Here is a 114144-nt window from a genome sequence, read left to right as displayed (position 1 = left end):
AGGGTGACCGCCACGCCCACCGCAAGGCCGGCCACGGCCACCCACACGAAGGTCAGCGAGGCCGTGGCCAGCGAGAACGTGCCGGTCATCACCGCAGCCACCGCGAAGCGGAAACAGACCAGGCCCGATGCATCGTTGAGCAGCGACTCGCCTTCCAGGATGTGCATCAGGCGCTTGGGAATCGGCGCCTTGGAGGCGATCGCCCCCACTGCCACAGGATCGGTCGGCGACACGATGGCCGCCAGCGCGAAGCACACCGCCAGCGGCATCACCGGAATCAGCCAGTGGATCAGGAAGCCTGCGCCGATGACGGTGAACACCACCAGGCCGAACGCCAGTTCGAGGATCGCGCCCTTGTCGCGGAACAGGCCCTGCTTGGGAATGCGCCAGCCATCCAGGAACAGCAGCGGCGGCAGGAACAGCAGGAAGAACACTTCCGGCTCCAGCGCGTGGCCGCGGTTGAATACCCCGGCAATGACCGCGCCCAGGCCGATCTGCACCAGCGGCAGCGGCAACGAGAACGGCAGGACGCGAACCAGGTAGCCGCTGGCGACAACGGCCACCAGCATCGCCAGGACGACTTCAATGGTATGCATGCTTCTTCCAGGAAGCGGCGCGTGGGGCGGCTTGAAGGCCAGCGCCGGAAACCCGGAAAAAACTACCACATGCGGCCACGACCGCGACGGCCGGGGCCGTCGCGCGTCAGCCCCGGCTCATGCCGCCCCATCGAAGCGGTACAGGTCCATGGCCAGGAAACCGGCGTCGATGCCGGCGTCGATGCGCCGCGCACCGAAGCTGTCCTCGCCGGCTGCGCCCATCGCAAAGAACAGCGGCAGCAGGTGCTCGTCGGTCGGGTGCGCGCGCTCGGCGAACGGCGCCTGCCGGCGGTAATCCAGCAGGGCCTGGCGGTCATCAGCGGCCAGCCGCTGCTCCACCCACTCGATGAAGGGCCGCACGTATGGCGCTTCCTTGCCGTCCTGGTAGTCGCCCCAGTCGTGCAGGTTGTGGGTGATGCTGCCCGAGCCGACCAGCAGCACGCCTTGTTCGCGCAGTGGTGCCAGCGCGCGGCCCAGCGCGAACTGATGCTCGGGGCCGAGCAGCGGCTGGATCGACACCGGCACCACCGGGATGTCGGCCTGCGGGCGCAACAGCCGCAGCGGTACCCACGCGCCGTGGTCGAGGCCACGCTGCGGGTCGATGGCCACTGGCAGTCCTGCGGCGGCGATGCGGCCGGCCACTTCTTCGGCCAGTGCCGGGTCACCCGGCGCCGGGTACTGCAGTTCGAACAGCGCGCGCGGGAAGCCGCCGAAATCGTGGATGGTTGGCGGCTGCGGATGCGCCCCGACCAGCGGCTGCCGGCCCAGCCAGTGCGCCGAGGCCATCACGATGGCGCGCGGCGTGGGCAGGTCGCGCGCCAGCTCGGCCAGGCGCACACCAACCTGGCCCGGATGCAGGGCAGTCATCGGCGAACCATGGGAGATGTACAGCGAAGGCAGGCGGGACATGGAATTCTCCAGTTGCAGGATCAGGCGGCGATCAGCGCGAACGCAGGGTCCACTTGCCATCGCCGACCAGGAACAGCACCACCAGCGCCAGCGCCCAGAACGCCGGGTATTCCCAGCCGCCGCCGGCATTGGCGAAACCGAAGCCGTTGGCGCCGTGCACGGTGACGATGGTGCCCAGCAGCAGCGGCACGCCGACCAGGCCCACCCAGCGCGCATAGATGCCCAGCAGCAGCGCGACAGTGATCACCAGCTCGACGCCGATGGTGAGGTAGCCGAGCACGCCGGGCAGGCCCAGCGACTCGAAGAACGCTGCCGTGCCGGCCGGGGTGAATACCAGCAGCTTGGTCAGCGCATGGACCAGGAACAGCACGCCCAGGGCCAGGCGCAGCAGGGCGGCGCCATACGGGGCCAGCGGCGAATCAGGAGCGGTCGTGGCGTGCATCGGAAAGCACCTTGAAGGGAGTGGGCTCAGGTTATTGCGCCTTCACGGGCCGATAAATACGATCGATTGACCGTATTTATTTCAGAAGGCGCAACAATGGACACCCTCGAGGCGATGCGCGTGTTCGTGGCGGTGGTCGAGCGCAACGGCTTCAGCGCCGCCGCCCAGGCCCTGGACATGTCCACCGCCGGCGTTACCCGCCAGGTCGCCGCGCTGGAAAAGCGCTTGTCCACCCGCCTGCTCCATCGCACCACGCGGCGGGTCAGCCCCACCAGCACCGGCGCCGCCTACTACGCCCAATGCGTGCGCCTGCTGGCCGAGTTCGACGCGCTGGAGGCCAGCATCGGCGCGCAGGCGCTGGAGCCCTCCGGCACGCTGCGCATCAATGCACCGGTCAGTTGGGGCATCGCCCGCCTCGGCCCACTGCTGGCCAGTTACCGCGAACGCTTTCCGCAGGTGGAACTGGACCTGGCCCTGTCCGACCGCCTGGTGGACATGGTCGAGGAAGGCTACGACGTGGCCATCCGCATCACCCGCGAGCCGGGCCCCACCCTGATCGCCCGCCGCCTGGGCGAATCGCGGGTGAGCCTGTGCGCCGCGCCGGCCTACCTGGCCGCACGCGGCGCCCCGCAGACCCCGCAGGACCTGCAGGCGCACGCGTGCCTGGGCTACAGCTACTGGGCCGCTGGCGACCACTGGCCGTTGCAGGGGCCCGCAGGCGAAGTAAAGGTCGCGGTGAACAGCCTGCTGCACGCCAACAACGGCGACGTGCTGCGCGAAGCGGCGATTGCCGGCATGGGCGTGATCCTGCAGCCGGATTTCCTGCTGGAAGACGCGCTGGCCGATGGCCGGCTGGTGCGCGTGCTGCCCGAATGGGAGGCCGCCCCGATCGGCATCTTCGCGGTCTATACCAGCCGCAGCCACCTGGCACCGAAGGTGCGCAGTTTCATCGACCATCTGGTGGAAACCGGGGTGTAGCCGAGCCTGGCGTTTGCCGGCCAGCGGCCGGCACTACCGTCATGTTTCGGTCTGGTAGTGCCGGCCGCTGGCCGGCAAATACGAAACCCGATCAGGCGGGGACTTCATCCAGCGCATCGATGATCCGCTCCAGCGGTGCCGGCCGCCCCAGCAGGTAACCCTGCACCTGGTCACAGCCGTGCGCGGCCAGCCAGTCCAGCTGCCCCGGTGTTTCCACGCCTTCGGCAATGATGGTCAGGCCCATGCTGTGGCCCAGCGACAGCAGCGCGCGACAGATCGAGGCGTTGCGTGGATTGGTTTCCACGTCCGCCACGAAGCTGCGGTCGATCTTCAGGATGTCCAGCGGCAGGTGCTGCAGGTAGGACATGCTGGAATAGCCCGTGCCGAAATCATCCAGCGACACGCTGATGCCCTGCTCATGCAGGCGCTGCATGGTCTGCATCGCCTGCGCCGGCTTGCGCATCAGGCTGCTCTCGGTCAGCTCCACGTGCAGCGCACCGCGGGCCAGGCCGAATTCCTGCTGGGCGCGGGTGAACTCGGCCACCAGGTCGCTGTTGAAGAACTGCACCGCAGACACGTTGACCGCGATCGGCAGCTCGCCCCACCCGGCGTCGACCAGACGGCGCTGCGCCTTCGCCGCGGCGCGGATCACCCAGCGGCCCAGCGCCAGGATCAACCCGGTGTCCTCGCACAGCTGGATGAACTCGTTGGGCGGGATGAAGCTGCCATCGGCCTGCGGCCAGCGCAGCAGGGCCTCCAGCGCGGCCGGGCTGCCATCACCGGCATGCCGGATCGGCTGGAAGTACAGCTGGAACTCGTTGTCGATAGCGGCATGGATGCGCCCGGCCAGGCGCAACCGATCGGCCAGCCGCGTGGTCACCGCCGCATCGAACCAGACCACCACGTTGCCCTCGGCGCGCGCCGCATGCGCGGCCTGCGCGGCCATACCGATCACCTGCTCGGCCGTGTGCCCGTCACCGGCAATGTGCACGGCCACGCCGATGCGCGGCTCGAACTGGTGCAGCGAGTCCTTGCCGCGCATCGGCGCCGAGACGATCTGCAGCAGGTCGTCCAGCACGCGCTGGGGATCGTGCCCGGCACCAATGGCCAAGACGAAATCTTCGGCCGGCTGGAACGCCAGCGTGCCATAGCGCGCGCCCAGGCCCCCGAGCCGGGTCGCCATCGACTGCAGTACCGCATCGCCGATCTCGCGGCCCAGCGTATCGGCCACCAGCTGCAGGCCGCGCAGCTGTACGAAGGCGATGGTATAGCCCTCGCCCTGCCCATCCAGCTGTTCGGTCAACGCGCGTACATTGAGCAGGCCGGTGGCCGGGTTGTGCCGTGCCTGGTAAGCCAGGTCGCGCTCGTAGGCCAACCGTTCGCTCACATCCTCGGCCAGCACCAGGCACGCGGGCTGTCCGTCGAAATCGAGTTTGGACAGGTGTGCGCGCACCTCGAACACGCTGCCGTCCTTGCGCCGGTGCAGGCGCACGGTCGCGTCCGGAGGATCGCCCACCTGTGCGCGCTGGATGGCACCACGCACCTCGTCCCAGCCCTCGCGCGGGCGGATGTCGAGGATGCTCATCGCCAGGAACTCGTCGCGGCTGTAGCCGTACTGGCGCACGGCGGCATCGTTGACCTCGATGAAGCGCAGCGTGTCCGGGTCGAATACCCAGAACGGCGCCGGATTGCGGTCGAACAGCAGGCGGAAGCGGCGTTCCACTTCGCTCATCTGCTCGCGCGCCTGATAGCGTTCGCTCAGGTCGGTCAGCGCACCGATCATGCGCCGCTCGCTGTCGGCCACTTCCACCCGCTGCCCACGTGCCCCGACCCAGCGCACCTCGCCTCCGGGCAGCACCAGGCGGAATACCTGGTCGAGCACCGCGCCGCCGGCGAAGGCCTGGTCGAAGGCCTGCTGCAGGCGTGCGGCGTCGTCGCGATGCACGCGTGCGAAGAAGTCGGCCACCGGCAGGGCATCGGTCTGCACGCCGAAGATCTCGCGCGCCAGGGGTGACCAGCGCAGCAGCGCGGCATCCTCGTCCACGTACCAGGTGCAGACACGCCCGACCTGGTGCGCAAGGCGCAGCTCGGCGTGGCCGGCCTTCAGCTCTTCGGCCATCGACTGCTGGCTGCGGGTGGTTCGGCGCACCGCATACAGCAGCACCAGCAGCACCACGATGTAGGCCAGTACGATTGCCACCGATGCCTGCAGGTAGGGCCACCACGGTGCCAGCACGTCTTCGTCGGCCAGGCCCACCTGCACCGCCAGCGGACTGCGTTCGAGCGTGCTGATGGTGAGGATGCGCGGTACGCCATCCACCACGCCCGGCATGCTGCCCAGCTCGACCACTGCCTGCGTGCCGAGCAGGTCACGGCGTGGCAGGTCATAGCGGTGGCCCACCGTGCCATGCGGGTCAGGCACGCGGGCCAGCATGTAGCCTTCGGCATCGCTGATCGAGACCAGTCCCTTGGGGCCGACGTCGAGGCCACCGACGATGCGCTGCAGTTCGCCGCAGCGCAGCCGTGCCAGCAGCCAGCGTTCGCCGGCCATCGGCAGCGCCAGCGGGACCACCCAACCGCCATCGCTGGCCCGCTGCGGCGGGCCGATGTACAGCGCGCTCCCCTGGCCACGACGCTGCGGGTCGGTCCACAGCGGCAGCTGCAGGTCGCCCTCGCCGGCCGTCAGCGGTCGGCCATGGCGGTCGAGCACGGCGATGCTGTGCAGTTCGGCATGCCGGCCCAGCACCCCGCCGATGGATGCATCCAGCAGGGCCGGCGCCTGCGCCGGCACGCTGCGGAACAGCTCGGCGGCGTCGGCGGCGATGCCGGACATGGCCCGCTCCAGGTTGCGCAGTTCCAGCGCCAGCAGGCGCTCGCTGCCCACCGCCAGCGCGCGGCTCTGGCGCTGCGCCGCTTCCAGACGGCGGTGGTAGTCATTGACCAGCATGAGGGTCAGCCCGGTGACCAGCAGCACGCCCAGCAGCACTCCGCCCCAGGTAATGGCGCGCAGCGGCCGGGCCAACGCGCGTTTCAGCGCGGGCATCGGCGGGTGTTCCTTGTGCAGTCGGCTGGCTTCATGCGCGAACGAATCCTCCACGTCCCCGACCTCAACGGCCGGTGGACGCCATTCTTGACGCCTGACCCGCCCCCGCATGGCCACCTCCCCGTGTCCGCGCAGGGTTCCAGGGTCCAGCATGCACCACGTCGCTCACGGCGTGAAGGTCGGTTCCACGTGTTCAGCCAGATCCTGCACAGCACAGGACGCAGCACAGGGCCGCCAGGCGGGCCGGCGCAGATTAGACTTGGCGTTTTCCGCCGCAAGAGAAGTCCATGTCCAAGCTGCGCCGTCCCACCCTGGCGCTGGCCATCGTTGCCAGCCTGTCCCTGGCCGCCTGTGACCGCCCGGCCGAGCCGGCCGCCACGGCCACCGCGCCGGCCGATGCCACCCCCGCTGCGGCCAAGCCGATGCTGGGCAGCTTCGGCTTCGATGCCAGCGGCATGGACCGCAGCATTGCCGCCGGCGATGACTTCTTTGGCTTCGCCAACGGCACCTGGGTCAAGAACACCGAGATTCCGGCCGACCGGTCGCGCTTCGGCAGCTTCAACGTCATTGCCGAGAAGACCCTGGCCGACACCCGCGCCATTCTCGAAGGGGCCGCCGGCAACACCCAGGCCAGCGGTGACGACAAGCTGATCGGCGATTACTACGCCGCTTACATGGACGAGGCCGGCATCGAGCAACGCGGCGTTGCACCCGTGGAGCCGCAGCTGAAGGCGATCGATGCCATCACCGACAAGGCCGGCCTGGCACGCGCCCTGGGCGGCGATGTGCGCGCCGACGTCGACCTGCTCAATGCGACCAACTTCTACACCGACCGCCTGTTCGGCCTGTGGGTGTCGGTGGACCTGCTGCAGCCCGACCGCAATGCGCCGTACCTGGTGCAGGGCGGCCTGGGCATGCCCGACCGCGATTTCTATCTGGGCGGCGGCCGCATGGCCGAACTGCGCAAGCAGTACCAGGCCTACATCGCACAGATGCTGCAGCTGGCCGGCGTCGCCGATCCGGCCGGCAAGGCACAACGCATCCTGGCGCTGGAGACGAAGATCGCGCAGGCGCATGCCACCCAGGAAGAAACCAATGATGTGACCAAGGGTGCCAATCCGTGGACCCAGGCCGACTTCAACGCCAAGGCGCCGGGCATGGACTGGAACGCCTTCCTCGACGCGGCCGCGCTGGGCAAGCAGCAGGACTTCATCGTCTGGCAGCCCAAGGCCGTGGCCGGCCTGTCCAGGCTGGTCGCCACCGAGCCACTGGAGGTGTGGAAGGACTACCTGGCCTTCCACGCGCTGGACCGTGCCGCCGCCTACCTGCCGAAGAAATTCGCCGATGCCCGCTTCGCCTTCCACGGCACCGCGCTGAGCGGCACGCCGCAGCAGAGCGATCGCTGGAAGCGCGCGGTGGACGACGCCAACCACGCAGTGGGCGAAGCGATCGGCAAGCGTTACGTCGAAAAGCACTTCGACGCGAAGACCAAGGAACGCGCGGACGAGATGGCCAAGAACATCATTGCCGCCTTCGCCAAGCGCATCGACGCGCTGGCGTGGATGTCGCCGCAGACCAAGGCGAGCGCCAAGGCGAAGGTGGCCGGCCTGACCGTGGGCATGGGCTATCCGGAAAAGTGGCGCGACTACACCGGCCTTGAGATCCGCCGTGATGACCCGCTGGGCAATGCACAGCGCGCCGAGCTGTTCGAGTACCAGCGCAACATCGCCAAGCTGGGCAAGCCGGTCGACCACGGCGAGTGGGCGATGCTGCCGCAGACCATCAACGCGATGAATGTGCCGCTGGAAAACCGCCTGGTGTTCCCGGCCGCGATCCTGCAGCCGCCGTTCTTCGACGGCGCCGCCGACGACGCGGTGAACTATGGTGCGATCGGCGCCGTGATCGGCCACGAGATCAGCCACGGTTTCGACAACGCGGGCGCACTGTTCGATGAAACCGGCAAGCTGCACAACTGGTGGACCGCCGAGGACCTGAAGCAGTTCAACGCCGCCGGCGATGCGCTGGCCGCGCAGTTCAGCAGCTACGAGCCGTTCCCGGGCGTGCATGTGAATGGCAAGCTGACTCTGGGCGAGAACATCGCCGACGTGGCCGGCCTGGGTACCGCCTACGACGCCTACCAGCTGTCGCTGCAGGGCAAGCCGGGCCAGACCCTGGAAGGCTTCACCCCGGACCAGCGCTTCTTCCTCGGCTTTGCCCAGGCCTGGCGCAGCAAGAGCCGCGAGCAGGCGCTGCGCAACTCACTGCTGACCGATGTGCATGCACCGGGCCAGTTCCGCGCACTCACCGTGCGCAACATCGACGCGTGGTACCCGGCGTTCGACGTGAAGGAAGGCCAGAAGCTGTACCTGGCCCCGGACAAGCGGGTCAAGGTGTGGTGATGTAACCGGAACGGGCGCCGCAAGGCGCCCGTTTCACTTGCGGGTAGCTGCCAACCTTGGTTGGCGCTTCCGCGGCACCGCGAAAAGCGTGCCAACCCAGGTTGGCACCTACCAGGCAACCGCGGGCCACTCGCGCAGGATCTCCACCGGCGCGCCCATGCGTGCACAGGCGCGGCTGGCGAGGCCGTCGGGCAGCGCACGGCGGAACAGCGGCGCCATGCCCTGCATCAGCTTCGCAGACGCCGCAGCCTGGGCGCGCTGACGGCCACTGCGTGCAAGCATGCCTTCGGCCCAGTCCGGCAGCAGCGCCGCGCCCGCACCGAGGAACACCTCGCGCGACAGCCCCGGCACCGGTACCGGCAGGCGCACGCCGGACAACACCTCCAGCACTTCACGCGAGCGCTCGTCCACACGCAGCTCCGGTTGCCGCGCGCAGAAGTACGCCGCCACCTCGGCTTCGCTGCACGGCACATCCACTGCACCCAGCGCCTCGGCCACACGGCGGTACTCATCGTAGTAGCGGTCGGCGATGTCCCCCGGCACCTCGCGCCCATAGCGGCGGAAACCCTGCAGGAACCCGAAGGCTTCGGTCACGTGCACCCAGGTCAGCAACTGCGGATCGTCGGCGGCGTAGGGCTCGCCCTGCGCGGTCTGGCCGCGGATCCGTGCATGAATACGGCGCACCTTGGCCACCAGCGCCTCCACTTCGCCAGTGGGCGCGTAGCTGGTGCCGGCAACGAAGGCGGTGGTGCGGCGCAGGCGTCCCACCAGGTCCTGGCGGAAATTGGAGTGGTCGTAGACCCCGGCCAGCGCGCGTGGGTGCAGTGTCTGCAGCATCAGCGCGCACAGGCCACCGGCGAGCATCGAGGGAAATTCGGCGTGCAGCCGCCAGGTGACGCTATCCAGGCCGAACCAGCCCGGGTCGCCCTGCGGATGGTCGTAGTCGATGCCACTCTGGCCGCGCGGGAAGGCGTCCAGTACCCAGCGCCGGATCGGCGCGGTGACGGGGCGGTAGAGTCGCTGCAGCAAAGCCGGCATCACGGGTCCAGGAAAGTCGGAAGAACGGTCGCATCTTGCGCGGTCGGCCCCGATTCTCGGCGATCACGGCGCAGGCGGCGAGCCTCCACGCTCAGCGACCGTTTCATGTGCGGCCGCAGCACGTTTCACCCTGCGACATCCTGTCGCAGGCTGTGACCGCGATGATGCAATGCATCAATTTTCACTCCCGCCGGGCAAACCCTTGCGCCGCTTGGCATTGCCCCCGTTGCACCGCCCGCTGGAAGTGCTAGAACTGGACCCGCCACACCGTCCAATGCTGATCGACGCACGTTCCACAAGGAGCCAGCCATGATTGCCTTGTTCAAGGGTTTGGGAATTCTGCTTCGCGACAACGAGCTCTACAGCAGCCCGTTCGACAAACAGGTGGCGCACTGGCGCAACCTCAGCGAGCAGCAGATCCGCGATGAAGTGGCGGTGCTGGCCCAGGCCAAGTGCCAGTGGCTGATCGCATCGATCATCGGCTGGCAGGCAGCCTCTCTGCTCATCCTGGGCCTGATCGCCAACTACCTGTGGCGCGATGACTTCCATATCACCTTCACCCGCGTGGTGATCGTGTTCGGCTCATGGGTCTCGATCCTGTTCGTGATCTGGTTCATGGCCAACATGTTCGATCAGCAGGCCGGCTTCGAGCGCTGGATGAAGGCCTTCAACAGCCGCGCCCGCATCAGTTCCAAGGCCGACAGCGTGGAGCACGTGGCCGAGGCACTGGACCTGGCCGAGCACTACCCGGAAGTGCTGGACTACAAGCAGGCGGTCACCACCAAGCGCGAACTGCGCCACGAGGACATCCGCATCATGACCGAGATCGGGCGGATGAAGCAGCACTCGGAGCTGGTCGGACGCCTGAACCACGTCGGCGAAACCGAACACCATCACGAGCTGACGCTGCAGCCTGCCTACTGACCCTTCAGCGAAGCGGGGGGATCCACACTGCCACCGTGATCACTCGCGGTGGCAGTGTTCTATCGGGTCCTGGCTGACGCACTGGCGGAAGCCGTCGGGCAGGCCACGCATGGCCTCGGTCTTGCCTGCCGCAACCGCAAACCGACGCAGCGGCGGCGTGGTGCACGCGGCATCGGTGCTGCACGCTGGGTCCAGCACCAGGTAATGGCAGTGGCCACTGCTGCTGGCAATGCACTGAAAGCGCGCCTCGCCGTCGACCACCGTACTCTTGCTGTACAGCGTGTCCACGCCGTTGGCATGGGTGCGGGTGATCGAGGTGTTGCGGGATTTTTCGCAGCCGGCCAGTGCCAGCACGGCAACGCACGCAATCAGCAGACGGGACATGTTCATTCCTCGGTGCAGGGGGGATGCGGCTGCGGCTACATGCCGCGGAACAGGCTCATGAACGGTTGGCTGACCACCAGCGTTTCCGTTCGGCCACGCAGGCGCAGCACGCCCCGCCCGGTATCGTCGCGGCTGACCGCCGCCACGGCCTTCATGTTGACGATGGTCGAGCGGTGGATCTGGCGGAAATGCTGCGGGTCGAGCACTTCCAGCAGTTCGCGCAACGGCGTGCGCAGCAGGCTCTCGCCGGCGGCAGTGACCACGGTGGTGTACTTGTTGTCGGCGCGGAAGTAGGCCACCTCCTCCAGCATGATCAGCTGCGTCTCGCGGCCGTTGCTGGCGGTGATCCAGGCCAGCGGCGGTCGCTCTGCAGTGCCCTGCGATGGGCCCAACCGCTGCAGCAGGCGCTCCAGCACGGCATCGTCCTGCCGCGTCGATGGCAGCCGCGACAGGATGCGTTCGCGGGTGGCAAGCAGGCGCTCGTCGCTTACCGGCTTGAGCAGGTAATCCATCGCGCCCTGCTCGAATGCATCGATGGCGTACTGGTCGTAGGCAGTAACGAACACCACCTGGGTGCGCGGACTCAGCTCGGACAGCGAGCGCGCGACCTCGATGCCGCTGATACCGGGCATGCGGATATCGAGGAAAGCGATGTCCGGCTGCTTCTCGGCCAGCTGCTCCAGCGCGCTGGCGCCGTCCTCGCACTCGGCCACCAGCTTCAGGTCCGGCCACAGCCGGCGAAGTTGCTCCACCAGCGACTGCCGCAGCAGTTCTTCGTCTTCAGCGATCAGTGCCTCAAGCGGCATGGCTGCGCTCCTTGTGCGACTGCGGCAGGGTCATGGTCGCGGCCACGCCGCTGGGGAAATTGGCCACGATCGCCACACCGGCCTGCTCACCGCAGGTCAGGCGCAGGCGCTCGCGCAGGTTCTTCAGGCCGATGCCGGTACCGCTGGTGCCCTGCCCGAAGCCGAGCCCGTCGTCGGCGACGGTCACGGTCACGTGGTCATCGAAACCGCGCGCGAGGATCCAGATCGTGCCACCGCCGGGCTTGGGTTCCAGGCCGTGCTTGATCGCGTTTTCCACCAGTGTCTGCAACGCCATCGCCGGCAGGTGCACGCCATGCAGTTCGTTGGGTACCTGCACTTCCACCGCCAGCCGCGCGCCCATGCGGATACGCAGAATCTCCAGGTAGGCGCGGGTGCGCTCCAGCTCCACGCCCAGCGTGGACACCGATTCGTCCACCTGCGGCAACGAGCTGCGCAGGTACTGGATCAGGTGGCCGAGCATCTGTTCGGCACGCGCCGGGTCGGTGCGGGTCAGCACCTGCGCGTTGGCCAGCGTGTTGTACAGGAAGTGCGGTTCCACCTGCGCGTGCAGCAGATTCAAGCGCGCCACCGACAGTTCCTTTTCCACCTGGGTCTGTTCGGCGGCGGCCTGCTCATCGCGACGCTGGTCGGCCACGCGGCGGCTGATCGCACGGGTGACCGCTTCGGCGTTCTCGAAGTTGCTGCCCTCGTCCAGCGCCAGCAGGTCGGCCCACCAGCCCGCATCCGGTTCAAACAGTAGGGTGACGGTGCTGGTGCCCTGCCCCGGCGTGACCGTGGCCAGCACGCTGTTGCGCTTGATCGCCAGCCGCGCCGGCAGGTTCCAGCGCGAGGGCTGACGCCCATTCCAGAGATCCACGCGGCGAACATAGGCGCGCACCTGCAGGCTGCCGGCCGAGCTTTCCACATCCTCCACGCGGGGAAGTTCGGCGATCGCCGCTTCCACTACCGAGAACGCGTGGCCGGCGTCCATCGGCAGTTCGATCTGGCGGCGCTGGCGCCCGGACAAGGTGGTGGCATCCAGGCGACCGGCCACCAGCCAGACCCGGCGGATATGGGTGATGGCACTGCCCAGCGCGGAAATGATCAGGAACATCGCCAGCAGGCCGAAAATCCAGCCCGGGCCATCGTTCATGCCACTGAAGATGCCGCTCCAGACCATGCCTGCGACGAACAGCGCCGCAGCCCAGGCCAGCAGATGACGTAACAGGAGAGAAAGGCTGGCGAACACGGCGGCGCCTTGGAGGAAGGGGGTGAGCCGAGCATAGGGCGGCCCGCCGGGCAAGCAAGCGGGCTGCGACGAAGGGCGGGAAAGCGGGGATGGAAGCGGCTCTGGCAGTGCCGGCCGCTGGCCGGCACCCCGTCATCGCCGCAAGCCTCGCAGCAATGCCGGCCAGCGGCCGGCACCACCGGTGCTTCTTATTTGCGCTGGTCGGCGCTGGCGTCGCGTACGGCGCGGAACGACTCGTCCTTGCTCCAGTTCGGCCAGGCACGGGAGTTGGCCAGCTGGTTGCCCAGCGTGTACAGCACTTCCAGGTCGCGGGCGGCACCGGCGAACACCCAGTCCGGCTGCCATTCGTCGCCCTGCTGGTGGTAGCGCTTGGCGGTGTAGTCTTCCGAGGCCTTCTTGCCCGCAGCCACGCCACCGTCCACCCAGTCCTGGCCGGCCGACCACGACAGTGCCGGCACGCCACGCTTGGCGAACGGGAAGTGATCGGAGCGGAAGAACAGGCCCGCTTCCGGCTTCGGGTCCGGCGTGTAGCGGATATCCCAGCCCTTGGCCACGTCCTTCAGCTGGTCCAGCAGCTCGAAGCGCGCGGCGCCGTAGATGCCGAAATCGCGCGACGGACCGAACGGCGCCATGCCATCCATGTTGATCACCGCCACGGTCTTTTCCAGCGGGTACAGCGGATGGGTGGCGTAGTACTCCGAACCCAGCAGGCCCTTTTCCTCGGCGGTGACTGCCAGGAACAGCACCGAACGCTGCGGGCGCTTCTGCTTGGCGAAGCAACGGGCAAGCTCGATCAGCGAAGCGGTACCGCTGGCGTTGTCCAGCGCACCGTTGAAGATGCGGTCGCCACGCGCGTCCGGCTCACCCACGCCGATGTGGTCCCAGTGCGCGCTGTAGATGATCGTCTCGTCCGGGTGGCTGCTGCCTTCCAGGCGTGCGGCCACGTTGTGCGAGGTGATCACTTCGGTCTTCACCGCGTACTTCGCGTCCAGGCTGGCGCCGGTCAGCGGCACCGGGGTGAAGTCGCGCTGCTGCGCCTTCTTCTTCAGCGCCTCGAAGTCCTGCCCGGCCGAGCGGAACAGCTCCACGGCCAGGTCGCGCTGGATCCAGCCTTCCAGCAGCGGGTGGCTTTCCGCCGGGTTGTCGCGCACCACATCGAACATGGTGTTGGTGTTGGAGCCGGCCACGGTGGCCCAGCCGTACGACGCCGGTGCGGTCTCGTGCACGATCAGCACGCCCAGCGCCCCCTGGCGGGCGCCTTCTTCGTACTTGTAGGTCCAACGACCGTAGTAGGTCATGCCCTTGCCGTCGAAATCACCCTGGCCCGTCTCGAAGTCCGGGTCGTTGATCAGCACGACGGCGATCTTGCCCTTCAGGTCCACGCCCTTGAAGTCGTCCCAGTTGCGCTCCGGGGCCTTCACGCCGTAGCCGAGGAACACCAGCGGCGCCTTGCTGATATCGACGTTGCTGGCGCCGTTCATGGCGGCGCGCACGGCGATCTGCTTGCCCTGCTCCAGCGCAACGGTCTTGCCGCCCTGGTGCAGCGCCAGCTGCGGTGCGCCGACGATGTCGCCCTTGCGCAGCGGAACGGCCTGGGTCCACAGGCGCTTGCCATCCTTGAGGTCACCGCCCGGCTGCAGGCCGGCATCGGCGAACTGCTTGCTGAGGAAGGCGATGGTCTTCTCTTCGCCGGCGGTGGCCGGCGAGCGGCCTTCGTAGGCGTCGGAGGCCAGTTCCTTGACGTCGGCGGAGATCCGCGCGCCGTCGAATTTCGGGGTGGCGGCCATCAGTGCGCTCGACACTGACAGGGCCAGCACGCCCAGTGCTACTCGCTTCATTGCTCTCTCCAGCAGGGAAATCTCTCTGGAGTGTAATGGGATTCGGCAGGGCTGCGCCCTGCACCCGCCGAAGCCAGGGCAACAGCAACAGCAACAGCCAAAGCCAAAGCCAAAGCAACAGCGGCATTCCGTGGGATGGCGGGGTGGGTCCGGTTGCGGGGGACGCTGCAAGTACATCCATGTAAGCTCGGTCGCCGCATCCATGCGGCTCACGCCCCCGCAACCGGACCCACCCCGCCTTCGACAGGTTCCCGCTGCTGTTGGTGGAAGTCGACCTTGGTCGACACACCGCTGTGGTGGGTGTCGACCTTGATCGACACGCCGCTGTTGGTAGGTGTCGACCTTGGTCGACACGGACTGAAACAGGAAGGGGTCAGATCCCTTTCCCGGCGGGAAAGGGCTCTGACCCCATCGGTGTGTTGCTTGAGCCTGTTACCAGTTCGGATCTTCGGCCGGCGCGGCAGCGGGCTTGGGCTTCGGCTTGGCGGCCGGGCGTGCGGCAGCTGCGGGAGCGGCCGAGGCAGTCGCTCCTGCGGCGGCGGCCGCCGGCTTGCTGCCCAGCTTCTGGCGCAGTTCGATCTGGCCCGGACGGAAACCGCCGCGCATCGCGTCGACGCCGTCTTCGATGGTGCCGTATGAGGTCTGTGCAGCGACGCGGTCGATGCGGATGGTGCAGCACGGGTGTTCGCTGCGGCCCAGCGAGCGGCCGGTCTGCGGGTCCTTCAGTTCTTCGCCCAGGCGCACGGCCTGCCAGCGCTGGCCGGCCTGCACGGTGTCACCGCCCTGGCTCAGCACCACCTGGTCACCGTCCACCGAGACCACCGATACCGGGAACAGCGTGGTGACGATGCTGGTGCCGATCTGGCCCGACAGCGATTCCATCATCGCCGCGGCCATGTTGCGGCCGTTGACCACGCGCGGCAGGGTGCTGGGGCCGGTCGAGGCCAGCTGGTGGTCGAAGCTGTCGGACATCACCACCTGGCCGGTGGTGGCGTTGACCAGGCGCAGGGTGATGCGGCCACCACCGGAGTACGAGGTCACCTGGCGGTCGGACATGCGCAGGTTGCGCACGCTGCGCGGGTACTCGAAGCGTTCGATGGTCGGGATCAGGATCAGGTCGGTCGCCAGCTGCTGGCCGACACGGGCAGTGTCCTGCAAACGTACGTTGCCGCTGTTGATGTGGTCGATCTCGGCCTGCAGTTCGTCGCCGAACTCACGGTCCAGCACGATGAAGCGCTGGGTCTGGGTCAGCGTGTCGGACAGGCGTGCGCGGATCGCGTCGGCCACTTCATCGGCGCTCACGCGGCCATCGCCCACGGCATAGCTGCCGGCCTTGGTACGCGGCAGCGCGACCACGATCTTCGGCTTGCCCTGCTCGTCCGGTGCGCGGTACTGAGCGATCTGGGCACGTACGCGTACCTTCCAGTAGCTGCGCATGCTGCGGTGGGTCACGTCGGAATCGAACGAGCTGGCGCCACGCTTGGCATCGACGTTGACCTTCTCGTCGTAGCTCTGCTTGACACTGGCCGAAGCCGAACCGCTCTTGGCCGAGGCTTCGCCGGACGCACTGGCCGACGCCGAGCCCTTGAAGCTCCAGCCTTCGTCGCTGGCGCGCACACGGGCGATGGTCTCCTCGTCCAGCTGCCGCACTTCGTCCTGCGACAGGATTTCATAGCCCAGCACCGCGCCCTGCGAGCCGGCGATCATCTGCTGGGTGAACGCGTCGGCGCGGATGTCGCCGACGTGTTCGTCATCCACATCCACATGCAGGCCTGCACGCAGGCCCTGCATCTGGCTGGCCACGCGTACGCCGTTGACCTGCGCCACCGCCGACTGCAACGCCGCCAGCACCGCCAGTTCCGGGGTGCTGCCGATGCCGTCGGCCTCGCGCGCGACCTGGGTGGTGCCGCCGAAATCCGGCGTGCCACGCAGGGGCGCCGCTTCCACTGGCGCATTGCTGGCCAGCGCACTGGTTGCCTTTTCCTTGGCGGGCGCGGCAGCCGGGGCGTCCTGCTCGCCACAGGCTGCAAGCAGCGCGGCAACCAGGCCCAGGCCGATCAAACGGTAGGTCATACGCATGGAGATTCGCCTCGGATCAGAGCGTGTCGAGCATCGAATCGGCGTTGGACGGCACCTTCACCTTGCTCTTCCTGGCGAAGGTCACGGCCGACTTGGTCGAGCCGTACAGGCCCTGGATGAAGCCCGGCGATTCCTTGGCCACCCATGCACCGGCGGCCAGCTTGCGGCCGACGGTCGCCAGCTGGGTCGCGCCCAGGTTCTTCATGCCGGCGGTGAAGTTGCTGGCCTCGCCACCGAGCTTCTGTGCTTCGGCGGCCGACGCCAGCAGCGAGACCAGGCCTTCGGCGTAGTGCTGCTTGGATTCAGCGTTCAGTTCCGGCTGCGCGGCCTGGCGCTCGTTGATCGCCGCCTGCGCCGCTTCGCTGACCGACACCGACTTCTTCATCGCATCGACGCTTACCGAACCCGACGACAGCGCCTGGCGCTCGGCTTCCAGCAGCTGCACCTGCTCGGCCAGGCCGAAGGCACGGGCAAACGAGGTCTGGGCCTGCAGCGAGTGCGACTGCGAGCTGACGAAACGACGCACCAGCGCTTCCTGCGCGGCTTCGTCCGGGGCGGCGGCGCTGGAAGCGCTGCTGCTGGAGGTGCCGGTGGCGGCACCGGCCAGGTCCTTCAGCTTGCCCAGGCCAGCGTGGGCCGGCATCGACAGGGTGGCGGCAGCGATGGCCACGACAAGAGCAGTATTGCGGATCATATGAGTGTCCTTTGGGAGAGACGGCCGCGAAGCGGCACGTGGGAATCGGTAATCCAGGGTGATGCCGAGCGGGCTCGGCACCCACCGGGGTGGCGGATCAGCGGACCGCCTTGACGTTCAGTTCGTTGATCATCTGCTGGGCGGCCTTTTCGGCAGCCAGCTGCAGCGCGTTGGTACGGGCCACGGTTTCATTCGGGCCGGTGCCGGAGAACTGCACCGGGCCCACCGACGACACGGTGCGCGGGAAGCGACCGGTCACGTCCAGCACCTTGCCGGTGACCGTGACGAACACGCGGGTGTTGCCACTGGCCGGATCGCGGTCGCGCATGCCGATGTCGAGGGTGCCGACGGCGATGTACGGAATGTTGGCCGCACGGATGCCGTTGGCGGTATCACGCAAGGTGGCCGGGGCCAGGTCGTTGCCGGTGCTGAAGTCCTTGCGGATGCGCTCGATGCTGAGCAGGCCGCGCGACTCGCCCTCCACGTATTCGGCTTCGACCACTTCGTAGCCGGCGGCGCTGAAGGCACCGGTCATCGCGGTGTTCACTTCGGCGGCGTTGGCCACCTTCCAGGTGATGTTGTCGGCGCGTGCGGTGGTGCTGCCACCGCTGGTGACCGACATCGAACCATTCTGGTTGATGCTGCCGTTGGTGCTGACCGAGTTGCCGCGGAAGCTGTCGCCCTCACGGGTGTTCTCGCTGTAGCTGCTGCTGGCGTCGACGCGGCGGTATTCCTTGTCCTGGAACGACTGCACGGTGTCCTGCGAGCGCGCCATGAACAGGAAGGTCAGCAGCGAGCGCTGCGCGGCGGTGGCACCGGCCACGGCCGAACCCGCATCCAGCTTGGTCTGCAGCAGGGTGGTGTTGATCTCGGCGCGGACGGTGACGGTGTAGGTCTTGGCCTTCTTGTCTTCGGTGTCCGACAGCTGCACGGCGCTGAGCACGTAGCGATCGATCTCGCCGATGAACTCGGCGCGGCGCGCTTCGAACAGGCGCAGCTTGGCCGCACCGGTTTCAGCGATGTACGCCTCCAGGGCATTGACCTTGGCCTTGTTCAGGGCCTGGGCACGGGTGTCGGCACTCAGGCGCAGGCCGTAGCTGGCCGAACCGGTACCGCGCGAGCTGGCGGTCTGCGCAGCGACCGGCGAGGCCACCACCAGCGCGATGAGGAAGAGCAGGATGGTACGCATCAACGACATGACTTGATCAACTCCTGAAGGGCTTGGGTCTGCTGCTGCAACGGGCGGCCGCCCGGCTTCTGTTCGTCCAGCCAGGCGCGCGAATCGGCACGCTTGGCGGCGGCGCCGGCGAAGGCATCGAGCCCGGCCAGCAGGGTTTCGTAGCTGGCCGACCACTGGTCGACCTGCCACTGCGTGACCGGCACCACCTTGGTGGCCCCCTTGCGCAGCGGCTGTTCGAAATAGACCTTCCCCGAGAACGGCTCGGTCACCTTGGCGGTGAAGAAGGCGCCGAACAGCATCGTCTTCATCGCCGGGGTTTCTTCGATCACGCCGTTCTTCAACGCATCCACCTGCAGGTTGATGACGTAGTCCGGCTCGGGAATCTTCAGCTGGTAGACCTTGCCGTCGGCAAAGCGCGCCGCCATCGCACCACCGATCGCCTGGCCCGAGGCCGGCGGCAGCAGGCCGACGCCGGTATTGGATGACAGCGTCTTGGACAGTTCGTGGGCCAGCGTGGCGCGCAGCGGGGCGTCCCACTTCGGGTCGGGCAGCTTGGCGCGGACCGCGTCGGACAGGGTTACGCCACCGACCTGCAGGCGACGCACGGCGGCATCGGGCAGCTTGGCCTGGGCGAGGCTGGCGGCCAGCACCTGCGACAGGCTGGTATCGGCACTGCCGTACAGGAGATCGGCAACGATCGCGTCGATATCGTCGTTGTCCGGCCGGTAATCCTGCACGTCGATGCGCTGCAGGGTCAGCGGATAGGACGCGATCACCTGGCGCTCGCGGAAGTCGAAGAACAGCGCCTGCAGCGCCACTTCCACCAGCACCTTGTACTGGTCACCGATCGGCTCGACCGAGACCAGTTCGCGGTCCAGTGCCGCGGCCAGCACGGTCGCGCTGGTGGTGCCGTCGAGCATCGCCACCGGCTGGTCGATCAGCTGCAGGTGGGCCGGGGCGCGGCGCTTGAGCGACTGTGCCAGCGCCTGGTTCAACGGAATCAGGCCGCGCTGTTCCAGCACCGCATGCGCATGTGGCGTGGTCGCCTGCACGGCGGCGGCGTCAGCGGTATAGGCGAAGCCTGCCCAATAGGCCTGCTGTGATTTGTCTGCCGCCTGCGTGGCCATCGGCCACACGGCCAGGCACAGGGCACAGGCAAGCAGGCGCGCAAAAGCGCGCGATGCGCTCTTCGTCCTTGAATACATCCAACCGCTCCTCGGTCAATACGCACGGAATGCGGACGCTGATGCGTCCGCTGGGCGCGAAACATAGCCGCTCAGGCGCGCGGCGACAAGTGCTGTCCTTGTCGGCTCAGTCTGTGCGGGGCAGGCCCGCCCGTTGCCGCAGCAATCCGCGCTCGGCCCGGTTCTGGCTGAGCCGAGCTGCCTCGCCAAAAGCGTCACGCGCATCCTGCTCACGCCCCAGTGCCTGCAACAGCTCGCCACGAACCACCTGCAGCGGCGCGTAGTCGCGCAGGCGCGCATCAACCAGCAGCGGCTGCAGTTGTACCCATGCAGCGAACGCGCCCTCGCTGCGCAGTACCGCCACCACCCGGTTCAATGCCACCACCGGCGAAGGTTGCACCTGCAGCAGCTGTGCATAGAGCGCGGCGATGCGCGGCCAGTCGGTATCTTCAGGACGCCGCGCCGCCGCATGGCACGCTGCGATGCGCGCCTGCAGCACATAGGGATCGTCACCTCCACCGGCGGCCAGCGCGCGCGCCAGCACCTGCTGCCCGCGTTCAATCTGCAGCCAGTCCCAGCGCGCGCGGTTCTGTTGGTCCAGCAGCACCGGCACGCCCTGCGCATCGGTCCGTGCTGCGGCACGCGAGGCCTGCAGCTCCATCAGCGCCAGCAGGCCCAGCACCGGCGGCACCGGCAGCCGGTGCGCCAGAATGCGCGCGAGTCGCAGTGCCTCGTCGCACAGCGCCGGACGCATCCAGTCGTCACCGGCACTGGCCGCATAGCCTTCGTTGAAGACCAGGTAGATCGCCTCCAGCACTGAAGCCAGCCGCTCGGGCATCGCCTCCGCGCGCGGCACTTCATAGGGCACCTGCTTCTGCGCCAGGGTGCGTTTGGCGCGCACGATGCGTTGGGCGATGGTCGGCTCGGGCTGCAGGAAGGCGCGGGCGATCTCGGTCGTGGTCAGGCCACCGAGCAGGCGCAGGGTCAGTGCCACCCGCGCATCGGCCGGCAACACGGGGTGGCAGGCCACGAACATCAGGCGCAGCAGGTCGTCCCCCAGGTCATCTTCCAGCGCCTGGCTGTCATCCGGCGCTGGCAGGGGTGCCGGATGCAGTTCCTCACCCCATTGCGCATGCTGCTGCGCCACGCGCTGGTGTTGGCGCAGCACATCGATGGCGCGGTTGCGCGCGGTGGTCATCAGCCAGGCTCCGGGGTTGTCCGGGATGCCCTGTTCCGGCCAGCGCTCCAGCGCGGCCAGCCAGGTGTCCTGGGCCAGCTCCTCGGCACGGCCGACATCACCGCCGAGCAGCCGCGCCAGGCGCGCGATCAACACTGGCGACTCCATCCGCCAGAGGGCTTCCAGACGCTGCGTCAGTGCGGGATCGAGCATGCGCCGATCACAACACGCACGCCCGGCCCGCACAAGCGCCATGGCTCACGCTTCGACGATCGGCTTGAAGCCGCCCCAGAACATGCGCTTGGTATCGAACGGCATGTCCTTCGGGCCCAGCGACGCCAGCCGCGGGTCGGCCATCACCCTGGCGTTGATGCGGTCGCGTGCCGCGCGCGAGCGGAACACCACGAAGGCGACGATCACCGTCTCGCCCGGTTTCGCCTTGACCGCACGCGGGAACGAGGTGCTCTTGCCCGGTTCCACATCGTCAGCCACGCATTCCATGTACTGCAGCGCGCCATGGTCCTTCCACACCGCGCCGGCCTTGCGGGCAAGGCGGCGGTAGGCCGCCACCTTGTCCTGTGGGCACGGCAGCACGTAAGCATCCACGTAAGCCATGTGGGTTCTCCCTTGCGGCGGCCGTCAGCCCGGCTCGCCGTCCATGTGTGCGATTTCCCAGAGATGGCCATCCAGGTCCTGGAAGCCGCGCTGGTACATGAAGCCCAGGTCGCGCGCCGGCTGCGGTTCGCTGGCGCCGGCGGCCAGTGCCTTGTCCAACAGCTCGTCAACGGCCTTGCGACTGGGTGCCGAGAGTGCGTTGATCACTTCCGTGTGGGTGTGCGCATCGGCAATCGGCTTGTTGGTGAACTGCTGGAAAAAAGGTTGGGTCAGCAGCATCACGTAGATGCTCTCGCTGATGACCATGCCAGCCGCATCGTCATTGGTATAGGTTGGATTGAAGCTGTACCCCAGCGCGGTGAAGAACGCCTTCGACTTCTCCAGATCCTGCACAGGCAGGTTGACGAAGATCATCTGCGGTTGTGGTGCACTCATTGGTAACGCTCCTTGTGGATGAAGAGGAAAGCGGGAGGGATCAGGGCTGCTTCATGCAATTGACCATCCACGGCTTGCCGTAGCGATCAATCAGCATGCCCCAGCGGTGCGCCCAGAACGTTTCGGCGATCGGCATCTGCACCTGGCCACCTTCGGCGAGCGCCGCGAACACGCGCTCGGCCTCCTCGATGCTGTCGACATCGACATTGATGGTGGTCGAGCCGCCCTCGCCACCGCCGGGACCGTCGGCCGCCATCACGATGGCGCTGCCGATTTCCAGCTGGCTGTGCGCAACGTGGTCGAGGGTTTCCGGCGGCATCTCGTTGCAACCTGGCGAGCCATCGGAGGGCGGCATGTCGCGGTATTTCATTTCCGACGTGACCTGGCCACCGAGTGCCTTGGCGTAGAACGCCATCGCCTCATGGGCCTGGCCGCTGAAGCCGAGGAAGGGAATCAGTTTCATGGCAATACTCCGTTGTGCGGTTCAGGGCAGTAGTGCCGGGTCCTGCCCGGCAGGGAGATGAATCGGGTCAACCTTCCAGCTGTGCACGCAGACGCTGTTCCTGCTGCTGTAAGTCGGGGGTGAAGGCTTCACCGAAGTCTTCGGCGGTGATCAGCGGGCGCAGTTCCAGCGTGCCGCCCTCGCCGAACGGCGCACGGCTGGCCCATTCAACGGCCTCGTCCAGCGACCGCACCTCCCACAACCAGAAGCCGGCGATCTGTTCGCTGGCAGGACCGAATGGACCGGCCTCGACCTTGGGTACCCCGCCGCCGAAATGAATGCGACGGCCGCGCTGGGTGGCGTGCAGGCCTTCACCGGCCAGCATGATGCCGGAGGCCACCAGTTGTTCGTTGAAGGCGCCCATTTCGGACAGTTCCTGTTCGCTGGGCATGCGGCCGGCTTCGGAGTCGGCGTTGGCCTTCACGATCACCATCACTTTCATTGCAGTCTCCCGTGGGGACGCGTGATGCGTGCCCTTCACTGGGTACAACGAACCAGGGGGCTGGGAATCGACACGTCTGTTGGAAATTTTTTCTTCCGTGGAAGGCGCGCCTTCGGCGGGAGTCGGCGAACGGCGGCGCCCCTCCGTGGTGGGTTGGGTGGGTCGCTGAAAGCTGGGTTCATGGGCTTTGTCGGGTGGGTAGACGGGTCGGGGGACGCCGTAAACCCGTCCCTGGGGGCTTGACCGCGGCTTGCTCGTGTGCGCTGTCCTGCGCACACGGCAAGACCGGGGTTGGGCATCGTGCCCAACCCGCCCGAGGCATGCCTCGGGCCCATGCCGCGGACACCCCCGCCCCGCCTACCCACCCGGCCTTTGACAGTTTCCTGTCACCGTCGCACACCACGGGAAGATCAAGAGAAAAGGCAGAAGCAAAGGCAACAGCAACGGCGGTTGGCTGGCGGCCGCGGCTTTGCGAGCGAAGCGACCCGCTTTTGCTCTTGCTTGTGATTTCCCGTGGTGGATCGGCAACCGGAATCTGTCTGGGGCCGGGCGGGTGGGGTTGGCGGGGTATCCGCGCCATGGATGGCGCGGCTAAGCCTCCAGGGATGGATTCACGGCGTCCCCGCCAATTCCCCCCGCCCGGCCCACCCGCAGGAAGCCAGCTTTCAGCGACCAACCCAACCCACCACGGAGGGGCTCCGCCGTTCGCCGACCCTCGCCGAAGGCGCGCCTCCCGCGCTGCAACATGCCCACGCGCAGACCTGCGCCATCATGGGCACCCCGCCCCCGCCAGGACCGCGCCATGCAGCAGTACCTGCTCCTGATCTACATCGAGCCTGCCCTGCTGCAGGCCCTGCCCATCGAAGAATTCAACGCGCTGATGCGCGACTGCCTGGCCCATGCCGACAAGCTGCAGGCCGAAGGCACGCTGCTGGCCGCGCAGAAGCTGCAGCCGGTCGACACCGCGCAGACCCTGCGCGTGCGTGATGGCCACAGCCGCGTACTGGATGGCCCCTTCGCCGAAACCCGCGAACTGCTGGCCGGCTTCAACCTGATCGTCGCCCGCGACCGCGACGAAGCCATGCGCATCGCCCGCGACTTCCCTTGGGCACGCTTCGGCAGCATCGAAGTGCGGCCGCTGGAAGACATGGACGCCGAGCGCGAACGCTGCGGCGCGCCGGCTGCGGCTGCGGCTATGGCAGCAGCCGTACCCTGATCTCGCGCGGGCCGACGCCTTCGTTGCCGCTGTAGTCGCGCACGCTGGCACGCACGATGTACTCGCCCGGCGGCAACGCCGCCGGCTGCCAGCGCCCGGTTTCCATCAGGCCATCACGCACGGTGTTGGTGGCCAGGTAGCGGAACCGGGTTACCGCGCTGCCATGCACGGTGATGCCGCTGTCCGGTGCGTAGGCCACGCGCACCGCTTCCCGCTGCGGCGGCATGCGGTTGAACACGATGTTCCAGCGTGGCTGCTCGTAGCCCTGCAGCGGCTGGCCGCCCGCATCGAGAATCTGGTAACCCACCTGGTACATGCCCAGGCGCCGCCGCGGCAGGTTGTTGTCGACCTGGTCCCAGGCTTCGACCACGATCTGCACACCGCGTCCCTGGCGCGCCACCATCACCACGCCATCGCTGCCTGCGGCCATCGGCTGGTCGTTGTCGTCCAGCAACGCCACATCGGTGATGCGCGGTGCGAAGTGGTCGGCGTAGTTCTGGAAGCCCAGTGCCACAGCGTTGGTCTCGAAACCACCGGTGCCGACGGCCAGGTGCACATGCGCCTGGTTGTTGATGCTACCCAGGCGATCGCCGACGTGAATGCGCATGCCGCGCCGCACGCGCATCCGCTCCAGCTTGCCCTGCTCGTCGTACAGCGCCTGCCAGCGCGCATCGAACGGTTCATTGCGTGGGGTGCGGCCCACCCGCATGTGGATGTACTTGAGGCGATCCACGGCCAGGCCCTCAGCCTGCTCGCCCAGGCTCCAGGCCGCCATCGGGCTGCTGATCTTGCCATCGGCAATCGCCAGCACGGTCTGGCCCACATCACCGCGCACGTCGAAGCCCCCATGCAGGTGATGGCGGCTCTCGCCGCTGAAGTTGCCGCGCACCTCTCCCAGCGTGCCGACCACTTCGTGCCAGCCATCCTGCGGCGCCAGCGGCCAACGGCCGCCGGTATCGGGCAGCGCGGCATCGGCGGCCGGGCCGACCAGCGCCGGTGCGGGCAGTTCCCCCACCGGTAGCGGGCGCAGGCGGTGCAGGCGATAGGCCGTCGCGTCGGCCACCAGCACGCTGCCGTCGGCGTCCATCGCCAAGCCACTGGGGCGGGCCAGGCGTGGCAGTCGACCGTTGCCGACCAGCGCGATCTGGTGGCCCTGCGGCGTCACCTGCACGATGCGGCCATCCATGTCGCCCACGTACAGCACGCCATCGTGGGTGGTGGCCAACGACAGCGGCCCATTGATCACGCCACCCCCACCCACCACGGTGCTTACCGTGCCATCGGCACCGACGCGGCGCACCGCGTTGTTGAACAGGTCGGCCACCAGCAACGCGCCCTGCGCGTCGAAGGCCAGTGCCACCGGCGTATCGAAGCGCGCAGCGGCGCCCGTGCCATCGGCCAGGCCCGGCCGATCGCCACCGGCCAGGGTGCGCACGTTGCCATCGGTACCGATCACCCGGATGCGGTCATTGAAGGTATCGGCCACGTAGACCTGGCCCTGCGCATCCACTGCGATGCCCATCGGCGCATCGAAGCGCGCCTGCGCGGCAGGTCCATCAACGTGGCCCTGTTCGCCACCGGCCAGCGTGGTCACCTGGCCATCGGTGCCGATACGGCGGATCGCATGGTTGCCGGTGTCGGCCACATACAGGTTGCCCTGCGCGTCGGCGGCAATGCCCGAAGGCGTATTGAAACTGGCCTGCAGTGCCGGGCCATCAACGCGCCCCTCGCCCTGCCCGGCCACCGTTTCGACGCGGCCATCGGGCAGGCGGCGACGGATCCGGTTGTTATCACCGGCATCAGTGAAATAGACACTGCCATCGGCACTGCGCAGCAACGCATAGGGATCGGCGAAGCGTGCCTGCCCGGACGCGCCGTCGCGGTCACCGGGGTGGCCATCGCCGGCCAGCGGCTCGATCTGTGCGGTCCACGCCAGTGGCGTTGGAGCCGGGCCCGCCGGTTCAGCCAACGTGTGCAGCGGTGTCTCCCACCAGGTCGCAGCCAATGCCACTACCGTCGCCAACGCCACGCCTGCCGCCATCCATTGCCACCGTGCCATCGCGCTGCGCTGCCTGCCTGCTGCCTGAAGAGGCACCGACAATAGACGCTGGGCACCGCATGCGCCAAGGCCAATCGTACTGCCGGATACCAGAGTTCCATGCGCCACGCTTGTTCTCACCAGCCCCAGCAGGTTCAATGCGGTTCCCACGGATGGAGATCCTCCATGCCCCGCATCCTCCCCCTTGCTGCCCTGCTGGCCGCCGCATTGGCCAGCACATCCGCCACCGCTTCGATCACGGTGGCGCCGCAGAAGCCGTCAATCACCGCCGATGTGATGCACATGGCCTATTCCACGCGCTGGGATGAGGCCATCCAGCAGTCACGCAGTGGCAACACGCTGGGCGCGCTGATCGCGATGGAACGGCTGATGGAAGATCCGATGCTGGATGACTTCGATGCCGAACATCGCGGCCGCGCCGCGCAGGTGGCCGGCTGGACCGCGATGGTGCAGAAGAAGCCGGACCAGGCCCGCCGCTACCTGCAGCGCGCACAGGAAGCACTGCCGGACGACGCGCAGATCCTGCTGACCCTGGTCTCGGTGGAACTGTCCGAGAACCAACCGGCACCTGCCACGAAGCACCTGGTGCAGGCGCTGAAGCATGCCGAGGCGCCGTTGCCGGTGGACCACCACGCGATCAACTACCTGCAGTTCCGCCTGCGGGACCAGCCGCAGCAGCGCATGGAACTGCTGCAGGCGCTGTTCGACAACGGCTGGAAGAGCGGCGGCCTGGAACCCACCGGACTGTGGCTGGCACTGGCAACACTGCAGGCCGACAATGGCCGGGGCGACGACATCCCGGCCACGTTGGCGCGCATCACCGGCCCCGCCGAGATCATCCGCCTGCGCAGTGACAAGCGGTTTGATCGCTATGTCGACCGCGACGATGCCCGCTTCGACCCAGTGCAGGCTGCACAGAAGCACCTCGACGAACTGCGGGTTTCCGGCCTGCTCGACCGGGCGCTGGACGCACGCATGGCCGAGTTCAGCAGCACGCTGCTGATGCTGGACCGCAACGAGGAGGTGCTTGCGCTGACCGATGGCATGGCCGGTGCGGCGGCCGAAGGTGAGTCGCCCTCGGCGACGGAAGCCGAATGGGTGGCGTGGCTGCTCAACAGCCGGCTTATGGCGCTGCGCCGGTTGGGCCGTAACGATGATGCGCTGTCCACAGCCAGGCTGGCCGCACGCATCGGTGCGCTGGGCCCGGATGGTGCCGAGCACCAGTTCAACGTCGGGTTCTTGCTCAGTTCGCTGGGCCGCATTCAGGACGCTGCTGTCGCGGTGAATGACATGCCGGGCCTGGCCGGTTACGGCAAGGCGGCCCAGGCACTGCTGCAGTTCGTTGCCGCCCGTGAACGTGGCGATGCCAAGACCGAACAGGCCGCGCGCGCAGCCATCCTGGCCCAGGGCGATGACGCGCGCCTGTTCCAGCGCGAGATGCTGCTGGAGGAAGGCAATCTGGACGCGGCCGCTGCGGTGCTGATCGAACAGCTGCGCTCACCGGTTGAGCGCGGCGAGGCACTGGCCTCCCTGCAGGACATGCGCACCTATCCGTCGCTGCCCGGCGACGTGAAGATCGATGCCGCCTGGCGTGTGCTGAAGCAGCGTGCCGACGTGCAGGCCGAGGTGGCACGCGTCGGCCGCATCGAGCGCTACAACCTGGTCAGCACGTCCACCTCGCGCTGAGCCGATTTCCTGTGGAGCCGAGCGTGGGCTCGGCACTACACCTCCCGCCTAGCGGGCTGGCACTTCGGTGCGGATGCCCATCGCTTCGCGGTAGCGCGCGTACAGCGCCATCACCTTGTCCACATAGGCCAGGGTTTCGGCGTAGGGCGGCACGCCCTTGTAGCGGGTGACTGCACCGATGCCCGCGTTGTAGGCAGCCGCCGCCAACGGGCGATCGCCGTTGTAACGGCGCAGCAGCGCGCGCATGTACCGCGCGCCGCCCTCGATCGACTGCTGCGGCGAAAACGGATCGCGCACGCCATATTCCTGTGCGGTCTCCGGCATCAACTGCATCACGCCCTGTGCGCCCTTGCTGGACACCGCCAGCGGATCGAAATTGCTTTCGGCATGGGCGATTGCGCGCAGCCAGGCATCGTCGACGCCCGTGGCCTTGGCCGCGGCCTTGAACTGCCTGGCGTGCTGCGCCAGCTGCGGCTTGCCCACCTTGCCCAGGCCTTCGTGGGCAGGCTCGCCCGGCGGTGTGGCCACGGTGAACTTCAGGAATACCCGCGAGCCGGGCAGGTTGCGGGTGGAGTAGACCAGCACGCCATCCTGCTCGCGCTCGTACAGTACGCCGCTGAACACGCCCATGTTGCCCCACAGGTTCGGGGTCTGGATGGCGTTGTCGTCGATTTCCTTCGGGCTACAGCGCGAACCCGGTTCCGGCGCGGTGGCCAGGCTGACGGTGTTGCCCTGCACACAGCGGTAGACGGTGCGTGCGGCGGCCAGCCCGGGCCACAGGCTGGGCAGCAGCAACAGCACAAGCAGGAGAGGGCGACGGGACATGGCGGCCGGATCATCCGGCCGCGCCCGCGAATGTTGGGTGAATGGGGGTCGGCAGGGCTGCACCCTGCACTTGCGCCGGCGCCCGCAGCGGTAGAGTCGACTGTCAGTCGACTATCGCGCGCAGCGCGGGGTTTTCCGAAAGCCCATGGAAGAGCAGTCGACTAACAGTCGACTCTACCGATTTCCGACGTTCTCGATTTCCGGCGTTGCCGAAACCCCGCATTCCCAGTCATTTCACCGTTCTGAGACGCACCCGGTACCCCACGCCCAGCAGCACGAACCACACCGGGCTGGCGATCAGCGCCTGGCGGGTGTCAGCCTGCAGGCTCAGCAGCACCAGCACCGCGGCGAAGAACACCAGGCAGGCCCAGCACATGGCGACGCCGCCGGGCATCTTGAAGATCGACGCAGCGTGGCGTTCCGGGTAGCGGCGGCGATAGGCCATGTAGGCCACCAGGATCAGCGACCAGACGAAGATGAACAGCACCGTCGCCAGCGTGGTCACCAGGGTGAAAGCAGTCACCAGGTTCGGAATCAGGTAGATCAGCAGCGTGCCACCCAGCAGGCACAGGCACGAGAACAGCAGGCCACGGGCAGGCACGGCAGCGCGCGACAACTTCGACAGCCCCCGCGGTGCGTGGCCTTCCTCGGCAAGGCCGTACAGCATGCGACTGGTGGAGAAGATGCCGCTGTTGGCCGAGGACGTGGCCGAAGTCAGCACCACGAAGTTGATCAGGCTGGCGGCGGCAGGAATGCCGGCCAGCACGAACAGCTGCACGAACGGGCTCTTGTCCGGCACCACCTGGCGCCACGGGGTGACGGCCATGATCGCAATCAGCGCCAGCACGTAGAAGATGATGATGCGTACCGGAATCGAGTTGATCGCCTTGGGCAGGTTGCGCTCGGGGTCGGCGGTCTCGGCGGCGGTGGTGCCGACCAGCTCGATGCCGACGAAGGCGAACACCGCAATCTGGAAACCGGCGAAGAAGCCGACCAGGCCCATCGGGAACAGGCCGCCGTCATTCCACAGGTTCGACAGCGACGCGGTGTGGCCACTGGGCGAGGTGAAGCCCCAGGCCACCAGCCCGGCGCCGGTGATGATCAGCGCACAGATCGCCACGATCTTGATCAGCGCAAACCAGAACTCCATCTCGCCGAACAGCTTCACGGTCACCAGGTTCAGTGCCAGCAACAGCAGCACGCAGGCCAGCGCCGGTATCCACGCATCCAGCCCGGGGAACCAGAACTGCGCATAGGCGGCAATGGCGATCACATCGGCGATGGCGGTCACGATCCAGCAGAACCAGTATGTCCATCCACAGAAGAACCCGGCCCATGGGCCGAGCAGATCCGTGGAGAAATCGATGAAGGACTTGTACTGCAGATTCGACAGCAGCAGCTCGCCCATCGCGCGCATCACGAAGAACAGCATCGCGCCGATGATCAGGTAGACGAAGACGATGGAGGGTCCGGCCAGGCTGATGGTCTTGCCCGAGCCCATGAACAGGCCGGTGCCGATGGCACCGCCGATGGCGATCAGTTGCAGGTGGCGGTTGGAAAGGCTGCGGCGCAGGTGCTCGGGGGGCGTTGCGGGCTCGGTCATGGGCGCGGGCAAGAGGGCGGCGAAGCGTTCGACGGTAGTCCTCCAGCGCCCGGAGCGCCAGCATCGGACGGGGCAATCACGTCAAACTTGGCCGCTTTCATCACAATGTGACCGAATACCGGATTGATCCCATTCCGCCCGGCCCTGCGCCATGCTCAGATAGCCGTTCCTGCCCAAGGATCGGCCCGCCCATGTGCCCTGCCCTGCCCACCCCGCTGGAGCCCCGGCCATGAGCCGGCTGCGCGTGATCATCGGTGGCACCGCGCTGGCGATTCTGGCCGCGGCCGTGCCGATCGCGGTGATGGCCTATGCCACCTGGGACCGGGCCGTCAGTGTCGAGCAGCAGCGCCTGCGCGATATCGCCGGTCGTACCCTGCGCCGCGCCGACCAGTCCTACCGGGAAGCACTGGCGGCGCTGCAGTCGGCCGAGGCCGGCGCCCAGGACGCCTGCGGGCCGGACCATATCCGGCGCATGCAGACGCTGGTGATGACCTCGCCGTCGGTTGATCAGATGGGCTACTTCGAGGGTGGCAAGCTGCGCTGCACGTCGTGGGGGCCGTTTCTGTCCGACGTGAACCAGCCCAGGGCCGACCACGTCACCAGTGATGGCGCCGGCATTGCCGTGGATGTGCGCCCCGAGGCAAGCGGACGGCGCCAGGTGCTGTCGATCCTGTATGGCAACTACGACGTCCTGGTCGATCCGCGCCGGTTTGTCGATGTCATCGCCGACCCGAACGTGCGCCTTGCCCTGGCCAGCCCGGATGGCCGCCTCCTGGCCAGGCAGAGCGGCATGGATCCCGCGTTGCTGGAGACCCTGCTGCGTGCGCCCGAGGAAGGCCTGGACCACAACACCCTGTACGCCACCGCCCGCAATGAAGAGTGGCTGGCGATCGCAACCACGCCGCGTACCGCGCTGGCTGCAACCTTCCGCCAGCAGGCGTGGCTGTTCGTGCCGATCGGTGTTCTGCTGGCCGCTGCCGGTGCCGGCCTGGTGGTGTGGCTGTCGCGTCGCCGCCTGTCCCTGCGCGGCGAACTGGCCACGGCGATCCGCCGCCGCGAGCTGTACCTGCACTACCAGCCGATCATCGAGCTGGATACCGGCATCTGCGTCGGCGCCGAGGCCCTGGTGCGCTGGCAGCGCCCGGATGGCACGCAGGTACGGCCGGACCTGTTCATTCCGCTGGCCGAAGAGGCCGGCATGATCGGCGCGATCACCGATCTGGTGATCGAGAACGTCGTGCGCGACATGCGCGATCTGTTGGTCGCCGACCGCAGCGCACACATCGCGATCAACCTGGCCGCCGAAGACATCAGCAGCGGCCGTGCGCTGAAGATGATCTCCAAGCACATGACCGGCAGCGGCATCCTGCCGCAGCAGATCTGGATGGAAGCCACCGAGCGCGGCTTCCTCGATCTGGACCGCGCCCGCACGATGCTGGCGCAGGCACGTCGCGCCGGCCACAGCGTGGCCATCGATGATTTCGGAGTCGGCTTCTCCAGCCTGCAGTACCTGGAGCAGCTGCCGCTGGACGCGCTGAAGATCGACAAGTCGTTCATCGATGCGATCGACACCGAGAGCGCGACGAGCCCGGTGACGCCGCACATCATCGACATGGCCAAGGAGCTGGGCCTGTGGGTGGTGGCCGAGGGCGTGGAGACCGAGGCGCAGTTGGCATATCTGCATGCGCGCAAGGTCGAGTTCGCGCAGGGCTGGCTGTTCTCGCGGCCGCTGCCACGGGACGAGTTCGTGGTGTTCCACCACAAGCGGCAGCAGCGCTATGGCGCGGCGCGGGAGCACATGCAGAATCCGCGCAGTGTGCCGATCGAGCGTGAGGGCGTGGAGTAAGGCGGCGAACGGCGGAGCCCCTCGTGGTCGCGCCCGGTGAATCCATCAGTTGGGGCCGGGTGGATGGGTCGCGCAGGAGGCGCTGCGCTCGGTAGATCCACGCCATGCGTGGATGGCGGGGACCACGGTAGTGCGGGCCGCTGGCCGGCACCGCGCCATCACTGACTCGCCGCCTACGCCCAGGCCTTCGGCCGTGCCAGCAACCACGCCACGCTCACCGCCAGCAGCAGCAACGGCAGCCATCCCAACTGGTTTGGGCCGCCCGCCTGCAGCAGCACACCCCCTGCAACGCCACCGGCAGCAATGGCCAGGTTCCAGCCGGTCACCAGCATCGACTGCGCCAGATCTGCGGCGGCACCGGCACGCCGTGCCAATGCGGTCTGGAACAACGTAGGCACCGCGCCGAAGGCCACGCCCCACAGCATGGTCGCCAGCAGCAGCGCGGTCGCTTCGCCCGGCCACAGCAGCAGCGCGAGCACCGGCACGATGAAGCCGATCACGGCCGCCCACACCAGCGTGCGCAGGTGGCGATCCACACCCCAGCCAGCGATACCGATACCGGCAATGGCCGCCAGCCCGAAGGCCAGCAGCAGGCGGTCCAGCCACGGGCCGGCCCCCGCCTCCACCGCCAGCGGTTCGATGTAGGTGTAGAGCACGTTGTGCGCCAGCACGTACAGCACCATTACCGCCAGCGCGCTGCGCACGCCGGGCATGCGCCACACCGTCGCCAGCGAGGTGCGCCGGCCGGCTGCCGCCGCCGGCAGCGCGGGCAGAGCCCAGCGTGCGTAGGCAAGCAGCACCACGGCCAGCACGCTCATCAGGGCGAATGCCCAGCGCCAGCCGAGCTGCTGCCCCAGCAAGGTGCCCGCCGGTACGCCCAGCGACAGCGCCAACGGCGATCCGACCATCGCCACCGCAATTGCCCGGCCCTGCAGCGAGGGCACCACCATGCGCGCCGCATAGCCGGCCACCAGCGACCACAACAGGCCACCACTCACCCCGGCCAGGAAACGTGCGGCCAGGATCAGTGGATAGCTGCTGCTCACTGCGGTCAGCGTATTGACCACCACGAAGCCGGCAATGGCGGCCAGCAACAAGGCGCGTCGCGGCAGGCGCTGGGTCAACGCAGTCATCGGCAATGCGGCCATCACCGAGCCCAGTGCGTACACGCTGACGAGCTGGCCCACCGCCGCATCGCTCACGCCCAGGCCTTCGCCCATCGGCCGCAGGACGCCCGCCGGCAGGGTCTCGGTCAGCAGGGTGATGAAACCGCCGCCGGCCAGCGCCAGCAGCCCCGCCCACGGCAGGCGCGTGGCTTCACCGGCCGGGCCAGCCGCATCGATGGCATGGCCGCTCATCGGGCGGCCTCCAGATCGGCGTAGACCGCATCACGCAGCTCATCGACGAAGGCGCCATCCATGCCTTCGTACAGGGTGTTGGTCAGCGCCACCACGCTGAGCCCACGCGCAGGATCGACAAACCAGCTGTGCCCGTAGGCGCCGCCCCAACGCCATGTGCCTGCGCTCTGCGGCGTACCGCTGGCGGCCGCATCGCGCAGCACCGCAAAGCCAAGGCCGAAGCCCCAGCCGGCCGGTTCCGGCGGCCCCTGTTCGCCCACCTGCGGGCTTGCCATCTCCGCTGCCAGTGCCGGCGGCAACAGGCCTGAACGCTGCACATCACGCAAGGCCTCCAGCACCGCCATCACGTCATCGGCGCTACCGACCAGGCCTGCCCCGGCCGAAGGGAAACGGCTGGCATCGGTGGCGCGCGCGAGGCTGTACTCGATACCGACAGTACCCTCGAACGGAGCGACCACCTCGCCTTCGTGCAGGCGGTGCGGCTGCGGTGTGTCGCTCACATAGGGCGTGGCCAGCCGTGCCGCGTTGCGCGCAGCGAAGGCGGTGTCACGCAGGCCCAGGGGGGCGGCCAGCAAGCGCTCGAACAGTGCCTGCAGGGATTCACCGGTCGCTGCTTCAGCCACGGCACCGGCAACGTCCACGCCCAGCGAGTACAGCCACTGGCTGCCCGGCGCGAACAGCAGCGGTGCCTGCGCGATGCGGCGCACGTTCTCGGCCAGCGAGAGCGGGTTCGCGTCCAGGCCATCGCTGACCCCGGCGCGCGCATAGGGGCCGTCCACATCGGCTTCGAGGAAGCGGTAGCCCAGCCCGCTGCTGTGGCTGAGCAGCTGGCGCAGGCTGATCGGCGGCGCAGTGCCATCGGCCAACGCCGGGCGGAAATCCGGCAGCCAGCGCTGTACCGATGTGTCCAGGTCGAGCACACCCTCGGCCACCAGGCGCAGGATCACCGTGCTCAGCAGCGGCTTGCTCACCGACGCCAGCCGGAACAGCTGGTCGCGCTGCATCGGCGTGACCGATTCACGATCGGCCAGCCCGGTCGCGCTGGCATGGCGCAGTACGCCGTGCTCGCGCACCAGCACCACCGCGCCGACCAGGCGCTGCGGGTGGACCTGCTTCAGCAGCCGCTCCACTGAAGGCAGCGTCGGCGCAGGGGCAAGGGAAGGAACAGCATTCATCGCGATGGTCCGTGGGGAGAGGCCCGCCACGTTAGGCAGCGGGTGGCCGCGCAAAAAGCCGGTTGCCGCTCCGGGCATCATGGACCGTCCAGTCCGCAATCGGCATGATTGCCGGAGCTGCATGGCCGCAACCGTCCCCACGCCACCGCGCATCACAGTGTTGCGATGGCGGTGCCGCCCGCTACGTTCACGCAACCTACCCTGCCGCTTTCATTGCCCGCACGCCCATGTCAGTCCTGGACAACCTCGCCAACCTGCAGACCTTCGTGCACGCGGCCGACACCCGCAGCTTCGTCGAGACCGGACGCCTGCAGGGTATTTCCGCCTCGGCAGCGGGCAAGTGCGTGGCACGGCTGGAGCACGCGCTGGGCGTACGGCTGTTCCATCGCAGCACGCGCAGCATCACCCTCACCGCCGAGGGCCAGCTGTTCCTGGCGCGCTGCCGGCGCATCCTGGACGAACGCGATGCCGCGCGCACCGAGCTGGCACAACCGCACGCCTCGCCCCGTGGCACCCTGCGCATCAGCCTGCCCCTGGTTGGCGACCTCACCCTGCCGTTGATGGCCGAGTTCATGGCGGCGTACCCGGATATCCGCCTGGACCTGGACTTCAGTGACCGCCTGGTTGATGTCATCGAGGAGGGCTTCGATGCGGTGCTGCGCGTCGGCGAACCCAGCGACTCACGCATGAACGCACGGCGCCTGGGTGTGTTCCCGCGCCGCGTCGTTGCCTCGCCGTGCTACCTGCAGCGCTGCGGCGTTCCGCGCACGCCGGCAGGCTTGATGCAGCACACGCTGCTGCACTATCGCTTCCCCACCACCGGCAAGCTGGAACCGTGGCCGATCCACTGGCCCGACGATGAAACGCCGCAGGAGCTTCCGGTGCACATGGTGGCCAACACCATCGAAGCGCGGGTAGCGCTCGCACTGCGCGATATCGGCCTGGCCTTCGTGCCGGTGCACTCGGTGCGCGATGCCCTGGCCGACGGCCGCCTGGTCACGGTGCTGGACGAACACGTGCATTCCTGCGGCACCTTCCATCTGCTGTGGCCGTCGGGCCGACACGTACTGCCGAAGCTGCGGGTGTTCATCGACTTCGTCAACGACCGCCTGGGTACCGTGCCGTAGATCCACGCCATGCGTGGATGCGTCTCGCGGCGAAAGGAAGCCGAGCATCGGCTCGGCTCTACAGAACCGCCCGACCATCGGTAGCGCCGGGCCATGCCCGGCGGCCGCACACCTGACCATTCAGCCACTGCCGCTATACTGGCCGCTCATTCCTCCAAGAGGCTCGCGACCAATGCGCCATTGATGCCGCCGTCTTCCCACCAGACGGCCTGACTCTTCCCGCCCCCTGCGCGCAGGGGAGAACCCGGCATCCATGGAGGTCGCATGACCCCGCATTCCCTCACGCTCGATCGCGTGTCGTATCGATTGGCCGACGGCCGCCTGCTGTTTTCCGATCTGACGTTTTCCTTCGAACCGGTTGCTACCGGCCTGGTCGGTGCCAATGGCGCCGGCAAGAGCGTGCTGGCACGCCTGCTGGCCGGGCGGCTGCTGCCCGACAGCGGCCAGGTACGCGGCAGTGGCCGGGTGTTCCTGTTGCCGACGCCCGGTTATCCACCCGCCGGCACGGTTGGTGAACTGGCCGGCGTCGGCGCGGAACTGGCCGCACTGCAACGCATCGAGGCCGGCAGCGTGGATGAGGCCGACTTCGCCTGCATCGGCGACCGCTGGGATCTGCGCGAATGCCTGCAGCAGCAATGGCAGATGCTCGGGCTGCCCGATGACCTCGACCCCGCCCAGCCTGCCGCGCGTCTCAGCGGTGGCCAGGCGATGCAGGTGGCGCTGTCCGGTGCCTGGGCCAGCGGTGCCGATTGGCTGATCCTGGACGAACCCAGCAACCACCTCGATGCACGCCATCGCCAACAGCTGTACGAGCAGTTGCAGCAGTGGCGCGGTGGCCTGCTGGCGGTCAGTCATGATCGCGAGCTGCTTGGGCACATGCAGCAGATCGTCGAGCTCGATGGGCGCGGGCTGCATCGTTACGGCGGACCGTGGCAGCACTACGCCGATGCGCGCGCCGCCGAGCGCGAAGCTGCCGCCGCCCAGCTCGACCATGCGCGCGCCCAGCACCGGCAGCAGCAACGCAGCGCGCGCGAACAGCACGAACGGCAACAACAACGCCAGGCGCGTGGCAATCGCGATGCGAAGCAGGCCAACCAGGCCCCCATCCTGCTCGGCCGGCAGAAGCAGCGCGCCGAGGCCAGCCACGGCCGCGCGCAGCTGGTACAGGCCGAACGCCTGCAGGCCAGCGCAGAGCAGCTGCGCGCAGCGGCATCGGCGGTGCATGTGGCGCCGGAGCTGGCGCTGTTTGCCGTCGCAGGCGAACGTGGCAGCACGCGTCTGCTGCAGGCCGAATCCCTGGTGCTGCCGCATGGCTGCAGTGCGCCGTTGCAGCTGGAGATCCGCCGCGGGCAACGCATCGCCGTGATCGGCGACAACGGTGCTGGAAAATCCACCCTGCTGCGCGTGCTGGCCGGCCAGTTGCCTGCGCGCAGCGGCATCGTGCAACGGCATGCGCCACTGGCCCTGCTCGACCAGCAGCTGCTGGGGCTGTCCGGCGAGCGCAGCATCCTCGACACCGTGCAGGCCGCCAACCCGCGCGCGGCCCCCGGCGAACTGCGCACGCGGCTGGCCCTGCTCGGGCTGGATGCACAGCGCATCCAGCGGGCGGCCCACAGCCTCAGCGATGGCGAACGGGTGAAAGGCGCGCTGGCCAGCGTGCTGTATGCCGATCCCGCACCGCAGCTGTTGCTGCTGGACGAGCCGGGCAATGCGCTGGATCTGAGCGCATTGCAGGCGTTGGAAGAATTGCTTGCGGCGTGGCCGGGCGCACTGGTGATGGTCAGCCACGACCGGTACCTGCTGCAGGCATTGCGACCGACGCAGGTACTGCTAGTCACCTCCGACGCTTGGCAATGGCGCGATGCCTTGTAGATCCACGCCATGCGTGGGTTCGATTCTGTAGAGCCGAGCCCACGCTCGGCTGACGCATCACGCATGGCGTGGAACCACTGCAATTGCAGCCGAGCGTGGGCTCGGCTCTACAAGGCGGGCAAAGACCGGTTGAACCGCCATCCACGCATGGCGTGAATCTACTGGAGCCGTTCGCTCACCGCTTCCACACCGGGAACGCCTGCGGCAACTGCTGCCACAGCAACGGCCCCGCACGCAGTTCCTGATCGTTGAGCAGGCACGCGTCCAGCTCCGCTCGCACCGCGCGCTCATCCATGTGCACGCCGATCACCACCAGCTCCTGGCGGCGATCCCCCCACAACGGATGCCACAGGCGCTGCATCGCCGAATGCGCGGCCGCATCCGGGAAGTCCTCCGGCCCCGGCAACGGTGCGCTCCAGCAATCGGCCTGCTGCCGCGCCCAGCCGAGGTCGCTGTACGGCAGCGGCGTGGGCGGCAGCAATGGCGCGGTGTCCTCCAGCCCAGCGCGCACGCGATCACGCGCGGCGTACCAGAACCCCGCCGCCTGCGTGCGCGTCGCTGCGCCCACGGTGTTCAGTTCGCCCACCCAGTCCATGCGGTTGGCCAGCCAGAACCAGCCCTTGCTGCGGATCACGCCAGGCATGCCCGACTGCAGCGCGCGGGCGAAGCGGGCGGGATGGAACGGTCGCCGCGAGCGGTAGACGAAGCTGCCGATGCCGTACTCTTCGGTCTCCGGCGTATGCTCGCCACGCAGTTCCTTCACCCAGCCCGGCGCACGTTGCGCACGCTCGTAGTCGAAGCGGCCGGTGTCCAGCAGCTCGGCCAGTGGCACGTCACCGAAGCGGGACAGCAGCAGCTTCGCGTCGCGGTTCAGGCCGCGCAGCACGGCCAGCGTGTCCTGCAGCACTTCGTCATCCACCTGGTCGACCTTGCTGACCACGATCACATCGGCGAACTCGACCTGCTCACACAGCAGGTCGACCACGCCGCGATCATCATCCGGCCCGGCCTGCTGGCCACGCTCGGCCAGGCGCAACGTCGAGCCGAAGTCGGCGAGGAACGCGCTGCCATCCACCACCGTCACCATCGTGTCCAGGCGCGCGATGTCGCTCAGGCTGAAGCCCTGCTCGTCACGTACCGCGAACGTGGCCGCCACCGGCATCGGCTCACCGATGCCGGTCGACTCGATCAGCAGGTAGTCGTAGCGGCCGGCGTCGGCCAGGCGCCGCACTTCCTGCAGCAGGTCATCGCGCAGCGTGCAGCAGATGCAGCCATTGCTGAACTCCACCAGCGTCTCTTCGGTGCGGCGCAGTTCGGCGCCGCCCTCGCGTACCAGCTGCGCATCGATGTTGACCTCGCTCATGTCGTTGACGATGACCGCCACACGCAGGCCCGCGCGGTTGCGCAGGATCTGGTTGAGCAGGGTGGTCTTGCCGGCCCCGAGGAAGCCGGACAGCACGGTGACCGGAAGGCGACGGTCGGCGCGGGAAACAGTGTTCATGTCGGAGCGGGGTTGGCTGCGGAACGGAAATGTTACTGTATAACATCTGTCGCGCAAGGAGCCTCCCCCGATGAAGTCGCCGTCTGCCGCCCTGCTCGATGCCGGCGCTGTCGCCCTGTCCAGCCTGTGCCTGCTGCACTGCCTGGCGCTGCCGCTGCTGGCCGCCGCGTTGCCGCTGTTCGGCGCGTGGGCCGAGGCGGAATGGGTGCACTTGCTGTTCGTGGCCATCGCCCTGCCGCTGACCGGCTACGCGCTGTGGCGGGCCGAGCGTCGCCGTCGCCTCCCCGTGCTGGCCTGGGCCACCGCCGGCGCCGGGCTCGGCCTGCTGCTGGCCGGCGCGCTTGCGCTGCCCTCGCACGACTGGGAAACACCGATGACGGTCACCGGCAGCCTGCTGCTGGCCGCCACGCACATCTGGAACGCGCGGCACCGCCACGGGGGGTAGAGTCGACTGTTAGTCGACTATCGCGCGAAGCGCGGGGTCTTTCGTTGGTTGTACGAAGAGCAGTCGACTGACAGTCGACTCTACCGCCCCTCGGCCTATTTGCCGTAGCGGCGCAGCAGCTCGACCAGCACCTCGGCCTCGGCCGCCCGCTGCTGCGGGTCTTCGGCGCCCACCACGTGTTCCTGCAGGTGCTCGTGCAGCAGCTCCATCAGCAGGCTGTGGGCGGCACCGCGCACGGCGGCGACCTGCACCAGCACGTCCGCGCAGTCGCCGGCCTTACCCTCGGGCTGGTCCAGCGCCTGCTCCAACGCCGCCACCTGGCCCGCGATGCGGCGCACCCGGGTCAGCAGCTGCTTACGATTTTTGTGTACGTGCGCCATGGCGGGATCATATACCCTATGGGGGTATCCACTCCAGCTCCCGCCCCCATGCACTTGGACGCCCTCGCCGCCGCCCGTCGCCACGAACACCGCTTCGACGACGGCAACCCGCTGGCCGAACGCAATACCCGCCGCGCCCTGTGGCTCACCGTCAGCATGATGGTCGTGGAGATCGTCGGCGGCTGGTGGTTCAACTCCATGGCCGTGCTCGCCGACGGCTGGCACATGAGTTCGCATGCGCTGGCGCTCGGGCTCTCGGTGTTTGCGTACCGCTGCGCACGCCGCTACGCGCACGACCCGCGCTTCGCCTTCGGCACCTGGAAGATCGAGATTCTGGCCGGCTATACCAGCGCCATCGCTCTGCTCGGCGTGGCCGCGCTGATGGCCGTGCAGTCGCTGGAGCGGCTGTGGGTACCGGCGCCGATCCACTACAACGAAGCCATCGCCATCGCTGCGGTAGGCCTGGGCGTGAACCTGCTCTGTGCATGGTGGCTGCACGACAGCCCGGGCCACGCGCATCACCACCACGGGCATGACCATGGCCATCATCACGGGCATGACCACGAACACCACGATCACGGCCATGCGCACAGTCACGACCTCAACCTGCGCTCGGCCTATGTGCACGTGCTGGCCGACGCCGCCACCTCGGTGCTGGCCATCATCGCCCTGCTCGGCGGCAAGCTGCTGGGCCTGACCTGGCTGGACCCGGTGATGGGCCTGGTCGGCGCCGTGCTGGTCACGGTGTGGGCGGTGGGCCTGCTGCGCGACAGCGGCCGCATCCTGCTCGACGCGCAGATGGACGCTCCGGTGGTGGCCGAAGTACGCGAAGTGATCGAACAGGGCCCGTGGCCGGCGCGCCTGGCCGACCTGCACGTCTGGCAGGTGGGTCGCGGCAAGTACGCGGTCAGCGCCAGCGTGGTCACCAGCGACGCCCGTCTGGATGCCGATACCGTGCGCAACGCGCTGGCGATCCATGAGGAGCTGGTGCATGTGACGGTGGAGATCCACCGCAGCACATGATCCACGCGGGTAGTGCCGGCCGCTGGCCGGCAACCTCATGGGCTCCGGAAACAATCCGGTGTTGCCGGCCAGCGGCCGGCACTACCGCTAGAGCTTCAGCATCATCCGCAGCAGGTACATCAGCAGCGGCAGCGCACTCAGCACCGCACCACCGATGCCGATCCACGGCCAACGCTCACCGCGCACGCGCGAAGCCACCGCCAGGCCGCCACCCACCAGCGCCGCGCCCAGCACGCCCACGCCCAATCCCGCAGCCATGCCATTGCCGCCTGCGGCTGCCGCCGCCTGCGCCGCCAATGTGCCGGCCCCCCAACCCACAGCGATCCCCAGCCAACTGGCCATGCCGCACCACGGTGCCTTGCCCTGCGCCATCCGAAAACCCCTGTGTCCTTGCCGAATTTCTGTACGGGCCACGCCCGCGTGCTGCCTACACTAGCCGCACCTGCACTGTAGGGACATCCCATGCGAGCGCTCCGCCTGCTGCTGCCCGGTGCCTTCCTGCTGCTCACTGCCTGCGGCGACGATGCGCGACGTCCCTTCTCCGCCGACCCATTGCAGGGCTGCTTCGCCACCGGCGCGCGCAAGCCGGCCGACTTCCGCATCGACAGGGAAGGCGGCCAGTACTTCGTCTCCTTCAGCCGCGGCGAGCAGTGGCAGCGCGAACCCAATGCCCTGCACAAGGCCACTTCCAGCGAGATCAGCCGCTACTTCCGCGACGACGCCGACCAGATCGACAGTGCGCTGATCCGCATGGCCGGTGGCTTCGGCATCTTCCACTTCAACAAGGGCGCGACGTTGAAGGGCAAGGCCAGTGATAGTGACTACATGGCGCTGATGCTGATCGGGGCTGGGCCGGTGTATGCGGTGAAGTGCGATTGAGCGATGGATCAACATTCAAACTATTAAGAAAAGTTTGAAATCTGGTCAAGTACGGTGCGGGTCACAATCTGAAAACTGAACATTGTTGAGCCTAGTGTCTCCGCAACCGAAGAACGGAGACTCGCAGATGAGTAATCGCACACTGATCCTGTGTCTGGCAATCGCCACGGCCTCGCCTGCATTCGCAGGAACACCATTGAGTGTCGACAGAACGGAGCTCAGCGCCAAAGGAGAGATCATCATTGTTCGCCGTACAACTTGGCCAGACTTCGATGGAGGGCAGATTCAAGTTGATCAGCATCTGAAGCCTGATGGATTTGGACGACTGATCTATCGATACAGCGACCAGTCGGAGGCGACTAAGCTCTACCACCAAGCTTTCTGCGCTTCCATGGATATGGAACCACCTCAAGGGGAGGGGACGATTGAAGGGCCGGCAGCAGGCTGGGCATGCACTCGTGAAAACACCCCAGGGAATCCAACCTCAAAATGGAGTTCGAAGAGTATTGACTGGGTTACGGCAACTGCGCCGAATGGACGTGTTCCTGTGGGCGTGTCCTATTATTCAACAGGCCAGATGAATGCAGAGAGCTCCGTTGCCGGAGCCCGAACAGCTAAGATTGGTATTGACAACGGCAGATGCTATTTTAGCGATACACGTCATTATTCATCCCCCTTCTATCTCAGCGAGGGAATTGGCGTCGTCTGCACCATAATGGAGTCACGATTCGTGAGCACCTCGCTGGACGTGTGCATACCAAGGCAATGCGCATCCAATCGCGGAACTCAGTTCGCTCAGTAGGCAACTGATCTTAGGCGGCCTTCAGCCTTTCACTGAAGGCCGCGTCGCGGCATCCCGTCATACTGAGATTAGTTGCACATGCCCCATAGACCGTTGTTTTCAACGACCATGGTCATAAATCACTCTTTCAACCCATCATGCGCCCTGCGGTACCATGCCCTCCCCCGAAACGCCCCGGTACCCGCCGTGCCCCATTACTTCGGCCCCCTGCTGACCCGCGACAGCGCTGACACCCTGCGCCGTGCCCATGACAAGGGCGCTGCCGAATGGCAGGGCTCGCTCGACCTCGGCCGCAGCCAGGACAGCGTGGTGCTGGATGCCGACGGCTTCCACTTCCGGGGCCAGCCCTACCCGTGGCCGGGCAAGCTGAAGGACCGCACGCTGTACTACTGGGATGGCGAGGACTTCGCGCCGATCTCGCGCTACAGCGGCTCGCTGATCAAGCTGGTGCCGACCGAATGGGGCGCACCGACCTTCGAGATCGACGGCATCAAGATGCTGCCGACCTCGAAGCTGTCGCCGTTCGAGGATGCACGCCGCAAGGTGGAGCTGGTCGCCCCGGCCGGCAAGGTCATCCTCGATACCTGCGGTGGCCTGGGCTACTTCGCCGCCTGCGCGCTGGAGGCCGGTGTCGGCCAGATCCGTTCATTCGAGAAGAACGCCGATGTGATGTGGCTGCGCACGCTCAACCCGTGGTCGCCGGATCCAGACTCGGCTGCCGCCGGTGGCCGCCTGCAGTTCAGCCACGGTGACGTCTCGCAGCAGATCGAACAGGTGGCCAGCAACAGTGTCGATGCGATCCTGCACGACCCGCCGCGTTTTGGTATCGCCGGCGAACTGTATTCACAGGTGTTCTACGACCACCTCGCCCGCGTCATCCGCAAGGGCGGCCGCCTGTTCCATTACACCGGCGCGCCGAACAAGCTGACCAGCGGCCGCGACGTGCCGCGTGAAGTGGCCAAGCGCCTGGAAAAGGCGGGTTTCAAGGCCGAACTGGCGCTGGACGGCGTGCTGGCCGTCAAGCGCTGAGCGTCACTCCGAGTCGACCTTGGCCAGCTTCATCACCCACGCCGGCACCTCGGGTTCGCCGGCGTAGAAGTCCTTCGGCTTGTTCTGCGCCATCGCCCAGCGGTGCAGCCAGCTCGGGCCATAGCGGCCGTTGTAGCCCTCGGCACCCCGCGCGTAGGCCGGGTCACGCATCGCCTCGTCCAGTGAAATGAAGCGATAGCCGCGACGCTTCGTGGCCGCGACCAGTTCGGCAAAGGTCGCCGCGTTGAGCTCATTGGCGTGCATCAGCCACACCTGCGGCAGCGCGTACCCAAGTAGCGCCTGCGACTGCTTCTCGTAATAGTCCAGCTTGTTCAGCATGTACGGCACGTAGCCCTTGCGCAGCTGCGCCAGCGTCGCCGCGCGCGCGGGCGAATCCGCCTGCTCGTTCATCACGTTGGCATAGGCGAACGCCCACACCCACTCGCCGTTGTCCACCGTCACCGGCGCCACGCGGTAGCCAAGCTGCTTGAAGAACACGTCCATTTCCGCGCGGTCTTCCGGCGTGCGCCCCGCACGCAGATAGGGGTGACGCATCCACTGCGGCTTCAACCCGCGCTCGGCCAGCAACGGCCGCAGCACCGTCTCGCCACGCAGGAAATCCCGCTGGAACGCAGGCACGCCCTTGGCGTTCAGGTCCATGTGCGAGTAGGTGTGGTTGCCCAGCATGTAGCCGGCGTCCAGCCAGTCACGCAGCATCTGCACCCGCGCCGGCTGCATCTGCCCGTCGATCTCAAGCTTGTTCTCGTTGACGAAGCCGACCACCGGCACGCCTGCCTCGCGCAGCTGGTCCATCAGCGCTTCATGCCGCGCCTGCAGGTCAGGCGGAACGATCTTATCCACCCGCGCCCAGGGCAGGTCGTCGATGGTCACCGCAATCCGGCGATCTACTTCAGCGGCGTGTACCGCCAACGAACAGAGCAGTAGCGGTACAGCGCGAAGCAACCAACGCATCAGCACTTCCTTGCAGGGGCGAAGTACGGACTTTAGCGTGATTGAGAACGCCTGGTCGGGCATGCAGCTGCTATGGGCTGGGCGACTGCACCTCCCGCTCGCGCACGATCGCCCGCCACAACATGAATCCTGCAGCCATCGCCATCAGCATCACTGCGACCAGCACCAGGGCCAGATCATCGGGATTGCGCAGCAGCGGGGCATGCTCGTGGGTGAGGATCTCGAACACCACCTCCTGCGCCTGTGCCAGCGGCAAACTGCCCTGTTCCCCCAGTTCCATCAGGCAGGTTGTCGGCGCCAGCTTGGCCACACTGGTCCATGCCATGTCGTACAGATGCAATGCCCGCACCGCCAGCACCAGTACCGCGCCATGCAGCATCATCAAGACCCGGTTGGCCCGCCGCAGCCGTCCGGACAACCGCCCCAGCCGATAGACGCTGATCGACATCGCGCCCAGCAGCGCCAGCACCACGCCCGCCATCGGAATCCACTGCAACGGTTGCCACGGTGCAAGCGCAGTGGATCGCGCCAGCAGCTGTTCGGCCACCTGTATGCGTGCGGCCGCGTCGGGCCCACCGCATGCGTCATCCACCGGCTCCAGCAGCAGCCCCACACGGTAGTGGAAGAAGCCGGCTGCAAGGCCTACCGCCAGCAACGCCACCACCTGCAGGGCCAGCAGGATCGGGCCGGGACCACAGATGCGACAGAAGCGGGCAGCGGCAGAGACCATCGGTTCATCCATGACAACAAAGGACCATCCTAACCAAGCATCCTGTGCCTGTCGGCTGGCGTATACGACAACCACCGCGTGGTCCCGGTAGGATGTAGACGAGCATGGATGGTCGTATGTAGAGGTGTTGTGGATGGTCACGCTGTATCTGTGGGTGCGAACCCTGCTCCCGCTGCTGGCGTTCGTGATCGCGTGGATGCTGCTCTCGCGCCTGATGCAGGCCCGCGTGGCGCGCCTTCCGCGCGTTCCCTTGAACCTGCCTGAGCACAGCAGCAGCCCGCGCAGGAAGGACCGGCGTATCTACGCGCGCAAGCTGCGGCGCAAACCGGGGCTGCGCAACGCGACTCGACCGGCCACCGCGCCGCGCAGCTGGATCCTGGCGGCGGTATTCGTTTCGCTGTGCGTATTGATCGCCGCCGTGCTGGCCGTACCAGATGGCGCGCGCTTCCAGGTCATGGTCGAGAGCCTCACCGGCTACCCAGCCACGATTGCTGAAATACATGTTCCCGCTGCCGGGCAGCCCCTCGTGCTGCAGGCGTGGCAGCCCGCACTGGCGCAGCTGTCACGGCCGGTAACAATGCGCTACCCGATCGGGCGCACCGGCGGCCAGCAGGACGCGCGTGCCACGCTACCGGTACAGGTGAGACATCAGGGTGATCGGCTGCAGGTGGCTACGGCCATGTCGGTGGATGCCGAGCTGCTGCGTGCGGAGCTTGCACGCCTGGCTGGGGTACCAGTTGAGGCCATCACCGTCCGCCAGAACAAGATCGCGCCCTGGATGGAACCCGGCTGGAAGCCGCTGGCCAAGCTGTAGAGCCGAGCCCACGCTCGGCTGCTTTTGCCGTAGATCCACGCCGTGCGTGGATGGATGCAGAGCGGAGTCGAGCATGGCTCAATTCTACAGATCACAGTCCGCGCGGCAGCTTGGCGGCCCACATGTTGTCCACCAGATTCGGATAGCGCCGCCCATTCTCTTCCGCCCGCTGCCGCGCCGCCTCCTTCTGTGCAGGCGACAGCGGCCGCGAGGTCTGGCCCTTGGGGTTGGGCTTCTTCCACGGTGGCATCTTCGGTTCGCGCATGGCCGCAGCTTACCGCTTCAGGAAGTTCAGCAGGGCAAGATTGAAGTGGTCGGCATGGCTGATGTTGCAGCCGTGCGGCGCGCCTTCAAGGATCACCACTTCGCTGCCCGCAATGGCCCGGTGCGTGCGCTGGCCAGAGCCTTCAAACGGAACGATGGCATCGCTGTCACCGTGCAGGATCAGGGTGGGCACTGTGATCTTCTTCAGATCATCACGGAAATCCGTGGTGGCAAACGCTTTCATGCAGCCCAGCGCTGCCGTCTGGTCGGACTGATGACACAGCGCGATCGCCGCCTGGCGCGCTTCCTCGGTGACCATCAGCTTGCCGTTGGCGCTGAAGAAATCGCGGGTGAAGCCGTCGAAGAACGCTTCGCGATCCTTCTCCAGACCACTGTGCATTTCATCAGCCTTGTCCTGGGTCAGCGGGCCGTCCGGGTTGTCATCACTGCGCAGCAGGTACGGCGGCACGGCGGCAGCAAACACCACGCTGTGCAGGCGCTCCTGCCCGTGGTTGGCCACATAGCGCGCCACCTCACCGCCGCCCATCGAGAAGCCGACCAGGGTGACGTCGCGCAGGTCACGTTCCTCGATCAACCCCGCCAGGTCCGCCGCCAGCGTGTCGTAGTCATAACCTTCGGCCGGCTTGTCGGAGCGGCCGAAGCCGCGCCGGTCGTAGCTGATCACCCGGTGTTGAGCGTCGCGCAGAATCGTCACCTGCGTCCTCCAGGCATCGGCGGACAGCGGCCAGCCGTGGATCAGGATGACCGGGCGGCCGTGGCCCCCTGTGTCTTCAACGTGCAGGCGGATGCGGGAAGCAGGCATGGGCGCTCCTGTGGAAAGGGAGGCGTTCAGGCTAGTGGCCGTGCCCTGTGGCGGCCGTGAGGGAATCCCGGCCGCTCATGACATCGCCTGCACAGCCACGGCCCCGACGCTGGCGCCGGGCCGCAAATGCGGGCGTTCACTCCGTGGAAGGGCCGTTTCGTCGGACGCCGGCTGCAGTGGCCCAAACGCCATGCGAGCCTGCGTGAACCCTCCCTGGAGCCTCACCATGCTGCTGCCCACCCTGCCCTTGCTGGCCGCCGGCCTCGTTGCCGCGCCAGCGCCCGCCGACTCCCTGCGCGAGCAGATCCGCCAGGCCGACACCCAGCTGTTCGCCGCCGCCTTCGAGGCCTGCAATGCCGACAGGGCCGCCGCGATGACGACCGACGACATGGAGTTCTTCCATGACAAGGACGGCAAGTCGGCCAGCAGCCGCGAGGACTTCCGTCGCAGCGTGGCCACCCTGTGCAGCAGCGCGCACAAGGGTGGCTGGCAGCTGCGCCGCGAGCTGGTGGAATCTTCGCTGCAGGTCTTCCCGCTGCACGATGAGCGGGCGCTCGAAATCGGCAACCACCGCTTCCATGAACGCGGCAAGGATGGCGTGGAACGCTGGACCGGCCAGGCCCGCTTCATCCAGGTCTGGCGCCGCGTGGACGGGCGCTGGCTGGCCGAACGGGTGATCAGCTACGACCATCGGCCGGCGGACTGACCTTTCCGGCGCCCTTCACCGGCCGGATCTATACTGAAGGGGTTCACCCCGACCCACCGCTACCGTTCGATCGCCATGGCAGAACTCACCCCCAACCACCCCGACTACGGCCTCAACCAGCAGGTCCGCCAAGGCGTGGCCGCTCTGGATGCCCAGCATGGCCGTGCGTTCGACCAGACCAGCGAGCGCCTGACCGCCAGCCTGACCGTGCTGGCCCGCGAGCAGGGCCTGCAGCAGGTCGACCATGTGCTGGTCAGCAACGCCACGGCCCAGCACCCGGCCGGGCACAACGTCTTCGTGGTGCAGGGCGACCCGGCCAATCCGGCGCACCTGCGCGCGATGATGCCGACCGCGGTGGCGGCGCAGACGCCGGTGGAGCAGTCGATGCAGAAGCTGGGGTTGGCCCCGCAGCAGCCGGCCGTGGGGTTAGTGCCCGAACAGCAGGCCCGTGAGCAGGAGCAGCAGCAGAACCCGGCACACCGTCTGGGCTGAGCCGCCTCCAGCGTTACTGGCGGCCCAGCGCGAGTACGGCGGCTCGCCGTGGCGCTTGCTGCGCTAGGCCATGCGCGGACCGGACTGCTCCTGCACCTGGCGCTGCTGCAGCTCATCCTGCGTGCGCACCTGTGCAGACTGCGACAGCTGCTCGGCACGCTCGAACGATGTTTCCGCCGGTGTCTGCGCGGCCACCGCCGTAGGCATGCTGGCACGCAGCTGTGCCGGGTCGTTGCGCTCGCCCTGCACGATGAAGATGTTCTGCGCCACATCCGCCTGCGCAGTACGATCGCTCAACAGCACGTGGTCGACCCGGGTCAGTCCGTTTGCCTTGGCCAGGGCGTACAGGCTGGCGCTGATGTTCTCGCTGGTGGCATCGAAGCTGCGGCCCCGCTCTGCATCAAGCCGGGCCACGCCCTGGTGGATCTGTGAAAGCAGCGGATCGTTGCTGTGCCGGGCCAGAAGATCACCGCTTCGTTCGCCCATGCCCTCGGCATCACTCAGCATGTGTTGCTTGAGACTGCGCTCCGGCAGGGGATTGGTTTTCCTCTGGTTGAGCTCGCTGTCCGGAAACGGCGGATCAATGCTATCCACACCGTGGATGTTGCGCAGCGGTCGGAATGCGTCCTTGCCCGCCCCCTTGATGTCAAGAGGAATGCGAACATCCGGAAGAAGCTGGCCAGCGGGACCTCCCAACGCGTTCACGTCGATGCTGCTTTTCCGCTGGATGCCTGCGTGGTTCAAGGCTTCCCAGGTGAAGTCCACGCAGTTGTTGCGCACGTCCTTGTATTGAAGATCGAAGCCGTACTTATCCGGGTGCGCACCGAAGGCCTCAAGCTTTCTGTACTGTTGCTCGCTGATCTCGAGCGTGCGGCTGTAATGCGGGTTCCTGTACTCGACCGCATCGGTCTTCATGACCTCGCCCGGCCCGTTCATGCTTCCATGCTCCGTCGGCGCGAAGCCGAAACTCCGCGTGGTCTTGTCCGGCCCATGGAGCACGTAGAACATGTGTCCGGGCCCGGATGTCTGCGGAACCCCGTCCACAACTTTCTGTACACCTCTCTCGTCCACCAACGGCGTACCAGGTGCGGCAATGACGATTTCTACGGTGTAGCGCGGCTTATCCATAAGAAAAATCCTTCAGTTCCTTCCAGCAGTGGGATGACGTCTATTTCCCAGAGAGTGGGTCGGCATGAACCCGCAGCTGCGCCGGGTAATGCTGGAGCGCAGCGGTGGGCTGCACCGTGCGCACATCCAGGCGGTAGCGGGCACCCATTTCTATCGGCAGCGTGACGATGCTCAACCTGTATCGGCTGGCGTCCATCGATACCTGCTGCGCGTAACGCCAGTCTGCCGACTCGTGCCATTCGGGGAGCGGCTCACCCAGATTGCGCGCCCGTGCCTGATAGACATCAGACGTTGCAACGTCCTGCCAGGCACCTGCGACCCAGCGCTGCAGGGACAGCTGAAAGGGAACATGAACATTGTCCATGTCAGGCTCACTGTCAGGCCCGGGTCCATGTCGCTGCACTTCAAGATCCAGAACATAGGGACGACCCGGATAGAAGTTGCGGGCATTCGTCTCGAACTCGAACCGCACCGCTTGGCCGGACCCGGCCACGTCGATCGGCTTGACCAGATCCAGCGGCTCCGGCGCATCCGGTACGCGGCTGCTACAGGCGCCGAGTGCGCCCGCCAGCGTGAAGATCAGGCCGGCGCGCAGCCAGCGGTGGATACCCAGCATGATTCAGATCCTTTGGCTCCCTGCCATAGGCCTCAACCCTAGCGGGTTGGCGCTCGGCACTGCAACCCGGCAAAGAAGAAGGCAGGGCCTGCACCCTGCCTTCTTCATGCGGCACGCTGCCGGGCGAGCCCAGCGTCAGCGCATCACAGCTGGATGCGCGCCACGCTCTCGTCAGCGCCCTTGTCATCCTTCTCGCCGTTCTTGATGCTCACGAACAGCACGTTGTTCTTCGCATCCAGCGCCAGGCTGTTCGGGTGGGTCGGCACGGTGTAGGTGGCCACCTTCTGGTAGCTGTCACTGTTGTAGGCGGTCACCGTACCGGCTTCGCGGTTGGTCACGTACAGGCGCTTGCGCGGTGCATCCAGCAGGATGCCCAGCGGGCCGGCATCGGTCGGGATGCTGGCCAGCTCCTTGCCGGTGCTGCGGTCGAGCACCAGCACGCGCTGGCCCGGATGCTTGCTGACCAGGCCACTGCTCTTGGCCTGGTAGCCCCGCAGGAATTCCGAGCCCTGGTCGGTCACGAACAGGCGCTTGCCGGCCGGATCCAGCGCGATGTTCATCGGCTGCTCGGCGGCGATCCTGTGCTGCGCCACCACCTTGTTCGAATCGGTGCCCACCACCACCAGGTCGGCCAGCAGGTTGCTGGTGTAGACGCGCTTGTTGGCCGCATCCAGCGCCAGGCCCGGCGCCTTGGCATTGCCCAGGCCGTCGATGGTGTTGATCACCTTCAGCGTGGTGGTATCGATCACGAACAGCACGCTGCTCACGTCCGGCTGGCTGCTGTGGCCGGTCACGTACAGGCGGTTGGCCGCGCTGTCGACCACCAGCTCGCGCAGGTCGTGGGTGTAGGCAGCCTTGCCGTCCTTGCCGGTCTTCTTCTCCATCAACTGGATGGTGCCGATGGCCTTGTTCTGCACGGTGTCGACCACGGTCACCGACAGGTCCACGGTGTTGCCCACATACAGGCGATTGTGGGCGTCATCCAGCACCACGCCGAACGCTTTGCGCTCCAGCGGAATGCGGGTTTCCACGGCCAGCGTGGCCGGGTTCAGGCGCAGCACCTGGGCCGGGCCGGCGTCATCGCCGAAGCCGCCGGAGGAGGCCACGAACACGGCGTTCTGCTTCGGGCTGTAGGCCAGCTCGTACAGGCCCTTGGCCACGGCCTGGCGCTGCACAGCGGCGGTGGTAGCACTGGCAGCGGATGCGTTGTCGGCGAACGCGGAGGGCACGCCGAGGCTGAGCGAAACGGCAACGGCCAGGGCGGCCGAGCGGAAGAGAGGATTACGGAACATGCGAGCGTCCTTGAATGGGCACGGGAGGGTGTCCTGGCTCGCTGGGCCGTACTGCGACGGCCCGCCCCGCATCTGTCTGCGCGGGTGGGCTGGCTGGGGTTGCGGGGGAATGGTAGCAGGTGGGGGGCGTGGCGTGCGCCGGCGCGGGCATGGCCGACGCTCGACCTCGATGCTGCGCCCGCCACTATGCCATCCGTGGGCCGTGGCTCTGCTGAAGCTGCTGCTCCTCCTGCAGGCGCTGCGCGTCTCGCTGCGGCTCGTTCTGCTGCAACTGCGCGACGCGATCGAACGAGGCCTCCACCGGTGCCTGCGCAGCCAACTCCGCCGGCATGCTGGCGCGCTGGTGTGCCGGGTCACTGCGGTCACCCTGCACGATGAACAGCTTCGGTGCGGTATCGCCGCGCTGCTCGCCCAGCACCACTTCGTCCACGCGCGAGAATTGCTGCTCCTTCGACAGCGCGAGCAGGCTGGCACTGACATTGCCGTTGCGTGCACCGAAAGCGCCGAGGTCGGCCACCTGCTGGTGGATCTGGTTGAGGCGGGCATGATCGTCGTGCGCCGGGTCTGCGGGCGTGCCGCTTGCCGCGAGCACGCTGTTGCCGCGCCACTGCTCCCCGTTCTCGGTGAACATCCACTCGCGGAAGGTCTGCTTCGGCATCGGGTTCCACTGCACCTTGTCCAGCTCGCTGCCCTTCACCTGCTGCGGAATGGCATTGACGGCGCGGATGTTGTCCAGGACCCTGGTAGCGCCCTCGTAGTTGGTGATCTCCCCGGCCAGCCCCACCGGGCGCAGCCCTGCGTGGTTCAGGGCACCCCACGCGAAATCGGTGCAGGCGTTGGAGAAGAAGTCGTAGTTCATGTCGAAGCCGTGCTTCTTAGGGTCTGCCGAGAACTCGAGGATGCGGTCGTACTGCTCCTTGCTGATCTCGATCGTGCGCTCGAAGCGGGGCTTGTCGTAGACCCGCAGATCCGTGTCATCGACTTTGCCCAGCGAGGGATTCGCACGGTCGCTCCCCATCGTGAATCCCCTGCTCACGGGTACCGGGTCACTTGATCGCGTCAGCGAAAGAAACATGTGCCCAGCAAATGACGGATCCAACAATCTCTTCTGGCCCGCGTCACCCACATCGACTCTCGGCGTGCCGGGTGCAGCGAGATGAATCGTGACCGTATAGCGCTCTGCTTCCTTGCTCATGTCTTACTTCCCTAGCGATTGATATCCAACAATAAGTTCGGCTTGGAGCCCTTCCAGCTGCGGACGGTCCTCCATCAGACCGACTGTCAACCGATACCGGCCCGGCTCCAGCCAACCGACATCCGCGACCTGAAGTACCTGATACAGCATCTCACGCGAGTGCAGACCGGCTTGGATCAGTGCGCCCTCATCCAAGCTTGTATCGGACAGGTATCGCACAACTTCATCTTCTGGAATTCTCTGTGAGTCGCGCCCGTCAGGAGTGCTCTGCCATAGCTGTACAGGATCAGGTGCGCCGCCATCAATCCGCTCCAGGCGCAATTGCATGGGTGGCCTTCCCAGCCTGATCTTCTCCCACGCATCCAGCAGCCGCCGGGCATCGGTATCCTGCAGCCGCAACCCGATGTTCAGGATCGGAATGGCCGGCTTCTGGGGCGCCGGCAAATCAAACGTGACCTCGGCAATCCGACCGGCCTTTTGCAACTGCACGGCCCGCGTGAACGGCACAACCGTGCGCGCCTCGGCCTGTGCGCGCGTCAGCAGGGGCGGCGCAACCTCCGGCGCTGGTGACGCACGGCATGCCGCCAGCGCGCCCAGCACCGCCAGTACCACCAGCCCCCGCCGCAGTGGCCGCATCATTGCTCCTTCAACCGCAGCGAATCGGCCACATCGGTCTTGGCCGCCACCTCGGTGGCGATGCTGGCGCGGCGGTGCCCCGGGTCGTTGCGGTCCCCCTGCACGATGAAGATGCTCTCCGCCGCATGGCTGCTTTGGGTCGGCCTGCTGAGCAGCACGTGGTCCACGCGCGAGAGATTGTTCTGCTTGGCCAGCACCAGCAGGCTGGCGCTGATGCGCTGGCTGGCCGCATCGAAAGGGCGGCCATGCGCAGCGTCCAGCTCGGCCACTTTCTGGATCAGCTGCGAGAACAGGCGATGGTCCGGATGCGAAGGGTCCAGCAGCGTGCCGGCCACTTCAATCGGCGTCGGCGGCGGCTCATCGCTGGCACGGTCGCCCTGGCGATGATGCTCGGCCTCGCGCTCGGGCATCGCGTGGTGGGTTTCGGCATTCAGATCGCTGCCCGGGAACGGCGCGGCAACGCACTGGATTTCCGGCAGGTTGAACAGCACCGCGAACTCGCCCAGGTTGCTGCCGCCATCCAGCGGCGCCGGCAGCGGATGCAGGCCGGCGTAGTGCAGCGCCGCCCAGACGAAATCGCTGCAGCGGTTGATGGTGGCCGGGCGATCCACGTCGAATTCGAACTCCGCCGGCTCCTCGGCGAAATCACGCAGGCAGCCGTAATGCTCCTCGGAGATTTCCAGGGTGCGGCTGTAGTACGGGTCCAGATGCTCGTCGGCATCATCGTGGCGCACCTGCGCGTACTGCACGCCGGAGCGGGCTTCGCCCGGCGCGTGGCGCGGTGGTGCGAAGCCATAGCTGTGGGCCTCGTCGCCCGCAGCGACCTGCAGGTACATGTGGCCGCGCGGCGAGATGCCCCCACTCTTCAGCGGGGTGCCGGGGGCGGCCAGATAAAGGGTTACCGTGTAGCGTGTTGCCTGCTCCATGCCTGTTCAGCCTTGATGGGTGCTGCGGTCCTGGCCGGATGATGGCATAGGTGGGATGGGGGGCAGGTGGAGGACAAAGTTGGGGCCACGACTGGCATGCTGAATGTGTGAACCAGCGTGCATTCCGGCTGTGCCCATGTATCGTTGTATGGAGTAAGGCGGGAGTGGGCCGTATAGTTGGCGCATGTGAAGCAATGGATTTGCTCATGGACCTCATCGTGAGGCTGCCGACACTGTTGCCCTTGTATGAACGATTACGCGGGCCGTGCTTTCAGGCTCGGCCCGCTGTCGCGATTGGCTCGAAACCAACCATCAGCCAAGCAGACGCGCAAGGCCCACGCCCTCGCCTCAAGCAGCGATCCGACATGCTGCGGGCTTTTGAATCCCGTGATGGATCTATCGCTGGCAAGGTCATCGGCCCGACGTCGCGCGGCATCAAAGGCGACCGGGCTGTTCTGGCTACGGATGCCCTCCCTATTCTTGCGGACGCCGACCGATCCACTCAATCGGTCACTAGCAGCCGCCGCCCCACTAAACGCAGGAACTAAGATGCCCTTCCAATTCCAGGCCAAGCCTTACTCCTCGCTCGATCCGATCAGTGAAACGGAGATCCCTCGCCCAAGAATTGGACCGACTGTTCTGGCAGACGGTCGGCACGGGACCGAGTATCAGTTCGCCATCTATCGCGGAGAGTCGCGTGTAGGTGGAGTTGGATTCGATGGGTGGGATGAAACTACGCAGGACGAAGGACGCTCCGTCCACTGCTTCGTCTTTGACCTCAAGCATGCTCAGGTCATCCACGCCATGCTGGCATACAAGCAGACGTTAGGTAACGCCGATGACGACTTCACCTATCTCAAAGGGCTCGCACAAGGGTTCGTACTTTCATTCGCAGGCCGAACTGACAACGATGAATCCCTACGCTATCTCGCGGTGACCAGTCCGCAGGCACTGATGGAATCGCAGATTCCGGCACCCGCAGACGTCGTCACGTTGACCGACGGCTCCATCGTGCTGGCCAGCGTTGAAGTCCCCGCATTCGGCGCCTGAGGTCTAAGCCATGAGCAAATTCATCTTCGATGATTTTGTGAAGACCACACTCGGCGGCGCAACCCAGGCCGGGAGTGGAGAAGCCCTGACTGCGCAGCAGATTTCCGATGTCATCACCTATCTGAAATCACCGGGATCGGGTCCAACCACCAGCGTCAGCTTCGAACAGTATGTAACCGGCAATATGCAGGCCCACCCTCCGCGACTTCCGGATGGGATGGATTACCTCGCGTTCTCGGGCAAGGACACCACAAGAATCTCCAACTACACCAATGCAGAGGTGTACTCAAAGGATATCAACGGAAAGTCGGGAATAATTGGCGATACCCCATGGGGAAAGTTCGTCGATCAGCTAGCCAAGAATCCAGCTCACATCCCCGATCTCCAGTCGATGGAAGCTGGCCTCAGAAGCGTGATGGAGTCAAAGGGGATCGTTCCCTTCGACAAGAACTATGTGGGTGCGCTCCAAGACATAATGTGGAACGCCGGCAGCCCAAAGTTCTTCGAGAACGCCATTGCTACGGGCAAGCCGCTGATCGCTTTCGTGGATGGGGCGCCTCCCGATCGCGGTTTCAGTAGGTTCGAACTAGCCACCGCCCTCGACCACCCCAACGTCCGCATCAACGGCTATCCCATAAGTGCCTTCGGGCCTGAGCCGCTGGCCTTCGCAAGCCAGTCCGCCGCCGAGTACCAGGCGCTTGAGCGCAGCCTCGCGCAGCATGCCACCACCAACAGCGCGCAACCCGTCGATGTTGCGCAGGTGCGCCTGCATCTCAAACCCATCGATGGCTATGACGCTGTCAGCAAGACGCTCTTCGAACGACCGCTGCACGATTACAGCGCGTTGAACCTGAGCGAGATGTCGACCACGCGTGCGAACTGGGTCGCCGCGCATGCCAACCTGGGCACAGGGCCACGTCTGTTCGCTGATCTTCCCGAACCACCATCGCACGCGCCCCTGCAGCCAGGAGCTCCACGCGGCCCTCCCCGTGCGGCGACGGTTGCCGAAGCAGTGGCCGACGTTGCACCGCATGGCATGCACGCCGGAATCAACCCCGCTATCAAGGTTGCCGGCGTTGCGGGCGTCGCACTGCTTGCGCACGACTTCGCCACCTCCGGGCACAAGTGGATTGAGCTGAACTCGCAAGGCAATGCCGCAGGCGCAGATTCCACCGCTGCACACTTCGTCGGCCGCAACGTCGGCGGTGCAGTGGGGGGCTTTCTTGGCGGCGCCGGTGTCGGCCTCGCTTCGGGCTCGTGGACGGGCCCTGGCGCCATTGCAACCGGTATCGGTGGCGGCGTCCTCGGTGCATACCTTGGCGAACGCTGGGCCGAGCAGAAGGACATCGAACGCATCTACTCGCAGGTTGACCCGATGGGGCGCACCTGGACGCGCGACCCCGCTGATCCCAATGGGCGCTGGCTGCGAGCCGGCGAACAGCAGCAGGTCCAGAGCACCGACCTGGGCACCGGCGTCGAAGTCCGCCCGGTGCAGACGGCACAGGGTGACGACGTCACCTTCCGCACCAGCTATGTTGCCACCGGCACATTGGAGCGCCAGTTGAACTGGCAGGCGGCTCGGGCCTCGTATGAGTTGGGCTTGTCGAATCCGCCCCCCCCACAGAATCCCTACCGGCTGAATGCCAATGGCTTGGCCGAGCCGGCACGAGGCGCCTTCGAGACCGATCGCGCCTTTGTACGCGATGCCAGCTCGGGACAATGGGAACTTGAAATCAAGGAAATGGTGGATGGTCGAGTGCCCAACAGCCGCCACCTGCCAGTCTCGGCAGAGCAGGCGCAGGCTCTGGATGAACAGTCGCGCACGGTCATCGCCCAGAACGCGTCAAACACCAAGGCCGCGATGGCTGCGCGCTACATGGTTGCTCACGAGCAAGGACGTTGGAGCGACTTCGGCGACGCGAACAATCCATCCATTCCCCGTGCCATTCAGGACGCGCAGGCCAGCGCCGACACGTTGAAGGCGAGTGATGGCAATGCCTATACACGGCAGGCGGACGGCCAATGGGTCAGCAAGGGTGTGATCTTTGACAGCGCCGCCAACCGGAACCTGAGCGACGAGCTGGAGATCACCTGGCAAAGCCAGAATGACGGTATCGCCGGGCTGTACGACATCGCCAGGCAGCTCAAGGACACCGCACAGGTTGCACACGAAGGTATTCGCGGCCAGGTGGATGCGCTCTACGCGCGCCATGGCATCGAGCGCACCGAGCAGCAGCTTGCAGCTACAGCCGTCGCGGTGGAGCAGACGCTGAATCTGCAGGGCAGAACAGGCGACGTGGTTCTGGAACTGATGCCAGACCCCCGTACCCACGCGCCCGGCGCAGAAAGTGCCATCGCCACGTTCGGTGACGCCGGCGGAAACCGGATGGTGCTCACCGGCACCGCCACCATTGAGGACATTACGCGGGCGCAGTCGCAGCTTCGGCCTGAGGCTTCACTGGCTGCCCAAGGCGCTGGGCCTGCAGATCAGGCGACGACACCCGACGTGCCCGAGCTACGCATTGCTGCGTTGACTGCAAAGGAGCAGGACGCACACCGGCAAGCGCTGCAGGAGGCCAATCGTCAAGGCAGTGCGGCGGTGGATGCGCAGCAGGCAGCGTCTGCGGCCGTGCTGGAGGCGCGAGGGGTGCAGATCGACCCGGTTGAGGCACTGAAGGGCGACACTGACCTGCAACGAGGTGCGGCAGCCAGTGCTGTCGTTGAACCCGCTCGGGAGCCCACTCCGGCGCCAGCTCCTGTCATCGCCGCGCCCTCGGCGTCGATTGTTGAGCCAGAGCGCACGCGTCCCTCCCGTGAGAGTGAGCAGCCAGTAGAGAGTCGCCCTGAACGACAAGCCGATTCGGCGCAGCGTGCAGAGGATGCCGCTCGGCAGGACGTTCGGAAGGAGGAGCCGACACCGACTGCACCAGGAGTGGGCCCTCAAAGTGCCTCGCAGCATGAACCGACTGCAGAGCGGGCCTATGAGCAGGGGAATGCCTCGGTCGTAAGTACTGCGGGCAGTGCAGGCTCAACCCAGCCAGTTCACATGCAGGAGCGCAGGGCTGAGGGTCCCGCGCATCAGGGCGGTGCTGAGCCGCAGAAGCTTGCGGATGCACTGCCGGTGCAGCCTGCCGTCGCTACAGCTCAAGACAAAGCAGAGCAGCCACTGCCGCAACCTTCTGAGAGCGAGCAGGCCCCAAGGACCGCCCAGGAAGTCCCGTTGGATCTCCCAGTTCCGCCACTACCGGCCCAGGACAATCCAGAGCTGGAACCTGCAGGCCCCAGAACGGCTGACGTTGGCGGAGACGCTACCCGTCAGGCAGCGCCGCCCTCTTCCCCTTCAGATGAGGAGCTCGACCTCCCTGAGCATGTAGCGCCGCCGTCGGCCGCTCTGACGGAAAGCAATCCAATGCGGCCCGGTCATCCCGATCACCCGCTCTATCAGCAGATCCGCGAGGGCGTAGCGGAGCTGGATGCCCAGCACGGCCGAAGCTTCGATGCCACGAGCGAGAGGATGACGGCAAGCCTGCTGGTTCTGGCCAAGGACAATGATCTATCCCACGTTGATCATGTGCTCGTAAGCAACGCCACGGCAACGCATCCCGCCGGCCACACCCTCTTCGTGGTGCAGGGCGAGGCGAACGACCCCGCCCATCTGCGCGCTTCCATGCCAACGGCAGAGGCCGCGCAGACGCCGGTGGAGGAGTCACTGCTGCAGTTCGATTCGGTCAGCAGGGAGGCGCGGCAGCGCGCATTGGCCAATCAGCAGGAGCAGCAACTGCAGGATGAGCGAGCACAGCTGGACATCCAGGTGCGAGCAGCAAGCGCGTGTTAATGGGTACTACGGTCCTGGCTGGCTGATGGCATAGAGGGGATGGGGGGCAGATGGAGGAAGAGAGGGCGCCGATCGCGACTTGCTGAACATGTGAGCCAGCATGCAGTAATGACCCCGCGGCGGCCGCGGTCCCGGCTGCGAATGGAGCTTGCCATTCCACCGTTCTATAGTCGTTTCGATCATGCAAGGAAATCGCCCATGAGCAGAGCACCGGCTTGCCGGCTTGTCTCCTTCGCCCTGGTGGCTGTGCTGAGCACCACCGCCTGCGCGAAGGCCCCATCCACGGAAGAGGACCCGAACGGAACCCCCATGCGCGAAAGCGCAACCAGCCCACGCACGGTGGGCGGACAGACCTACACGACGCAGCCCGTGGAGGCTCGGCTTGGCCCGCACCGCTTCATGTTCCCGGCCAACCTCTACTACAACCAGACGGGTCCCCTGGCCGATGGGGGCGTCATGCTCACGGTGTTCTGGCCTGATTTCGATGCAGCGCCTCCTGGTGATCGCCCGGTACGCAGCACGCAGGACAGCCGGCGGCAGGTGCTGGTCGAGCTTAGATACATCGATCGCGTTCCCATCCAGAACTATCTGGCACGTCGGTCCAGTAGTGAAGCCACCAGCGCGCCGGGATCGCTGGAGCGAAGGGACCCGGTAGAAAACCTCGCGCTGCGCGTTGCACAACCCGAACGCTGGGGTCTGACGCCCTATGCGACTGACCCATCGTTGATGGAAGCCTATGCAAAGGAGTCAGAGGCTGCGCTGGACAGGCCTTACGTGCACAACCCAGGAATGGAACCAGACTGGTATGTGACCCGCTCGACGGAGGGCCAACTGACAACGTTCATCAGCTGCGACCCGGCAGACCGCATTCCTGACGGACTTGTCGTTCAGGGAAAGACACTTGAACGCGCCGGCGAAGGCCAGATCGCAATGTGCCGCCATTCCATCGTGGATGTGGGCGACAGCATCGCCATCGAGATGAACTATGCACGCGTCATGCTGAGCGACTGGCAGCGCCTGGAAACCAGCGTGCGTGATCTTCTGAGCCGCTATCGCGTTCAGTCGTAAACGCTGAGATCCGGGCGCTCGGCTTCAACCCAGACAGGCACCCGCCGAGGGTCATCACAGCCAAGGACACTTCGGCCCTGCTCTCCTCCATCATGAGCCTGCGTCTACGCGATCCAGTTCGGTGGGGGAGACAGATAAGTACGATCCCCCTCTATCGGCAGATTGTCGCGCTCACTTACCCGTGACACTCAGCGTGCCGGCGGTGGCGAGGCTGCCTTATTTGGGCCTGCGCAGGTAAGCAACCAGCAGTTCCGGGTGGAACGGCTCAAGCTGCGGCAAGGGCGAATGCAGTTGCACTTCAACCCGGTATCGGCCCGGCGAGGGATTGCGTGCCCATGCGAAGGCCAGCTGTGCGTAGGTATCACCGGGTCGTTCCAGCCCAGCATTCTGCAGCGCCAGTACGTCAGCATCGTCCAGCCACGCGCTGGTTATTCGACCATCGGCGGGGATGGGGATCGTCCGGGCAGGTTCCCCGATGATCGACTCCAGCCGGAGCAACGGCACGTCCTTCCATCCACCCGATTCCAGGCGCGCCATGGAGACGTTGGCCTGGAGCCCGGATGCCTGAACATCGATCAGTGCCTCCAGTGCCGGGACGTCGTCCGTACGATTGACCCGAATGCCGATCATGAGCGTTGGAGAGGAATTCCTGCTGGGAACATCCACATCGAATTCCACTGCCAATGGTTCATCCATTGACGAGGTGGGCATGGCGCGCACAAGCGGCACCAGATCCGGACGATGGGCCTCTGCTATCGAGCCTGCGTCGCGAGCCGCCTCGGGTCGGCACCCCGTAGCCAGAAGAACGAGCAGTCCAGCGAGCATGCAGATCCGGCGCTTTCCTTGTGGCTTCATCTTCGGTCCTTTTCGCAGGTCGCCCAGTGCAGCTCACACGTTGATCATCCCCCGCTGGCCGCACGAATCTGGATGTCGTGCTGCACCCGCTGGTCTTCCAGCTGCTGGTCCATCTGATTCGCAAGCGCACGCTGATGCGCTTCACGGCTGACAGAGTCGAACTGTTGCAGTGACTCTTCAACTGATGTCCGCGCCGCCAGCTCCGTCGGCATCGCAGCGCGCTGATGGGCCGGATTGCTGGGCTCACCCTGCACCACGAACAGCGTGTGCCCGGCCGGGTGTTCGCACGTAGCGTTGCTCACCAGCACATGGTCCACCCGCTCCAGGTCGTTGTCCTTGGCCAGTACCAGAAGGCTGGCCGTCATGCGTTCGCTGACTTCATCGAAGCTGCGGCCGTGCTTGGCGTCCAGCGCTTCCACGCCCTCGCGGATCTGCTGATACAGCGCGTGATCGGGGTGGCCGGGCTGCGTGGGGTCCTGCAGCGCCCTGTTCGGGCTCGATGCCTCATCCGGTGCGGGCGCGGCTGGCTCAAGGCTTGGCGCTATTGTGGGCTGGGCAGGAACATTGACAGCCGCAGTGACAGGCTGGAGGTCATCCGATGTAGCCAGCTCGGGCTCTGGCACGTGTTGTGCCGCTTCCTGCTCCAAAGGCCATGGATCGCGCGCAGGCTCAGCAGGCAGCGGCTCCTTGAACGGCACCGGTTCCACCTCCTGCACTGCCATGTCCTGCTTTGGAGTGGGCGCAACCGCAGGCATCGGGGCCATCTTCTCCGGTTCCGCTGCCTGCTCTGTGCGCTGCGTGGGCACCGTCTGCGTTGCCGCTGCCAGAGGCGCGGCAGAGTGTGGCGTCGCACGCTCGGATTCGACCGGGTGCGCCTGCATCGGCCCAGCGGGCTCCGGCGTCTGTGAGGCGGTACGGTTCTCGGTGGGCGCCTCGCTGTTTGGATGGGGCTGAGGTTGGGGCTCCGCCTCACGCCGCGGCGGATCGCGCTGCTCGGCGTGCCGCTGAGGCGCGGGCTTGTCCTGTGCCGCAGGCGTAGGCGGTGGCGTGACCGCTACCGCTGGCGGCGCTGCCGCAACCGTCGCAGGCGCGATGGGTTGCGCAGTCGCCGGCTCTTCAGGCCGCACTTCCACGTTCCCATCCTGCTCGGATGGCTTGTCGCCATGTGCCAGCTGTGCGGCTGCTCGTGCAACCTGTCCTACATCTACCTGCGCAGCACCGAGCCGATTTGCCTCCTGCAGTGCCTGCCGGTACACCTCCTGCTCACCCGCCGACAGCGCTGCAATGCGTAGCTCGGGCGAGTCGGGCAACGGTGCCTGCTCATTGGCACGCGCGCGCATCTCATTCCATGCGGCCTGCAGCTCCTGCGTGCTGGTAGTCGCGACGGCACGCGCCACGCCATCCTGGCCTACCTGGTAATGGGTGATGGGCCGGGACGCGCCCGCGTCGCCTTCGGCTACAGGCCCCAGTTCCTGCAGCGTGGGACCCGCAATGCCGTGCTGCTCGCGCGTGCGTGCCGTGGCCAGGGCAATGGCCTGCTCCCACGCCGGGGTCAGCGCGATGCCCGCAGCGTAGTAGCTGTGGCGCAGCTCGTTCTGGTTCACTTCCGCCGCAGATGGCAACGGTCGCGCGTCCAATGCGGCAATGGTCTGGTTGAACTGATCGAGCGACGGCTGCTGGATGGTGCGGGTCAGCTCCAACTCCAGCGCCATGTTGCCCTGCGCGATCTGGCCAGCGTGGTGCCATTGTCCTGCGTCATCGCGCTGGTAAAGCTGGTTGTCCGAGCCCTGGATGGCGTCGGGCCTGGCACGCGCCTGCTCCACCGCTTCCGGCACCAGCGGCACGAAGTCGCTGGCGCGGGTAGCGACGTAAGTCTCCAGGTAGCTGGCGGCAATCGCGGCCTTGCCGTTGGCGATGTTGTTCTCGATGCGTTGCACCGCCTCACGATTCAACTCGTTGGCGCGTTCGGGGCTGGCGGTCTGCGTCTCATACACCCCCCGATCGTTGGCGCCGGTCAGGCCGATCTTGACCTGCCGCGTCCACTGTTCGGTCTGCGCATCGCGGTGCCAGTTGGGGTTGTCCAGACGGCTCTCGCCATCCTTCGCCGGGATGCTGAAAGGATCCTGCGGCGGCGGCGCCTTGCCCAGCGCCAGCTCTACCGCTTTTACGTGGGCGTATGCGCCCAGCTCGCGGGCCTTCTCGTAACTGGCACCCACACTGCGCTCAGCCGGATTGCCCAGGCCGTCGCCCGCGCTGTCCATGACCGCCTGACGCTGCCAGTTGCGGCCATCGAACTGCCATGTGACATCGGCCTTGTCGGTCTGCTGGTAGATGGCGCGGTTGTCGAGCAGATCGGCGCCCTTGTCGAACGCCTTGCTCATCAGCAGCGCATCACCCGCGACGATGGCCGCAGGGACGAAGCTGGACGTGCCGATCACCGATGCCGTGGCCATGCCACCGACCCAGCCACCGCCGTTGCGCGCCAAGGCATGGGTGAGCTCGGACTGGGCGGCGGTGCCGTTGCCTTCTTCCAGCAGCTGCGAGGTTCGGCGGGCGGTGATGACGGCGTCGGCGCCGGATGCGAGCAGGCCGCCGGAGCGGATAAGTTGGCTGGTGGAGGCTTCGCCGAGGAGGATGCTGGTAGTTGCAAATCCTCGCTGGCCTTGCGGAACGCGCAATGGGTCTGCCGCTTCCTTACCCAGAGCATTCTCAACTATCAGGACTCCCTCTGAGGATATGCTCAGCCTGCCACCGTGGTAGGCGCCGGAGATTGCCTCCGAAAGGCCTTGACGCTGCAACTCCGCTCCACCTCCACGTGTTAACGGATTGGGAGATGACTGAATGTGCCGGAGCGTGGTCACTACTCGATGCTCCGAATGAGTAACACCCGCCCAGCCGCTATCGATCGGCGTGAAGCTCCTAAGCTGTTGAAGCTGGGGAGCGCTTAACTGGCTATAACGGGCTTCGTTGAAGAAGAAGCTCTGAATTTGTGGCCGAATATCGTCAGGCTTCAGACCATAGGGAGCGTTGGTGTAGAGATCACCATTGATCAGGCCAACCCGTACCGTGTCCCGCAGCGCCTCTACCCGCCCGGAAATCCGCGCCTGTGCGGCAGCGTCTCCGTTGAACGCGGCCATTCCGTCGGGCGTCTGCTCCAGGCGACGCAAACGTTGCAGAAGTCCAATCTGATAGTCGGCGATAGGGCCACCGCTGTGCGGAGTAATTCCCAGCGATTGAGCGAACGCCGGATCAGCTGGGAGAAAAATCCGATTCTCCGGAGCGTGGATATCAAAATGACCGGTGTCGGCGAGCATCCTGAGCAGCGGACTACGCGCCAGTGTGCGCTGCTCGATGGCGTGATGGTCTTGAAAGTGAGGTCCATTGCGAGGCATCGATCAGGCTCCTTCCTGCTCAGCAGCTGCAAAGCGGCTAGATATCTGCAGCGTCAATAAACCACATGCCATCGGCATCATTGTCAGCAGCCACGCCAGCGCTTTCCACTGCGTCTTTGAACACGTGGTCGCAAAAGACAGAGGCTGTATAAGGTGTCTTGAAGACGTGCGCCTGGCCGAGCGCGCCACGATCAAACGTCACACTTGCACCACCACCCAAGTCGTAGAACTTCCCGTTGATGAAATCTTCGGAGTTATCAATAAAAAGCTTGGAAGCACCTTCGTCCAACGCATCAATTACCCGGATCACAGTGCACAAGTAGCGGCGGTCGCCTTGGCTACCATCTTCCAGCCGATAGTCAACTTCCGCAAAGGCGAAGGCGTGAGGATCAACGGAAATCATCACGTCGTGCAGTCGCTTCGAGACCAGCCAGTATCCGCTGAATCCCGGCTCCAGATCCCGCGGCGGTGCGCCCATGCTGGGATTGAAAGCCAATCGCGGAACTTCGCGGAGTGGTGGAATGCCCCCCTCCTCTGGTAGCAGGATCATGCGGGGAGGAGACAGCAGACGATCCAGATTCTCGAAGACGACCCCGCATGCAGGGCCGCTGATTGCACCGGCCTCAAGGAGAAAGAACTCCCCCTTCCGGGGGCGATTAGCTGAGGTTGAATCCATGCGCTATCTCCATCTCATTCTGATTCCTGCACTGGACACAGCTTACCGGGGGCCGCTCACGGAGCAAATACTGGCAATCCTAAAGATACGTGCTGAATGGGCAAAATTCCTGTAACCCGGTCTGCAGCAGCCGGTATCGGATGACAGCGAAAATCCATTACACGTAGATCACCCGTCCAATGGGAGCCCTTCACTCGGTCGTCATCGACAATAGCCAAGTCGGCTTGGACGACCACCCGCTGGGCTGCTATGCGGACCTTCCACCGCACGAGGCAGTCCTGGTGTTCGGCAGCAACTACGACGTGGAGCCGGACGATGGGCGGCGGCTACAGCCGGGCGTGCCTGACTGAACCGTGCGGCTGTTCAACACGTCGCAACTGGTCTGCCATCAGTTGTCTGCTCCCTAAGGTCAGACTGCCGCAGCGTCCACGAAGGAGATGCCGCTATCCCGAGGACTCGTCGGAATCCCCGCCGCGTGAACTGCATCAACAAATTCGCGGCTCGCGATCACGAAGGTGCTGAATGGAGTCAGGAAGACATGCCCATCTCGCACCACCTCAGAGCGAATGGCCAGACTCGCCCCGCCTGCAATCGAATAGAACTTTCCGTTGACGAAGTCCTCATCGATCTCGATACCAAGCCTTGAATGCCCCTCGTCTATCGCGTCCAGTTCACGCACCACGTCGCACAGGAAACGCCGTGGCATAGGTGTGCCATCGGCCAGGCGAACATCACACTCAACAAAGTCGAACGCATGCGGATCCACGGATTTCATCACCTGCCACAGCCGTTCCGAGACGAGCCAGTACCCGCTGAAGCCGCCCTCCAGGTCACGTGGCTCAGGGCCCTTGGAAGCATCAAGGACGACGCGTGGCTTCTCGCGAAGCGCTGGGAACCCCCCGTTGTCCGGGCGCAGAATGATGCGCGGTGGATCGAGCAGCACCGACAGGTTCTCAACCTCGGCGCCGCGGAAAGGACGGCTGCTTTCCAGATCTGGTGAGAACAAGTAGAACTGACCCGCTTGAGGGCCTTGGGTGGGGCTTCGCTTCATCGCCTGCGTCCTTGGATTCCCTTCAATGATGTCGCTGATGGAGTTTACCCCTCTTGGCATGGTCGTTTCGAGGCAGATGCGACAGCCTCACGGTTTCCGCTGATGCCACCCTGTGATGGCTGAGAAGCAGGTTCTGCCCTTCATCGCATCCCTTGAAACGGAGGCAGACCATTCTCCCTCCTCAACTGGAGGACGCCCATGACCAAGATCGACCCGACATGGCTGGAAGCCTTCGACAAGGAGCTCTTCCACCTGTTCGCCATCGATCATCGCGATGCCGGCATGGATGAGTACCTGCTGAGTTGCTACGCGGACCTTCCTCCACGCGAAGCAGCACTGGCGTTCGGCAGCGACTACGACCTGGAGCGCGACGATGCGCTGTGGCCACGGCCGGGCGTGGCGCTGCAAAGTTAAGTTGTGTCGCAATCGGCACGCTGCGCGAATGGGCCCTGTGGGCTACGTGTCGCTTTTGGGATTCAGAACAGCTGCAAACCGTGCTTTTCAATGCGCATTGGGGCGATAACTTAACACCGGCCGAAACCACTGCACCGCAAGGGTTCTGCCGCGCGCGCGCCATGCAACAATGCCGTAAGCGTCAGCATTTACGGCCCCTGCGGTCTACGGTTTCTTGGCATCTCGCAACCATGCGAGTACACCTTGGCATGCCACCGGAAAAGGGTGGCGCGGGACTCGAAAACCCGTGTTTATGCCAGCTGTATGCGCTTGCCAGCCGACGTCACCTTTTATGTGGCGTCGGCTGGCAATCCGTTCGCGTTCCATGGCGGGCGGTGCGTGGGGGTCTTCGGACCCGCCGGTCTGGCATTTACCGGTTTTCGAGCCCGCACCGTCCGCCACCTTTATTGGTGGCGCTGCTATCTGTCCTGTACGGAGCATTGCCATGAACACATCGGACTTCCGTTCCCTGCACGCGCAGTACGATCCGGACAACGCCGAACCCGAGCGCGAACCGTCCGTCGATCCCAACGCCTTCGTCGCCACGCTGCACCGCATCGGAACCGGTGCGGCTGCGGATGGCCAGCCTTGGCCTGAACGGCATCAACTGCCTGGGCGGTGTCTTCAGCTGGCGGATGCGGATTGCGCGCTAGCCGGGCTGCGCGTGGTGGCGGAGCTGATGCTGGCTGCGGAGCGCACCCGGCAGAACGGTGCGCCCGAGGAGTACCTCGGGGATCGGGTGATGGAAGGGTTGAAGATGGCGTGTGTGGCGTTGACTGCGCAGGTGGCTGAGCGGTTGCAGGTGCGGGAGTAGCCCAGGTGGATCTGGCCGCCTGTCGTTCGACCGCTGGCCATCCGAGCGCCATCGGTTGACCATTCGTTTTCTAGTCCATCCGCTATCTGCAGAGTGTCAAATGAAGCTTCTGATCTACGGCGCTGTGCTGCTGGCGGCGCTGTCTGCGGCGATCGCCAGCCGGCATGCACCCAAGGCCGACTTGGAACTGCGGACGTTTCGGAAGGTGTCCGACGCTGAATTTGCTGTCATGCGCGAGGAAGCCGTTCGACTGGTGCGCGGGGGCCTAGTACAGCACGCGCGCTACGCGGGAGACCGATACTTCGAGGTCAGCTGTGACGGCATACCCGTGATGCTGGTGGATAACTCGTTGGAGCAGCTTGTTATTGTGCTGTACGCGGATAGGGAAATTGATGTTCCCTGCGTTGTGCCGCTGCTATCGCATTGGAGTGGGCGGTTTGTGGCGGAGCGGGCGCGCGCCTAGCGAATGTGAGTACAGCGGAATGGGAGACCACTCTGGACCACCTCTGCAAGGCCCGCATTATGATACGACTAGCCGCCACCACTGTGCCCTGCACCTTAATCTCGTGCTGCACACTCTCGTCGTCCGCATGCAGTTGGCTGACGCCAATTGCACCTTAGCCTCCCCTACGCGCCCCAGCCGAACTGGACTTGGCTAAGGAGCTCACGCGGTAGAACGGCGCGCCCGAGAAGCGTCTGGTCGACCGGCAAATGTAGGGGCTACTGATGGCGGTACTTTCGTTGACGGTGATGGCCAGCGAGTGGGTGCAGCTGCAGCGGTAGGAGCCTGCACCGGCATCCCCTCGATCACGCACCACAGGCCATCTGCTTGGCACCGTAGGTACGGGCACCCCAAGGTCAAAACCAACAGGCTCGGTTGGCCCATGAGGTAAAGGCGTCCACCTGAGGGTTGCTTGCTGCTTCGGCTGGCAACACAAGCCCTGGGTGGCTCATGTCACAAGCCCGGCTGTCGATGTTCACAAGCCTACAGTGCGCGCCAAGGGGCGACGCTCGGCTGAAGGCTGAAGATCCGTGGGGATAGCCGAATTTGAGGCCGAATGCGACCAAATGGTGGTTGCATGGACGGTTCTTGTCGTAAACAATCAGAGACAAGGGTCACTGTCTGACGACCCTCCCAAAGGGCATGGATGTCGCAGGGGGCGCATTCGGCTCGATGCCTGTCGCCGCCCCCAGTTTACGAATGCGCAGGATGCCGACTTGAATACACAAGTAGAAGCCCTCTCCACGATTATCCGGGAGAAGCTCCCAAGTTATGACACCTTGGACGCAGCCGCGGCGGCGGCGCGCCAGGCCCTCGAAACGGTGATGGGCCCATTCCCTGAACAGATGGATGCCAACTTCCAGGCGGCTATCGAGTTGGTGCGTTCGTCGTTCCAGAACGTAGAGATCCTGCGCAAGAACTCGCTGATCAAGCCACGGCCAACTTGGTACAACGGGCCGACGGAACATGACAAGCACTGGCCCGCGCTCCTGAACTATCTCCGCGAAGTCAAGAAGTGGAAGGATGCGTCCGAGTCGCTGGATGACTCCTCCTCCGAGATCGTCTCTCTGCTAGCAAATCCAGCCGAGGACGAGTTCAGATGTCGAGGACTGGTCGTTGGCTATGTCCAGTCAGGAAAGACTGCAAACATGACCGCGGTCATCGCCAAGGCGGTGGATGCTGGTTACAACCTCATCATTCTTCTCGGTGGCGTCACAAACAAGCTTCGCGCACAGACTCAGCGCCGCATCGAAGCAGATGTTGTGAACAGGCACGGCACCCTGTGGCAGAAGTACACCACTGCGGAAGACAGCGGCGACTTTGTCAGGCCTCCAAACGGTCAATTTGTGATGCCGCACAAGGGTGGCGCTCAGCTGGCTGTAATTAAAAAGGAGTCTACGCGCCTCGAGAAATTGCTCGAGACTGTGACAAATACGGCTCGGCCAATTAAGCGAAAGCTCAAGGCACTGATCATCGATGACGAGTGCGATCAGGCATCCGTGAATTCCGGTGCCGATGATGAAGAGATGACTCGGATCAACGAAGCGATCCGAAGGCTGATAGCGGCGCTGCCTTGCGTTTCGTACGTCGGCTATACCGCCACGCCGTTTGCAAATGTATTCATCAATCCGTTCCCGGTTCGCGCAGACAAACTGGACGACCTCTATCCCGAGGACTTCATTACAGCACTGCCTCGTCCCAAGGGTTACTTCGGCACACTTGAGGTCTTCGGTGAGGCCGACGCATCCGCCGACGATGATGCTGTCGACTTCGGACGAGACATGTTCCGATCCATACCGTCGGAAGAGGTCGATCAGCTGGTTCCTAAGGGAAAGAACGGCCACAAAACTTTCACGCCGGATGTGACGCCTCAGCTTCAGAAGGCAATCGTCTGGTTCCTGATCACTTGCGCCGTTCGCCGCGCGCGAGGGCAGCAGAGCGAGCACATGACGATGCTTGTTCACACCTCCGCATACATTGCACAGCACGACAGCATGGCGGATGCCATTCGCGCCTGGCTGGCAGCCAATCGTCGCTCTATTGAGTCGCTCTCCGGAGCCGTCGGAGACTTGGTGCGCCAAGTTTTCTCAGAGGAGATTGTCAGAAGCCCCCTGAGTGATCAGAGCGACCCAACACTCTTGGACAGCACACTCAAGCCCCTCCTCCCGGAGGTTCTGGAAGCCTTGGAACTCGTTGTTGAGAACGGCGAGAGTCTCGAGCGCCTGGACTTTACTGGCGATGCGAAGACCTACATTGTCGTGGGCGGATCGGTGCTGGCGCGCGGACTTACCCTTGAAGGACTCTCAGTGTCTTTCTTCCTGCGCACCTCTCGCCAGTACGACACGTTGCTACAGATGGGGCGCTGGTTTGGGTTCAGAAAGGGATACGAGGATCTCCCGCGTCTCTGGACGACCCAAGACCTGATATCAAACTTCCGAGCGCTGGCGCAGGTAGAGGAGGAGATCCGAAAGGAAATTTCCACCTATCGTTCGGCAGAGGTTTCGCCACTGGACTTCGCAGTAAAGGTTCGGTCAATTCCCGGACTCGCGATCACGTCAGCGGCGAAGATGCGGCATGCAATCAGGACGAGCATCAGCTTCGACGGAAAGCACGAGCAAACGACTCGCTTTGATCACACCGACTCGGACGTGGTTTCCAGGAACTGGAGCGCCGCGGCGAGCCTTGTTGACCAGCTGATTGCTGAGAAATACTCGCGGATAAAGGAGAACGTCTTCATGGATGTTCCCGGCACTGTAGTTCGAAAGTTCCTGGCCAACTACAGCATGTGCGACAAGCAGCTAAATCTCACCAAAGAGATGTTGCTGACCTACATTGATGGATCCGCCAGTCGCATGCCGTTCTGGAATGTCGCGATTGTGAGCTCCAGCAGGGCTGAGCGGCGAGTCCACTTGGGTGGCCTGAGTGACATTGGACCTGTCATTCGTTCCAGGTTGCCCGAGTCATCTGACTATGCCGACATCAAGGCTTTGATGTCGAAACAAGATGTGCTCGCTGATGTTGAGGACTCTGATGCTCAGTCGACCGATGGATGGGAAAAGCTGAAGAGCTATCGTCCCGATACTCCCCTTCTCTTGGTGTACCCGATAGACAGTGTCTCTGAACCGAGCAGGGCCGGCGATCATCGCGTAGCACTGAACGCCAAGGGCGACCTCATCGGCCTCGGATTCGTATTCCCAGGGCGCATTGACCGAACCGGTCGTTACTTCAGCGTGGAACTGAACGTCCCTACGCCAGATCAGCTCGAGGATGTGGAAGCAGGCAATACAGAGCAGGCGCAGGATGCGTGAGACTGCCCACGAACACTGGCTCTCGCTTCGCAGCAGCACGCAGCGGAGAGACGGAGTGGACGTCGCAACGGTGGCCGCAGGGGTTGACTCCGGGTTTGGTGCCATTCGCTATGCACTTACACCTGACGCAGCTCCGAGACTGCTGATTCCAGTGTCAGCTGGGGTGTCGGCCTCTGATGTACGAAAGCTTGGGGGACCCAGCGTTGATATATCTATCACGCGACTTTCGCTCAGTGGCATCTGGTCGCTCTACGTCGACATTGGCCTTCGCGAGCGGCGACTGGAGAGTCTTTTCGGCGATCTCTGCACGCATATCATTTCTAGAATCGCAGACGGCATACCTCCGCTGGCCGCCGTGGCGTCCTGCATCAGAGATTTTCGAATTCTACTGGCAGAGGAGCCTCAAGCTCCGGTTGACGTGAGCACGGTGCTCGGCTTGCTCGGCGAGCTTGTGGTTCTTCGAGAGGGTGTAAGGCGAAGCGCGCAGGCAGTTGACTCCTGGACCGGTCCCTTGGGTCAACGACACGACTTTCGAGGTCCAGGCGGCGCGTTGGAAGTCAAGTCCACCGCCTTTCTGCAGAGCTCAAATGTGCACATCCATGGGCTCGAACAGCTCTCTCCGCCCGCTGACACCCCGCTTTGGTTAGCTCACGTAGTGCTTGAGAGGGCTGCAGCCGGAAATGTTTATGTAGAACAGCTCTGCAAAGAGTTGATCGCATTGGGAGTTAAGGAAGATGCCATTGTCAGTCGTCTGGCATCGATGGGCTGTCAGGACTCCAGGGCTCCGGAGTGGAACGCTCTGCGCACCACCTTGGAGGCCATCAGGCTTTATTCAGTCTCTGACAACTTCCCAAGGCTCACCACCAGCCTGCTGCCACATGGACAACTTCCGGCCGGCGTTGGCGATGTCCAATACACGATTGATTTGGGTTCAGCCGCGGACCAATTGGTACCGAGCACTCAGCATGAACACGTCTACGAGGCGGTCTTCTCATGAAACTTGAGCTATACAGCGAACCCTTCTCAAAGAATGGGAACCTTGCGGGGGAAGGCTTCAAGCGACTGTTGGGGAGACCCAACCTCAACCTGCTTCAGACATTGGTGCGCGAGAGTCTGCAGAACGTAATTGACGCAACCCTGCCTGGACGATCCCCTGAGGCACGTATTCGCCTGCGGAAGTTGAGGGACACCGAGCGGAACACCCTGTCGAACTCAGTGTTGGCCCAGATGCCAGCCGGCGGTCCTTCCAAGCAGATTCTCAGCGACTCTTTGGAGAAGCCCGAACTCTGGGTTTTTGAGATAGCCGATTTTGGTACGGTGGGCCTTTCTGGCCCTGTAGAGGCCGATGTCGCGCCGTCGGGAGACGAGCGGGCTAACTTCGTCAACTTCCTCAAGAACGTTGGGGCAGCACGAGACAGCCACCAAGGTGGCGGCACCTACGGTTATGGAAAGAGCTCGCTCTACGCAATGAGTTCGTGCTCGCTTGTCCTAGTTGATAGCCAAACTTTCAATGAGGGAAAGCCGGTTCGCCGTCTTATGGCCTGCCACTTGGGAGAGGCTTTCGACGCGAGTGTCGGAACTGGCATTCGGCGTTTCACGGGGCGCCACTGGTGGGGCATGCCCGCGGGCAGCGACAGCGTGGCTCCCGCGACCGGAGCGCACGCACTCGACTTGAGTGGCGAGTTGGGGATGTTCTCTCGATCCGAGGCTGATAGCGGGACCTCTATCGTTATCGTAGATCCCGAGCTTGAAGTCTCTTCCACCCAGGAACTGGGTCGTGAGCTGATTACGTGTGTACTCCTGAACTTCTGGCCAAGAATGTCGGATACGACCGCGGCTGACCGCCGCCTGACGGTCAGCATCGAGATTGACGGCCAGCCGCTGGATGTCCCAGCGCCTGAGGCTTTCCCGCCACTGGACCTCTTCTGCCGGGCACTCGCCGACATTCGTTCCAATGCGGGTTCATTGAAGGACGTTCGATCTCAGCGTCCTGCAAAGGCATTGGGCAAGCTCGCATTCGCCCCGGGGGTCGCGGCGCAGAGGCATCCACTGGCTTCTTCCAATGGTGAAGACATCCTGGCAGGTGCATCGCACATTGCCTTGATGCGCCCTGTCGAATTAGTGGTGAAGTACTTACGCGGCGCCCCCTATCCGGACTCCCTGCATGAGTGGGCAGGGGTTTTTGTCTGCTCGGCTGAGTCGGAGGTGGAGGAAGCCTTTGCTCAGGCGGAGCCACCAACGCACGATGACTGGGCACCGGACAATCTTCCCAAAGGAAAGCAACAGACGATGGTTCGAGTCGGCATGCGGGCTCTCAGAGCCCATGCCGATACATTTGTGCCTACCAAGTCGCTCAGCAGATCAGCGGACCCTGCGTCCCCCAGTCTCGCGGCAACTGCCGGGCAAATGGGGCGCTTTCTCTCACCCACAAGCGCCCGCGGCGCTGGAAAACCTGAACCATCCAAGCGCGGTGGTCCATCACCCAAGAAGGGCGTCCGGCTATCTTCACCCGAGATGATTGGACTCTCTCTTGCTCAAGACGGCGCAGCACTTGCGACGTTCAGGGTTGATTTGACCAATGACGGGAGCCAAGGACCACTGACGCTCATCGTCGAGCCGAAGCTGGTCGCTGATGGCAATGGAATCAGTGCAGAAGACGTACCCTCGAATCTGCTTCCACGACTACACAGCGTGTCACTGGAAGCACACGACCTGAGCAGCAAGGGTCAGATCCTCGACGTTGGGCTATTGAGCGGGGAGGTTACCGCGGTTGTTCGAATGGTCAAGGGCGCTGCTGTGACTGTCGCAGTCCGAGTACTTAGTGAGGACGCGGCATGAGCAGAATCGCGTATCCGTACCTAAGAATTCCGGATGAAGCGGTCCAGTTCAGTGGCTGGTTTGTGGGAGACCCCAACGCTCCACTTCTTCCTGCACCGGAAGTCCTGGCTGACTGGGACTACGCCCGCGATTTGGTCGTACGCGGGAGTGTTCAGATTGATTGGGATTCCGCGTCCGAGTCGCTTCAGTTTGGAGAGGGAGATTGGCTGGCATCCGCACAGCTTCTGATTGGAACAGGACAGGGGCAGTTGCCTAGGCAAGTTCAGTATGCACAGGCACTCCCACTCTCCAAGCAAAACCCATCAGCCCTTCTGGAGGTATCGGTTCCAGGCAGCACGCTGTCCTCTCAGCTGGCCATGCGTTTGACGATTGCGTTGACCGCGCCGTCCACTGAAGCAACGCCACTTTCACCAGTGCTGAAAGGGTCTCGCTTGTGGGAGAGCAGTTGTGATGTGCTGATCGAAGACGGAGGCTCTTCCAGATTCCCGGTCTCCGCCATTGGCTTCGGAGCTGCCTTCGCCGGCAAGCCGCATGAGCATGCTCCCTGGTATGTCGAATGGCGGCCAGAGGATCTTTCCGGCGACTTTTCCTCGAAGGTCGTTCTCTATGTCAACTCTGACGAGGAGACATTCCTTGAGAAGTTCCTGTTGGGTGATCGCGCAACTATCCAGGCAGTGCTTGGCGGCGTCGCCTCACACATGTGCTCGACCATTCTCCTGCGTAACAGCAAGGACTTGGATCTCGAAGCGTTCGAGGAGGGTTCGGTTGGCGCGGTGGCGAATCACTGGCTCAGTCAGGCGTTCCCCAACGAAGGCGGGCTGGCAGGTATCGTCCGATTGCTCGAGAGTGACCCTGGGGCATTCAACGCTGCACTGATTGCATCCGCCGATGTTGGAGAGCAGACCACATGACCACCATTCTTCTCCCAAGATTGTCCCGTTTGGGCGTCAGCCGCCTGGTGGCGGAGCTCGGCACGGATTACTCGTCCGACGATGCCGTAGCCTTTTTGAATGACCACGCCTCACTATCGAGCTATGCAGCAAGTGGGGGAGTCAGAGAGCATCGTGTGGCTGAAGAGATCGCCGCGACTATTCGCAAGACTGCGGAGGGGTGTGGGTTTCCCACCTTGTCGGGGCAGACCGGGCGCGCCAAGTTCGATCGTGACGCAGCCATTGCCCTTGCGTCGTTTGGCTCACTAGCAAGTGGCGAAGGGTTGCGGGATGACGTCTGGGCCTATCTGACCACTGTATTGCTGCCCGACGTTGTGCGCTGGCGATTCGAGAGCAAGTCTCAAGAGCGATTCAGCGGCGGGGTACGTAATGCTCTGCAGCGGCTCTACATGCGAGCGTCAGCGCTTGACTTGGGACCCGAAGCGGGCGTTGATCGGTGGCGCCTGCTGAGAGCTCTGACAGAGGACGCCCATGTAGCGATCTTTGAGCGTCCACTGATTGGCGGGAACCGGGTACTTGCAAAAGCTATCGCCCACGGTTGGGCCCAAGCGGCAGCAAGTGAGTCCAAAGGGAACATGGAAGACATCATGCGTTGCGCTATAAAGCTCCTGCGCCTCAGGTACCAGATCGTTGATCTTGGCGTACTGGAAGATCAGGAGCTCGCTGACACGGTTGCGAGCGTATTCAAGGACGCAGCGGCCCAAGTGGTCGAAGTGGTCGAAGTAGTCTGATTCTTATTGAAAAGTGCCCCAGGGCATGACATCCTGGCGGCGTTAGAGGGGCGCATCTGCGCCCCTATTTATAATTGTGAAGCAAGGCATGCACATCCCAGTCGTCGACATCTTCGCAGGCCCCGGTGGGCTGGGCGAAGGGTTCTCCGCTTACACCCCTTCCCGCTCTTCGAAGTCGCGCCCGTTCAAGATCGCCATTTCGGCCGAAATGGAGGTCAATGCAGCCAAGACGCTTCGACTTCGCGCGTTCTATCGCCAGTTCGCACCCCACAAGGTGCCGGATAGCTATTACGACTACGTGGCAGGACGGGTAGACCAACCTTGGACGGACGCGACCCAGACTGAGTGGGAGAATGCCTGCCATGAGGCGAGGCAGTTGAAGCTCGGTGATCCCGAAGACGACAAGGTGCTTCATGCCCGCATTCGCGAAGTTGCGTCGCAGGAAGACCCTTGGGTTCTGATTGGTGGACCGCCCTGCCAGGCGTACTCCTTGGTCGGACGCGCCAGAAACCGTGGCGTGGTGGGCTACAAGGCAGAGGAAGATCCGCGCCACTTCCTCTACCAGCACTACTTGAAGATCATCAAGAAGTACTCACCCGCTGCGTTTGTAATGGAGAACGTCAAGGGCATTCTCTCCTCGAAGGTGGGCGGTGAGCTGATGTTCCCGCGCATTCTCGCGGACCTTCGAGCTCCTGGTGGTCGGAACGGCCCGCGCTACCGAATTATCCCTTTGGTAGCGGATCAGAGTGGTCTGTTCGACGACGACGATGGACGCCGATACATTCTGAGGGCCGAAGAGCTTGGTGTTCCTCAGGCGCGGCACCGCGTGGTTCTTTTCGGTGTCCGGGAAGACGTTGACGTTTCATCGCTCCGCCAAATCAATCGCGCGCCGGCCAAATACAGCGTGGGCGAAGTGATCGGCGGAATGCCTCATCTCAGAAGCGGAATCACCAATGTCGATTTCGAGAATTGGCCCGATGCCGCCAGGGAGATTCTGCTCCGTGCGGCAGAATTGTCTGACGATGCGAAGGTTTCAGCTGAACTACGCAGCCAAGCGAAACTGGTACCTGCTCAGGATGCTGGCGCTGGCGGCAGGGCCAGGCCGTGGACGGCGACAGTGAATGAGGTTCCAGAGCATCTCAAGCCGTGGTTGCTGGACGAGCGACTCGGCTACATTCTGAATCATGAGGTTCGCCCTCATATGTGGATGGATCTCGTTCGCTATGGCTATGCATCGGCTTTCACGAAAATTCATGGCAGGTCGCCACGTGGTGCTGGCGAATTCCCTGAAGGCATGCATCCAGACCATGAGAACTGGACAAGCGGGAAGTTTGTTGATCGCTTCAAGGTCCAGCGCAGCGATGAGTCGAGCTCCACGGTAACGAGCCACCTTCAGAAAGATGGCCATTACTTCATTCATCCGGACCCGTCTCAGTTGAGAAGCCTGTCTGTTCGCGAGGCTGCTAGACTGCAGACTTTCCCTGACAACTATTTCTTTGAAGGCTCGCGCGGGGCTCAGTTCCGTCAAGTTGGCAACGCTGTCCCGCCTTGGATGGCTAGGCAGATCGCCGATGTAGTCTACTCAGTACTAAAGAACTGAATCTAGGAGAATTCCTCGAAATCCGAATTTGAGGTTATGAAACGACTCAATCTCGTGAGCGAATCACTGGAGGATTTCTTGAGAAAGCATTCCCAAACGATCGCAACCCTCCAGCCTAAGGCACGCAGCTCACACTGAACTCGTTTATCTCGAGCTCGATTGCCCTCGAGCTTTTCAAGCCAGAACTCCGGCCGAGTTGCCGGAGTTGCTGCGTAACGGCAACCAGTATGGCGATGCCAAAAGCATCCATGTACTAGAATCACGACGCGATATCGAGGCAAAACCACGTCAGGCTTGCCAGGCAAGCTGCGATCATGCAACCGATATCGAAATCCTGATGCGTGCAGGAACTTTCTCACCTGAATTTCCGGACGGGTGTCCTTGCCTCGAATAGAAGACATCATTAATGATCGCTTCGATTTCTGCACCACATCAACCATGAGATATTCCGAAGTTAAATATTGACCACTCCAGCACCCAAAGACTGATTAAGCCTACCCCTGATCTGCTCGTATAAATCCAGCTTCATCCTACCCATAAACTCATTCTTGTAAGCCGACGGAGAAAAACCAACAAGCTCATCAAGCTCCAATTGAAAATCCGCATTTGAGATAAGATCCCTGTACTTAACCTCATTTATACTGAATCTCAGATATGTACTGGCAACAAATCTATCCACGAGCGACTCAAGCATTTCATACCTCTCTTTAATTGCAAAAGTCGAAATAGATTCAGAAGCAGCCGCGCCCCCACGACCAAACACATTCACGCGCCAGCCCTTCGCCCCCTTAGTTCTGCTTCTCAAGTACTTATCGATGTCAATCTCAAAGAATATGGATTCCGTGCTTCCATATGGATGGAGATGTTCAACATCGAAAAAATCCATCGCCCCCTTCAGCGAGCTATTGCAAGATTGGCACGAGGGAACCAAGTTGTACAAAGATAGCGCCAAAAAAGGAAACCTATACTTCGGGTAAAAATGATCCAAGGTAGGCCTGAAGGCGCCAGAGCCATCTCGAAATACTGTCATTGCAAGCGATTGCTGACAATACGGACACATGTCGTACTTGAATTCCTTACACAGTGCATAAGCGTCCCAAGCGCTTGGTCGCTTCCTGCAGAATGCTGAATAGCTCAATACACTTTCAATTTTGGCATTAATTCTTTCAGCCACGGACTCTGATCGATTCGCCATGATAATCTGAAAATCATCAATGCAGCTTCTTATCTCGCAGACGTCACCCACAGAAATTGCACGCTTATTTCTACTTACGAATTCACTCAAATACCGGCAACCCCAAGGCACATCTTCTCTAAACTCACCATCCAAGAGATCGCTAACATATTCCTGGTGCCGCCGGATAGCATAATCAGACCAAGCATCATCAATTGATATTATCACTGCGCCGCCTCGAGATAAAAGATTTCACGATTGGATCATCCAACTGATCAATCAAGTAGTGATCGCGCGGCCTCAAAAATTTCCTCTTAACTAGCCCCTTCATGCTCCTTGCAGCAAAGGTACCTACAGTTCCCGCCCCCGCGGCGCTCTCTATGATTAATTCCAATGGCGCACCGAACGACTTTTGACATCCAAAATCCCCCTGCCCAAGATTAATCAGAAAGTCTCTAGGAAAATCGGACATCAACACAGGGGAGTGAGATGCCAACACAACCTGTACAGAGTCAAACCCCTCCATCTCTTTCCCGATAAATCTATTGAGATAGTCAACATATCGTTGCTGCCAAGCAATATGAAGGAACGCATCGCCCTCATCGATCATTAGAATTAGATTAGAAATCCCATTCGAACGAAGCTCACCAATAGCCGAGCTTAGTTTGAAGAACTGCCTCACGAGCGCTTCAGCCCCCGAGCTAAGCCCAGAGAGCTCAAATGAAAGAATCTCTCCAAATTGGCGTTCCAAGTGACTGCGCCGCTTATCAGTTATTGCCACGCCTCTTTTTGCAACCTTAGGCCCTAGTTTTTTGAATATCTCGATGAACTTCTTGAAGTCAGGAAGAACATCTTCGACATCTTGGCCTCCACGCAAAGTTGCCTTCCAGAAGCGTCTAGCCACCACGATTCGCTTGCGTCCGCGCAGAGAGCCGTGCGCAATAGCGGCAAGAATAGCGTTCGAATAATCAGGCCCATAAGCTTTTCGAAGATAGTTCCGGATCGTGGTTCGAAGACTGCTTTGAGCATCAAGCATATCTTGCTGACGCGCATCGATCTCCTCGTCAGTTACGCCGTCGTACGATCGCCAACGATGGGACCTTTCTACGTAGTCTTTGAATCTTGAACCAAAAAGCTCTGCGAACTCAGAACTATAGTCTGTTGGAAACTCCATTGCAGCAGCAAAGAGTGCGTCGAGCCCCCGCTCCATCGGCACGGCGAGGCGTGCCACGATTGAATTTGAGAATCGAAACTCACGCGACAGAGTAGCTACAACTTTGGGATCTGCCTTGAACTTTCTGTCAGCCCCCTCAAGCAGTTTGAACCTCTTTCCGGAACGTGGAAATCTAGAGCGCGCAACCGGAGCTGGCGTGAAGTAAATTACCCCGTATTTACTTAGGTCGACACCAGCTTCCAGGTCAGATTCGTTCTTGTCGCGAATAGCTTCGCACAACCTGGATAGAAACTCGGTTTTTCCTGACCCATTCGCACCTATGAGAAGCGACATGGAATGGGCGTTGAAGATGTTCCACCCTTGCCCAGTTCGCACATTGAGAGGCAGTAGATTGAAAATTTTCCCTTCATACGTAAAAGCGTAGATCACTTGGCAAAGCTCCTTCTTTTAGCCAAAAAGAAGGGCGACTCATTGGCCGCCCTCCTCTCTAGTCAGATCGTCAATCAAACCCCAACAGGGTTAGCCTTCTCCGGATCAATCTTGTACTGCTTGATCGCCCGGGCCACATCCTTCGCGGTCATCTTCCCTTCCTTCGCCAGCGCCGCAATCGCGGCATGCGCGATGTAGTACCGGTCCACCTCAAAGAACCGGCGCAGGTTCGCACGCGTATCCGAACGGCCGAAACCATCCGTACCCAGCACCGTATAAGACATCGGCACGAACGCACGGATCTGGTCCGCATACGCACGCACGTAGTCGGTAGCGGCAATCGCCGGGCCCTGGCGGCCTTCCAGCAGCTGGGTCACGTAGGCCTTGCGCTGCTCACCTTCCGGATGCAGGCGGTTGGCACGTTCCACGTCGAAACCATCGCGGCGCAGTTCGTTGAAGCTCGGGCAGGACCAGATGTCGGCAGTCACGCCGAAGTCCTTGTCCAGCAGCTCGGCGGCAGCAATGGCTTCGCGCAGGATGGTGCCCGAGCCCAGCAGCTGCACGCGCAGCTCGCCCTTCTTCGGCTTGCCGGCGTCGGTCAGCAGGTACATGCCCTTGACGATGCCTTCGGCCGCGCCTTCCGGCATGTCCGGGTGGCTGTAGTTCTCGTTCATCAGGGTGACGTAGTAGTACTCGTCCACCTGGTCTTCCATCATGCGCTTGGTGCCGTGCTGCAGGATCACCGTCACTTCGTAGCCGAAGGTCGGGTCGTAGCTGCGCACGTTCGGGATGCCACCGGCCACCAGGTGGCTGAAGCCATCTTCGTGCTGCAGGCCTTCACCGTTCAGCGTGGTGCGGCCGGCGGTGCCGCCCAGCAGGAAGCCGCGGGTACGCATGTCCGCCGCCTGCCAGGCCAGGTCGCCCACGCGCTGGAAGCCGAACATCGAGTAGTAGATGTAGAACGGCAGCATCGGCACGTTGCTGACCGAGTAGCTGGTACCGGCGGCCATCCACGAGCTGATCGCACCCGGCTCGCTGATGCCCTGCTGCAGCACCTGGCCGCTCTGGTCTTCGCGGTAGAACATCAGCTGGTCGGCATCAACCGGCTTGTACTTCTGGCCGAACGGCGCGTAGATGCCGATCTGGCGGAACAGGCCTTCCATGCCGAAGGTGCGGGCTTCGTCGGCCACGATCGGCACGATGTGCGGGCCCAGCTCCTTGTCGCGCAGGGTGATGTTCAGGCTCTGCACGAACGCCATGGTGGTGGAGTAGCTGCGCTCGCCGCTGCTCTTCAGCAGGCGCTCGTAGGCTTCCAGCTTCGGCGCCACGAAGGTCTTGTCGGCCTTGCGGCGGCGCTGCGGCAGGTAACCGCCCAGGGCGGCACGGCGTTCCTGCAGGTACTGCACTTCCGGCGAATCCGGGCCCGGGTGGTAGAACGGCACCTGGCCGTCGGCCAGCTGCGCGTCGGTCACCGGAATGTTGAAGCGGTCGCGGAAGTGGCGCACCGCTTCGTCGTCCAGCTTCTTGGTCTGGTGGGTCGGGTTCAGCGCTTCACCGGCGCTGCCCATGCCGTAACCCTTCACGGTCTTGGCCAGGATGACGGTCGGCATGCCCTTGGTGTTCACGGCCTGGTGGTAGGCGGCGTACACCTTGTGCGGGTCGTGGCCACCACGGTTCAGGCGCCAGATGTCGTCGTCGCTCAGGCCGGCGACCATCGCAGCGGTTTCCGGGTACTTGCCGAAGAAATGCTCGCGGGTATACGCGCCGCCGAAGGCCTTGCAGTTCTGGTATTCGCCGTCGACGGTTTCCATCATCAGCTTCTTCAGGACGCCGTTGGTGTCCTTGGCCAGCAGGGCATCCCAGTAACCGCCCCACAGCAGCTTGATCACGTTCCAGCCGCCGCCACGGAACACGCCTTCCAGTTCCTGGATGATCTTGCCGTTGCCGCGCACCGGGCCGTCCAGGCGCTGCAGGTTGCAGTTCACCACGAAGATCAGGTTGTCCAGGCCTTCACGGCCGGCCAGCGCGATGGCACCCAGGGTTTCCGGTTCGTCGCTCTCGCCGTCGCCGATGAAGCACCACACCTTGCGGTCGGACTTCTCGATCAGGCCACGGTTTTCCAGGTAGCGCATGAACTGCGCCTGGTAGATGGCGGCCAGCGGGCCCAGGCCCATCGACACGGTCGGGGTCTGCCAGTAGTCCGGCATCAGCCACGGGTGCGGGTACGAGGACAGGCCACCGCCGTCCACTTCCATGCGGAACTTGTCCAGCTGCTCTTCGCTGATGCGGCCTTCCAGGAAGGAACGCGCGTAGATGCCCGGGGCGCTGTGGCCCTGGATGAACAGCAGGTCGCCCGGGTGGTTTTCGCTCGGGGCGCGCCAGAAGTGGTTGAAGCCCACGTCGTACAGGGTGGCGCCGGAGGCGAACGAGGCGATGTGGCCGCCCAGGTCACCCGGCTTGCGGTTGGCGCGCACCACCGTGGCCATCGCGTTCCAGCGGATGATCGAACGGATGCGCCATTCCAGCTCGGCGTTGCCCGGGCTCTTGGCCTCGAACTGCGGTTCGATGGTATTGACGTATTCGGTGGTGGGAGAGAACGGCAGGTAGGCGCCCGAACGACGGGTCAGTTCCACCATGCCTTCCAGCAGCTGATGCGCGCGCTCGGAGCCCTCGACATCAATAACGGCCTTCAACGACTCGATCCACTCCTGGGTTTCCACAGGATTCGGGTCGTTGTTCAGCACCTCGTTCAACCAGTTCATTAGCGCTCCCATAACCGCACGCACGCGCGCGACTGTTGTATAGATTTCTAGACCGCAAAGTGTAGCGCACCAAGGGCTTTCGTCACTTGGCTACGCTGGCGTATGGATGCATGCGGCCAGTGTCCGCAAGGCATGTCCCGCCCTGTCCAGCAGCAGGACAGGCCCCTGTTTCCGGCCGCTACGGCCTCTTGCGGCCGGCGCCCCGCTGTCGCATCAGGCCCGCTGCGTCCATGTGCAGGACGCACTGTTACTGCTGCCGATGACGCTTCTGGGGCAGGTTTGGTGTCGGGGTCGGCCGCTTCCGGCGCCGGGCACTGAACCAGCGGCAACATGCCGCATCCGGCACTGGAAGTGCGCCGCTGGCGGCCGCAGGGTAGAGACCGAGTGCTGGCCCCAAGGCCCCGCTCCCTTCCACAGTTGCTGCCGGGGCGCCCTGCGAAGGGCGCCCCGTTTCTGCGCGCGCCGCCCGCCGTGGCCCAAAACAGACCCGCTTGTGGCCGGATCGAGTGTTGTCGCTTTCGACATATCGATATATCGTTTGCACACTCGTTTACCGATATATCGAAATGAGCCGTTCCCCTTCTCCCCGAGCCCGTTCCACCGATCCGGCGGTGCCCCGCCGCAACGGCCAGCCACGCGTGCTGAGCCGCGGTGACCTGCGCCTGCTGGTGCTGGCCCTGATCGGCGAGCAGCCGCGCCATGGCTACGAGCTGATGCAGCTGATCAGCAACCAGTTCATGCAGGCCTATACGCCCAGCGCCGGCACCATGTACCCGCTGCTGGCCAGCTTCGAGCAGGCCGGCTGGATCGAGGCCGAGGAAGTGGACGGCAAGCGGATCTTCCGCATCACCGCCGCTGGCGAGTTCGAGCTGAAGGTGCAGCGCACCCAGGTGCGGCTGGCGCAGCGGCGTGCCTTCGACCGAGCCCGCGAGATCACCAAGGCTTCGCTGCCGCCGACGCTGGCCGCGGCCCTGCGCGAGTTCAAGCGGGCGCTGGTGCATCACCACGGCCGCTGGGCCGAGGGTGAGGCGGACGAAGTGGCGGCGCTGCTGACGCGGGCCTCGGCCCTGCTCAACGGTACGGCCGGTAGCGAGCAACCACCGATTTCAACGACCCAGCCAGACTGACGCCAGCCAGGTCTCCCCTACGCCGCGCGCCCCCGCGCGACACCTTTACAGGTAACCCCCATGACCGAACACAACAACACGCGCCTGCGCCTGGATGTGCGCTTCCGTGAACTGACCGTGCTGCGCACCGAAGAGGTCACCCCGCACATGCGCCGCATCGTGCTGGGTGGCGACGACCTGGCCGGCTTCGATTCGCCCGGCGCCGACGACCACATCAAGCTGTTCTTCCCCAACGCTGCGGGCGAGATGGTGCTGCCGGTGCTGACCGCCGAAGGCCGCAGCTACCCGGACGGCAAGGTGCCTTCGCCCTCGCGCGACTACACCCCGCGCTGGTGGGACCACGAAGCCGGCGAGCTGGCCATCGACTTCGTGCTGCACGACCAGGGCGTGGCCGGACCATGGGCCGAACGCGCACAGCCGGGCGACATGCTGGTGATCGGCGGTCCGCGCGGCTCGTTCGTGGTGGCCGACACTTACGACGCCTACGTGCTGATCGGCGATGAAACCGCGCTGCCGGCCATCGCCCGTTGGCTGGACGTGCTGCCGGACGGTGCCGAGGTGCAGGCCTTCATTGAAGTGCGCGACGAGGACGAGCGCCAGGACCTGCCGCAGTACGAGAACGTGCGCATCCACTGGCTGGAGCGCAACGGCTTCCCGGCGGCCAGCAGTACGCTGCTGGAAGACATGCTGACCGACTTCGAGGCCCCGGACGGCGATGTCTTCTACTGGATCGCCACCGAATCGCGCCGCGCGCGGATGATGCGCAAGTTCATCGAAGGCCACCTGGGCGTGCCGCGCGACTGGATTCGTTCCACCGGCTACTGGAAGGCGCATCCGGACGAAACCGACGGCGATTGACCGGGCAGCCGGTGGGTGCGGACCCTGCTTGGTGGGTGCGGACCGTTGGTCCGCACGCCTTTGACTGTGTAGAGCCGAGCCCATGCTCGGCTGCTCTTCGTTCCGCGATCGGCGAACCCTCGCGCTGCGCGCGATGAGCCGAGCGTGGGCTCGGCTCTACAGGTATTCCGCCGCCCGATTCAACGCATCAGCCGGCAAGCAATGCGACAATCGCGCTCCTTTCCTGCAGCAACGAGGCCCACATGGCCAAGCTGACCCTGGCCAGCGTGGATGCGCTGCGTACCCGCTTCACCGATGACGCCGCCTGCGACGCGGCGCTGGCCGCCTTCGCCGACACCGTTGCACTGCGCACGCCGCTGCGCGAACTGGTGGAAGCACAGCACCGCTACCTGCAGGCCGAGTTCGAAGTGGCGCAGGTGGCCGATGTGCTGCGCCGCGACCAGAAATACGCGCCGGTGGGCCGGCCTTCGGTGCATATCGTGCAGCTACGCAAGCAGCAGGCTGCCACCAAGCAGGCGGCGTTGATCGCCCGCCAGGTGGTGGCGCAGGCCGCGCAGACGTTCGTGCGGGTGAGCGGGCTGGCGGTGAAGGCCAAGCAGAGCCCGAGCGAAGCGTGCGTGGCATGGTTGGGCGCGTTGCGCTGAGCGCGCCGCGCACGATGTGATGGAACCGGCCAGCGCGTGATGGAACCGGCCAGCGGTAGAGTCGACTGTTAGTCGACTCGCGCGCGCAGCGCGGGGTTTTGGCATCCTGCGGAGAGCAGTCGACTAACAGTCGACTCTACCAAAGCGGCTTTCCGCGCAGTGCAGGCTTTCCGCGCAGTGCGGAGTTTCCGGGCGCCATCGACGCGGATCGCATTCGCAAAAAGAAGGCCCGCTTTTCAGCGGGCCTTCTGCCTTCTCACGACGAGTGAGTGGGGTGCATCAGGCCGCCGGCTTTTCGCCGGTGGCTTCGGTGGTGATGCGGATCTTCACTTCATCGCTGACGTTCGGGGCGTAGGCGCCGACGCCGAAATCGCTGCGCTTCAGGGTGGTGGTGGCATCGAAGCCGGCGGCCGGAACCTTGGCCATCGGGTGCTCGCCGCCGCCGTTGACGGTGACGTCCAGGGTGACCGGCTTGGTGATGCCCTTGATGGTCAGGTCGCCGGTGACGGTCAGCTTGTTGGTGCCGGCCGCTTCCACCTTGGTGCTCTTGAAGGTGGCATCGGCGAACTTGGCGGCGTCGAAGAAGTCGGCGCTCTTCAGGTGCTCGTCGAACTTGGCGGTGAAGCTGTTCAGGCCGCTCAGCGGCAGCTTCACTTCCACGGTGGACTTGGTCACGTCTTCGGCGTTGTACACCAGGGTGCCTTCAACGTTGCCGAAGTGCGCGCTGGGGTTGGAGAAGCCGAAGTGGCTCCACTGGGCCAGCACGTCGGTGTGGCTCGGGTCCAGCTTGTAGGTGCCCGAGGCGATCTTGATCGCTTCGGCGGCCGGCGCGGCAGCAGCGGCATCGGCGGCCGGGGTGGCGGCCTGCTCGGTGGTGGCCGGGGCGGCGGCATCGGCAGCCGGGGCAGCGGTGTCGGCCGGCTTGGAGCAGGCGGCGATGGCCAGGGTCAGGGCCAGCGGCAGCAGCAGTTTACGGGTGGCGCTCATCTGAGGAACTCTCCGGATCGTAGGGTGGGTACACGGTGCAGCAATGGCCCGCCGCGGGACAGCGGGCCCGAAACCGATACAGCGACTTACGCGATGCGCGCCGCTTCGTCGAACGACAGGCGCGGCAGGCGCGGGAACAGGCCCGCCGGATCACCGTAACCCAGGTTGACCAGGAAATTCGACTTGATGGAGGTGCCGGCGAAGAAGGCTTCGTCGACCTTGGCCGGGTCGAAGCCGGACATCGGGCCGGCATCCAGGCCCAGCGCGCGCGCAGCCAGGATCAGGTAGGCGCCCTGCAGGCTGCCGTTGCGGATGGCGGCTTCGTGGCGGCCTTCCTGCGGGCCATCGAACCAGGCCTTGGCATCGGTGTGCGGGAACAGGTACGGCAGCTTCTCGTGGAAGTCCAGGTCGAAACCGATGATGACGGTGACCGGCGCAGCCATGGTCTTGGCCAGGTTGCCTTCGGACAGCGCCGGGGCCAGCTTGTCCTTGGCCTCCTTCGAGGTGACGAAGACGAAGCGCGCCGGCGTGGTGTTGGCCGCGGTGGGGCCCCACTTCACCAGGTCGTACAGTTCCTTCAGCAGGCTCTCGGGGACCGGCTTGTCGAGGAAGGCGTTCTGGGTGCGGGCCGTACGGAACAGCTGATCAAGGGCGGCGGCGTCGAGCGCGTGGGACATCGGTGGATCTCCAGGGCGGCGAAAGGAAGTCAGTGCCCGCGGGCGGCGCGGGGCGAAACGACGAGCCGCAGTGTAGAGTGTCGCGACTGTTGCAACACCCAGCAGGGCTGAAACGAATTAATGCCAATGGTGAAACGATCGAGCGCGCCATGGACGGTCACCGACGGCCGTGCGGGCAATGTCCGCCAGGCGGTCGCGCTGGCCTCGGCACTGCGCCAGGGCACCCACCGACCGCTGCTCCTGCAACCGCGCGCACCCTGGCGCTGGCTGTCGCCGCGGCGCCTGCCCGGCGATGTGAATGGCTATGGCGAGGCCTTCGCGACACTGGCTGCCGAGGCCCCGGCGCTGGCGATCGGCTGTGGCCGCCAGGCCGCCGGTGCCCTGCGCGTGCTGCGCGCACGCGGCAGCCAGGTGGTGCAGATCCTCGACCCGCGCATCAGCGCCCGCCATTGGGACGTGGTGGTGGTGCCCGAACACGATGCCCTGCGTGGCAGCAACGTGCTCACCCTGCTCGGCAGCCTCAACCCGGTGGACGACGACTGGCTGGCCTGGGGCCGCGCCGCGTTCGCCGGCTTCAGCACCCTGCCCGGCCCGCGCACCGCACTGCTGGTCGGTGGGCCGACGCCGCTGGCACCGTGGGACGAGACCGCGATGGTCGGCGTATTCCAGGCGCTGGCCGAGCAGATCCGCAATGAAGGCGGCAGCCTGCTGGCAACCACCTCGCGACGCACGCCGCCGGCCCTGGCCGAGATCCTGCGCGCGAAGTTCGCCAACCTGCCGCACGTGATCTGGGGCGATGGTGGCGACGGTACCAATCCCTATGGTGGCCTGCTCGGCTGGGCCAACCGCGTGGTGGTCTCGCCCGATTCGGTGAACCTGCTCTCTGAAGCCTGCGCCACGCGCATGCCGGTGATGGTGGCGCTGGCCGAGACCGCGCAGGGCCGGCTGGCCCGCTTCCAGCAGCAGCTGCGCGAACGCGGGCGCCTGCAGCCGCACTGGCTGGATTGGCAGTACGACCGCATCGAACCACTGCGCGAGACTGCGCGGGTGGCCGCGGAAGTGAAAGCGCGGCTTGGCTTTTCGCAAGAGCCCGGGAAAACAGCGAAGGAGTTGTAGAGTCGACTGTTAGTCGACTGCTGTTGGCGATACCGCTGAAAACCCCGCGCTGCGCGCGATAGTCGACTAACAGTCGACTCTACCGCGCAGCGGCCCAAGCCCCGCGACGTGGCATGGCCCGCCGTTACCCGATCGCCCAGCATTTTCTGAACATTTCGATCCGACTGTGCGGTTAGAGTCCAGCTTCCCCCATCACGCTGAACGTCTTCATGCGCACCCTGCTCCTGCTGCCGCTGGCCCTGCTCGCTGCCTGCTCCACCGCGCCCACTGAACTGGACCCCATTTCCTACCAGTGCCAGCAGCAGCTGGACGCGTATCGCGAACAACCGGCCTTGCGCGATCCGAAGACTGGCGAGCGCCCGCCGCTGCCGATCGCGCCGATCAGCGATGCCTGCGACAGGGAACTCCAGCGCAAGGGCGTGGATCGCCCGCTGCGCTGAGCAGCGTATGATCGGCGCGCGGGCCTGCCCGCCGCTGAAGGTACCGACATGGATCGTTTTGCCCGCCTGCTCCGTGCCGCGCTGCTGATCGCCAGCCTGCTGGCGACCGCACCGGCCTGGGCCGACAGCACCGCCTGCCGCGAGCGCTACCCGAGCGTGGCGTCGCAGGCGGCGATGCTGGACGTGGCCTGGACCACCGCCGAACGCCTGGACGCGCTGCCCGATGTGGACGTGGTGGTGGCCGCGCGCGGTGGCCAGGACCTGAGCCGCTACGGCCTGCGCCACAGCCACCTGGCCTTCCTGCTGCGCGAGGACGACGGCCGCTGGCGCGCGATGCACCTGCTCAACCGCTGCAAGACCGACAGCTCGCAGCTGTACCACGAGGGCCTCGGCAACTTCGTCGGCGAGAGCGGCGGCCATACCGACCTGCGCATCGGCGTGCCGTCGGCCCCCTTGCGTGCAGCGCTGCGCGCGATGCTGGTGCCGCCCTCGATCCAGCCCAAGGCGCTGCACGAAACCAGTTACAACGTGGTCGCCTACCCGTTCGCCACCGACTACCAGAACTCCAACCAGTGGGTGCTGGAGGTGCTGGCGGCGGCGATGGCGCAGGCCGAAGGCGCGCCGGCCATCGTCAAGCGCGAACAGGCACAGCAGTGGCTGCGCCAGCAGAAGTACCAGCCCAGCGTGCTGCATATCGGCCTCGGCAAGCGCGTGGGTGCGCGCCTGTTCGTAGCCAACGCCACCACCACCGACCATCCAGCCGGCGAACGCATCTCCGGCAACTATTCGGTGGTGACGGTGGAATCGGTGTTCGACTTCCTGCACCAGCGCAGCCAGCTGCAGCAGGAACTGGTGATCCCCCATGTGCCGGTGGCCGGTGCCACTGCCGCCACGCCCTGAATCCCGCAAGGAGAACGACATGCGTCCGCTGCTTACCTCTGTGTTGTCGATGGTGATCGTCACCGGCCTGGCCTGGTCCACGGCCGCCCACGCCGAACGCCGCATCGTGATCATCCACGACCCGGGTCCGCAGGGACCAAGCCTGGAAATGTCCACGCAGATGGTGGCCTCGGCCCGCGCTGCAGCGGCCAAGGAAGCGCAGGATGCCGCCGACGCCGGCCAGCCGCTGGCCCGCCCGCAGCAGATCAAGCTGCCGCAGATGGAGGTGAGTGCCATCTCCACTACCGTGGATGGCCGCCGCGAAGTGCTGCTGCGTGATGCCAACGATCCGCAGAACACCGCATCGATGCAGTATCCGCGCGGCGTCGGCGACCCGGCCGTGCAGTTCACCGTGGGCCAGACCGTGAATTTCGAGCCAACCGGCAACGACCAGGGCTGGCAGCTGAAGGACAACCAGGGCCGCCCGCTGGAGTACCTGCCCGAGGCCACCGGCCCGCGCGATATCTTCGATACCCGGCGCTGAGCCGCCGTCTCCCCCCCTGACCAGGAGGTCTCCATGTTCCGTTGCCTGCGCGTTCCCGCTTCTGCATTGCTGCTCTCCGTGCTGCTGGTGCCCACCGTCCATGCCGGCGCCGCGCCGCAGTTGAACAGCAGCGAGGCCAGCGTGCTGATCACCTCGCTGATCGTGGTCTCGGTGCCGCTCGCTGCATCGGCGGGCCTGTCCGAACTGTCCAAGGCGCCGTTCAAGGCCAGCGAACGCAACGGCCGGGCCACGCGCACCAAGGCAGTGCCGCTGCCGCCGATGGAGGTGAAGAAGGTGGAGACCACGCCGGAGGGCGAGCGCCAGGTACAGCTGCAGGTGCCCGACAAGGCCGATCAGACCGCCACCCTGCGCTGGCCGGCGCGCGTACATGAAGACCAGACGGCGGCCTTCGTGGTCGGCCAGCGGGTGCATTTCGAGCCCACCGAGGCAGGTGCCGGCTGGACCGTGAAGAGCGCGCAGGGCCAGGCCCTGGCTTACGTCCCCACCGCCTACGCCGCCGGTGACGTGATGAGTGAAGCGCTGTAAAGCTGAACGACCGTTTTTGGTTTTGCCACGGCCGGGGCGGATAATGGGTGATCCCCTTTCTCCCTCTGGCTCGCCATGTCCGTGCGTCCTGCCCCTCTGTTTGCCCCGCTGACCCCGCGCGCCCTGGTGCTGGCGGTACTGGCGATGGGCGCGGTGGTGCTGCTGTCCAACGTGCTGGTGCAGTACCCGATCAACGATTGGCTGACCTGGGGTGCCTTCAGTTATCCGGTCGCGTTCCTGGTCAGCAACCTGATCAACCGCCGCTTCGGCCCGGGCCCGGCGCGCCGCGTGGCGTGGATCGGCTTCGCGGTGGCGGTGTTGTTGTCGATCTGGGTGGCCACCCCGCGCATCGCCATTGCCTCCTGCTCGGCGTTCATCGTGGCCCAGCTGCTGGACATCACCGTGTTCGACCGCCTGCGCCGTGGCAGCTGGTGGCGCGCACCGATGGTGGCCACCACCTGCAGCGCGACGGTGGACACCACCATTTTCTGGTCGATCGCGTTTGCCGGCTCCGCGCTGCCGTGGGTGAGCTGGGCCGCCGGCGACCTGGCAGTGAAGCTGGCGATCGGCGTGTGCCTGCTGGCCCCGTTCCGCGCGCTGCTGTGGAAGATGGCGCCGCTGCGCGCCACCAGCTGAACGCACATGCTCTGGTAGGTGCCAACCTTGGATGGCACATGAGCACGGTAGGTGCCGACCGTTGGTCGGCACGCTCCATCAGAGTTCATCACCGCTGACAGATTGTGCCGACCAACGGTCGGCACCTACCAACAGCGGATCATCCCCGGGCAATTGTTCTAATGGGTGCACCCATCACCCGAACGGCAACGCCGCCGCTCTGCACGCCGCCGTAATCGCCGCACACGCGTCTTCAATCGCGGGCGTGGTCGGTGCCAGTCGCGGGCGACGGTCCAGCGTGCAGGCCAGGCCCACGTCGAGCAGCGTGGCATGCGCGCCATGCAGTGCTTGCGCAGTGTCTTCCGGCAGGAAACCGGCAATCGCCAGCGCATCGATCAGCGACGGCGTGTCGCGTGGCTGCAGCAACGCCGCATGCTGCGCACTACGCGCCAGCACGCCGGTCTGCAGCAGGAACTCCAGGTCCACCACGCCACCGGCACCCTGTTTCAGGTCCAGCCGCGCGGCATCGCTGCGGTCCAGTTCAGTGCGCATGCGGCCGCGCATCTTCAGCACATCGGCATACAGCGTGGCCGGATCGCGCTCACGACCCAGTGTCTGTGCACGCACCTGTTCGAAATCGGCCAGCAGGCTGGCATCACCGGCCACACCGCGTGCGCGCACCAGGGCCTGGTGTTCCCAGGTCCACGCGCGTTCGCGCTGGTATTCGGTGTAGCTGGCCAACGAAGACACCAGTGAACCCTTGCCACCGTCCGGGCGCAGGCGCACGTCGATGTCGTACAGGCGCCCGGCGGCGGTGACCGCACCAAGCAGCGCCATCACCTTCTGTGCCAGCCGTGCATACCAGCGCCCCGGTTCCAGCGGACGTGCGCCATCGCTGGCCTCCACGCCAGCCGGGTTGTCGTGCAGGAACACCAGGTCCAGGTCGGAACCGAAGCCCAGCTCAAGCCCGCCGAGGCTGCCGTAGCCGATGATCGCGAAACGTCCACCGGGAATCCCGCCGTGCGCGGCGCGCATGTCCGCCTCGGCCATCGCCAGCACGGTGGTGACCACCGCCTGCGCCAGCTCGGCCAGTTGCCGCGTGCTGTCCACCGCACCCTGGCGGCCATCCAGCGTGGCCATCGCCATGCGGAAGCTGAGCGCCAGCCGCGTCTCGTTGAGCCAGCGCAGTGCGGATTCGGGGTCTTCCACCGCCAGCACCTGCTGGCACTCGGCCAGCATGCCGGACGCATCGGGCATCGGTCCGGACACGCGCACGTCCAGCAGTTCGTCCAGCAGCAGCGGGTACGCGGCCAGCCGCTCGGCCAGCAGCGCGCTGCGCGCCAGCACATCCACCAGCCGCGCCAACGCGCTCGGTTGTTCGTCCAGCAGCGCGAGATAGCTGGTCCGGCGCAGCACCGCCTGCAGCAGGCCAAGCACGCGCTTGAGCGCGGCATCGGGTTGCGGCGAGCGCGTGGCCGCATGCAGCAGCGCCGGCAGTACGCGATCCAGCCGTGCACGCGCGGCGTCGGACAGGGACTTCACGCCGGTGCCCTGGGCGAAATCGCGCAGCGACTGATCGGCGCCATTGGCATCGAGGAAACCGGCTTCCGCCAGCAACGGCGCGTTGCTGCCCTCGGGCAGGCTGCGCCAGTAGTTGGCCAGCGCGTCGGGCGCAGCCTGGCCCTTGCGCGGCGCCAGCAGCGCGGCGAATTCAGTACTGACCCGCTGCTGCTGTTCGGCCAATGCCGCGCGCAGCACGTCCCAGTCCGGGTAGCCGAGGCCGACGGCGATGCGCGCGCGGTCCAGCGCGTCGCTGGGCAGCACGTGGGTCTGCGCATCGCGCAGCATCTGCAGGCGGTTCTCCAGCCGGCGCAGGAACAGGTAGGCCTCACGCAGCGCGCTGCCATCCTCGGGCGCGATCTGTCCCGCGGCCACCAGCGCGTCCAGTGCCACCAGCAGGCGGCGCTCGCGCAGCGCCGGCTCACGGCCACCGCGGATCAGCTGCAACGCCTGGCACAGGAACTCGATTTCGCGGATGCCACCGGCGCCACGCTTGATGTCCTCGTGCAGCTCGCGGCGCGCGACTTCGGCGGTGATCGCCGCCTTCATCTCGCGCAGGCCATCGAGCGCAGTGAAATCCAGGTAGCGGCGGTACACGAACGGGCGCAGGGTCTGCAGCCACGCTTCACCGGCCTCGATATCACCGGCGACCGCGCGCGCCTTCAGCCACGCATAGCGCTCCCAGTCGCGGCCTTCGCGCTGGAAGTACTGGTCCATCGCCGCGAACGACAGCGCGACGCGGCCGGCGCTGCCGAACGGCCGCAGGCGCAGGTCGACGCGGTGGCTGAAGCCATCGACGGTGGTTTCGTCCAGCAGCTTGGCCAGGCGCTGGCCAAGGCGGGCGAAATACTCTTCGGCGGCCAGCGCGCGCGGGCCGTCGGATTCGCCGCCGTGCGGATAGGCGTAGACCAGGTCGATATCGGAACTGAAGTTGAGCTCGCCACCGCCAAGCTTGCCGAGGCCGAACACCACCAGCTGCTGCGCGGCGCCTTCGCCATCGCGGACCACACCGTGGCGCTGGGCGAATTCCTGCTGCAGCGCGTCCAGCGCCAGCCGCAGGCAGTCCTCGGCCAGGGTGGTGGCGCCGGCCAGGGTCTGTGCCACGTCGTCCAGGCCGGTCAGGTCGCGCCAGATCAGCCGCGTCGACATGGCAGTACGCCAGCGCCGGATCTGCGCCGGCCAGTCGCTGGGCTGCAGCGGATCGAGCACCGGTGGCGGGATCGGCGGGCAGCCGGGGGTAGCCAGCTGCGCCAGCAGCGCCGGTTGCCGCACCAGGGTGTCCAGCGCGAAGTCGCTGGCCACCGCCAGTCGGGTCAGCAGCGGCAGCAGCTCGGCAGGAACGGGCTCGGGCAGGACCTGGGCCAGGCGCGCCAGGGCGCGGTCGACAAGGGGCTGCAGCGGGGCGGGCAGGTCAGCGGGGGCGAGGGTCATGGGCGGATTGTATCGACCCGGTCGGGACGCGACGGACCCGGTAGTGCCGACCGCTGGCCGGCAGATCCCAAGATTCTGCCGAAGGTTGCTGCAGTTGCCGGCCAGCGGCCGGCACTACCGATAATGGAGGCCGCGCATTCATACTGGGCGACAGGCAGTAAAAAAGCCCGCTTGCAGCGAACTGCCAGCGGGCTCTGCTCCCTCCCCCACGTCGGGATGCAGGGCCATCGTGCGGGCTGCGAAAGCACTTTGCACGCTGCACTGCAAAACAGAACCGGTGGGTATGGGTGAGCCCCTGGGGGAAAAGCCATTCCACGAAGGTAGAACCCCCCGTACGGATGAGGATGGCCGATAATCGGGATTCCCCCCAGAAACACTGTCGTCATGTCTGTTGATCGCATCGCCAACGCGCGTCTCCGTGACCGCGTGGTCTCCGCCGAGGCCGCAGCCGCGCTGATCCAGCCCGGTGAAACCGTGGCCATGAGCGGCTTTACCGGCTCCGGGTATCCCAAGGCCGTTCCCGTCGAACTGGCCCGCCGCATCGAAGCGGTGCATGCCCAGGGCAATCCCTTCCAGATCAAGCTGATGACCGGCGCCTCGACCGCGCCGGAACTCGATGGCGCGCTGGCCAAGGCCGATGGCATCGCCATGCGCATGCCGTTCCAGAGCGACCCGGATGCGCGCAACCGCATCAACGAGGGCAAGCTGGATTACATCGACATCCACCTCAGCCACGTCGCCCAGCACGTGTGGTTCGGCTTCTATGGCGAGATCGATACCGCCGTCATCGAAGTCTCGGCCATCCGCGAAGATGGTTCGCTGGTGCCCTCCACCTCGGTCGGCAACAACAAGACCTGGCTGGACCTGGCCAGGAAGGTGATCGTCGAGGTCAACGAATGGCAGCCGGCCGGCGTCGACGGCATGCACGACATCTACTACGGCACCGCGCTGCCGCCGCACCGCAAGCCGATTCCGCTGGTGAACGCCAACGACCGCATCGGCGATACCGCGCTGCGCTGCGACCCGGACAAGATCGTGGCCGTGGTGCGTACCAATGGCCCGGACCGCAACAGCCCCTTCAGCCCGATCGATGCGACCAGCGAACAGATCGCCTCGCACCTGATCGAGTTCCTCAAGCACGAGGTGAAGAAGGGCCGCCTGCCGCCGAACCTGCTGCCGCTGCAGTCGGGCGTGGGCAACATCCCCAACGCCGTGCTGGCCGGCCTGGCCAGGAGCGGTTTCCGCGACCTGGCCGCGTTCACCGAAGTGATCCAGGACGGCATGCTCGACCTGCTGCGCGACGGCGTGCTGAGCTACGCCTCGTGCACCGGCTTCGCGCTGAGCCCGCAGGCGAATGAGACGTTCAAGGAGAACATCGATTTCTACCGCGAGCGCATCATCATGCGCACGCAGGAAATCTCCAACCACCCGGAACTGGTGCGGCGCCTGGGCTGCATCGGCATGAACGGCATGATCGAGGTGGACATCTACGGCAACGTCAATTCGACGCACGTGATGGGCACCCGGATCATGAACGGCATCGGCGGTTCCGGTGACTTTGCCCGCAACGGTTTCCTGTCGGCGTTCCTGAGCCCGTCCACCGCCAAGAACGGCACCATCTCGGCGATCGTGCCGATGGCCAGCCATGTCGACCACACCGAGCACGATGTGTCGGTGATCGTCACCGAACAGGGCCTGGCCGATCTGCGCGGCCTGACCCCGCGCAAGCGCGCGCAGGTGCTGATCGACAACTGCGCGCACCCGGACTTCCGCCCGCAGCTGCAGGATTACTTCGACCGTGCCAGCCGCGAGAGCTACGGCAAGCACACCCCGCATCTGCTGCCGGAAGCGCTGTCGTGGCACCAGCGCTGGCTGGATACCGGAACGATGAAGGGCTGACCCCAGGGTCCGGACATCGGGTAGAGCCGGGCGCTGGCCGGCTTCCCCAACAGCCGGCCACCGGCCGGCTCTACAAAGGGGCCGCTCCGCAGAATCCCTGTAGAGCCGAGCCCACGCTCGGCTCCACGGCAAGCGGTTTACCCGCGCAGCGCCGCCAGCGATTCGGCCTGCAGCCGCTCGTAGATCTCGAACTCGTCGTTCACCGCCACGCCCAATGCCTGCTCGAAGGCCTCGCGGTTGGCATGCGCGGCATAGGCGCGCTGTTCTTCGCCACCCAGGTTCGACTGGAAAATGCCTGCGGCGCTGACCGGCAGGAAATCCTCGTAGACGATCGGGTCAGCCGTGGCCAGGCCGGCGGCCACCAGCACTTCAGCGGGCAGATCGGCCACGCGCTCCGGCGCGGCGCGGCCAGCGTCGGTCAGCTGGTAGCGGTAATACCCCAGGCCTTCCTGGCGCAGGGTGTCATGGTCATCCGGGAAGCTGGCGAACACCGCCTGCAGGCGCTGGCCGTAGTCGCCGCCGGTGCTGCCTTCACCACCGGCGTCGCGGGCCTGCGACAACAGCTGGTCGTACAGCGCGCGGCCCTTCGGGGTCAGCGCCAGGCCGCGTTGTTCGATCTCGCCGAAGCGCGCGGTATGCGTGCCGGCGTCACCACCTTCGGCATCCGGGAAATGAACGGCTTCTTCCAGGGCCTTGAAGCTGGTCTGGCGCAGCAGGATCGGGCAGGCACGGCGCGGCGGACCTTCGATGACCGCCTTGGCCGCCATGCCGTGCTCGATCATTGCCGCCTGCGCCGCGTCGATGTCCAGCGTGCGCGGGGTCAGGTGGTTGATGTGCGGGCCACGGAAGCTGACCACGTCGGCCACCAGCCGGTGCGCGTTGTGCAGCGCGCGGTAGGTCGGCAGGTCGACCGTGGCGTCACCATGCCAGCGGAAGGTTTCCAGTGCTTCATCGACGAAGCGCTCGGCATCGGCCTGCGACAGGCCGCCGTCACGCTCGGCCTGCTCGATCAGTGCCAGTGCGCCGTCGGTAAAGATGCGGCGGCGTGACAGGATCTTCGCCGACTCGGCACGCAGCGCTTCATCTTCGATCAGTTCCAGGCGCAGCAGCGAGGTGAACACGCGGAACGGATTCTGTGCCAGCGCCGCGCCGGTGAGTGGGCGGAACGCGGTGGAGTGCACCGGCACGCCGGCCACCGACAGGTCGTAGTAGCCGACGGGGTACATGCCCATCACCGCGAACAGGCGGCGCAGCGTCGCCAGCTCCTGCGCGGTGCCGACGCGGATCGCGCCATGACGCTCTTCATCCAGCCGCGCACGCTCGTCGTTGCGCTGCAGCTGCGCGGCCAGCGCCGGGTCATGGGCAAGCACCTGCGCGTTGATCCGCTCCACCAGTTCCACCAGCGTGCCGTACAGCGGCACTTCGGTGCGGTACATGCGGGACATGGCCTGCGCGAACAGGCGGCGGATCACATCAGGCGAAACGAAAGAGGCGCTCATCAGTCACTCGATTACGGGAACGGGGAACAGCTCGGAACCGTATTGTCGCCGGAGCGCCCGGCGGCGGCGATACGCAGAGCAACATAAGGAAACCGGTAGTGCCGGCCGCTGGCCGGCAACCTCCGGATGCCTGGAATGGTGCAGGTGCCGGCCAGCGGCCGGCACTACCGGTTGAGCTGGCGCTTCAGGGTGGCATCCAGCGTGATCGGCCGGTCCCAGTGCTGGTAGCTGGCCACGATGGCATGGCGCACAGCCCGGTAGTGCAGATTGTCCGGCTTGGTGGGCATGCGCTTGACCACCGCCTCCCAGCCGCCCTCCGGGTCCTGGCTGAAGGCACGCACGCTGTCGCGGCAGGTCTGGCCACTGGCCTTGGCCCAGAAGCAGGCGAAATAGATGTCTCCGGCCTGCCAGCCGTGGGTGGTGAACAGCGCGCTGATGTAGCCGCGCGGCACGTCGGCATAGCGCGACACTTCGTCGAGGAAAGCGTCGGGGTAGCGTTCGGCGTAATGGTTGATGTCCCGCAGCTGGGCATCGACCCAGCTGTCGCCGGTGTCCACTTCGTAGGCGCTTGAGCGCTCGGCGGTCTGCTGGGCCAGCACGGTGGCCGGCGCCAACAGCAGGGACAACATCAGCGCGCGCAGTCGGTGGTTCATGCCCCGATTCTGCCGCAGCCGACGGGCCCTGTCAGGCCGCAGCGGCCTTGGCCTCGATCGCCGCCAGTGCGGCCGGCCAGTCGTGGGCGGTATCGGCAGTGACCATGCGCGGTTCGTCGTCGGCCACGCCATGCTGGGTCTCGTGGGCCCAGGTCACTGCGTACGGGGTATGCACGCCCCAGCCACCCAGGGTGACCACCGGCTCGATGTCCGAGCGCAGCGAGTTGCCGACCATCACGAAGCGCTGCATCGGCAGGTCGAATTCGGCCAGCACGCGGGCGTAGGTCTCCGGGTCCTTCTCGGAAACGATCTCGATGCGCGGGAAGAGCTCGGCCAGGTTGGCGACCTTGATCTTCGCTTCCTGGTGGAACATGTGCGTTCCGTATGCTGCTGATTTTGCAATCATTTCAGTGTACACCCCCGATGTTCCTCCCCCCTCAACAGGACCTCCCCCAATGAAGAAGATCTACCTCTTTATGCTTGCCATTCTGGCGGCGCTTGCCACGGTTCCGGCCTTCGCCAACTCCGCAACGGGTACCGTCACGGCAAACGTGCCCTCCACGTGCGAAATCATGTCAGTAGATGATGTTCATGCCGACCTGTCCCAGCACAGTGCACAACTCCAGACGGGCGGCAGTATCCAGGTCATTTGCAACAAGGACGCTGGGTATAGCATCACAACTTCGACTGTGGACGCCAACGGCCGCTTCGCAATTACCGCTGTCTCCGGCACCAGTGGCGCAACCATGGAAGTCGAGCTGCGCGAAACCGCAACTGGCAACACCTGGTCGAACAGCGACATCGTCGGCGGCACGGGTACCGGTCTGACTCAGTCCATCGGCTTCCAGCTGGTCTACAACCCCAGTGGCGGCCCGATCCCGGCATATGGCTTCTACACCGGCCCGCTGACTTTTGATCTGACCTCCACGTTCTGACGCGAGCGCCCCCTCGTCGCTTTGCCAGACTGTGCGAACGGGGAAGTCTCATAGTCTGGTGGACTCCCGGAGCAATCCGGGAGTCCTTTTGTCAGCGCGGATACAGTTGCGTGGCCGCGTCTGCCAGACGCTTGGCACGAACTGCAATCGCGTCCTCATCCCAGGTTTCGCGGGCCATCAAGTCGCCATTGAGGCTCAACACAGTGTTGGCGATCAGCAGTTGCTTTTTAGTAGCGAAGTCCTTGTTCTGGGCCTCGCGATTGACCGACAGGTTGAGCAGCGTCAGGTTCCCCAACGTGGGAATGGCTTTGGCGCGGCGGCGGATAGCCTGGTAGTGGTCCGACAGGACAGATCCCACCAACTCCTGCTGCTCGGCGGCCTGGCTCTCGGCAAACGTGGCCTTGCTGCCATCGGGCAAGGTCCAATGCTCATACCACGACCTGGGCAGGATGTGGTCGATGTCCAGATTGGACAGGTCGGGGATGGAGGGCTCTTCCGTGCGCTTGGCCAGGCGCAACCAGCCCTCCAGCTCCGTGAGCAGCATTCGGCACCGACCCGCATCCAGATTGCCGTAGTACGTGGGTGCCGTCTGGAAGGCGTGGACAAACTCGTCATCCTCAGGCCAGCGCGCCGCCGGGCTGTTCGGTGATGACGCCAGCAGGTCCTTCAAGGCTTCCCGCGTGGGCTCGCCCTTGATCCACTGACGCAGGACCGACATGAACCAGTTGTTGTAGTTCTTGGGGGTCAGGCCACAGACGGCACGACGAACGATGTACGACACGATGTCGTTGAACATCGCGGTCTTCTCGCTGTCGGGCACGTCAGCTGTCGATATGCGCAAGGCCAACGGGTGGGTGGTCGTGGTGTCGAACGGCTGGAGCCGCCGCCCGAACCGGGCCACCGGCAAGTCGCCCTTGCCTTGGATCAGTTGCAGGTAGTGCTTGCCATAGGTGTCCAGCATGTCCAACTGCTGGGTGGTGGACAGCCCTTGGGCGAAGTTCTTGAAATCGACGTACAGGCGGGCCAGGTCGCCCTCTTGCCCTGTCTGGGCGCGGATGGCCGAGAAGATCAGCCATTCCAGGCGCGGCTTGGTGATACGACCGCGCCGTTCGGCGACCTTCCAGGTGTCTTGCTCGAACTGCTTCCACTTCGCTTCATACAACGCCGCCGGATCTTCCTTGCTGCTGTCCACTGTCATGAACAGGTGGTTCCGGATCAGGTCGGTGGCATGGAGCTCGGCCCCTCGCCCATTCAAGGTCTCGAAGATGACTTGGGCGTCGTCGCCCTTCTCCAACTGGATCAGGACCACTTTCATGTCGGTCAGCACCGCCATGACCAGGGCTTCGACGGCGTCCGTCCCGCCATTGGCCTCGATCCAAGCCTTGGCCCATTCGGCGAAGTTCCAGATGGCATTGAGCGCGGGCGGGTGGACAATCCCGATACGCCGGAAGGTGCCAGCCTGGGTGAAGTGAGCGGGATACCGCGCCTGCAAGGTGGCCAGCTTGTCAGCCGTCATAGCCGACACAAACGCCTTCTGGTCGGAGAATGTTGGCCAGACCTTGAACACCTCCACCTCGGCATTGGCCATGGTAGTGGGATTGGGGTTGTCCAAGACCGCCGCCAAGTACGAGTCGTAGTCGGTGATGTTCAATTCGCGGGTGGCCAGCCGGATGCCGGCCAGGACGTACTGCAGCGTGGTCAGGCGCTGCTGGCCGTCGATGATGTGGAGGGTATCCACACCCCGCAGGCCCACCTTCTCTTGGGGCTCGACCACGATGGCGCCCAGGAAGTGCGGTGCAGGCTGGGTGTTGGCCAGCCGCTCCTCGGCCTTGTCCTTGATATCAGCCCAGAGCAAGGGCCACTGCTTCTCCAAAGTCCAGACGTAGGCCCGCTGGTAGAACGGCACCTTGTACTGCTTCCGATCCTGGAACACCTGCTGGATCGTCCAAGTCTCCGACTTCATTCCCCGCTCCGATCTCCCCCTGACGACCCATTATGCCCGGGGGAAACGGGCCCACGCCATTCCGGATTTGCGAGCCAGCCGACAGGCCCAGGGGTTGCCGAAATCGGCTTTCCAGCCATGCTGGAATTACCCTCCCCGTTCCAGTTCAGCCATGCCTCAGAACGAGAATGAAGAACAAACCTTTGACGTTGAGCAACAACTATTCGCCAGCCTCAGCCTGAGCGCGTGTCTGTTATCCCTCGGTACATTGGGACTTCTTGGCGTCACTGGCTTGACCGCTCTGGTTGTGTCTCTGGTGCTCGGCGCGGTAGCAGGTGCCACTGGAGCCCTGTTGATCTGCTCTCTATGCCGCCCTCCAATGGATGCGTTTGAACTCCAGACTTGGTTCTGGGACCACGTCCCTACAATAAATCGTTGGCTGGTTCGGTATGACCGCTATAAGTTTGATCGAGACCCCAGGTACCCAGCCAACATTTTTTGGAGCCCGAACGCCGCCGTGACCGCCCACCTTGTGAAGGCCGGGGCAGATGCCAACTATCGCGGCTTGGGAGGCGTGACCCCCTACATGTGGCACGCACCGTCGAACAAGCCAAGGTACTTCTGGACGCTGGCGCGGACTTGAACGCCAGAGACGAGCGCGGCCGAACGCCACTTTTCCGTACTCACACCACGATCCGAATCGACGATATGGACGCGTTTGGCGGCCCTTCGATCGAGAACGAAGTAAAGGCAAAGGACGCAAATCTCCAGCATGCCAGCGCCATCGCACAACTGTTGCTTGATCGCGGAGCCGACCCCTTCGCCAAGGACAACGAAGGCTGCATGTCCACGATCGATGTGGTCTGCGAAGCGCGTCGGAACGCACTTTCCTCGATCGCCCAGCAGGCCAGGCCTCAGGGCAGCGCGAACGGACTGCCTGAGCCACGGAGGGCAATGTGATGAGCCGCCTCAAGAGAACCACGACAGTGAATTCCCTTCGCTTTACAGCACGAGCAAGCGAAACCCATACCCGGTACATGTCCAACGAGGAGGTCAAGAAGCTGGCGCGCAAGGATTTGACCAGGATTGACCAGCAGATCGCTGAACTGGAAGCCGAGGAGATTGGCTTGATGAGAGCCTTGGACGAAGCAATATTCCGCCGGAAGGAGTTGGAACGGAAGCGTGCACCTGTTCTTCAAGCACGTTCCATCGATCTGTCCACCCGCTACACCTACAGCGACACCCGTCCTGGTATCGATGATCGCTTCCGCCAATGCCTCAGGGTGCCGACCTTGAAGCACGAAAAGTTCCTTCGAGACAACATAGGCGTTCATTACAGTGCTAAGCGACTGGCGAAAGCATGGAGTATTCCACCCTCACTCATACTTGAGTACTGCAGGCGCAACAGCATTGACTATGCATGGCGGGTCGCCGAGTGGGCGAGGGTCAAGAAAGAGACGCGTGCCATGGGTGTACGTGCCTCGGAACGCCACTTGAAGACAGAAGCCCTGCGAATCGTGAACGGCCAAGAACGGTCTGCGCCCACCACCATCGCCCGCGTGGTACGACGCAGGAGCCCGGCGAGGGAACGAACTTTCAAGCCCCACCTACCGCCTGCGCCTCTGGATTGATCGTGCGCTGGAATCAGCTCCAATGGTCAGCGGTTCCAGAGATCATCCGGGTCGCTGGTGCGGAAGCCCCATCCCTCGAGCGTCGAATCCACGATCGGAGGCCTCTTCCAGGAAGTGGGTCCACCGCACGAAGAGCGACTCTAGCTCGACCATGGGTTTCCTTGGGCCGCCCACCAGGAAGTACGGCATAAGATCGCCAATGGCCTTCTCTCCGAACTCCCGTAGGGCATTATCATCCAGCTGGCGCAGGTACGGATTGGCGCGGTAGCTGGCCCGCCATCGCTGCTCGTTGGTCAATGGCCCAGTCCGTTGCTCGGATTTTCGCCTCATCGGCAGGTCCGTCAGCAGCTTTGCGTCTGAGGTAAGTACGGGGCTATTGTTGAAGGCACCCCACTGGGTGTTGAGGGAGGACAAGAACGCGTCAGTCCATGTGAAGCGGTCAACTTTATCGCTTTCAATGATGATGCACGGCTGCGCCTCACCAACCAAATGAGCCTCCGACAACAGCCAAACTACATCCACCGCCCAGATGTCCCCTTGTCGGTGTTGCATGAGGCGGCTGATCTCTTTCCCCACGCTGATGGGGTCCAGCGCTTCGATGTCGGGGTTCAGCAGGACCAGAATGCCCAAGGCGTCGTCCAACCCCAAAAGTCGTTTGGTGTTGGCGATCTGCCCCTTTGCATCTCGAAATGCCGCCTCCACGGATCGCATGACCTTCTGATGCAGACGGCGTAGCTGCTCAGCCCCGTCGGGCAGGTGCGCTAGCACCTTAGGTGCAGCTACGTGGCCGAACATCACCGGGTAGTCGTCACGCTTGCTCAGCTCGTCGAACGTGCTATCGACCTTGGCTTGGGGATCTCCTCGCAGCACCTTCAGCTCAACGATGACGGACCGAGAACACCATAGGTAGTCCGCACGCTGGCCTTCACGGGTGTCCAGCGGCAGATCGTCGATTGCCTCGGCGCCCTCGACCGTCAAGGCGAACCTATGAAATCGCGCCTCCATCTCGGAAGTGGCCATTCCTGCCTCCTATCCCTGACCTGTATTTCCCGTTGCCCGACAGCCTTCCCGGAAGCGGGAACAGCCCAAGAATGGTCCATTCCGCCCGGTCCTCGACTGGATGACGCCTCGTCTGCACACGGGGCATTGGTCGCCCGCCTTGCTGTTGGCCGGTAGCCGCTGGGCACGTGTTCTGGGCTGGGCTGGGGTGGCCGCGCCTTGGTCCACCTTCCGCTTGAAGGTACACGCAGGAAAGCGACTGCATCCGTGGAAGTCGCCGTAAGGGCCTGATCGCAACTGCAAGACCCCGCGACCGCATTCCGGGCATGGTTCCAGGGCCTCGCCGTCGATGGGCTCGATCCTGATGTGTTCCTTCTTGGCCAGCTCCACCAGGAACCGCGAGGGCTGGCCCAGCGTTGTATAGAGCCGAACCTGCTTGCGAGCGCGGGTCATGGCCACGTAGAACAGGCGGCGTTCCTCGGCGAACGGGAACGGGTCTGGCGCCGGCATGGCCAGCTGCAGCGCGGGGTCGTCTTGGATCTGGCTGGGGAAGCCGCGCGTACCTTCCACGACGTTGAGGACGAAGACGTACTCGGCCTCTAACCCCTTGGAGCCGTGGGCGGTGCGGAACTCGATCTTCAACTTGTCACCGAACCTGCGCTGCCAGGATTCCAGCGCAGTGGGCTTGTCATCGCGGTAGCGCCCCAGGAGCATGACCGTGATATGCGACCCCTTGGCCGGCGTCACCTTTCCTTCAACTGCCAACTGGTGCATGTGGCCCAGTTGCTTTTCGACGTAGCCGGCAATGCTGTCCTGGTTCGCGAACCCATAGGCCAGCATGGGGGTCTTGGTCAGCGGGTTGGTCGTCTTGACCTTCTTCTTGATCTGCGCCGGGTTGGCCTGGACGAACTGGCTGGACACGTCGCAAAGATCCTGGGGGCACCGGAAGGTGGTACTAAGCGACAGGCGCGTGGCGTTGTCGAACGTCTTCTCGAACTCGGTCATCACCGTAATGTCCGAGCCCGCAAAGCGATTGATACCCTGCCAGTCGTCACCCACCACGCACAGGTGCGCGGGCGGATCGGATTGATTGGATAAGGCCTTCAACAGCCGGATACGGGCGCGCGAGCTGTCCTGGAACTCATCAGCCAATATGAGGGTATACGGGCTCTTGTATGCGCCTGACTCCAAATGTCCCGCGGCCAGGATCAGCATGTCCTCGAAGTCGATGAAGTTACCCCGCTGCAGGCGCTTCTCCCATTCGGCCGCAATCCGCTCGTAGATGGACAGATACATGCGCAGGCGTGCACCAAAGCCGTCCTTGGACTGGGCTTGGAGCGCTGCCAGCAGATCCTGATGGGTCAGGCCATTGTTCTTCACGTGCTGCTGGAACACCCGGAACGACCGGGCCAGGTCTTGCTCGTGGACGGGCGGCAGGCCTGTGACTTCCTTGCTCGGATCGAAGGCAGGCTGCACGCCCCGCTCAATCAGCGCTTGTTCCAGGGCTGGGATAGCGTCGCCAGTCAACAGACCATGCGATGTGGTCTCAAACAGTGCTGTCCCCATCCTGGCGTGAAGCTGCCGCTTCCACCTCACGCCTGACAGGTAGTCCTGAAAATGCTTGGGCGCTTGGCCCTTCTCGTTCAGGGCGAAGTGCTCGTGGTAGAGCTTGGCGTCGGGGTAGTAGAAGTCGGGGAAGTATTGCCGGTATTGGTGATCGGCCGTCTCGTGTTCGTAGGGTCGTTCGTACTCGTAGCTCACGCCGTTGTAGAACAGCCAGTCGGCGATCGTGCGTTCTTCCTTGCTCTTGACCACCTCCCCCCGGGCCGTTCGAAAGCCTCGCACGCCATTGGCGTAGGCTTCCGGCTCGTCGGGCTGGCCCCACTTGCCTACATCTCGGGCGTACACCGTCCGGAACAGGTCCCAGTCGCGCTTGAATGTCTTGTCCTGCTCGGACAGCATCCGAATGATGTCGCCCACCTCCCGCACGTCGGCGCCGGGATTACTCGGGTCTACCCACGGGGCCAGCGATGGCTTCTTGCCAGTAGCCTTGGCGATGACATCAATGCCGAAGGCGTGGAAAGTGTTGGACCTGACCTTCTCGACCTGCGGTACGCCCTTCAGCTGCTCGGCAATGCGTTGTCCTACTTCGTCGGCCGTTGCTCGATTGAAAGCCAACAACAAGATCTGCTCCGGCGCGGCCAGGCCTTCATGCAAGGCATACCCGGTCTTGGCCACCATCGTGGACGTCTTGCCAGAGCCTGCAGCGGCCACGACCATGACCGCGTCATCCATGCATACGCAGGCGTGGATCTGCTCGTCCGTGAGTGGGTTCTTCTCCACGGTGGCGAAAAAGTCCTTGCGTGCAATCTTCTGGCGCGCCAAGTGTTGGGCATTCAACTTGTAGAACTGAAGACGCAAGGTCTCTTCGGGTGTCGACTCGCCGACGGCCTGCTTCCAGGTCTTGCGGGCGTGCTTAGGTGCTGGGTACTTGGCCAGCAATCTCCCGACACTACCGTTCGGGATCCATCGCCCAGCGCCCAGAGCCCCAGACACTCGGCCAATCCACTGTCTGTGCGCCTCTTGGAACTCGTCGTCCTCACGCTTTTGCTTGGCCAGCCGCTCGGCCTCGACCGCGGGATCAAGCTTTGGCGGTTGAGGAGCTGAAACAGCGCTGGAAGTCTTGCTGCCGAATATCGACCAAGCAAACCAGATCGTACCGAACTGGATAACGGATAGCCACAGAGCGAACACCTGCAGGAGGGTCCAGACCACCCAGAACCCGACGATCCAGCCTCGCTTGCGCCCGCCCAGAGCAATCGAAACGAAAATGATGGCCTGCCAAGCCAGAATCCCCTCGATCATCCGCTACCCCAGTCCCTCACTCCCCTTGTCCTTGGGGCCATCTTGCCATGGGACCCGCGGGTAGGAGCTAGCGCCGCCGCCCTAGCCCGGGGCTACCACCCTGGACAACAGGGCTGCCCCTGCGACGCCTGCGCTCGCCTTCATCCGGTCCCAAGGCGCGCTCCAAGCGTTCCTTGGCATTGCGCGGCGGGGGACGTGGAGGAACGACCGGAGGCAGCTTGGCGATTTCCTCGCGTGTCATGGGCCCATTCCGCTTCTGGCTACCATGGACCTTCTTCTTGCGCGTCGCCTTCTTCTGCCGCTCCTTCTGGATCTGGGCCTGGTGTCGGATCCGTGGGATCACGCCCTTGACCAGCTTCTCGGCCTTGGGGCGGCCATACCCGAACACGCGCATGGCGTCGTTGACCATGCGCTCAAACAACGCCTTCTCGTCGTCCTGCAAACCCGTCATTCCTAGATCGCCCCCCTACCCTGGTACTGCTTGGCTAGGTCGCTGGCACAAAGCGGCGTACCTTCGGGGTGGGCATTGGCCACGGCGAACGCTGCCACCTTGGTGGCCAGCTCCAACGCCTGCTTGGTCATGCCGTCTTCTGTCCAGCCGTCGGGCAATGCGGCAATTGCCGCCAGTGCTTCCTTGCCCGACAGGTACTGCATGCAGGTCAGCAATGACCATTGAGTGCCGGTGGCTTCACGAAGGAACCGACCTGCCTCCTTGTCAGTCATGCGGTCAGACATTACTGCCACCAATGCAATGGCAGCCAGCTTGACCTTGAGCAAGGGTGGGAGCTTCCTTCTTGGCGAGGTGCGGTTGTGGTCCCTCATGGCTGGCGACTCCCCGTTGAGCCCGAACTCAGCAGGTCGCTGTTCTCCAAGTATTGCCGCAGAACCGACTCGGGCTGCTGACCATGGCACAGGGCTCGGAAGATCACACCCTCCAACAGCATCATCTCCTCGCCAGCAAGCGAGAACATCAACCCCTTACCCCTATAAACGATCGGACCGACACCCTCGGCCCTCGCTCGCCCCAGCTCTTTTCGTGTTGCGTAGCGGACGTCCATTCCCGCCATCTCACACACTTCGATCAGCCGTGGAATAGAAACAGCGATGCAGACGTTCATGCGTCCAAAGACCAGATCCATCTTGATCTCATCGGCCAGAGCCCTGGAGAAAACCGGTGGCGCCAATGGGATATGCATGGAATCTGCCAACCGAATGATGTGGTAGTCCTGCTCCACATCCCCCTCAAGGCTCAATGCCATGAGGAACAGCAGGTGTCCGCTGGTGGCCAACTCGCCCGCGTAGGCGCCCATGAAGATGGGGCCTTGCACATCATATGCCCAGCCCTGCTTTTCCTTGGCCGTCTCAGTGAGTTTAGCCAGCGACTCGTCCCAGTCCTTGATAGGGAAGAAGGGCTCCGGGATCCGAACCACCTCTCCGGTGTCTGGATCCTTCGCTTGGCCGGTAGACATGACATCACACAGGTGAGTCATGCGCGCTTTCTGGCGTAGCACCCGCCCCATCTGCTTGACAGTCTTCGGGCTCTCCGTTTTCTCGACGATCTCGCGGAAGGTCTCGCATCCAGAGGCCTCGTAGAACATCGCAAGGTCCATGACGTGCTTATTGTGCTTCCCTTCCTTGACCTCGATGTGCGACGTGCGCCGGTCCGCCGAAACGCTCATGATGTCGCCCACTTGGACAAACGAAGTCAGGTCGGTGATGAGTGGCATGCAGCCAGGGTCGCGCTCTCGAAGCTCCCGGGCCACACGAAGGACAGACTCGAAATTTGACTGAGACAGGTCCGGCTGCCTCTGGGACTTGTAGATCCGGCGGGCATAACACAACTGTCCACCCAGCATTCCCCACGCAATCGTGTCAGCGACCGCCCGAAACAAGATCTGCTCGGAGACATCCAGCGGCTCCCCGATGGCAATACGTGCAGCCATTTTTTCCTGGGCAGCAAACATCCCTTCGTGGACTAGCTCGTGAAACTTGCGCCGAAAGTCCGCATCAGTCTTGAGCCGGTCGGAGTCTAGTTCACCCCACAGTTCCCGGCTACCAGCACACGCGAGTTCCACCAACTCCCTGGCCAATGGCTCCAAGTCAGGCCGCAGCGTCCTGAGCCTGAGTCTTTTCTCGATACTCTCTGGGATCTTGAGCTCGCTCATGTCATTCCCTGACTGGTAGGTCGCGGCAGAACTTAGGCCCTGGCTCTTTGCCTCCGATGGGCCGAAGAAAGGCCAAGTCAGACGATATCTATATTCCGCTGCCCTCGCCTAACAATCAGGCATGTGGCTGGATCTGCAGCGACTTGCTCTACTATCTGAGCTTCTGACAGAAGCCCTGTATCCAATACCCTGTGATCGCACATATCGCAGCGCCTGTGGCCATCAGGCTCTACCTGCAGCTGATTCAGTCGCACGTTGAGATGGCATGACAAAGCCTTAATCATCCGACCATCGCGCGTCATTAGCGTCTTGGTTTCTGGATTGAACTTCATGACTTGGCTTATCCAATCCACTCATCTGCATCTTTGGCAGAGTCAAAAAGGATCTCGAAATCCTCTCCGTTCCAGATAGCTGGTGCGCACGCCAAACGGGGGTGATATCCCTGATTGCCCCACACTGTGACAACATCTTCAATCAAGTCTTCTAGCCAAACGGTTTCGCCCGACACAAGATGAGGCGGGATCAGATAGGCAGCAAATGGATTGGGGAAGTTGTACGGGTAGTAGTCACGGAACTCCATGACCATGTTATGGCCATATTCACGCATATCGCCAAGAAGTTCGATCTTGCCGGTCAACGGGTTTTGGTCCACTCCCACCATGAAGTGCACATCAGGACTCGGCTCCACTGCTTTGATGAGCGGAAAAAACCCCTCATCGACTGCGGCGTTGATTGCGCGCTTCGTTCTTGCTGTCCGGATCACTGGACAATTCTCATAACCAGACCGGGCTGCTGGCCCTTCGGTCAACTCGACCCCCCACCTTCGAGCTTTCATTTCTTGTCCCCCGTTTGTCGCACTACTTCTGCGCTTTCAGTTGTGCCGATTTCGGATCGTAGATGTAGTCCGTGATCGACCCATCCCGAATACGGCTTACAGCCTCATCAATAGCCTGCAACGGCACCAAGAACCACTCGCGCGGCTTTACGGGCTTGCCGAACCGATCTTCAATAGTCAGCTCCAGCTGCGCGGGCGAGAAAATCTTGTGGAAGAGGTTTTCCAGCTTCGTGCGATTGATGTGGGCCAGCTTGTAGGTAGCCACGATGTCCACGTCCGCCAGCAGGTACGTGGCATCGTCCTTGGCCGCGGCAATGCGTTTTTCTACCTTCCCGCCCGTCACACCGATCTTGTGGATCAGCTCACGGTGCTGAGCCACGAACGGATGGTTGGACCTACTTTGCAGCACGTAGATGGTCCCGCTTTCAATATCGTCGGGCTCCAAGGTGTCACCGAACAGCGGCCCGTTGTCCGCGTCGGTAATACGCCGCCCCGTCTCGTCTTTGTATAGCGCCCGCTGCAGTGAACGTTGCAACAGGTTGCTTTCCGTGCCATTGGAGTAGATGACTCGCATGCGGGCATCGGCTTCCCCATTCGGGGCACGGATGGGCTCGCCAACCTCGGCGACATACGCCATCTGCCCGCCCAGGATGAAGAAGTTGCCTTGCAGAACGCTGGCGTCTCGCCCAAACCGTAAGGTCCTACGCCTTCCCTCCTTGAGGTCGTTCTCCACACTCTCGAACAGTGGCTGGAACTCCTCGAAGTCTTCGCAGCGGGTGCGAAAGGCGATCTCTTCTGCCGCCTTTCGTTCGGCAAAGGAGGCCACATGGCGCAGCCGGGTGATGTCATCCTCACCAGCGGGCGCATCGACCCCAAGCTCGGCCAACAAGGAATCCTCGTCCAGCTCGTCCGGGTTGACGGTCGCAGCCACCTGTCCATCCAGCAGCCCGGCCGTGTCCATGGGGGCCAGAAGATCGCGCGCCTCGGGCATTCCGCGCAACCGATCCAGACGCACGGCATACAGCCGTTCGAAAATGTCGCGGTCCTCGCCGTGCTGGGGCGCACGGCCATGCGTCTCCACGAACCGCAAGATGTCCTCGAAGCCGGCGATCAGCCGCTCCTGCTGGGCCGTATGGGTGGCGGCCTTGTTGGACGCCGCTTCGACGCCCAAGGCTTCCAACAGGTCATCGTCGTCCATATCAGCCATGGGCCTGAGCCTCCTTCGCCTTTTCTTCGGCCCGATACTTGGCAAAGGCGGCCACACCTTCAGCCATACGCTTCTCCCAGGCGTCGGGCGAGTTGATATCAGGTAGCCGTCCCTTCTCGATCTTGAACTCCAACGCCCGCTTGGCCAGCTCCCGTGCCTCTTCCTTGGGGATGTTCACGCGCTTGGCCGATATGCTCGCCTGGACCTGGCGCAACACCTTCTCGTCCATAGCCTTGGCCAGCACTGAATAGGCGGCCTCGAACGGATTGATCCGGTCGATCAGGTCGATATCGAGGTCGCGAACATTGATGAAGCGGCGCACACCGTCGATCAGGGCTGTGTTGCCCTGTTGCTCGGACGCCTTGCCCTTTTCTTCAGCCTTGGCCAAGGCCTGCTTGGCCTGCTGGGTGAGGTTGAGCGCAGCAATGGCATGCTGCCGAATGGCCTCCTGGTCGGCTTCGCTCAACTCCGGGTAGCGGTCGCGCACGATCTTTCCCATCTGAACTTGGGTCAACTCTTCGGGCAAGGTGTTGTCGTTGAACAAGCCGTTCTCGATGGCCGTTTTGTCCTGGACGAACGCGGTGATGACCTCGTTCAAGTCCTCCTTGCAGATCCGCTTGGCCTCTTGGGTCTCAGGCATGGTCAATCCGCCAATCTCGACGTGGACCTGGCCCGTTGCGGCGTTCACGCCGATGTTGGAACCACCCTCGACGTAGCCACCTTCGTACTCGAAGCCTTCCAGCTTGCCCTGGTTCTTGGGCGTGAACTCGAACCGGGGCGCCAGCACCTGCTCCATCAGAAGGCTCGCGGCAATGGCTTTCAGCGTGTCGTTGACGGCTGCCACCACCTCGGCCTCGCCTGCTGCCGGCTCGGCAATCAGGTTGGTGAAGCGCGAGCGCTCCTTGCCCGGAGCGTCGCGGGTGGCCCGACCAATGATCTGGACGATTTCGGTGAGGCTGCTGCGGTACCCGATGGTCAGGGCATGCTCGCACCAGATCCAGTCGAACCCCTCCTTGGCCATGCCCAACGCGATGATGATGTCCACGTGGTCACGGTTGTTCTTCTGCGCAGGGTCTTTCAGCGAGTTCAGCACCTTGGCGCGCTTGGTCGCGTCGCTGTCATCCACCAGGTCCGCCACCTTCAACATCGATCCGTCCGCTCGTTCGACCAGATGGAAGCCCGTTGCAGGATCGACACCCTTCCAGGTGCCGAGCGCTTCCATGACCTCTTCGACCTCCTTGTACTTGTCCTTCAGGCTCTCCCGAGCGTTGACGTTTGGGATGTGGACGATGGTCTTCATCGCCGGATCCAGCACCTTGGTGATCGCGTCCAGGTACCGGCCCGTATAGAAGTAGTAGCCGATTTCCAGCGACTTCAAGTAGGTGTAGCCGTTCAACTGCTCGTAGTAGGTGTACGTCACCGTCTCGAAGCGGTTCTCATCCTGCGGCGCCAGAACGGCCACCGTGTCGCCCCGGAAGTAGGAGCCGGTCATGGCCACCAAGTGGACGGAGCCTGCCGCAATCAGTTGCGTGAGCTGGCTTCCCAACACGTTGTCGGGGTTGCTGCTGACGTGGTGGAACTCGTCTACTGCCACCAATCGGTCGTTGAACGCGGCAATGCCGTACTCCTCCACGGCAAAGCGGAAGGTGGCATGCGTGCAGACCAGCACCTTGTCTTCGCTTTCCAAGAAGCGGCCCACGGCCCGGACCTTACTCTTGTCGGCCTTGACTTCGTCATCGCCTGGGGCATTGCACAGGTTCCACTGCGGCTCGACCTTCCAGTCCGCCCAGAAGCCGAACTTAGTCAGCTCCTCGTCGGCAAAGCTGCCACCGATGGACTTCTCTGGCACCACAATGATGGCCTGCTTGAGCCCTTGGTTGTGCAGCTTGTCCAGCGCAATGAACATCAGGGCGCGAGACTTGCCCGACGCAGGCGGCGACTTGATGAGCAGGTATTGCTCGCCCCGCTTGGCGTAGGCGCGCTCCTGCATGGGCCGCATGCCCAAGGCGTTGACCTTGCTTGACGCACCCGTACGGGCGGTGGCAATCGAGACCGACGGGACTGCCTTGGTGCCTTCCGATGTCATTTCCGCTTCTCCTTCTTCGGCTTGGCCTGGCCTGCCGTCATCTTGGTGTACAGATCGAACAGCTTTTCCAGCCGCTCGGTATCGTTCTTGAACTTGCGACCGATGTAGATGCGCTCCAGCACCTCGTCGTTCTTCTCATGCGCACGGCGCAGGTCGTCCGGCATGCTCTCCGGGTCATACAGGTCTGCGATGGTGGCAGGGAAATGAGCTTCGCGTGCCAGAAGGATTTCTTGGGCGCAGGTTGTTAGGTCGGTCTTGTTCTGCTCCGTCAGGATCGGAACGGGAAAGGTGTTCCAGCCCATTTTGTTGGAGTAGCTGTAATCTGTTTTCATCCTTCCGCAGACGGTTGCGATCCAGCATAGATGGAGCTTGGAAGAAATGACGGCAAAGTTCCAAATTTCCGCGTCATAGATCGCATAAGATTTGTTTGTCATCGAGCATGGGCGCCCGATTAGATCCGGTGTCAAGAAATCTCGGTTTTCCGTACTCACCAATGGCACGGCAATCGTGCTTCTCTTGGCGGAATACATCTCGCGGAACTGATGCGACCTTGCCGCCATCGCTCGAGTCCCAGCATCCTTGCTACTCAGGCGCATTGCACGTACGGCTTCGATCCTTCGCTGAATAGCCGGAATCTTTGCGGCCGCCTCAAGCTGATCATCCTCGATCCAGATGCACATCCGCGGTACGCCATCAATGATCTCGGCTGATCCGAGTAAAGGTCGGACCCATCGTTCCACCTGTGCTGGATTTAGCCCCAGCGAGGGCACTTCGTTCATTTCCAGGATCAAGTTCCCGCCGTCATACGGTGCGTTGCCCAGCGACATCGGTGCAAGATTGGAAATAGATTTCGACTGTGGCTCGACAACCGTGTTGATTCCTGGAACCAGATACGGCCCGATGCAATCCGCAGAAAGTTCAAGATGCTCGTCCTGTGGCTGCTGCTGGAAAAGTCGCTTTTTCCCTGGCCTGACTTTTCGACATCCGACCACTACCACAGAAACGCCG

At 64.4% G+C, this 114144-nt stretch carries 100 protein-coding genes and 1 pseudogene (2 of these 101 running past the window's edge); 41 read left to right on the top strand and 60 right to left on the bottom strand.

Features of this window, described 5'->3' with window-relative positions; all coding sequences use genetic code 11:
• The 3 genes from AC5P65_RS03670 to AC5P65_RS03660 all read right to left on the bottom strand — a co-directional run.
• A protein-coding gene (locus AC5P65_RS03670) for a Na+/H+ antiporter (protein WP_019660908.1) crosses the window boundary here: on the bottom strand, nt 1-596 show its start. Its footprint begins 1054 nt before the window's first position; the window shows 596 of its 1650 coding nt (coding positions 1-596); its start codon is at nt 594-596; the stop codon falls past the left edge of the window.
• 117 nt (nt 597-713) lie between these two features.
• Complete coding sequence (locus tag AC5P65_RS03665; RefSeq protein ID WP_180832581.1) at nt 714-1505, bottom strand: DODA-type extradiol aromatic ring-opening family dioxygenase; 792 nt, start codon at nt 1503-1505, stop codon at nt 714-716.
• A gap of 31 nt (nt 1506-1536) precedes the next feature.
• Nucleotides 1537-1947 carry a DoxX family protein gene (locus AC5P65_RS03660; RefSeq protein WP_019660906.1) on the bottom strand — a complete coding sequence of 137 codons (411 nt, stop codon included), beginning with the start codon at nt 1945-1947 and terminating at the stop codon, nt 1537-1539.
• A gap of 96 nt (nt 1948-2043) precedes the next feature.
• Between AC5P65_RS03660 and AC5P65_RS03655 the strand changes: the two genes are divergently transcribed.
• A complete protein-coding gene (locus AC5P65_RS03655; protein ID WP_021204372.1) occupies nt 2044-2925 on the top strand; it encodes a LysR family transcriptional regulator in 882 nt (293 codons plus the stop codon).
• Nucleotides 2926-3016: 91 nt separating this feature from the next.
• Here AC5P65_RS03655 and AC5P65_RS03650 read toward each other — a convergent pair whose 3' ends face one another.
• Entirely contained in the window at nt 3017-6079 is a 3063-nt protein-coding gene (locus tag AC5P65_RS03650; RefSeq protein ID WP_155030402.1) for a bifunctional diguanylate cyclase/phosphodiesterase, read from the bottom strand.
• Nucleotides 6080-6255: 176 nt separating this feature from the next.
• Here AC5P65_RS03650 and AC5P65_RS03645 point away from each other — a divergent pair, with 176 nt between their 5' ends.
• Complete coding sequence (locus tag AC5P65_RS03645; protein WP_021204370.1) at nt 6256-8367, top strand: M13 family metallopeptidase; 2112 nt, start codon at nt 6256-6258, stop codon at nt 8365-8367.
• Between the two features lie 108 nt (nt 8368-8475).
• Here AC5P65_RS03645 and AC5P65_RS03640 read toward each other — a convergent pair whose 3' ends face one another.
• Nucleotides 8476-9405: an oxygenase MpaB family protein gene (locus AC5P65_RS03640; RefSeq protein ID WP_111097729.1), complete on the bottom strand. Its 930-nt coding sequence runs from the start codon at nt 9403-9405 to the stop codon at nt 8476-8478.
• Nucleotides 9406-9714: 309 nt separating this feature from the next.
• Here AC5P65_RS03640 and AC5P65_RS03635 point away from each other — a divergent pair, with 309 nt between their 5' ends.
• The gene (locus tag AC5P65_RS03635; protein ID WP_021204368.1) at nt 9715-10329 is read left to right on the top strand and encodes a hypothetical protein; all 615 of its coding nucleotides are present in this window, start codon (nt 9715-9717) and stop codon (nt 10327-10329) included.
• Nucleotides 10330-10368: 39 nt separating this feature from the next.
• Here AC5P65_RS03635 and AC5P65_RS03630 read toward each other — a convergent pair whose 3' ends face one another.
• The 13 genes from AC5P65_RS03630 to AC5P65_RS03570 form a co-directional block, all read right to left on the bottom strand.
• Nucleotides 10369-10713, bottom strand: a complete 345-nt coding sequence (locus AC5P65_RS03630) for a hypothetical protein (RefSeq protein WP_031270794.1) — start codon at nt 10711-10713, stop codon at nt 10369-10371.
• Nucleotides 10714-10748: 35 nt separating this feature from the next.
• The gene (locus tag AC5P65_RS03625) at nt 10749-11519 is read right to left on the bottom strand and encodes a LytR/AlgR family response regulator transcription factor (RefSeq protein ID WP_021204366.1); all 771 of its coding nucleotides are present in this window, start codon (nt 11517-11519) and stop codon (nt 10749-10751) included.
• A complete protein-coding gene (locus tag AC5P65_RS03620) occupies nt 11509-12768 on the bottom strand; it encodes a sensor histidine kinase (RefSeq protein ID WP_021204365.1) in 1260 nt (419 codons plus the stop codon). Before AC5P65_RS03620 ends, AC5P65_RS03625 begins: the two co-directional genes overlap by 11 nt.
• A 188-nt stretch (nt 12769-12956) precedes the next feature.
• Nucleotides 12957-14606 carry a M28 family metallopeptidase gene (locus AC5P65_RS03615; protein WP_495215426.1) on the bottom strand — a complete coding sequence of 550 codons (1650 nt, stop codon included), beginning with the start codon at nt 14604-14606 and terminating at the stop codon, nt 12957-12959.
• A gap of 432 nt (nt 14607-15038) precedes the next feature.
• Nucleotides 15039-16685, bottom strand: coding sequence for a CsgG/HfaB family protein (locus tag AC5P65_RS03610; RefSeq protein ID WP_180832583.1), 1647 nt, complete (start codon nt 16683-16685; stop codon nt 15039-15041).
• 16 nt (nt 16686-16701) lie between these two features.
• Complete coding sequence (locus AC5P65_RS03605) at nt 16702-17379, bottom strand: hypothetical protein (protein ID WP_021202156.1); 678 nt, start codon at nt 17377-17379, stop codon at nt 16702-16704.
• A gap of 97 nt (nt 17380-17476) precedes the next feature.
• A complete protein-coding gene (locus AC5P65_RS03600) occupies nt 17477-18577 on the bottom strand; it encodes a hypothetical protein (protein WP_021202155.1) in 1101 nt (366 codons plus the stop codon).
• Nucleotides 18568-19764, bottom strand: coding sequence for a hypothetical protein (locus tag AC5P65_RS03595; protein ID WP_021202154.1), 1197 nt, complete (start codon nt 19762-19764; stop codon nt 18568-18570). The genes AC5P65_RS03600 and AC5P65_RS03595 overlap by 10 nt, the downstream gene beginning before the upstream one ends.
• Nucleotides 19765-19870: 106 nt before the next feature.
• Nucleotides 19871-21133, bottom strand: a complete 1263-nt coding sequence (locus AC5P65_RS03590) for an RNA polymerase sigma factor (protein WP_021202153.1) — start codon at nt 21131-21133, stop codon at nt 19871-19873.
• Between the two features lie 45 nt (nt 21134-21178).
• A complete protein-coding gene (locus AC5P65_RS03585) occupies nt 21179-21535 on the bottom strand; it encodes a DUF1428 domain-containing protein (RefSeq protein ID WP_010484145.1) in 357 nt (118 codons plus the stop codon).
• 24 nt (nt 21536-21559) lie between these two features.
• Nucleotides 21560-21970 carry a VOC family protein gene (locus AC5P65_RS03580; protein ID WP_111102076.1) on the bottom strand — a complete coding sequence of 137 codons (411 nt, stop codon included), beginning with the start codon at nt 21968-21970 and terminating at the stop codon, nt 21560-21562.
• A 40-nt stretch (nt 21971-22010) separates the two neighbouring features.
• On the bottom strand, nt 22011-22433 hold the full coding sequence (locus AC5P65_RS03575; RefSeq protein WP_005407887.1) for a VOC family protein: 423 nt from the start codon (nt 22431-22433) through the stop codon (nt 22011-22013).
• A 67-nt stretch (nt 22434-22500) separates the two neighbouring features.
• Entirely contained in the window at nt 22501-22914 is a 414-nt protein-coding gene (locus AC5P65_RS03570) for a YciI family protein (protein ID WP_021202151.1), read from the bottom strand.
• Nucleotides 22915-23716: 802 nt separating this feature from the next.
• Here AC5P65_RS03570 and AC5P65_RS03565 point away from each other — a divergent pair.
• Complete coding sequence (locus AC5P65_RS03565; protein ID WP_180832584.1) at nt 23717-24130, top strand: YciI family protein; 414 nt, start codon at nt 23717-23719, stop codon at nt 24128-24130.
• Here the strand turns inward: AC5P65_RS03565 and AC5P65_RS03560 are convergent.
• The gene (locus AC5P65_RS03560) at nt 24108-26189 is read right to left on the bottom strand and encodes an NHL repeat-containing protein (protein ID WP_180832585.1); all 2082 of its coding nucleotides are present in this window, start codon (nt 26187-26189) and stop codon (nt 24108-24110) included. The genes AC5P65_RS03565 and AC5P65_RS03560 overlap by 23 nt on opposite strands.
• A 165-nt stretch (nt 26190-26354) precedes the next feature.
• Here AC5P65_RS03560 and AC5P65_RS03555 point away from each other — a divergent pair, with 165 nt between their 5' ends.
• Nucleotides 26355-27875 (top strand): tetratricopeptide repeat protein, encoded by a 1521-nt coding sequence (locus AC5P65_RS03555; RefSeq protein WP_180832586.1) that lies wholly within the window; start codon nt 26355-26357, stop codon nt 27873-27875.
• Nucleotides 27876-27923: 48 nt separating this feature from the next.
• Here the strand turns inward: AC5P65_RS03555 and AC5P65_RS03550 are convergent, their stop codons facing one another.
• Nucleotides 27924-28700, bottom strand: coding sequence for a lytic transglycosylase domain-containing protein (locus AC5P65_RS03550; protein WP_019660891.1), 777 nt, complete (start codon nt 28698-28700; stop codon nt 27924-27926).
• A 229-nt stretch (nt 28701-28929) separates the two neighbouring features.
• Nucleotides 28930-30303 (bottom strand): D-serine/D-alanine/glycine transporter, encoded by a 1374-nt coding sequence (gene cycA, locus AC5P65_RS03545; RefSeq protein WP_021204435.1) that lies wholly within the window; start codon nt 30301-30303, stop codon nt 28930-28932.
• Between the two features lie 229 nt (nt 30304-30532).
• Here cycA and AC5P65_RS03540 point away from each other — a divergent pair, with 229 nt between their 5' ends.
• Complete coding sequence (locus AC5P65_RS03540) at nt 30533-32149, top strand: EAL domain-containing protein (protein ID WP_019660889.1); 1617 nt, start codon at nt 30533-30535, stop codon at nt 32147-32149.
• Between the two features lie 173 nt (nt 32150-32322).
• Here the strand turns inward: AC5P65_RS03540 and AC5P65_RS03535 are convergent, their stop codons facing one another.
• Together AC5P65_RS03535 and AC5P65_RS03530 are read right to left on the bottom strand one after the other, a co-directional pair.
• Nucleotides 32323-33507 (bottom strand): MFS transporter, encoded by a 1185-nt coding sequence (locus AC5P65_RS03535; protein ID WP_164144201.1) that lies wholly within the window; start codon nt 33505-33507, stop codon nt 32323-32325.
• Complete coding sequence (locus AC5P65_RS03530; RefSeq protein WP_180832588.1) at nt 33504-34682, bottom strand: serine hydrolase domain-containing protein; 1179 nt, start codon at nt 34680-34682, stop codon at nt 33504-33506. Before AC5P65_RS03530 ends, AC5P65_RS03535 begins: the two co-directional genes overlap by 4 nt.
• 227 nt (nt 34683-34909) lie before the next feature.
• Here AC5P65_RS03530 and AC5P65_RS03525 point away from each other — a divergent pair, with 227 nt between their 5' ends.
• Nucleotides 34910-35809, top strand: coding sequence for a LysR family transcriptional regulator (locus AC5P65_RS03525; RefSeq protein ID WP_180832590.1), 900 nt, complete (start codon nt 34910-34912; stop codon nt 35807-35809).
• A gap of 264 nt (nt 35810-36073) precedes the next feature.
• Nucleotides 36074-37681 (top strand): ATP-binding cassette domain-containing protein, encoded by a 1608-nt coding sequence (locus tag AC5P65_RS03520; RefSeq protein WP_180832592.1) that lies wholly within the window; start codon nt 36074-36076, stop codon nt 37679-37681.
• A 175-nt stretch (nt 37682-37856) separates the two neighbouring features.
• Here AC5P65_RS03520 and AC5P65_RS03515 read toward each other — a convergent pair whose 3' ends face one another.
• The gene (locus tag AC5P65_RS03515; RefSeq protein WP_111098370.1) at nt 37857-39182 is read right to left on the bottom strand and encodes a GTP-binding protein; all 1326 of its coding nucleotides are present in this window, start codon (nt 39180-39182) and stop codon (nt 37857-37859) included.
• A gap of 70 nt (nt 39183-39252) precedes the next feature.
• On the opposite strand from AC5P65_RS03515, the gene AC5P65_RS03510 reads away from it, so the two are divergent.
• On the top strand, nt 39253-39627 hold the full coding sequence (locus AC5P65_RS03510) for a MerC domain-containing protein (RefSeq protein ID WP_021204442.1): 375 nt from the start codon (nt 39253-39255) through the stop codon (nt 39625-39627).
• Nucleotides 39628-39722: 95 nt separating this feature from the next.
• On the opposite strand, the gene AC5P65_RS03505 is transcribed toward AC5P65_RS03510, so the two are convergent.
• Nucleotides 39723-40007 (bottom strand): metal/formaldehyde-sensitive transcriptional repressor, encoded by a 285-nt coding sequence (locus AC5P65_RS03505; RefSeq protein WP_111098371.1) that lies wholly within the window; start codon nt 40005-40007, stop codon nt 39723-39725.
• Nucleotides 40008-40055: 48 nt separating this feature from the next.
• Between AC5P65_RS03505 and dmeF the strand changes: the two genes are divergently transcribed.
• Nucleotides 40056-41030: a CDF family Co(II)/Ni(II) efflux transporter DmeF gene (gene dmeF / locus AC5P65_RS03500; RefSeq protein ID WP_111098372.1), complete on the top strand. Its 975-nt coding sequence runs from the start codon at nt 40056-40058 to the stop codon at nt 41028-41030.
• Between the two features lie 87 nt (nt 41031-41117).
• Here the strand turns inward: dmeF and AC5P65_RS03495 are convergent, their stop codons facing one another.
• Nucleotides 41118-41402: a hypothetical protein gene (locus AC5P65_RS03495; protein WP_021204445.1), complete on the bottom strand. Its 285-nt coding sequence runs from the start codon at nt 41400-41402 to the stop codon at nt 41118-41120.
• 90 nt (nt 41403-41492) lie between these two features.
• On the opposite strand from AC5P65_RS03495, the gene AC5P65_RS03490 reads away from it, so the two are divergent.
• The 3 genes from AC5P65_RS03490 to AC5P65_RS03480 all read left to right on the top strand — a co-directional run bounded on the left by AC5P65_RS03490 (nt 41493) and on the right by AC5P65_RS03480 (nt 43740).
• Complete coding sequence (locus AC5P65_RS03490) at nt 41493-41909, top strand: hypothetical protein (RefSeq protein ID WP_111098373.1); 417 nt, start codon at nt 41493-41495, stop codon at nt 41907-41909.
• A gap of 127 nt (nt 41910-42036) precedes the next feature.
• Nucleotides 42037-42711: a hypothetical protein gene (locus AC5P65_RS03485; RefSeq protein ID WP_180832594.1), complete on the top strand. Its 675-nt coding sequence runs from the start codon at nt 42037-42039 to the stop codon at nt 42709-42711.
• Nucleotides 42712-42897: 186 nt separating this feature from the next.
• Complete coding sequence (locus AC5P65_RS03480; protein WP_058980880.1) at nt 42898-43740, top strand: class I SAM-dependent methyltransferase; 843 nt, start codon at nt 42898-42900, stop codon at nt 43738-43740.
• A 3-nt stretch (nt 43741-43743) separates the two neighbouring features.
• Here the strand turns inward: AC5P65_RS03480 and AC5P65_RS03475 are convergent, their stop codons facing one another.
• A complete protein-coding gene (locus AC5P65_RS03475; protein WP_111098375.1) occupies nt 43744-44712 on the bottom strand; it encodes a polysaccharide deacetylase family protein in 969 nt (322 codons plus the stop codon).
• Nucleotides 44713-44782: 70 nt separating this feature from the next.
• The gene (locus AC5P65_RS03470; protein ID WP_180832595.1) at nt 44783-45442 is read right to left on the bottom strand and encodes a hypothetical protein; all 660 of its coding nucleotides are present in this window, start codon (nt 45440-45442) and stop codon (nt 44783-44785) included.
• 133 nt (nt 45443-45575) lie between these two features.
• Between AC5P65_RS03470 and AC5P65_RS03465 the strand changes: the two genes are divergently transcribed.
• Complete coding sequence (locus AC5P65_RS03465) at nt 45576-46256, top strand: hypothetical protein (RefSeq protein WP_180832596.1); 681 nt, start codon at nt 45576-45578, stop codon at nt 46254-46256.
• Between the two features lie 91 nt (nt 46257-46347).
• Here AC5P65_RS03465 and AC5P65_RS03460 read toward each other — a convergent pair whose 3' ends face one another.
• Both AC5P65_RS03460 and AC5P65_RS03455 read right to left on the bottom strand, forming a co-directional pair.
• A complete protein-coding gene (locus tag AC5P65_RS03460) occupies nt 46348-46521 on the bottom strand; it encodes a hypothetical protein (RefSeq protein ID WP_171953343.1) in 174 nt (57 codons plus the stop codon).
• A gap of 9 nt (nt 46522-46530) precedes the next feature.
• Entirely contained in the window at nt 46531-47343 is an 813-nt protein-coding gene (locus tag AC5P65_RS03455; RefSeq protein WP_111098377.1) for an alpha/beta fold hydrolase, read from the bottom strand.
• Between the two features lie 226 nt (nt 47344-47569).
• Here AC5P65_RS03455 and AC5P65_RS03450 point away from each other — a divergent pair, with 226 nt between their 5' ends.
• Together AC5P65_RS03450 and AC5P65_RS03445 are read left to right on the top strand one after the other, a co-directional pair.
• Nucleotides 47570-48049 (top strand): nuclear transport factor 2 family protein, encoded by a 480-nt coding sequence (locus AC5P65_RS03450; RefSeq protein ID WP_111098378.1) that lies wholly within the window; start codon nt 47570-47572, stop codon nt 48047-48049.
• Nucleotides 48050-48124: 75 nt separating this feature from the next.
• On the top strand, nt 48125-48541 hold the full coding sequence (locus tag AC5P65_RS03445; protein WP_019660874.1) for an XVIPCD domain-containing protein: 417 nt from the start codon (nt 48125-48127) through the stop codon (nt 48539-48541).
• A gap of 63 nt (nt 48542-48604) precedes the next feature.
• Here the strand turns inward: AC5P65_RS03445 and AC5P65_RS03440 are convergent, their stop codons facing one another.
• The 6 genes from AC5P65_RS03440 to AC5P65_RS03415 form a co-directional block, all read right to left on the bottom strand.
• Nucleotides 48605-49669, bottom strand: a complete 1065-nt coding sequence (locus tag AC5P65_RS03440) for an XVIPCD domain-containing protein (protein ID WP_180832597.1) — start codon at nt 49667-49669, stop codon at nt 48605-48607.
• A 40-nt stretch (nt 49670-49709) separates the two neighbouring features.
• The gene (locus AC5P65_RS03435; RefSeq protein ID WP_019660872.1) at nt 49710-50285 is read right to left on the bottom strand and encodes a hypothetical protein; all 576 of its coding nucleotides are present in this window, start codon (nt 50283-50285) and stop codon (nt 49710-49712) included.
• Nucleotides 50286-50428: 143 nt separating this feature from the next.
• The gene (locus tag AC5P65_RS03430) at nt 50429-51577 is read right to left on the bottom strand and encodes a YncE family protein (protein WP_180832598.1); all 1149 of its coding nucleotides are present in this window, start codon (nt 51575-51577) and stop codon (nt 50429-50431) included.
• Between the two features lie 184 nt (nt 51578-51761).
• Nucleotides 51762-52595, bottom strand: coding sequence for an XVIPCD domain-containing protein (locus AC5P65_RS03425; RefSeq protein WP_258010020.1), 834 nt, complete (start codon nt 52593-52595; stop codon nt 51762-51764).
• A gap of 180 nt (nt 52596-52775) precedes the next feature.
• Nucleotides 52776-53411: a hypothetical protein gene (locus AC5P65_RS03420; RefSeq protein ID WP_258014263.1), complete on the bottom strand. Its 636-nt coding sequence runs from the start codon at nt 53409-53411 to the stop codon at nt 52776-52778.
• Nucleotides 53408-54334, bottom strand: coding sequence for an XVIPCD domain-containing protein (locus AC5P65_RS03415; RefSeq protein WP_180832599.1), 927 nt, complete (start codon nt 54332-54334; stop codon nt 53408-53410). Before AC5P65_RS03415 ends, AC5P65_RS03420 begins: the two co-directional genes overlap by 4 nt.
• 549 nt (nt 54335-54883) lie before the next feature.
• On the opposite strand from AC5P65_RS03415, the gene AC5P65_RS03410 reads away from it, so the two are divergent.
• The 3 genes from AC5P65_RS03410 to AC5P65_RS03400 all read left to right on the top strand — a co-directional run bounded on the left by AC5P65_RS03410 (nt 54884) and on the right by AC5P65_RS03400 (nt 60287).
• Entirely contained in the window at nt 54884-55384 is a 501-nt protein-coding gene (locus AC5P65_RS03410) for a hypothetical protein (RefSeq protein WP_049412203.1), read from the top strand.
• Between the two features lie 10 nt (nt 55385-55394).
• Nucleotides 55395-59219 (top strand): XVIPCD domain-containing protein, encoded by a 3825-nt coding sequence (locus AC5P65_RS03405; RefSeq protein WP_180832600.1) that lies wholly within the window; start codon nt 55395-55397, stop codon nt 59217-59219.
• Nucleotides 59220-59417: 198 nt separating this feature from the next.
• Nucleotides 59418-60287, top strand: a complete 870-nt coding sequence (locus tag AC5P65_RS03400) for a hypothetical protein (RefSeq protein WP_180832602.1) — start codon at nt 59418-59420, stop codon at nt 60285-60287.
• A 216-nt stretch (nt 60288-60503) separates the two neighbouring features.
• Here AC5P65_RS03400 and AC5P65_RS03395 read toward each other — a convergent pair whose 3' ends face one another.
• The 4 genes from AC5P65_RS03395 to AC5P65_RS03380 all read right to left on the bottom strand — a co-directional run bounded on the left by AC5P65_RS03395 (nt 60504) and on the right by AC5P65_RS03380 (nt 66261).
• The gene (locus AC5P65_RS03395) at nt 60504-61142 is read right to left on the bottom strand and encodes a hypothetical protein (protein ID WP_180832604.1); all 639 of its coding nucleotides are present in this window, start codon (nt 61140-61142) and stop codon (nt 60504-60506) included.
• A 44-nt stretch (nt 61143-61186) separates the two neighbouring features.
• Complete coding sequence (locus tag AC5P65_RS03390) at nt 61187-64534, bottom strand: XVIPCD domain-containing protein (RefSeq protein ID WP_495215425.1); 3348 nt, start codon at nt 64532-64534, stop codon at nt 61187-61189.
• Nucleotides 64535-64571: 37 nt separating this feature from the next.
• A complete protein-coding gene (locus tag AC5P65_RS03385; protein WP_180832607.1) occupies nt 64572-65210 on the bottom strand; it encodes a DUF1629 domain-containing protein in 639 nt (212 codons plus the stop codon).
• A 409-nt stretch (nt 65211-65619) separates the two neighbouring features.
• A complete protein-coding gene (locus AC5P65_RS03380) occupies nt 65620-66261 on the bottom strand; it encodes an imm11 family protein (RefSeq protein WP_180832610.1) in 642 nt (213 codons plus the stop codon).
• A 198-nt stretch (nt 66262-66459) separates the two neighbouring features.
• Between AC5P65_RS03380 and AC5P65_RS03375 the strand changes: the two genes are divergently transcribed.
• The 9 genes from AC5P65_RS03375 to AC5P65_RS03335 all read left to right on the top strand — a co-directional run bounded on the left by AC5P65_RS03375 (nt 66460) and on the right by AC5P65_RS03335 (nt 77457).
• Complete coding sequence (locus tag AC5P65_RS03375) at nt 66460-66675, top strand: hypothetical protein (RefSeq protein WP_180832612.1); 216 nt, start codon at nt 66460-66462, stop codon at nt 66673-66675.
• A gap of 484 nt (nt 66676-67159) precedes the next feature.
• The gene (locus AC5P65_RS03370) at nt 67160-67528 is read left to right on the top strand and encodes a hypothetical protein (protein ID WP_021202978.1); all 369 of its coding nucleotides are present in this window, start codon (nt 67160-67162) and stop codon (nt 67526-67528) included.
• A gap of 100 nt (nt 67529-67628) precedes the next feature.
• Complete coding sequence (locus AC5P65_RS03365) at nt 67629-67991, top strand: hypothetical protein (protein WP_021202977.1); 363 nt, start codon at nt 67629-67631, stop codon at nt 67989-67991.
• Nucleotides 67992-68746: 755 nt separating this feature from the next.
• A complete protein-coding gene (locus AC5P65_RS03360) occupies nt 68747-71338 on the top strand; it encodes a Z1 domain-containing protein (RefSeq protein WP_197575690.1) in 2592 nt (863 codons plus the stop codon).
• Nucleotides 71298-72335 (top strand): PD-(D/E)XK motif protein, encoded by a 1038-nt coding sequence (locus tag AC5P65_RS03355; RefSeq protein WP_495215424.1) that lies wholly within the window; start codon nt 71298-71300, stop codon nt 72333-72335. Before AC5P65_RS03360 ends, AC5P65_RS03355 begins: the two co-directional genes overlap by 41 nt.
• Nucleotides 72332-74176: a hypothetical protein gene (locus tag AC5P65_RS03350; RefSeq protein ID WP_180832614.1), complete on the top strand. Its 1845-nt coding sequence runs from the start codon at nt 72332-72334 to the stop codon at nt 74174-74176. Before AC5P65_RS03355 ends, AC5P65_RS03350 begins: the two co-directional genes overlap by 4 nt.
• Nucleotides 74173-75087: a hypothetical protein gene (locus AC5P65_RS03345; RefSeq protein ID WP_138970217.1), complete on the top strand. Its 915-nt coding sequence runs from the start codon at nt 74173-74175 to the stop codon at nt 75085-75087. Before AC5P65_RS03350 ends, AC5P65_RS03345 begins: the two co-directional genes overlap by 4 nt.
• The gene (locus tag AC5P65_RS03340; protein ID WP_021202971.1) at nt 75084-75857 is read left to right on the top strand and encodes a DUF6339 family protein; all 774 of its coding nucleotides are present in this window, start codon (nt 75084-75086) and stop codon (nt 75855-75857) included. The genes AC5P65_RS03345 and AC5P65_RS03340 overlap by 4 nt, the downstream gene beginning before the upstream one ends.
• A gap of 88 nt (nt 75858-75945) precedes the next feature.
• On the top strand, nt 75946-77457 hold the full coding sequence (locus tag AC5P65_RS03335) for a DNA cytosine methyltransferase (RefSeq protein WP_138970216.1): 1512 nt from the start codon (nt 75946-75948) through the stop codon (nt 77455-77457).
• 2 nt (nt 77458-77459) lie between these two features.
• Here AC5P65_RS03335 and AC5P65_RS03330 read toward each other — a convergent pair whose 3' ends face one another.
• From AC5P65_RS03330 to aceE, 4 genes are all read right to left on the bottom strand, one after another.
• Nucleotides 77460-77897, bottom strand: coding sequence for a very short patch repair endonuclease (locus AC5P65_RS03330; RefSeq protein ID WP_021202969.1), 438 nt, complete (start codon nt 77895-77897; stop codon nt 77460-77462).
• Between the two features lie 14 nt (nt 77898-77911).
• Nucleotides 77912-78343, bottom strand: coding sequence for a hypothetical protein (locus AC5P65_RS03325; protein ID WP_021202968.1), 432 nt, complete (start codon nt 78341-78343; stop codon nt 77912-77914).
• 499 nt (nt 78344-78842) lie between these two features.
• A complete protein-coding gene (locus tag AC5P65_RS03320; RefSeq protein WP_495215422.1) occupies nt 78843-80234 on the bottom strand; it encodes an AAA family ATPase in 1392 nt (463 codons plus the stop codon).
• Between the two features lie 74 nt (nt 80235-80308).
• The gene (gene aceE, locus AC5P65_RS03315) at nt 80309-82996 is read right to left on the bottom strand and encodes a pyruvate dehydrogenase (acetyl-transferring), homodimeric type (protein ID WP_180832615.1); all 2688 of its coding nucleotides are present in this window, start codon (nt 82994-82996) and stop codon (nt 80309-80311) included.
• Between the two features lie 566 nt (nt 82997-83562).
• Between aceE and AC5P65_RS03310 the strand changes: the two genes are divergently transcribed.
• The 3 genes from AC5P65_RS03310 (at nt 83563) to AC5P65_RS03300 (ending at nt 85625) form a co-directional block, all read left to right on the top strand.
• Nucleotides 83563-84123 carry a PadR family transcriptional regulator gene (locus AC5P65_RS03310; protein WP_180832616.1) on the top strand — a complete coding sequence of 187 codons (561 nt, stop codon included), beginning with the start codon at nt 83563-83565 and terminating at the stop codon, nt 84121-84123.
• Between the two features lie 60 nt (nt 84124-84183).
• Nucleotides 84184-84981 (top strand): siderophore-interacting protein, encoded by a 798-nt coding sequence (locus AC5P65_RS03305; RefSeq protein ID WP_180832617.1) that lies wholly within the window; start codon nt 84184-84186, stop codon nt 84979-84981.
• 242 nt (nt 84982-85223) lie between these two features.
• Entirely contained in the window at nt 85224-85625 is a 402-nt protein-coding gene (locus tag AC5P65_RS03300) for a hypothetical protein (protein ID WP_164144161.1), read from the top strand.
• A 279-nt stretch (nt 85626-85904) separates the two neighbouring features.
• Here AC5P65_RS03300 and AC5P65_RS03295 read toward each other — a convergent pair whose 3' ends face one another.
• Nucleotides 85905-86612: a YceI family protein gene (locus AC5P65_RS03295; protein WP_005415047.1), complete on the bottom strand. Its 708-nt coding sequence runs from the start codon at nt 86610-86612 to the stop codon at nt 85905-85907.
• A gap of 86 nt (nt 86613-86698) precedes the next feature.
• On the bottom strand, nt 86699-87289 hold the full coding sequence (locus AC5P65_RS03290; RefSeq protein WP_005415046.1) for a malonic semialdehyde reductase: 591 nt from the start codon (nt 87287-87289) through the stop codon (nt 86699-86701).
• Between the two features lie 126 nt (nt 87290-87415).
• On the opposite strand from AC5P65_RS03290, the gene AC5P65_RS03285 reads away from it, so the two are divergent.
• The 6 genes from AC5P65_RS03285 (at nt 87416) to AC5P65_RS03260 (ending at nt 91450) form a co-directional block, all read left to right on the top strand.
• Nucleotides 87416-88405 carry a mitochondrial fission ELM1 family protein gene (locus AC5P65_RS03285; RefSeq protein ID WP_180832618.1) on the top strand — a complete coding sequence of 330 codons (990 nt, stop codon included), beginning with the start codon at nt 87416-87418 and terminating at the stop codon, nt 88403-88405.
• 209 nt (nt 88406-88614) lie between these two features.
• Nucleotides 88615-88845, top strand: coding sequence for a hypothetical protein (locus AC5P65_RS03280; protein WP_005415044.1), 231 nt, complete (start codon nt 88615-88617; stop codon nt 88843-88845).
• A gap of 48 nt (nt 88846-88893) precedes the next feature.
• On the top strand, nt 88894-89745 hold the full coding sequence (locus AC5P65_RS03275; protein WP_180832619.1) for a DUF2145 domain-containing protein: 852 nt from the start codon (nt 88894-88896) through the stop codon (nt 89743-89745).
• Nucleotides 89746-89764: 19 nt separating this feature from the next.
• Nucleotides 89765-90268, top strand: a complete 504-nt coding sequence (locus tag AC5P65_RS03270; protein WP_031269949.1) for a hypothetical protein — start codon at nt 89765-89767, stop codon at nt 90266-90268.
• A 33-nt stretch (nt 90269-90301) separates the two neighbouring features.
• Nucleotides 90302-90814, top strand: coding sequence for a hypothetical protein (locus AC5P65_RS03265; RefSeq protein WP_111098404.1), 513 nt, complete (start codon nt 90302-90304; stop codon nt 90812-90814).
• A 75-nt stretch (nt 90815-90889) separates the two neighbouring features.
• Nucleotides 90890-91450 (top strand): queuosine precursor transporter, encoded by a 561-nt coding sequence (locus AC5P65_RS03260; RefSeq protein ID WP_019662191.1) that lies wholly within the window; start codon nt 90890-90892, stop codon nt 91448-91450.
• A gap of 174 nt (nt 91451-91624) precedes the next feature.
• Here the strand turns inward: AC5P65_RS03260 and glnE are convergent, their stop codons facing one another.
• Nucleotides 91625-94420 (bottom strand): bifunctional [glutamate--ammonia ligase]-adenylyl-L-tyrosine phosphorylase/[glutamate--ammonia-ligase] adenylyltransferase, encoded by a 2796-nt coding sequence (gene glnE / locus AC5P65_RS03255; protein WP_180832620.1) that lies wholly within the window; start codon nt 94418-94420, stop codon nt 91625-91627.
• 384 nt (nt 94421-94804) lie between these two features.
• On the opposite strand from glnE, the gene scpC reads away from it, so the two are divergent.
• On the top strand, nt 94805-96319 hold the full coding sequence (scpC, locus tag AC5P65_RS03250; RefSeq protein ID WP_069139898.1) for a succinyl-CoA:acetate CoA-transferase ScpC: 1515 nt from the start codon (nt 94805-94807) through the stop codon (nt 96317-96319).
• Nucleotides 96320-96456: 137 nt separating this feature from the next.
• Here the strand turns inward: scpC and hglS are convergent, their stop codons facing one another.
• The 3 genes and pseudogenes from hglS to AC5P65_RS03235 form a co-directional block, all read right to left on the bottom strand.
• Nucleotides 96457-97818, bottom strand: coding sequence for a 2-oxoadipate dioxygenase/decarboxylase HglS (hglS, locus tag AC5P65_RS03245; RefSeq protein ID WP_111098406.1), 1362 nt, complete (start codon nt 97816-97818; stop codon nt 96457-96459).
• Between the two features lie 164 nt (nt 97819-97982).
• On the bottom strand, nt 97983-98471 hold the full coding sequence (locus AC5P65_RS03240) for a hypothetical protein (protein WP_171953326.1): 489 nt from the start codon (nt 98469-98471) through the stop codon (nt 97983-97985).
• A gap of 31 nt (nt 98472-98502) precedes the next feature.
• A pseudogene (locus AC5P65_RS03235) lies at nt 98503-98844 on the bottom strand (HAD family hydrolase); the annotation flags it as partial.
• Between the two features lie 82 nt (nt 98845-98926).
• On the opposite strand from AC5P65_RS03235, the gene AC5P65_RS03230 reads away from it, so the two are divergent.
• The gene (locus AC5P65_RS03230) at nt 98927-99406 is read left to right on the top strand and encodes a Csu type fimbrial protein (protein WP_329867432.1); all 480 of its coding nucleotides are present in this window, start codon (nt 98927-98929) and stop codon (nt 99404-99406) included.
• A gap of 91 nt (nt 99407-99497) precedes the next feature.
• Here the strand turns inward: AC5P65_RS03230 and AC5P65_RS03225 are convergent, their stop codons facing one another.
• A complete protein-coding gene (locus AC5P65_RS03225) occupies nt 99498-101369 on the bottom strand; it encodes a DUF262 domain-containing protein (RefSeq protein WP_329867434.1) in 1872 nt (623 codons plus the stop codon).
• A 567-nt stretch (nt 101370-101936) separates the two neighbouring features.
• On the opposite strand from AC5P65_RS03225, the gene AC5P65_RS03220 reads away from it, so the two are divergent.
• Together AC5P65_RS03220 and AC5P65_RS03215 are read left to right on the top strand one after the other, a co-directional pair.
• Entirely contained in the window at nt 101937-102308 is a 372-nt protein-coding gene (locus AC5P65_RS03220; RefSeq protein ID WP_329867436.1) for a hypothetical protein, read from the top strand.
• Nucleotides 102308-102979, top strand: coding sequence for a hypothetical protein (locus tag AC5P65_RS03215; RefSeq protein WP_495215421.1), 672 nt, complete (start codon nt 102308-102310; stop codon nt 102977-102979). The genes AC5P65_RS03220 and AC5P65_RS03215 overlap by 1 nt, the downstream gene beginning before the upstream one ends.
• 42 nt (nt 102980-103021) lie before the next feature.
• Here the strand turns inward: AC5P65_RS03215 and AC5P65_RS03210 are convergent, their stop codons facing one another.
• The 9 genes from AC5P65_RS03210 to AC5P65_RS03170 form a co-directional block, all read right to left on the bottom strand.
• The gene (locus tag AC5P65_RS03210) at nt 103022-103999 is read right to left on the bottom strand and encodes a hypothetical protein (RefSeq protein ID WP_329867439.1); all 978 of its coding nucleotides are present in this window, start codon (nt 103997-103999) and stop codon (nt 103022-103024) included.
• Nucleotides 104000-104008: 9 nt separating this feature from the next.
• The gene (locus tag AC5P65_RS03205; protein ID WP_329867441.1) at nt 104009-106843 is read right to left on the bottom strand and encodes a UvrD-helicase domain-containing protein; all 2835 of its coding nucleotides are present in this window, start codon (nt 106841-106843) and stop codon (nt 104009-104011) included.
• A gap of 67 nt (nt 106844-106910) precedes the next feature.
• On the bottom strand, nt 106911-107294 hold the full coding sequence (locus AC5P65_RS03200; protein WP_329867443.1) for a hypothetical protein: 384 nt from the start codon (nt 107292-107294) through the stop codon (nt 106911-106913).
• A 2-nt stretch (nt 107295-107296) separates the two neighbouring features.
• Nucleotides 107297-107620, bottom strand: coding sequence for a hypothetical protein (locus AC5P65_RS03195; protein WP_329867445.1), 324 nt, complete (start codon nt 107618-107620; stop codon nt 107297-107299).
• Nucleotides 107621-107661: 41 nt separating this feature from the next.
• Nucleotides 107662-109008, bottom strand: a complete 1347-nt coding sequence (locus AC5P65_RS03190; RefSeq protein ID WP_329867446.1) for a hypothetical protein — start codon at nt 109006-109008, stop codon at nt 107662-107664.
• Between the two features lie 340 nt (nt 109009-109348).
• Entirely contained in the window at nt 109349-109816 is a 468-nt protein-coding gene (locus AC5P65_RS03185; RefSeq protein ID WP_495215420.1) for a hypothetical protein, read from the bottom strand.
• 49 nt (nt 109817-109865) lie between these two features.
• The gene (locus tag AC5P65_RS03180) at nt 109866-111050 is read right to left on the bottom strand and encodes a GIY-YIG nuclease family protein (protein WP_329867449.1); all 1185 of its coding nucleotides are present in this window, start codon (nt 111048-111050) and stop codon (nt 109866-109868) included.
• On the bottom strand, nt 111043-113136 hold the full coding sequence (locus AC5P65_RS03175; RefSeq protein ID WP_329867451.1) for a DEAD/DEAH box helicase: 2094 nt from the start codon (nt 113134-113136) through the stop codon (nt 111043-111045). The genes AC5P65_RS03180 and AC5P65_RS03175 overlap by 8 nt, the downstream gene beginning before the upstream one ends.
• A protein-coding gene (locus AC5P65_RS03170) for a class I SAM-dependent DNA methyltransferase (RefSeq protein ID WP_329867453.1) crosses the window boundary here: on the bottom strand, nt 113133-114144 show its final stretch. It continues 1760 nt past the right edge of the window; only the last 1012 of its 2772 coding nucleotides appear in the window; the start codon falls outside the window, past its right edge; the stop codon is at nt 113133-113135. Before AC5P65_RS03170 ends, AC5P65_RS03175 begins: the two co-directional genes overlap by 4 nt.

This window comes from Stenotrophomonas sp. YJH_SMC_48-3, from assembly GCF_059369375.1.
Note: the sequence above shows the minus strand (reverse complement) of the source record. Positions and strands in the feature narration are given on the sequence as shown.

Excerpts from the sequence above, each read along its gene's own strand:
- AC5P65_RS03665 (WP_180832581.1), bottom strand. The coding sequence starts at position 1,505 with ATGTCCCGCCTGCCTTCGCTGTACATCTCCCATGGTTCGCCGATGACT.
- AC5P65_RS03660 (WP_019660906.1), bottom strand. The coding sequence starts at position 1,947 with ATGCACGCCACGACCGCTCCTGATTCGCCGCTGGCCCCGTATGGCGCC.
- AC5P65_RS03655 (WP_021204372.1), top strand. The coding sequence starts at position 2,044 with ATGGACACCCTCGAGGCGATGCGCGTGTTCGTGGCGGTGGTCGAGCGC.
- AC5P65_RS03650 (WP_155030402.1), bottom strand. The coding sequence starts at position 6,079 with ATGCGGGGGCGGGTCAGGCGTCAAGAATGGCGTCCACCGGCCGTTGAG.
- AC5P65_RS03645 (WP_021204370.1), top strand. The coding sequence starts at position 6,256 with ATGTCCAAGCTGCGCCGTCCCACCCTGGCGCTGGCCATCGTTGCCAGC.
- AC5P65_RS03640 (WP_111097729.1), bottom strand. The coding sequence starts at position 9,405 with ATGCCGGCTTTGCTGCAGCGACTCTACCGCCCCGTCACCGCGCCGATC.
- AC5P65_RS03635 (WP_021204368.1), top strand. The coding sequence starts at position 9,715 with ATGATTGCCTTGTTCAAGGGTTTGGGAATTCTGCTTCGCGACAACGAG.
- AC5P65_RS03630 (WP_031270794.1), bottom strand. The coding sequence starts at position 10,713 with ATGTCCCGTCTGCTGATTGCGTGCGTTGCCGTGCTGGCACTGGCCGGC.
- AC5P65_RS03625 (WP_021204366.1), bottom strand. The coding sequence starts at position 11,519 with ATGCCGCTTGAGGCACTGATCGCTGAAGACGAAGAACTGCTGCGGCAG.
- AC5P65_RS03615 (WP_495215426.1), bottom strand. The coding sequence starts at position 14,606 with ATGAAGCGAGTAGCACTGGGCGTGCTGGCCCTGTCAGTGTCGAGCGCA.
- AC5P65_RS03610 (WP_180832583.1), bottom strand. The coding sequence starts at position 16,685 with ATGCGTATGACCTACCGTTTGATCGGCCTGGGCCTGGTTGCCGCGCTG.
- AC5P65_RS03605 (WP_021202156.1), bottom strand. The coding sequence starts at position 17,379 with ATGATCCGCAATACTGCTCTTGTCGTGGCCATCGCTGCCGCCACCCTG.
- AC5P65_RS03600 (WP_021202155.1), bottom strand. The coding sequence starts at position 18,577 with ATGTCGTTGATGCGTACCATCCTGCTCTTCCTCATCGCGCTGGTGGTG.
- AC5P65_RS03595 (WP_021202154.1), bottom strand. The coding sequence starts at position 19,764 with ATGTATTCAAGGACGAAGAGCGCATCGCGCGCTTTTGCGCGCCTGCTT.
- AC5P65_RS03590 (WP_021202153.1), bottom strand. The coding sequence starts at position 21,133 with ATGCTCGATCCCGCACTGACGCAGCGTCTGGAAGCCCTCTGGCGGATG.
- AC5P65_RS03585 (WP_010484145.1), bottom strand. The coding sequence starts at position 21,535 with ATGGCTTACGTGGATGCTTACGTGCTGCCGTGCCCACAGGACAAGGTG.
- AC5P65_RS03580 (WP_111102076.1), bottom strand. The coding sequence starts at position 21,970 with ATGAGTGCACCACAACCGCAGATGATCTTCGTCAACCTGCCTGTGCAG.
- AC5P65_RS03575 (WP_005407887.1), bottom strand. The coding sequence starts at position 22,433 with ATGAAACTGATTCCCTTCCTCGGCTTCAGCGGCCAGGCCCATGAGGCG.
- AC5P65_RS03570 (WP_021202151.1), bottom strand. The coding sequence starts at position 22,914 with ATGAAAGTGATGGTGATCGTGAAGGCCAACGCCGACTCCGAAGCCGGC.
- AC5P65_RS03565 (WP_180832584.1), top strand. The coding sequence starts at position 23,717 with ATGCAGCAGTACCTGCTCCTGATCTACATCGAGCCTGCCCTGCTGCAG.
- AC5P65_RS03560 (WP_180832585.1), bottom strand. The coding sequence starts at position 26,189 with ATGGCACGGTGGCAATGGATGGCGGCAGGCGTGGCGTTGGCGACGGTA.
- AC5P65_RS03555 (WP_180832586.1), top strand. The coding sequence starts at position 26,355 with ATGCCCCGCATCCTCCCCCTTGCTGCCCTGCTGGCCGCCGCATTGGCC.
- AC5P65_RS03550 (WP_019660891.1), bottom strand. The coding sequence starts at position 28,700 with ATGTCCCGTCGCCCTCTCCTGCTTGTGCTGTTGCTGCTGCCCAGCCTG.
- cycA (WP_021204435.1), bottom strand. The coding sequence starts at position 30,303 with ATGACCGAGCCCGCAACGCCCCCCGAGCACCTGCGCCGCAGCCTTTCC.
- AC5P65_RS03540 (WP_019660889.1), top strand. The coding sequence starts at position 30,533 with ATGAGCCGGCTGCGCGTGATCATCGGTGGCACCGCGCTGGCGATTCTG.
- AC5P65_RS03535 (WP_164144201.1), bottom strand. The coding sequence starts at position 33,507 with ATGAGCGGCCATGCCATCGATGCGGCTGGCCCGGCCGGTGAAGCCACG.
- AC5P65_RS03530 (WP_180832588.1), bottom strand. The coding sequence starts at position 34,682 with ATGAATGCTGTTCCTTCCCTTGCCCCTGCGCCGACGCTGCCTTCAGTG.
- AC5P65_RS03525 (WP_180832590.1), top strand. The coding sequence starts at position 34,910 with ATGTCAGTCCTGGACAACCTCGCCAACCTGCAGACCTTCGTGCACGCG.
- AC5P65_RS03520 (WP_180832592.1), top strand. The coding sequence starts at position 36,074 with ATGACCCCGCATTCCCTCACGCTCGATCGCGTGTCGTATCGATTGGCC.
- AC5P65_RS03515 (WP_111098370.1), bottom strand. The coding sequence starts at position 39,182 with ATGAACACTGTTTCCCGCGCCGACCGTCGCCTTCCGGTCACCGTGCTG.
- AC5P65_RS03510 (WP_021204442.1), top strand. The coding sequence starts at position 39,253 with ATGAAGTCGCCGTCTGCCGCCCTGCTCGATGCCGGCGCTGTCGCCCTG.
- AC5P65_RS03505 (WP_111098371.1), bottom strand. The coding sequence starts at position 40,007 with ATGGCGCACGTACACAAAAATCGTAAGCAGCTGCTGACCCGGGTGCGC.
- dmeF (WP_111098372.1), top strand. The coding sequence starts at position 40,056 with ATGCACTTGGACGCCCTCGCCGCCGCCCGTCGCCACGAACACCGCTTC.
- AC5P65_RS03495 (WP_021204445.1), bottom strand. The coding sequence starts at position 41,402 with ATGGCGCAGGGCAAGGCACCGTGGTGCGGCATGGCCAGTTGGCTGGGG.
- AC5P65_RS03490 (WP_111098373.1), top strand. The coding sequence starts at position 41,493 with ATGCGAGCGCTCCGCCTGCTGCTGCCCGGTGCCTTCCTGCTGCTCACT.
- AC5P65_RS03485 (WP_180832594.1), top strand. The coding sequence starts at position 42,037 with ATGAGTAATCGCACACTGATCCTGTGTCTGGCAATCGCCACGGCCTCG.
- AC5P65_RS03475 (WP_111098375.1), bottom strand. The coding sequence starts at position 44,712 with ATGCGTTGGTTGCTTCGCGCTGTACCGCTACTGCTCTGTTCGTTGGCG.
- AC5P65_RS03470 (WP_180832595.1), bottom strand. The coding sequence starts at position 45,442 with ATGGTCTCTGCCGCTGCCCGCTTCTGTCGCATCTGTGGTCCCGGCCCG.
- AC5P65_RS03465 (WP_180832596.1), top strand. The coding sequence starts at position 45,576 with ATGGTCACGCTGTATCTGTGGGTGCGAACCCTGCTCCCGCTGCTGGCG.
- AC5P65_RS03460 (WP_171953343.1), bottom strand. The coding sequence starts at position 46,521 with ATGCGCGAACCGAAGATGCCACCGTGGAAGAAGCCCAACCCCAAGGGC.
- AC5P65_RS03455 (WP_111098377.1), bottom strand. The coding sequence starts at position 47,343 with ATGCCTGCTTCCCGCATCCGCCTGCACGTTGAAGACACAGGGGGCCAC.
- AC5P65_RS03450 (WP_111098378.1), top strand. The coding sequence starts at position 47,570 with ATGCTGCTGCCCACCCTGCCCTTGCTGGCCGCCGGCCTCGTTGCCGCG.
- AC5P65_RS03445 (WP_019660874.1), top strand. The coding sequence starts at position 48,125 with ATGGCAGAACTCACCCCCAACCACCCCGACTACGGCCTCAACCAGCAG.
- AC5P65_RS03440 (WP_180832597.1), bottom strand. The coding sequence starts at position 49,669 with ATGGATAAGCCGCGCTACACCGTAGAAATCGTCATTGCCGCACCTGGT.
- AC5P65_RS03435 (WP_019660872.1), bottom strand. The coding sequence starts at position 50,285 with ATGCTGGGTATCCACCGCTGGCTGCGCGCCGGCCTGATCTTCACGCTG.
- AC5P65_RS03430 (WP_180832598.1), bottom strand. The coding sequence starts at position 51,577 with ATGTTCCGTAATCCTCTCTTCCGCTCGGCCGCCCTGGCCGTTGCCGTT.
- AC5P65_RS03425 (WP_258010020.1), bottom strand. The coding sequence starts at position 52,595 with ATGGGGAGCGACCGTGCGAATCCCTCGCTGGGCAAAGTCGATGACACG.
- AC5P65_RS03420 (WP_258014263.1), bottom strand. The coding sequence starts at position 53,411 with ATGATGCGGCCACTGCGGCGGGGGCTGGTGGTACTGGCGGTGCTGGGC.
- AC5P65_RS03415 (WP_180832599.1), bottom strand. The coding sequence starts at position 54,334 with ATGGAGCAGGCAACACGCTACACGGTAACCCTTTATCTGGCCGCCCCC.
- AC5P65_RS03410 (WP_049412203.1), top strand. The coding sequence starts at position 54,884 with ATGCCCTTCCAATTCCAGGCCAAGCCTTACTCCTCGCTCGATCCGATC.
- AC5P65_RS03405 (WP_180832600.1), top strand. The coding sequence starts at position 55,395 with ATGAGCAAATTCATCTTCGATGATTTTGTGAAGACCACACTCGGCGGC.
- AC5P65_RS03400 (WP_180832602.1), top strand. The coding sequence starts at position 59,418 with ATGAGCAGAGCACCGGCTTGCCGGCTTGTCTCCTTCGCCCTGGTGGCT.
- AC5P65_RS03395 (WP_180832604.1), bottom strand. The coding sequence starts at position 61,142 with ATGAAGCCACAAGGAAAGCGCCGGATCTGCATGCTCGCTGGACTGCTC.
- AC5P65_RS03390 (WP_495215425.1), bottom strand. The coding sequence starts at position 64,534 with ATGCCTCGCAATGGACCTCACTTTCAAGACCATCACGCCATCGAGCAG.
- AC5P65_RS03385 (WP_180832607.1), bottom strand. The coding sequence starts at position 65,210 with ATGGATTCAACCTCAGCTAATCGCCCCCGGAAGGGGGAGTTCTTTCTC.
- AC5P65_RS03380 (WP_180832610.1), bottom strand. The coding sequence starts at position 66,261 with ATGAAGCGAAGCCCCACCCAAGGCCCTCAAGCGGGTCAGTTCTACTTG.
- AC5P65_RS03375 (WP_180832612.1), top strand. The coding sequence starts at position 66,460 with ATGACCAAGATCGACCCGACATGGCTGGAAGCCTTCGACAAGGAGCTC.
- AC5P65_RS03370 (WP_021202978.1), top strand. The coding sequence starts at position 67,160 with ATGAACACATCGGACTTCCGTTCCCTGCACGCGCAGTACGATCCGGAC.
- AC5P65_RS03365 (WP_021202977.1), top strand. The coding sequence starts at position 67,629 with ATGAAGCTTCTGATCTACGGCGCTGTGCTGCTGGCGGCGCTGTCTGCG.
- AC5P65_RS03355 (WP_495215424.1), top strand. The coding sequence starts at position 71,298 with ATGTGGAAGCAGGCAATACAGAGCAGGCGCAGGATGCGTGAGACTGCC.
- AC5P65_RS03350 (WP_180832614.1), top strand. The coding sequence starts at position 72,332 with ATGAAACTTGAGCTATACAGCGAACCCTTCTCAAAGAATGGGAACCTT.
- AC5P65_RS03345 (WP_138970217.1), top strand. The coding sequence starts at position 74,173 with ATGAGCAGAATCGCGTATCCGTACCTAAGAATTCCGGATGAAGCGGTC.
- AC5P65_RS03340 (WP_021202971.1), top strand. The coding sequence starts at position 75,084 with ATGACCACCATTCTTCTCCCAAGATTGTCCCGTTTGGGCGTCAGCCGC.
- AC5P65_RS03335 (WP_138970216.1), top strand. The coding sequence starts at position 75,946 with ATGCACATCCCAGTCGTCGACATCTTCGCAGGCCCCGGTGGGCTGGGC.
- AC5P65_RS03330 (WP_021202969.1), bottom strand. The coding sequence starts at position 77,897 with ATGGTTGATGTGGTGCAGAAATCGAAGCGATCATTAATGATGTCTTCT.
- AC5P65_RS03325 (WP_021202968.1), bottom strand. The coding sequence starts at position 78,343 with ATGGATTTTTTCGATGTTGAACATCTCCATCCATATGGAAGCACGGAA.
- aceE (WP_180832615.1), bottom strand. The coding sequence starts at position 82,996 with ATGAACTGGTTGAACGAGGTGCTGAACAACGACCCGAATCCTGTGGAA.
- AC5P65_RS03310 (WP_180832616.1), top strand. The coding sequence starts at position 83,563 with ATGAGCCGTTCCCCTTCTCCCCGAGCCCGTTCCACCGATCCGGCGGTG.
- AC5P65_RS03305 (WP_180832617.1), top strand. The coding sequence starts at position 84,184 with ATGACCGAACACAACAACACGCGCCTGCGCCTGGATGTGCGCTTCCGT.
- AC5P65_RS03300 (WP_164144161.1), top strand. The coding sequence starts at position 85,224 with ATGGCCAAGCTGACCCTGGCCAGCGTGGATGCGCTGCGTACCCGCTTC.
- AC5P65_RS03295 (WP_005415047.1), bottom strand. The coding sequence starts at position 86,612 with ATGAGCGCCACCCGTAAACTGCTGCTGCCGCTGGCCCTGACCCTGGCC.
- AC5P65_RS03290 (WP_005415046.1), bottom strand. The coding sequence starts at position 87,289 with ATGTCCCACGCGCTCGACGCCGCCGCCCTTGATCAGCTGTTCCGTACG.
- AC5P65_RS03285 (WP_180832618.1), top strand. The coding sequence starts at position 87,416 with ATGGTGAAACGATCGAGCGCGCCATGGACGGTCACCGACGGCCGTGCG.
- AC5P65_RS03280 (WP_005415044.1), top strand. The coding sequence starts at position 88,615 with ATGCGCACCCTGCTCCTGCTGCCGCTGGCCCTGCTCGCTGCCTGCTCC.
- AC5P65_RS03275 (WP_180832619.1), top strand. The coding sequence starts at position 88,894 with ATGGATCGTTTTGCCCGCCTGCTCCGTGCCGCGCTGCTGATCGCCAGC.
- AC5P65_RS03270 (WP_031269949.1), top strand. The coding sequence starts at position 89,765 with ATGCGTCCGCTGCTTACCTCTGTGTTGTCGATGGTGATCGTCACCGGC.
- AC5P65_RS03265 (WP_111098404.1), top strand. The coding sequence starts at position 90,302 with ATGTTCCGTTGCCTGCGCGTTCCCGCTTCTGCATTGCTGCTCTCCGTG.
- AC5P65_RS03260 (WP_019662191.1), top strand. The coding sequence starts at position 90,890 with ATGTCCGTGCGTCCTGCCCCTCTGTTTGCCCCGCTGACCCCGCGCGCC.
- glnE (WP_180832620.1), bottom strand. The coding sequence starts at position 94,420 with ATGACCCTCGCCCCCGCTGACCTGCCCGCCCCGCTGCAGCCCCTTGTC.
- scpC (WP_069139898.1), top strand. The coding sequence starts at position 94,805 with ATGTCTGTTGATCGCATCGCCAACGCGCGTCTCCGTGACCGCGTGGTC.
- hglS (WP_111098406.1), bottom strand. The coding sequence starts at position 97,818 with ATGAGCGCCTCTTTCGTTTCGCCTGATGTGATCCGCCGCCTGTTCGCG.
- AC5P65_RS03240 (WP_171953326.1), bottom strand. The coding sequence starts at position 98,471 with ATGAACCACCGACTGCGCGCGCTGATGTTGTCCCTGCTGTTGGCGCCG.
- AC5P65_RS03230 (WP_329867432.1), top strand. The coding sequence starts at position 98,927 with ATGAAGAAGATCTACCTCTTTATGCTTGCCATTCTGGCGGCGCTTGCC.
- AC5P65_RS03225 (WP_329867434.1), bottom strand. The coding sequence starts at position 101,369 with ATGAAGTCGGAGACTTGGACGATCCAGCAGGTGTTCCAGGATCGGAAG.
- AC5P65_RS03215 (WP_495215421.1), top strand. The coding sequence starts at position 102,308 with ATGAGCCGCCTCAAGAGAACCACGACAGTGAATTCCCTTCGCTTTACA.
- AC5P65_RS03210 (WP_329867439.1), bottom strand. The coding sequence starts at position 103,999 with ATGGCCACTTCCGAGATGGAGGCGCGATTTCATAGGTTCGCCTTGACG.
- AC5P65_RS03205 (WP_329867441.1), bottom strand. The coding sequence starts at position 106,843 with ATGATCGAGGGGATTCTGGCTTGGCAGGCCATCATTTTCGTTTCGATT.
- AC5P65_RS03200 (WP_329867443.1), bottom strand. The coding sequence starts at position 107,294 with ATGACGGGTTTGCAGGACGACGAGAAGGCGTTGTTTGAGCGCATGGTC.
- AC5P65_RS03190 (WP_329867446.1), bottom strand. The coding sequence starts at position 109,008 with ATGAGCGAGCTCAAGATCCCAGAGAGTATCGAGAAAAGACTCAGGCTC.
- AC5P65_RS03180 (WP_329867449.1), bottom strand. The coding sequence starts at position 111,050 with ATGGCTGATATGGACGACGATGACCTGTTGGAAGCCTTGGGCGTCGAA.
- AC5P65_RS03175 (WP_329867451.1), bottom strand. The coding sequence starts at position 113,136 with ATGACATCGGAAGGCACCAAGGCAGTCCCGTCGGTCTCGATTGCCACC.